Here is a 113,478-nt window from a genome sequence, read left to right as displayed (position 1 = left end):
GCTGCGGCGCGACAGCGCCAGCGTGATGAAACTGCCATCCGTGTACAGCGTCGAGGTCGAGGGATCGGTCGGCACCAGCACGCTGGCGCTGCCGACGCCGCTGATCAGCTCGTTGCCGAACTGCGTGGCGGAAGCGGCGCCGCTGCGCAGGATGCTGAGCGCGATGATGTCACGGCCGCGTCCGGCGAGCTCCCGCGTCACCCGGTAATGCGCCGGCGAGCGCGAGCCGGCGGCGATGCTGACATTGGGCAGCAGGTTGAAGGTGACGTCGGCGCGAAACGGCTTGTCGCCGATCGGCTCGATATTGACATTGGCGATGCCGCGGCCGTAGATCTCCTGCCAGGTCGCCAGCCGCTTGTGCTCGGCGAACGCATTCGTGGAGATATGTGCGTGGCCGAGCGGTTCGATGTTCTGCATGGCGCCCCCTGCCCAGGAATCGATCTCTCCTCTGGTAGTCGCGGCCAATTGAAGACGCGTTCATGAAGACGGGCGCTGTTGAAGCGCCTGTTCCGCATGGTCCCACGGTTGTTCCGCCCAGGACAAGTCCGCGTGTCGGCCGGGACACAGCGGCCATGGAAACGGCCGTCGTGCCGGCGGATAGAGACCCCTCATCCGGCGCTTCGCGCCACCTTCTCCCACAGGGGGAGAAGGGAAACAAGAATCCACCTACGCCCGTGCCGCCTTCTTGCGATACGCCAGATGCACCGCGCAATTGCAGCCGGGCGGATGCGACGACACGTCGTTGGCGGGCTCGGCGGAGGTCGGCGCCAAAGTCGGCATCGCTTCCCTGAGGCGGCGATCCTGCTCGGACTGATCCTGCGCCGGAATATAATTCAGCACCGGCGCCAGCCAGCGCTCGGCTTCCGCCACGCTCCAGCCTTTGCGCGAAGCGTAGTCCTCGACCTGGTCGCGCTCGATCTTGCCGACGCCGAAGTAAAAACTCTCGGGATGGCTGAAATAGAGCCCGGACACCGAGGAGCCCGGCCACATCGCATAGCTCTCCGTCAGCTTCACGCCGGCGGTGTTCTCGGCATCGAGCAGCGCGAACAGCGTCGCCTTCTCGGTGTGATCGGGCTGCGCCGGATAGCCCGGCGCCGGGCGGATGCCCTGATACTGTTCGAGGATCAGTTGTTCCGGCGAAAGCGCCTCGTCCGGCGCGTAGCCCCAGAACTCGCGGCGCACGCGGGCATGCATCCGCTCGGCAAAGGCCTCGGCGAGACGATCGGCCAGCGCCTTGCACAGGATCGAGGAGTAGTCGTCGTTGGCGTTCTTGAAGCGGTCGGCGATAATGTCCTCGCCGATCCCGGCGGTGACCACGAAGGCGCCGATATAGTCGGGCACGCCCGACGTAACAGGCGCGATGAAATCCGACAGCGCCGAGTTGAAGCGGCCTTCGCGCTTCTCCAGCTGCTGGCGCAGGGTGTGGAACGTCGCGATCTGTTGTTTGCGGCTGTCATCGGCGTAGACCACGATGTCGTCGCCCTCGGCGTTGGCGGGCCAGAACCCGATCGTTGCCTGCGCCTTGAACCATTTCTCCGCGATGATGCGATCGAGCATCTTGCGGGCGTCGTCATAGAGCGAGCGCGCGACTTCGCCGACCTTCGAGTCGTCGAGAATCGCCGGGAAACGCCCGGTCAGTTCCCAGGTCTGGAAGAACGGCGTCCAGTCGATGTAGGTGGCCAATTCGGCGAGATCGTAATCGGCAAAGCTCCGGATGCCGAGGAACGCCGGCTTCTTCGGCGGCGTCCTGGCAAAATCGATCGTGACCGCGTTGGCGCGGGCGTCCGCCAGCTTCAGCCGCCTCTTGTCGGCCTGCGCCCGGAAATGCGCCGCGGAGATTTTGGCATAATCCGCGCGCACCTCGGCGGCATAGGCTTCGCGCCGCTCCGGCGACAGCAGCGAGGAGGCGACGCCGACGGCGCGGCTGGCGTCGTTGACATGCACCACCGGGCCGCCCTTGTAGTTCGGATCGATCTTGACCGCGGTATGGACGCGGCTGGTGGTGGCGCCGCCGATCAACAGCGGCACCGTCATGCCCTGCCGTTCCAGCTCGCCGGCCAGAAAACTCATCTCGTCCAGCGACGGCGTGATCAGGCCGGACAGCCCGATGATGTCGGCGCCCTCGGCCTTGGCGGTCTCGATGATCTTCGAGGCCGGCACCATGACGCCGAGATCGATCACCTCGAAATTGTTACACTGCAGCACGATGCCGACGATGTTCTTGCCGATGTCGTGGACGTCGCCCTTGACGGTGGCGAGCACGATCTTGCCGGCCGAGTTGCGGCCGTCGCCCTCGATGCCATTGGCGAGGTTGCGCGCCTTTTCCTCTTCCATGAACGGCATCAGATAGGCCACCGCCTGCTTCATGACGCGGGCGGATTTCACCACCTGCGGCAGGAACATCTTGCCGTCGCCGAACAGGTCGCCGACGATATTCATGCCGGCCATCAGCGGGCCTTCGATGACGTTGAGCGGGCGCTCGACCGTTTGCCGTGCGGCCTCGGTGTCGGCCTCGATATATTCGGTGATGCCGTGCACCAGCGCGTGGCTGAGCCTCTTTTCGACCGGCCATTCGCGCCAGGCGAGGTCCTGCTCCTTGGTCTGCTTCTCCTTGCCGCGGAATTTTTCGGCCAACGCCAGCAGCCGTTCCGACGCGCCGGGGTCGCGATTCAGAATCACGTCCTCGCACACCTGCCGCAGCTCGGGATCAATGTCGTCATAGACGATCATCTGCCCGGCATTGACGATGCCCATGTCCATGCCGGCATGAATCGCGTGGTAGAGAAACACCGAATGCATCGCCTCGCGCACCGGCTCGTTGCCGCGGAACGAGAACGACAGGTTGGAGACGCCGCCGGAAATATGGGCGTGCGGCAGGTTGGCGCGGATCCAGCGCGTCGCCTCGATGAAGTCGACGCCGTAATTATTGTGCTCTTCGAGTCCCGTGGCGATCGCGAAGATGTTGGGATCGAAGATGATGTCTTCCGGCGGGAAGTCGAGCTGGCCCACCAGGATGTCATAGGCGCGCTTGCAGATTTCGGTCTTGCGCGCGAACGTGTCGGCCTGGCCGGCCTCGTCGAACGCCATCACCACCACGGCAGCGCCGTGGCGCCGCGCGATCCGAGCCTCGTGAATGAATTTTGTCTCGCCTTCCTTCATCGAGATCGAATTCACCACCGGCTTGCCCTGAACGCATTTCAGGCCGGCTTCGATCACGGCGAACTTCGACGAATCGACCATCACCGGGACGCGGGCGATGTCGGGTTCGGCGGCGACGAGGTTGAGGAACGTCACCATCGCGGCTTCGGAATCCAGCAGGCCCTCGTCCATGTTGACGTCGATGATCTGGGCGCCGTTCTCGACCTGGTCGCGCGCTACCTGCAGGGCTGCGGTGTAATCGCCCGCGGTGATCAATTTGCGGAATTTGGCGGAGCCCGTGACGTTGGTGCGCTCGCCGACGTTGACGAAGGGGATCGCGGGCGTCAGTTCGAACGGCTCGAGTCCCGACAGCCGCAGCCGCGGCTCGATCGCGGGGACGACGCGGGGCTTGTGCGGCGCGACGGCAGCCGCAATCGCGGCGATATGGGCCGGCGTGGTGCCGCAGCAGCCGCCGACGATGTTGACGAGGCCGGCCTGGGCGAATTCGCCGATCAGCCGCGCCATGTATTCCGGGCTCTCGTCGTACTGGCCGAATTCGTTGGGCAATCCCGCGTTGGGATAGGCGCACACCAGCGTATCGGCGACGCGGCCGATGTCGGCGATGTGGGCGCGCAGATCCTCGGCGCCGAGCGCGCAGTTGAAGCCGACCGTGATCGGCCTGGCGTGGCGCACCGAATTCCAGAACGCTTCCGGCAACTGGCCCGACAACAGCCGGCCGGACTTGTCGGTGATGGTGCCGGAGATCATCACCGGCACGTCGACGCCGCGCGCCTCGGCGATTTCCGCGATCGCATACAGCGCCGCCTTGGCGTTCAGCGTGTCGAAGATGGTCTCGACCAGCAGCAGGTCGGCGCCGCCGTCGAGCAGGCCGTTGATCTGCTCGCCGTAAGCCTTGCGCAGGTCGTCGAAGGTGACGGCGCGGTAGCCGGGGTTGGAGACGTCGGGCGATATCGAGGCGGTGCGGTTGGTTGGGCCGAGCGCACCGGCGACGAAGCGTGGTTTGCCGTCTTCGGCGGCGACGCGTTCGGCGGCGGCGCGCGCAAGCTTCGCGCCATCCCGGTTGAGTTCATAGGCGAGGTCCGACATGTCGTAGTCGGCCTGCGCGATCGAGGTCGAGGAGAAGGTGTTGGTGGCGACGATGTCGGCGCCGGCGCGCAGATATTCGGCGTGGATGTCCTCGATCGCTTTCGGCTGCGTCAGGATCAACAGGTCGTTGTTGCCGCGGACGTCGCGGTGGAAATCCGCAAAACGCGCGCCGCGAAACGCCGCCTCGTCATATGCGAGGGCCTGGATCATGGTGCCCATGGCGCCGTCGAGCACCAGGATGCGCTCGCGGGCAGCCGCGAGCAAGGCGGTTCGCTTTTCGGAGACGGGTACGGTCATCGGATCAGGCGGCTTTCTGTGCGCCCTGCGGGCGAATGCCGAGCAAATGGCAGATCGCGAACACGAGGTCCGCGCGGTTCATGGTGTAGAAGTGGAAGGTGTCGACGCCGTGCTTGGCCAGCTTTTGCACCTGGCCGGCGGCAACCGTCGCCGCCACCAGCTTGCGCGTCTCGGCATCGTCGTCGAGGCCTTCGAATTTTGCCGCGAGCCAGTCCGGCACCGACGTGCCGGCACGGGTGACGAAATTGCGGGCCTGCTTGAAATTGTGCATCGGCATGATGCCGGGCACGATCGGAATGGCGATGCCGCGCGCCCTGACACGGTCGAGGTAGCGGAAGTAGAGGTCGTTGTCGAAGAACACCTGCGTAATGGCACGCGTCGCGCCGGCATCGACCTTGGCCTTCAGCGTATCGATGTCGGCATCGAAGTCGCGGCTTTCCGGATGTTTTTCCGGATAGGCGGAGACCGAAACCTCGATGTCGCCGTGCTGCCGCTTGATGCCGGCTACGAGTTCGGCCGAGGTCTGGTAGCCGTCGGGATGGGTGGAGTAGGCGGTGCCGATGCCGCCGGGCGGATCGCCGCGCAGCGCGACGATATGGCGGACGCCGATGTCGTGATAGCGGCCGACGATCTCATCGATCTCGCCGCGCGAAGCGCCAACGCAGGTCAGATGCGCCGCCGGCGTCAGGTCGGTTTCAGCCAGGATGCGGGCGATGGTGGAATGGGTGCGCTCGCGGGTCGATCCGCCGGCGCCATAGGTTACCGAGACGAAATTCGGGGTGAGCGGCGCCAGGCGCTTGATGGTCTCCCACAGGCTCTTCTCCATCTCCTCGGTCTTCGGCGGGAAGAACTCGAACGAGATGCCAGGCGATTTGAGCGCGCGGTGCCCGTCAGGCGCGGGGGACGTAACCTCGGTCATGGCACCACAAACTCCACTCAAAGCGCTCGGGAACGGCTGGCTTAGCTGCCGAGACGCTAAAATAAGCCAAACGGGGCCAGCGCAATAGCCCATCGTTTATGGGAAATTGCCCAATATTAGCATTTCATATGGAATTATCGTTCAATTATTCAAATGGTGGGCATAGCAAGACGAAAGTCTCTTGCTCGAAATTTCAATGAAATACGACAAAATCCAGCCATTTTCCGATATTTTGCTTACTGGGATGCCATGCCGCTCGGATCTTCACTCGTGGGCAGATCGTAATTCACTAGTTTGTCTGAAGGTTTGGCCCACCGACCATGTCCAGACTACCGTCGCCGATGCCCGCCGGCGCGCCCCTGACCTGCGCGGCAAGGGCCTTTGTCGGCCCGGCCAGGCGCATTAGTTTACCGCCATGATTCCGCTCTCGATCCTCGACCTCTCCGTCGTCACGTCAGGCACCAGGCCCGCGGCGGCCTTGCGCAACAGCATCGACCTGGCGCGCCATGCCGATGGCCTCGGCTACGTCCGCTACTGGCTGGCCGAGCATCACAATCTTGCATCGGTGGCGAGCCCGGCGCCCGACCTGATGATCGGGCAGATCGCGGCGGTAACCAAGCACATCCGGGTCGGTTCCGGCGGCGTGATGCTGCCCAACCACGCGCCGCTGGTGGTGGCCGAGCGCTTCAAGATGCTGGAGGCGCTGTTTCCCGGCCGCATAGATCTCGGCCTCGGCCGCGCCCCCGGCACCGACGGCGCCACCGCGCATGCGCTGCGCAGCCGGCTCGACCGCCGCGACGGCGACGACTTCCTCGAGCGGCTGCATGAATTGATCCTGTGGGAGACCCGCGATTTTCCGCCCGGACATCCCTACCACAATGTGGTGGCGATGCCGGACGACAGCCCGCTGCCGCCGATCTGGCTGCTCGGCTCCAGCGATTATTCATCGGAGCTGTCGGCGCAGATCGGGATGGGTTTTGCGTTCGCGCACCACTTCGCCACCCATGACGCCGTCGAAGCGATGATGAATTACCGCACCCACTTCAAGCCGTCGGGCTGGCGCGCGGCGCCCCACGGCATTCTCGCCGTCGCCGTGGTGGCGGCCGAGACCGATGCAGAGGCCGAAAAGCTGGCGTCGTCGATGGATCTCAACCGCCTGCGCCGCGACCGCGGCCAGTACCTGCCGCTGCCCAGCGTCGAGGAGGCCCTGGCCTATCCCTACACCGACTCTGAGCGCGCCTCGATCGCCCGCAACCGCTCGCGGCTGTTCGTCGGCAGCCCGGCCACGGTGCTGCAACAACTGCAGCCGATGATTACGGCAAGCCAGGCCGACGAGCTGATGGTCATCACCGCGGTCTACGACCACGATGCGCGCAAGAAATCCTACAGCCTGCTGGCGGACGCGTTCGGGCTTGGGAAGAGGGCCGCGGCGTAACCCTCGTCGTCCCGGCCTTGAGCCGGGACCCATAATCACCGCTGCAAATTGTTGCGGTAGGCGTCAGCCACAGCGCCTTGTTGATGCATCACGGTCCCGGCTCAAGGCCGGGATGACATGCGGAGAAATCCCGCGGTTAACTCACTCCGCCTTCTCGCTGAACGTCGCGCGGAACGGGTGGGCGGGGTAGACGCCGACGATGCGCAGCTCGCGCGAGAAGAACTTCAGCTCCTCCAGCGCGAACGCCAGCCCCCTGTCCTCGGGATGGCCGTCGACGTCGGCATAGAATTGCGTGGCGAAGAAATTGCCGTCGACCATGTAGCTTTCCAATTTCGTCATGTTGACGCCGTTGGTGGCGAAGCCGCCCATCGCCTTGTAGAGCGCGGCGGGCAGGTTGCGCACCCGGAAAACGAAACTGGTGACCAGCGGCCCCGATCCCTGTTCGGCCCATGCCGCCTCGCGCGCCAGCACCACGAAGCGCGTGGTGTTGTGGGTCTCGTCCTCGACGTCCTCGGCGAGGATATCGAGGCCGTAGATGTCGGCGGCAAGCCTCGAGGCGATCGAGGCGCAGCTCTTGTCGCCGCGCTCGGCGACGATGCGGGCGCTTCCTGCGGTATCGCCCGAGACGATCGGCTTGATCTTGAGCTTGCGGATGATGTTGCGGCATTGGCCGAGCGCGTGGACGTGGCTCTCCACCGTCTTGATGTCGGAGAGCCTGGCGCCGCGCGGCGCCATCATCTGGTGGTGGATCGGCAGGAAGTATTCGCCGACGATGAACAGGCCGGATTGCGGCAGCAGATGATGGATGTCGGCGACGCGGCCGGCGACCGAGTTCTCGATCGGGATCATGCCGAGGTCGGCCTCCCCCGAGGCGATCGCGGCCAGCGCGTCCTCGAAGGTCGGGCACGGCAACGGCTCGGCGTCGGGATAGGCTTCGACGATGGCGATGTGGGAATTGGCGCCCGGCTCGCCCTGGAAGGCAATTTTCAGCTTTTTTGTCATGATGTTTTCCTGGGGGCCTTGTATCAGCCGTTCAGGCTTTTGCCAGCGTCAGCCAGGTTGCGGCGGGCGGTTTCGAGATCGGCCGGCGTATCGACGCCGCGCGGCACCGTGTCGACGATGCCGATATCGATCCGCATGCCGGCCTCCAGCGCCCGCAACTGCTCGAGTTTTTCCTGCTGCTCGAGCGGGGAGGGAGGCAGCGACACGAAACGCTCCAGCGCCGCCCGGCGATAGGCATAGAGGCCGATATGATGATAGCGCGGCCCATCGCCCCAGGGCGCGGTGGCGCGGGTGAAATACAGCGCGCGCAGCCGCACCGGGCTGATCGGCGAGCCGACCGCCTTCACCACGTTCGGATTGGTGGCCTCTTCCTCGGTGTGGATCCGGGCGGCCAGGGTGGCGATATCGACCGCGGGATCGGCCAGCGGCGCCAGCACGCTGCGGATATTGTCGGGGCGGATGGTCGGGAAATCGCCCTGCAGGTTGACCACGATTTCGGCCTCGCCTTTCGGATCGAGCTTGCCCAGCGCCTCGTGGATCCGGTCCGATCCGGAGGGGTGATCGGCGCGTGTCATGACCACTTCACCGCCATGGGTTGTCACGGCGGCGGCGATCTCCGGCGTGTCGGTGGCGACCGCCACCCGGCCGATCCCGGCCTCGCAGGCCCGGCGCAGCACATGGACGATCATCGGCAGGCCGGCAATGTCCAATAGCGGCTTGCCGGGCAGGCGCGTGGCCGCCATGCGGGCGGGAATCAGCACCAGAATGCGGGGGTCGGTCATCGGGTTCGGACCCGGCTCACAGGATCAGGAATTGATGGGGATGGGCGGAAAGTTGGGGCGTTTATACGGGTTGCCAGAGCCCGGGCAAACCGATATCTCATCGTCGCTCGGGGTGCGGTGCGAAAGCCGATTCCTGACGCTCATCCGGGCCGTCTCTCCGGCCTTTAAGTCGACCTTCCGGCCTGGAGCCTGATCCAAAATGGACTCCTTCGAACTCAATAAAATTCTCGGCGCCATTCTGGCCACCTGTCTTCTCCTGCTGGTGACGAGCTTCACCGCCGGCGCGCTTTTTGCGCCCGAGATGCCGGCAAAGCCGGGTTTCGAAATCGCGGTCAAGGACGCAGGCCATGGCGGCGCCAAGGAAGCCGCGGCGGCGCCGTCCGAACCGATCGAGAAGCTGCTGCAGACCGCCTCCGTCGAAAAGGGCGCCGCGGCGGCGAAGAAATGCGCGGCCTGCCACACCTTCGAGAAGGGCGGCCCCAACCGCGTCGGTCCGAACCTGTTCGGCGTCGTCGAACGCGCCCGCGCCTCCGAGGCCGGCTTCAACTATTCCGCGGGCATGAAGGCCAAGGGCGGAAAGTGGACGTTCCAGGAACTCAACGCCTTCATCCTCAATCCCAAGGCCAACGTTCCCGGCACCGCGATGGGCTTCGCCGGCATCGCCAAGGACAGCGAGCGCGCCGACGTCATCGACTATCTGCGTTCGCTTGCGGACAAGCCGGTTCCGCGGCCGACGGCGTCGAAGTAACATCCCGACGCCCCACCATGGGTCTCCACCTCAAGACGGCCAGGCATTGCCTGGCCGTTTTGCTATGATCGCGGCCTTGTTATCGGGGCGTTTCGCCGCAGCGGGGGACGGAAGCATTTTTCAGCGAAGCGGACGAAGAAAACGCGTCGGACAAAGGAGATAGAGCCTCGGGTTCGATCCCGTCAGAACCGAAAAGGCTCTGGTAACATGAGGAAAAAGCAACATAATCGGTCGAATCCTTGCCTTATATTGCGTCCTCAATAGCCCGCGATAGCAATCAGGAATTCTCATTTGGCGATTACCCGACGACATCTTCTGCAGAGCGGCGCCTACGCCGCGCTCGCCCCGGCTTTGGGGATAGCGGCGGGCGTTCCCGCGGCGGAACCGGCCCACGCGCAATCGGGCGAACCGGCCTGGCGCCACGCGCTGTCGCTGTTCGGCGACATCAAATATCCCGCCGGCTTCAAGCACTTCGACTACGTCAATCCGGACGCGCCGAAGGGCGGCATCGCCCGCATGATCTCGATCGGCACCTTCGATAATTTCAACATCGCGGTCGCCGGCGTCAAAGGCTCGCTCGCGCCGGCGGCCGCCCTGATCTACGAAACGCTGATGACCAAGTCGCAGGACGAGGTCGCCACCGAATATGGCCTGGTCGCTGAGGCGGCGTCGCATCCCGACGATTTCGGCTCGGTGATCTACCGCCTGCGCAAGGAAGCCCGCTGGCACGACGGCAAGCCGGTGACGCCGGACGACGTGATCTTCTCGATCGAGGTGCTGAAGAAGTTCAGCCCGATGTACGCGTCCTATTACCGCCACGTCGTCAAGGCCGAAAAGATCGGCGAGCGCGACATCAGGTTCACCTTCGACACGACGGGCAACCGCGAACTGCCGACCATCGTCGGAGAGCTGCTGGTACTGCCGAAACACTATTGGGAAGGCACCGACAGCCAGGGCCGCAAGCGCGACATCTCGGCGACCACGCTGGAGAAGCCTCTCGGCTCCGGCCCCTACCGCATCAAGGATTTCGTCGCCGGGCGTTCGATCACGCTGGAGCGGGTCAAGGATTACTGGGGCCTCAACCTGCCGTCGCGGATCGGCCAGAACAATTTCGACGAAATGCGTTTCGAGTTCTTCCGCGACAACGTGGTGGCGCTGGAAGCCTTCAAGGCCGACCAGGCCGACTGGATCGCGGAGAATTCGGCCAAGCAATGGGCGACGGCCTACGACTTTCCGGCCGTGACCGACAAGCGCGTCGTCAAGGAGGAATTCCCGATCACCGATTCCGGCCGGATGCAGGGCTTCGTTCTCAACCTGCGCCGCGACCAGTTCAAGGACGCGCGGCTGCGCCGGGCCTTCAACTACGCCTTCGATTTCGAGGAGATGAACAAGCAGCTGTTCTATGGGCAGTACAAGCGCATCAACAGCTATTTCGAGGGCACCGAGCTTGCGTCCTCCGGCCTGCCCGAGGGGCTGGAGCTGGAGATTCTGCAGTCGGTTCGCGACAAGGTGCCGGCCGATGTCTTCACCAAGCCTTACGTCAATCCGGTCGGCGGCAATCCGGAATCGGTGCGCGTCAATCTGCGCGAGAGCGCGCGGCTCCTGAAGGAAGCCGGCTTCGAGGTGCGCGAGCGCAAGCTGGTCGATGCCTCAGGCAAGCCCGTGTCAGTCGAGATCCTGGTGCAGGACCCCTCCGCCGAGCGGATCGCGCTGTTCTACAAGCCGTCGCTGGAGCGCATCGGCGTTACCACCTCGATCCGCATCGTCGACGACGCGCAATATCAGAACCGGCTGCGCAACTTCGATTTCGACGTCATCACCGACCTCTGGGGACAGTCGCTGTCGCCCGGCAACGAGCAGCGGGAATTCTGGGGATCGCAGACCGCCGACCAGCCCGGCTCGAGAAACACCATCGGCATCAAGAATCCCGCGATCGACGCTCTGATCGAGAAGGTGATCTTCGCCAAGGATCGCCCGACGCTGGTGGCCGCGACCAGGGCGCTCGACCGCGTGCTGCTGTGGAATTTCTACGTCGTGCCGCAATTCACCTATGGCTTTTCGCGCTACGCGCGCTGGGACCGCTTCAGCCATTTCGAGCCGCTGCCGAAATACGGCCGTTCCGGGTTGCCGTCGCTGTGGTGGTTCGATGCCGACAAGGCCGGGCGGATCGGCAAGCGATCTTGAGGGATCTTTCGCGCATGGCGCTTTTCTCCCGCCGGCATCTGCTCGGTCTCGGCCTCGGCGCCCTGAGCGCGGCGCGGTTTGGTTCCGTGCGCGCCGCCGACGGCGACACTGAGGCCCATGGCATATCGGTGTTCGGCGACCTGAAATATCCTGAAGACTTCCGTCATTTCGACTACGTCAATCCGGCGGCGCCGAAGGGCGGCATGTTCTCGCTGATCCCCTCGACGCGCGCCTACAACCAGTCCTACCAGACCTTCAATTCCTTCAACGCCTACATCCTGAAGGGCGAAGGCGCGCAGGGCATGGACATGACGTTCTCGCCGCTGATGGTGCGCGCCACCGACGAGCCCGACGCGATGTACGGCCTCGTCGCCAAATCGGTGCAGATTTCACCGGACAAGCTGACCTACCGCTTCACGCTGCGGCCGGAGGCGCGGTTTCACGACGGTTCGAAACTGACCGCGCATGACGCCGCCTTCTCGCTGACCACGCTGAAGACCAGGGGTCATCCTTTGATCGTGACGCAGATGCGCGACATGGTGAAGGCGGAAGCACCCGACGACGCCACGCTGGTCGTCACCTTCGCCGAGAAGCGCGCGCGCGACGTGCCGCTCTATGTCGCCTCCTTGCCGATTTTTTCGAAGGCCTATTACGCGACGCGCCCCTTCGATGAATCGACGCTGGATATTCCGCTCGGCTCCGGGCCCTACAGGGTCGGCAAGTTCGAGGTCAACCGCTACGTCGAATTCGAGCGGGTCAAGGATTGGTGGGCCGCCGATCTGCCGGTGGCGCGCGGCGCCTATAATTTCGATACCGTGCGTTACGAGTTCTACCGCGACCGCGACGTCGCGTTCGAGGGATTTACCGGCAAGAACTATCTGTACCGCGAGGAGTTCACCGCGCGGGTATGGGCGACGCGCTATGATTTTGCGGCGGTCAGGGACGGCCGCGTCAAGCGCGAGATACTGCCCGACGACACGCCGTCGGGCGCGCAGGGCTGGTTCATCAATACCCGCCGCGACAAATTCAAGGATCCACGCGTCCGCGAAGCGCTGATCCAGGCGTTCGATTTCGAGTGGACCAACAAGACCATCATGTACGGCGCCTATGCGCGCACCCATTCGCCGTTCCAGAATTCGGACATGATGGTGAGCGGGCCGCCGTCGCCGGAGGAACTCAAGCTGCTCGAGCCGTTCCGCGGCCAGGTGCCGGACGAAGTGTTCGGCGCGCCGTTCGTGCCGCCGGTGTCGGACGGCTCGGGACAGGATCGGACCTTGCTGCGCAAGGCCCAGCAATTGCTGCAGGAGGCGGGGCTCGCCACCAAGGACGGCAAGCGGCTGTTGCCGAACGGCGAAGTGTTCAAAATAGAATTCCTGGTCGACGAGCCCTCGATCCAGCCGCACCATGCGCCCTATGTCAAAAATCTCGGCACGCTCGGGATCGAGGCCAGCGTGCGGCTGGTCGATCCGGTGCAATACCGTGCCCGTCTGGAAGATTTCGATTTCGACATGACCATCCAGCGCTTCAGCATGTCGGCGACCCCGGGCGACGGCATGCGGCCGTTCTTCACCTCGCAGGCCGCCGCCACCAAGGGCTCCTACAATCTCGCCGGGATCGCCAGTCCGGCGATCGACGCGCTGATCGAGAAAATTCTCGGCGCCGAAAACCGCGCCGATCTGACGGTGGCCTGCCGCGCCTTCGACCGGGTGTTCCGCGCCGGGCGTTACTGGGTGCCGCAGTGGTATCGCACCAGCCATCCGATCGCCTATTGGGACCAGTTCGGACATCCCCCGAAACTTCCGCGCTACGCGCAAGGCGTCGGCGCCCCCGAACTCTGGTGGTATGAGGCCGCCAAGGCGGCCAAGCTGGAACAGGCGAAATAGAACATGAGCGCCTATATCGCCCGCCGCATTCTCTTGATGATCCCGACGTTGCTCGGGATCCTGTTCGTCTCCTTCGTCGTGGTGCAGTTCGCGCCGGGCGGTCCGGTCGAGCGGGTGATCGCGCAACTCTCCGGCGCCGATACCGGCGGCTCGTCGCGGATCTCGGGCGGCACCGGCGGCGATTTCGGCGCGCGCACGCAAGTAGGGGCCTCGGCCGACGCGGTCGGCTCGAAATACCGTGGCGCCCAGGGGCTCGATCCCGATTTCGTGAAAAGCCTGGAAAAGCAGTTCGGCTTCGACAAGCCGGCGCCGGAGCGTTTCGCGCTGATGCTGTGGAATTTCGCCCGCTTCGATTTCGGCAAGAGCTATTTCCGCGACGTCAGCGTGCTGCAGCTGATCAAGGAGAAATTGCCGGTCTCGATGTCGCTCGGGATCTGGATGACGCTTCTGACCTACCTGATCTCGATCCCGCTCGGCATCCGCAAGGCGGTGATGGACGGCTCCAAATTCGACACCTGGACCTCGGCGATCATCATCGTCGGATTTGCGATTCCCGGATTCCTGTTCGCGATCCTCTTGATCATCCTGTTCGCCGGCGGCTCGTTCTTCAACATCTTCCCGCTGCGCGGGCTGACTTCGGACGGCTGGTCGGCGTTTCCCTGGTACTGGAAGATCATCGATTATTTCTGGCACATCACGCTGCCGCTGATCTCGATGGCGCTGGGCGCCTTCGCCACCATGACGCTGTTGACCAAGAACTCGTTCCTCGACGAAATCCGCAAGCAATACGTCATGACCGCGCGCGCCAAGGGCTGCAGCGAACGGCAGGTGCTCTATAATCACATCTTCCGCAACGCCATGCTGATCGTGATCGCCGGCTTCCCCGGCGCGTTCATCCATGCCTTCTTCTCCGGCTCGCTGCTGATCGAGACCATCTTCTCGCTCGACGGCCTCGGCCTGCTCGGCTTCGAGAGCGTGCTGAACCGCGACTATCCCGTGGTGTTCGGCACGCTGTTCATCTTTTCGCTGGTCGGTCTCGTGGTCAACCTGGTCTCCGACCTCGCCTACATGTGGATCGATCCGCGAATCGATTTCGAGGCGCGGGAAGTCTGATGAACATCACCGCGCCGCAACCGATCGAAACCTCAACGCAACAGCCGCTCGGCGAAGCGGTGCCGATGACGCGCCATCGCTTCTCGCCGTCGCCGCTCAACCGCCGGCGCTGGCAGAACTTCAAGTCCAACCGCCGGGGCTACTGGTCGTTCTGGATCTTCCTCACGCTGTTCATTGTCTCGCTGTTTGCCGAACTGATCGCCAACGACCGCCCGTTCCTGATCAAGTTCGACGGCCATCTGTATTTCCCGGCCTTCATCAGCTATTCCGAAACCACCTTCGGCGGCGACTTCGAGACCGCGGCCGACTACCGCGATCCCTATCTGCAGAAGCTGATCAAGGAGAAGGGCGGCAGCATCGTCTGGCCGCTGATCCGCTATTCCTACGACACCCACAATCTCGATCTGCCGACGCCGGCGCCGTCGAAGCCGACCTGGATGCTGACCGAAGCGCAGTGCAAGGAGGTGGTGCAGAAGAAGGGCCTCAGGAGCTGCCGCGACCTCGAATACAACTGGCTCGGCACCGACGACCAGGGCCGCGACGTGGTGGCGCGGCTGATCTACGGCTTCCGCATCTCGGTCTTGTTCGGGCTCTCGCTCACCATCATCTCCTCGATCATCGGGGTGGCCGCCGGCGGCGTGCAGGGCTATTTCGGCGGCTGGGTCGATCTCGGCTTCCAGCGCTTCATCGAGGTTTGGAGCGCCATTCCCTCGCTCTATCTTTTGCTGATCCTGTCTTCGGTGCTGGTGCCCGGCTTCTTCGTGCTGCTCGGCATCCTCCTGCTGTTCTCCTGGGTGTCGCTGGTCGGGCTGGTGCGCGCCGAATTCCTGCGCGGGCGCAATTTCGAATACATCATGGCGGCGCGCGCGCTCGGCGTCTCCAACGCCGTGATCATGTTCCGGCATCTGCTGCCGAACGCCATGGTCGCGACCATGACGTTCCTGCCCTTCATCGTGTCGTCGTCGGTGATGACGCTGACCGCGCTCGACTTCCTCGGATTCGGCCTGCCGCCGGGCTCGCCGTCGCTCGGCGAACTGCTGTCGCAGGGCAAGGCCAACGTGCAGGCGCCGTGGCTCGGCTTCACCGGCTTCTTCGCGGTCGCCATCATGCTTTCGCTGCTGATCTTCATCGGCGAAGCCGTGCGCGACGCCTTCGATCCGCGCAAGACGTTCAGGTAGGGCCGCATGGACGCCATCAACCAGCCGCTGCTCGATGTCCGCGATCTCTCGGTGGCGTTCCACCAGCCGAGCGGCACCACGACCGCGGTCGATCATGTTTCCTTCGAGATCAAGCGCGGCGAGTGCGTGGCGCTGGTCGGCGAATCCGGCTCCGGCAAATCGGTCAGCGCGCTGTCGATCCTGAAGCTGTTGCCGTATCCGACCGCGTCGCATCCCTCCGGCAGCATCCGCTTCAAGGGCCAGGAGCTGCTCGGCCTGCCCGAGAACGAGATGCGCGGCATCCGCGGCAACGACATCTCGATCATCTTCCAGGAGCCGATGACCTCGCTCAATCCGCTGCATTCGATCGAGTCGCAGATCGGCGAGATCCTGCAGTTGCACAGCGGCATCGGCGGCCAGAAGGCGCGGGCGCGGACGCTCGAGCTCTTGACCCAGGTCGGCATTCCCGATCCGGAAACCCGGCTTGCGAGCTATCCGCATCAATTGTCCGGCGGCCAGCGCCAGCGCGTCATGATCGCGATGGCGCTCGCCAACGAGCCCGACCTCCTGATCGCGGACGAGCCGACCACCGCGCTCGACGTCACCGTGCAGGCGCAGATCCTGGCGCTCTTGGCGGAAATCCGCGCCCGGCTCGGCATGAGCCTGTTGTTCATCACCCACGACCTCGGCATCGTCCGCCGCATCGCCGACACCGTCTGCGTCATGAACGGCGGCAAGATCGTCGAGCAGGGCCCGGTGGAGCAGGTCTTCACCGCGCCCAAGCATCCCTATACCAAGGCATTGCTGGCGGCCGAGCCGAAGCCGGATCCGGCGCCGCCGCGGCCGGGCAATCCCGTGGTGATCTCGTCCGACGACCTGAAGGTCTGGTTTCCGATCAAGCGCGGCTTGCTGCGCAAGACGGTTGGGCACATCAAGGCGGTCGACGGCGTCAGCGTCTCCGTGCGCAAGGGCGAGACGCTCGGCGTGGTCGGCGAGTCCGGTTCCGGCAAGACCACGCTCGGGCTGGCGCTGTTGCGGCTGATCTCGTCCGACGGCCCGATCGTGTTTCTCGGCAAGGATATCCAGGGCCTGCGCTTCAAGGCGATGCGCCCGTTCCGCCGCGACATGCAGATCGTGTTCCAGGATCCGTTCGGGGCGCTCAGCCCGCGCATGTCGGTCGGCGACATCGTCGCGGAGGGCCTCAGCGTGCACCAGCGCGCGCTCTCGGAAGAAGAGCGCGAGGCCCGCGTCATCAAGGCATTGAAGGACGTCGGCATGGATCCGGCGACGCGGTTCCGCTATCCGCACGAATTCTCCGGCGGCCAGCGCCAGCGCATCTCGATCGCGCGCGCCGCGGTGCTGGAGCCGAATTTCGTGGTGCTGGACGAGCCGACCAGCGCGCTCGACATGCTGTTCCAGGCGCAGATGGTCGACCTGTTGCGCGAACTGCAGCGCAAGCGCGACCTCACCTACATGTTCATCTCGCACGACCTGCGCGTGGTCGCTTCGCTCGCCAGCCATCTGATCGTGATGCGTTACGGCAAGGTGGTCGAGGAGGGCCCGGCTTCGGAGTTGTTCAAGAATCCGAAGACCGACTATACCCGCGCACTGTTCGCCGCCGCGTTCCGGCTGGAAACCGCGCCGAACGGCGCGGCGGCGACGTAGAGCATTTTGAAATCAGTCTAATGACGTTCGGGTATCTCGCGGCCTCATGGTTCGAGACGCGCGGCGTTGCCGCGCTCCTCACCATGAGGGTCTGGCAGACCTCATCCTGAGGAGCGCTCGGCGGCGCAATTGCGCCGCTGACTTGCGCGCGTCTCGAAGGATGTAGCCACCACACGCTTCAAAGCACTCCAGCTTCAGCCCAGCCTCTTGATCGCCCTGACCTCGCTGCCGGCGGCCTTGATGCGGGCGATGGCGTCGCGGGTGTTTTCGATCACGGTCGCCATGTGATGCGCGTTGGCGTGCACGAGGGTTTCAGCGTCGCGCGCGATGGCGACATGGCCGCGCCAGAACAGCAGGTCGCCGCGCTGCAATTCCCTGGCTTCGGCCAGTCCCAGCAGGCGACCGAGGCCGTCGCGCTGCATGTCGCTGTCACGCGGGCAGCCGGTGCCGGCGGCGTTGAGCGACACCTGCAGCAGGCCGGAGCAATCGATGCCGAAACTGCTCTTGCCGCCCCAGAGATAGGGCGTGCCGACGAAGCGTTCGGCGACCGCGACGAAATCGTCCGCCATCTCATCCAGCCCGCCGAGATGCGGCCGCGGCAGATACCAGCCCTCGCGGGTCATGACAAAGGTGTCGTCTTCGCGCACCGCCGTCACCAGCGCTGCCATCGGCAGCGTTTCGGCCGGCGGCAATTTGATCGATGGGCCCGGGAAGGCGAAGGTCCGCAAGGCGATGACCTTGTGGGTCGGCTGCCCCTTCGGTTTGGCCAGCGCCCGGTCGGGCAGCCAGCCGACATAGCCGTCGCTTTTCAGCTGGCCCCAGGCAAAGCCTTCGTCGTTGCGGTCGTAGATGGTGACGCGCTCGCCGAGCAGCGCCTGCGTCGCCAGCTCCGCATCGGCCGACGGCCCGATGCGCAGCGGCGCGATCGCTTCCGCAATCTCGAATTCCTCGCCGGCGACGAAGCGCGCCGCCTTGACCTTGCCTTCGAGATATTTCGCGGCGAGATCGGGTCGCGCCGGCGTCAGCCGCGGATCATCCATAGCGTTCGCCCAGTAACTTGTAGATCGCGCGCGCGGCCTGGCATTCGCCGCCCTCCGGTCGCGCCGGCTTTGCGGATGGCGTCCAGCCGTAGATATCGACATGCAGCCAGCGTGTGCTGTCCTCGACAAAACGCTGCAGGAACAGCGCGCAGGTGATGGAGCCCGCAAAGGTGCCCGACGGCGCGTTGTTCACGTTGGCGACCTTGGAATCGAGCCAGGCATCGTAGGCCGGCCACAGCGGCAATCGCCACATCGGATCGTTCTCCGTGCTCGCGCACCGCGCGACGTCCTGCGCCAGCGTTTCATCATTGGTGTAAAAGGGCGGTAAATCCGGCCCCAGCGCCACCCGCGCCGCACCCGTCAGCGTGCCGAGATCGATCAGCAGATCCGGCTTGTCCTCGCAGGCCAGCGCCAGCGCGTCCGCCAGCACCAGCCGGCCCTCGGCGTCGGTGTTGCCGATCTCCACCGTGAGGCCCTTGCGCGATTTGAAGATGTCGAGCGGCCGGAACGCGTTGCCGGCGACCGCGTTCTCGACCGCCGGAATCAGCACCCGCAGCCGCAGCTTGAGCTTCGCATCCATCACCATCTGCGCCAGTGCCAGCACGTTGGCGGCGCCGCCCATGTCCTTCTTCATGATCAGCATGCCGGCCGATGACTTGAGGTCGAGCCCGCCGGTATCGAAGCAGACGCCCTTGCCGACCAGCGTCACCTTGGGATGGGCGGGGTCTCCCCATTGGAGGTCGATCAGCCGGGGCGCGCGGGAGGACGCCATGCCCACCGCGTGAATCAGCGGGAAATTCTGCCGCGTCAGGTCCTCGCCGACGATGACGCTGAAACTGGCGCCGAAGCGGCTGGCGAGCTCCCGGGCGGCCTGCGCCAGCTGCTCCGGTCCCATGTCGTTCGACGGCGTATTGATGAGGTCGCGGGCAAGCGCAGCGGCTTCCGCCATCCGCTCGATCTCGGCGGTGTCGACGCCTGCGGGCGGCACCAGCCGGACGCCGGGCGCATCCGCCTTGCGGTAGCGGCCGAAGCGGTAGCTGCCGAGTGCGAACGCCAGCGCCGCGAGCCGCGCATCATGCGGCGCATTGGCAAAACGGTAGACGCCCGGCGGCAGCAGGCCGGGCAGGGAGCCCGGCCGGAACAGGTCGCGGGATTTGCCGGCCTCGTCCTCGAGACCGAACAGCACCTGTGCGATCTGTCCGTCCACCGACGGCAGCGTCAGGCACGCCCCGGGCTTGGCGGCGAAGCCGTTGGCGAGCGCGAACTGCCGGGCTTGCGCGGGCAGGCCGGCGCAGATCGCGTCCCATGTCGCCTTGGTGGCAAAGGTGATGGGAATGGCTGCGGCTGTGGGCGCGGTCTCGAATACGGATGGCATGCGGTTTTCGGTCTTCCATTGAAATGGCGGGAACAGGGCAGAGGAGAGGAGAGTCGGGCGCGGGGCGTCAATTAACCAGACGTTAGGGTTAACAGTCTATTGCTGGCGCGTTCGGCCCGGTCAATTCGCCCGTGAGTTAAAGTGCCATGCGTCAGTCTCCCAGCCTTGCCCGGCTTCTTGCGTCCGCGGCCGCGACGGCGATTTTGGCCGCGAGCCTCGGCGGCTGCCAGACCATGTCCGACATCACCGGCTCGATCACCTCGAAGGCCGAAGCCAGTCCCAGTCCCGGCCCGGATGCCGATCCGCGGCGCTCGGTAGAGGTCTATGGCGAGCGCTATCGCGCCAACCCCAAGGATCCCGAAGCCGCCCTGCGCTATGGCCAGGCGCTCCGCTCCACCGGTCAGCGCGCCCAGGCCGTTGCGGTGTTCGAGCAGGCCACCATCGCCCATCCGAGCCACAAGGCGCTGCTCGCCGGCTATGGCCGGGCGCTCGCCGATAACGGCAGTTTCCAGCGGGCGTTCGACGTCCTCACCCGCGCCCATTCGCCCGACAATCCGGACTGGCGCATCCTGTCGGTGCAGGGAACCACGCTCGATCAGCTCGGCCGGCATGAAGAGGCCCGCCGCTATTACGCCAGCGCCTTGCGGATCGTGCCCGACGAGCCGTCGGTGCTGTCCAATCTCGGGCTGTCCTACGTTCTCTCCAAGGACCTGCCGAAGGCGGAAACGACCCTCCGCAAGGCCTATGGCAACGCCCGCGCCGACGCGCGGGTGCGGCAGAATCTGGGCCTCGTGGTCGGCCTGCAGGGCCGCTTCGCCGAAGCCGAGGAAATCGTCAAGGCCGACCTGCCGGCCGAGGAAGCCGCCGCCAATGTCGGCTATCTGAAGCAGATGCTGGCGCGCAAGGATAACCCGCGCGCTGCCGGCGGCGCGGCGTCGATGCCGGTGGCCTCGCTGAACCGGCCGGACTGACGGCGTCACCATTCAAGGCCGGCTCGCCCGACACCGCGCCGCTGGAGGCGTCCAGATACCGTCGACTTACTTTGCATGGGGTTGTTTTCGATATTTTTGGTTTGGGGCCGCCGGCGCGCCGGCTCGCCCGGTCAAGTGCCGGGCGATGACAGCGTCAGATGCCGTAGCTGACCGGCTCCGTCGCGAAGCTGCGGCTCACTGCATCGCCGCGACCTTGATGCCGGTCGGTCCCAGGATGACCACGAACAGCACCGGCAGGAAGAACAGGATCATCGGCACCGTCAGCTTCGGCGGCAATGCGGCGGCCTTCTTCTCGGCCTCGTTCATGCGCATGTCGCGGTTTTCCTGCGCCATCACGCGCAGGCTCTGGCCGAGCGGGGTGCCGTAACGTTCCGATTGCTGCAGCGCCAGGCAGACCGACTTCACGCCCTCGAGCCCGGTGCGCTTCGCGAGATTCTCGTAGGCCACCTTGCGGTCCTGCAGATAGGACAGCTCGGCGGTGGTCAGCGTGAACTCCTCCGACAGCGCGATCGACTGGGTGACGATCTCGGTCGAGACCTTGCGGAACGCGGTTTCGATCGACATGCCGGACTCGATGCAGATCAACAGCAGATCGAGCGCGTCGGGAAACGCCCGCTTGATCGAGAGCTGGCGCTTGGTGATGGCGTTCTTCAGGAACAGCATCGGCGCCTGCAGGCCGAGATAGGCCGCAGCGACGCACATGCCGATCTTGACCGGCAATGATTTTTCCATGTGCGAGATCACGAAGACATACAGCACAGCGCCGAAGAACATCACGATCGGCGTCACCAGCCGGAAGAACAGGAAGGTGATATAGGGCGCCTGGCCGCGATAGCCGGCCATGGTCAGCTTTTCGCGCGCGGCTTCCTGCGCCAGCCATTTCGTCAGGTTGAAGTCTTCCACCACCCTGGAGACGACCTGCTTCGGGGTCTGGCGCAGCGATACCTTCTCGGTCTTGGTGAGACGCTCGCGCTCGCGCTGCCGGATCCGCTCGCGCTCGCTGGCGACCGCCTTCATGCGCTTCGCCAGCCCTTCGCCCGCGAACAGCGGCATGATCAGCGTATAGGCGGTCGCGCTCACGGCGATGGCGGCGAGCAGCATGGTCATGAACCGCGCGTCGTGGAGCTTTGTGACCAGGAAATCAATCATGCTGCACCGTCAGAAGTCGAAGTTGATCATTCTCTTCATCACGAAGATGCCGATGGACATCCAGATCACGCAGCCGACCAGCATCAGCTGGCCGGTCGGATGGGTCCACAGCAGCGAGATGTAGTCGGGAGTCGAGAGGTAGACGAGCAGCATGACGATCGGCGGCAGCGAGCCGATGATCGCCGCGGACGCCTTGGCCTCCATCGACATGGCCTGGATCTTCTCGGCCATCTTCTTGCGGTCGCGCAGCACCTTGGACAGGTTGCCGAGCGCTTCCGACAGGTTGCCGCCCGACTTCTGCTGGATCGCGATCACGATGCCGAAGAAGTTGGCTTCCGGCACCGGCATCCGGTCGTACAGCCGCGCGCAGGCCTCGCCGAGCGGCATGCCGATCGCCTGGGTTTCGATGATGGCGAGGAATTCGCCCCGCAGCGGCTCCGGCGCGTCGGCAGCGACCACCTTGATCGATTCGAACAGCGGCAGGCCCGCCTTGATGCCGCGAACGATGACGTCGACGGCGTCCGGCAGCGCCTTGAGAAATGCCTTTTCCCGGCGCGTCTTGAGAAAGCCCAGGGCCCAGCGCGGCAGGCCGAAGCCGGCGGCAATGCCGAGGCCCGCGGCCCCCAGCAATCCGCCCCCGGACATCAGCACCAGGGCGAAGCAGGCCGCGCCCATGACGCCGGAAACGATCATGAATTTCTGCGGCGTCCAGTCCAGTCCGGCCTGGGTGAGACGGACGCTCATCGAGACCTTCTTTTCCTTCTGCAGGCGCGCGTCGAGCTCCTTCAGCGAACCCTCGACCTGTTCGCGGCGCGAGCGCTGGCTCTTGTCGGCCTGGCGGGCGGCGACCGGCTCCGCCTTGGCGACCGAGGCGCGGCGGTTCTCGGCCTTCTTCTCACCCGAGAGCAGCGGATAGACGAAGACCCATGCCACGCCGCCCACGGCGGTGGCGGCGAGAAAGGCCAGTGCGAGCGCTTGAATGTTCATGGCCCTCAGGTTTCCTTGACTTCGGCGGCGTCGAGGGCGGCGGCAAGCCGCTTCTCCTCGCCGTAATATCGCGCCCGATCCCAGAAGCGCGGCCGTCCGATCCCGGTCGAGCGATGCCGGCCGATGATGTTTCCGTTGGCGTCCTCGCCCATCAGGTCGTAGATGAACAGGTCCTGGGTGATGATGGTGTCGCCTTCCATGCCCATCACCTCGGTGATGTGGGTGATGCGCCGCGAACCGTCGCGCAGGCGCGCGGCCTGGATGATGACGTCGATCGAGGCGCAGATCATCTCGCGAATGGTCCGCGACGGCAGCGAGAATCCGCCCATCGTGATCATCGATTCGCAGCGCGACAGGGCTTCGCGCGGATTGTTGGCGTGCAGCGTTCCCATCGATCCGTCGTGGCCGGTATTCATGGCCTGCAACAGGTCGAACGCCTCGGGTCCGCGGACTTCGCCGACGATGATGCGTTCAGGGCGCATGCGCAGGCAGTTGCGGACCAGTTCGCGCATCGTGACCTGGCCTTCGCCCTCGATGTTGGGCGGGCGGGTTTCCAGCCGCACCACATGCGGCTGCTGCAATTGAAGTTCGGCGGCGTCTTCGCAGGTGATGATGCGCTCGTCGTCGTCGATGTAGTTGGTCAGGCAGTTCAGCAGCGTGGTCTTGCCGGAGCCGGTGCCGCCGGAGATCAGCACGTTGGCGCGACAGCGCCCGATGATCTGCAGGATTTCGGCGCCTTCCGGCGTGATCGCGCCGAACTTGACCAGCTGATCCAGCGTCAGCTTGTCCTTCTTGAACTTGCGGATGGTCAGTGCGGGGCCGTCGATCGCCAGCGGAGGAACGATGGCGTTGACGCGCGAGCCGTCGGCGAGGCGGGCGTCGCAGATCGGCGAGGATTCGTCGACGCGCCGGCCGACCTGGCTGACGATGCGCTGGCAAATGTTGAGGAGCTGCTGGTTGTCGCGGAAGCGGATCCCGGTGCGCTGGATCTTGCCGGCGACTTCGATGAACACCGTGCCGGCGCCGTTGACCATGATGTCGGCGATGTCGTCGCGCGACAGCAGGGGCTCCAGCGGGCCGTAGCCGAGAACGTCGTTGCAGATGTCGTCGAGCAGTTCTTCCTGCTCGGCAATCGACATCACGATGTTCTTGATCGCGATGATCTCGTTGACGATGTCGCGAATTTCCTCGCGCGCGGACTCGCCGTCGAGCTTGGCGAGCTGGGCAAGGTCGATCGCCTCGATCAGGGCGCCGAAGATCGTCGCCTTGACCTGATAGTAGCTGTCCGACCGCCGCGCATCCATTGCCGGCGCCGGCGGCGCCGCCTTCGCCGGCGAGATCGGCGGCGAGGAAACCATCGGCGGGGCGGAGGTATGGACGGCCGGCGCCGCGGCAGGCGGGTTCAACGCGCCGGCGGCGGGCTTCAATGCCCGCGTATCGCTTTCAGTTCCGCTACGCTTACCAAACACGACGTTACTCCATGCGGGCGGTTACTTGGCCCGCAGCTTCTCGATGAGGGGCGACAGGAACGAACCCCGCGGCTTTTTGGTCTCGCCGCGGCCTGTCAGCCGCTGCGCGATCTGCAGAAACATCTCGGTAGTGCGATGGCTGGCGTTGATCTCCGCGATCATCTGGCCGTTGTTGGCCGCTGATCCGAACATCTGCGGATCGAACGGAATAGCGGCAATCGGCTGGCTCTCGATGGCCTTTGCGAATTCGCTGGCGTTGATCTCCGGCCGCTTCGGCATGCCGACCATGTTGAGGCAGTAGAGCGGGGTCCGGTCGTTGGGCCGCGATGCCTTCAGCAGGTCGAAGATGTTCTTGGTGTTGCGCAGATTGGCGAGATCGGGCACCCCGACGATCAGGATATCGTCGGCGCCCACCAGGGCGCGCTTGGTCCATCCCGACCACTGATGGGGAACGTCGAGCACGATGCACGGCATCGTGGTGCGAAGCGTGTCGAAGATCGCATCGAAGGCGTCGGCGCCGAAGTCATAGACCCGGTCGAGCGTCGCCGGCGCCGCCAGCAGGCTGAGGTGGTCGGTGCACTTCGACAGCAGGCGGTCGACGAACGCGGTATCGACGCGGTCGGGCGAGAACACCGCGTCCGCAATGCCCTGCGGCGGATCCTGATTGTAGTCGAGGCCGGCGGTGCCGAACGCAAGATCGAGATCGGCAACCACGGAATCCAGCGCGAGATCGCGCGCGATCGCCCAGGCGACGTTGTGCGCGATGGTGGACGCGCCGACGCCGCCCTTGGCGCCGACGATGGCGATGATGCGGCCGACCGCCTTGGCTTCCGGCGCCGAGAACAGGTTGCAGACCGAACGCACCACGTCCAGCGCGTTGACCGGCGCGAGCACGTAGTCGCTGACGCCGCGGCGGACCAGTTCGCGATACAGCGTGACATCGTTGATGCGGCCGATCACGACCACCCGGGTTCCGGCGTCGCACACGGTCGCAAGCTGGTCGAGGCCGCCGAGGATGTCGCTGCGACCTTCGGTTTCCAGGATGATCACGTTCGGCGTCGGCGCGGTGCGATAGGCCTCGATGGCGGCTGCCATGCCGCCCATCTGGATCTTGAGGTGGGCCTTGCCGAGGCGGCGGTCTTCGCCCGCCGATTGCACGGCGGCGGCGGTCTCCACGGTCTCGCAAAAGGCCTGCACCGACACGCGCGGCGCTGGCGCAATGTGATCGTCCGCCGCGGGCGACGAGGCGTCCGGCTGTTCTTCGGGGGTCTGGCGCGCGTAGCTGATCATTTGCCTGTATCGCTGAGTTTGGCCTTTTCGGCCTCGGGATAGATCGTCGTCGTCGGCGTGCCCTTGCGATACTTGTCGAAGGCGGTGGAACGCCGCGGCGTATAGGCCGGCGTCTCGCTCCGCGGCTGCAGCAGATCGGACGGATTGTCGGCCATCGCCGCCATGTTGCGCTGATAGGCGCAGCCGAAATTGTAGTAGGGCTTGTTTTCGAAATAGCTCGTGTTGTTGACCGACGGGCCGAGATCCTCGGGCCAGGTCCCGCAGGGACCGGCCACCGCCGAGATCTTCGGATAGTTCATCCGGATCGCCGCCATGTGGCGCGGGTTTTCCGGATGGTAGCGGCGGGCAACGATGCCGCGCGGCGGCACGCCCGCGGCCGCCAGCGTCGCCTGGATTTCCCGGAACGAATCCGCTGCCGCCCGCGCGTTGGGCGTGTCGACCGGCACGTCGACGGTGATTGCGCCGGTGCCTTCGCGGAGCCAGGTCTGCGCCAGCCCTATGACGTCGGCGCGCTGCGCAGCGGAAAGGCCGCCGCGCGCCTGGCCGACGAAGATCACGACCGAACGGTTGGCTTCCTCGACCGCGATCGGATGGCGCAGGCGATAATCGTTCGGAGCGCTTGCGGCGTACACGTCTTCGGTGTGCTTGCAGGCCCCGAGCACGACGGAAAGACCGACAAGCGCTCCCGCCAAGCGGAAAGCGCGGCTGCGATCGAGGGGTATTCTGGCTGTCATCGGTTTCGTCCTCGTCCCGCCTCAGTCGGTAATAAAGCCGTAGGTGCCGCGATAATTCCGTGCCGGCTCGACCCGGCCCGGAACGCCGTAGATGCGATTGATGCTGCCGAGCAGATCGGCCTGCGGATCCGACGAACTGGCGAACCCGTCATCCGGCCTCGACAGGTCCTTCTGCGCGACCGCGCGCACGATGATCGGCGTCACCAGCACCATCAGTTCGGTCTGGTTGTTGACGTAGTCGCGGCTGCGGAACAGCGTGCCGAGAATCGGCAGCTGCGCGAGGCCGGGCAGGCCGTTGATGGCCTGCTTGGTCTGTTCGGCGATCAGGCCCGCCATCGCCATCGCGCCGCCTGACGGAATCTCCAGCGTGGTTTCGGCGCGGCGGGTCTTGATCGAGGGAATGGTCACGGAGTTTACCGTCGAGGCGGTGACCGACTGCGACAGCGTGATCGAGTTGTCGTTGGACAACTCGGAGACTTCGGTCATCACCCGCAGGCTGATCCGTCCCTCGGAGAGCACTACCGGCGTGAAGTTGAGCGAAATACCGAACTTCTTGAAGCTGATCTGGGTGGTGCAGACATGCGTGGTCGGGTCGCAGGAATAACCTGCGGGAACCGGGAATTCGCCGCCGGCGATGAAGGTGGCGGACTCGCCGGAAATCGCGGTCAGGTTGGGCTCGGCCAGCGTGCGCACCACGCCTGCGCTTTCCATCGCGCGCAGCGTGGCCGTCACCGACGGCGTCGCTCCGAACGACGCGGTCGTCGTATTGTTGGCGACCAGCGCGCGGCCATAGGCCGTGAAAGGGTTGGCGTTGTTGAAATTGACGACCGCGGTGCCGTAACTCATGCTGGCGGTGAGGTCGATGCCGAGCTGCTTGATGACGTTGCGCGCGACTTCGGCCACGGTGACCTTCAGCATCACCTGGTCGCGGCCGCGGACCGCGATCGAGTTGACGACCTTGTCGGCGCCGCCGACCAGGCGGGCGGCGAGTTCGCCGGCCTGCTGCGCCTCGACCGGGCTTGCCGCAGATCCGGACAACATGACGCCGTCGCCGACGCCCTCGATCTGGATGTCGGCATTCGGCAGCGTGGTCTTGAGCGCGGCGCGGACGCCGTTGAGGTCGCGTTTGACGGCGATGTCGTAGGCGGCGATCTGCTGGCCGGCGGAATCGAAGAATACGATGTTGGTCTGGCCGACCGCGGCGCCGATGATGTAGGCGCGCTGCGCCGAACGGACCACGGCATTGGCGATCTTGGGGTCAGCGACCAGCACGTCCTTGATGTCGCGCGGCAGGTCGATCACGACGGATTTGCCGATGCCGAGGGCGAGAAAACGCGCATTCATCTGTCCGTCGGCGGCCATCGGCGCGGCGACGCGGTAGTCGCTCGCCGCCACCGGCGCCAAGGCCTGGTTGAACATCAGCGCTGCCACTGCCGAAAACGACAGGGCGCGGACCATGAAGGTCCGCATCACCGGCTGATTTCCCCTGCACTTCATATCGTGCGTCCTTTCGGTCACTTCTGTGTCGTCGTCGGGCTGGCGATGCCGTAACGAACGACGTTGACGCTGTCGCCACGCTTGGGAGCCCGCTCGTCAGTTGTATTCTCGACCATGTTGACATCGGCGATGCTGCGCAGCGCCAGCGCCAGCGTGCCGCTCTGGCGCGCGCGGGCCAGCGTCTCGGCCTGCTCGGGCTTCAGCTCCAGCGTCACGGTCTTGCCGACCACGGCGTTCTGGCCGTCCTTTTCCTTCGGCGCCTGATCGATCGCGAGCACGCGGACGTTGCTCAGGATGATCTCGGAATTGACGACATCGGGGCCGCTGCGGTCGGGGTTCTTCTCGCGCTTGGAAAGAATCACGTCGACCCGGTCGTTCGGCAGGATGAAGCCGCCGGCGCCGGTCTCCGGCGAAATTTCTGTGGAGATGGCGCGCATGCCGGTGGGCAGGATCGCCGCCATGAAGCCGGATCCGTCGGCCTTGACCAGCTTCTGCTCGCGGATCGGCTCGCCGGCGATGAAGGGGGCGCGCGCGATCGAGCCCGCGACCTGGGCGGTGGCGTCGGGGCGTTCGCCGCGGCGAATGAAGGTGCTGCTGGTCGCCGCCGCCGGCCAGGTCTGCCATTGCATGTCGTCGGGCTTGAGCGACTGGCCGAGGCCGATGTCGGATTTGGCCACCAGGACGTCCACGGTCTGCAGTTGCGCGACCGGTTCGGACGGCGCAGGCTTGTTGTCGGAGCCGCTCGCAAGATATGCGGCAACGCCGCCGGCACCGACAGCGATGGTCAGGACCACAATGCGTGCGGTATTCATTACGCTTCACTTTCCACATTACGCCGCGACGCTGCCGCCGCCGTGATGGGAGTTGACCAGCTATTCGTCAAAGCATGGTTAATGAGGCGTATCTAAATCGCGTTAACGGGAGTTTACCAACGCGCTCAGCGCGCCGCGAAGTGGGCGAGGTCGACCGCCTTGATCCATTCGGTCTCCGGATAGATCATCAATGCGCCGATCGCCAGCGCGATGCCGTAGGGTATGCCGCTCTCCTTGGCGTGCAGCCTGAGCAGCCAGGACTGGCCGGCCAGCGCGTAGGGCAGCGGCCATTGCCGGAACTGCAGCAGCAGCAGGGTCAGGGCGCCGCCGAACAGCGAGGCGTAGAGCAGATAGTTCAGCAGATGGCCGAAACCGAACCACAACGCGGCCGCGGCCGCGACCTTGGCGTCGCCGCCGCCGATCCAGCCCATCGCAAAGCAGGCAAAGGCGACCGCGAGCACGGTCAGGCCGGCGCCGATATGGGTCAGGATATCGTAGAATCCCATGCCGCTCAGCAGCGCGAGCGCCAGAAAGCCCGCCGCCAGTGCCAGCGAAACCCGGTTCGAAATCGTCATGGTGAAGAGATCGCTCGCCGCCGCGAACGCCATCAGGGCCGGAAACAGCGAGAGGCGGACGATGTCGAGGATCATGGGACTATGCAGCCCGTATGGCTGACGCGAGGTCGGAGCATCGCCCGATTCTAGCGGTCAGAGATGAACAATCGGAAAACAGCCGGACGTCTCACCAGATGCTGGCAATCCGGGAGCCGAGGGCGAGAAGCGCCAGCGCCAGCGCCAGGCACACCAGTTCCACCGGCCGCTTGTCGCGGCTGCCGGCCGGCGGGGACGCGGTCGTGGCCGCGGCAGCGGCTGTCGCCGGTTTACGCATGTTTACCTTACGCCAACGCCGGACTTCAAAAACAGCAAAGGCCCCGGGATTGCCGGGGCCTCTGACGCTTCCCGTAACAGCCGCTTATTTCAGCGAGTTGTTGATCGAGGTGAACTTGGTGTTCAGGTTGGTGCCGAGGCCGTTCACGACGGCGATGATGGCGAGCGAAATGCCGGCTGCAATCAGGCCGTATTCGATGGCGGTGGCGCCGGACTCGTCCTTCACGAAACGCGCAATCAGGTTCTTCATAGCTAACTCCATGTACACGTGGCTGGTCGACTTAAGTTTGGTCTCGCCGGCGTTCTCAGCACCGTGACCATGGCGTCACCCTAGGGTCGGGAAATTGCAGCGCAGTTAATTCGGTCGCGTAAACACGGTTCGAAGGCGCTGTTCTTGAGCAGAGTAAACGCGCAATTAAGGACCTTCGAACAATTCGATGCTTTCCGGACCGCCCGTAATATAGAGAGCCCGCGGCCGGCGGGCAGGATTCATGGCTCCTTAAGCACGAGCGGGTACCCGTTGGAGGACCCGGTCGGATGAGGTTGTCATGTCGAATTTGCCAATGGAAGTCGTCGAGATGCTCGGCCAGACGATCGCCAAGGTGGTGCCCGTCACGATCGTGCTGGCGCTGGTGTTCTCGGTGCTGACCCATTTCTGGGCCTGCAATCCCGGAACGCCGTGGTGGCGCAAGCGGGAGCTGGTCACCGACATTGTTTACTGGTTCTTCGTGCCCTTGTTCGGACGCGTACTGCGAATCGGGCTTCTGGTGCTCGGCGCCGGCGTCGTCTTCAACATCCATGACGCCGACGCGCTGATCGCCTTCTACGACAATGGCCACGGCCCGCTGTCCGAGCTGCCGCTCTGGTTCCAGGCGGCGCTGTTCCTGGTGCTGTCGGACTTCATGCTGTACTGGCTGCACCGGATGTTCCACGGCGGCGGCTTCTGGAAATATCACGCCGTCCATCATTCCTCCGAGGATCTGGACTGGATCTCGGCGGCGCGCTTTCACCCCGTCAACCTGTTCCTCGGAACCATCATCGTCGACGTCATCCTGCTGATGGCGGGGATTTCGCCGAACGTCATGCTCTGGGTCGGGCCCTTCAACATGTTCCACTCGGCATTCGTGCACGCCAATCTGAACTGGACGCTCGGCCCGTTCAGATACGTGCTGGCCACCCCGGTTTTCCACCGCTGGCATCACACCGCGCTCGAAGTGGGCGGCAATACCAACTTCGCCGGCACCTTTCCGCTGTGGGATCTCCTGTTCGGGACCTACCGGATGCCGGAAAACAAGCTGCCCGATCACTATGGCGTCGACGACCAGGCCACGTTTCCGCAGGAGATTGCCGGGCAACTGGCCTATCCGTTCCGGCACTAACCAGAGCGTTTTCAAGCGAAGTGGGTACCGGTTCGCGTGAAGAAAACGCGTCAAAACAAAGATAGAGCCCCGTTCCGATTCAATCGGAACGGAAAAGACTCCAGGCCGCGCGGCGCGGGTTTCGAAAGACCGTTTGCACTTCGTTCACACATTGAGGTCAGATTTGCCCGGTCGGGCGCCGGTTCCGCTGCGTATCGCTTTTGCCGGCTAGTCAACGTCCCGGGGTAGAGTATGTCTGTGAGTTCCCTGCGTATGCGCGCTCGCGCGCCCTTTTCATTCCGCTCGCTCGCGATCGGAATCCTGCTGTGGCCGGCGGCGGCGCTGGCCGCACCGGGAGCCGACACCATCGCGGTCAACGTCGATCAGGCGAAGCTCGTCAAGCTTCCCGGCAAGGTCGCCACCATCGTGGTCGGAAACCCGCTGATTGCCGACGTAACCCTGCAGAGCGGCGGCATCATCGTCGTCACCGGCAAGGGCTACGGCGCCACCAACTTCGTGGCGATGGATCGCGCCGGCGATATCGTGGTCGATCGGGTCATCCAGGTCGAAGGCCCCACCGACCAGCTCATCACCATCTATCGCGGCGTCGAGCGCGAATCCTATAGCTGCATGCCGGTCTGCCAGCGCCGGGTAACGCTCGGCGACGGCGCGGCCTACTTCAAGACCGCGATCGATCAGGCCGGCACGCTCAGCAGCCAGGCCAGCGGCAGCGCCGCTGCGGCGGGCAAAGCCCAGAACTGAACCGTCCGCACCGGACCGGCATTGCGGGCCCGTGCAGGGGCCGGCACGGCCTGATGGCACGGCCGGCAGGGCGGTCCCGCGAATCGCTTCCGCACGCCATGCCCAAATCGGTTAATGCCGGGTTAACGAACCGGGGCGGCCTGCTTCGATCCGGCGAAACACTTCAACAATCACTTTCCGCTACATCTCGCGGGCGGAAAAATCGCTGCCGCGTGTCTTGAGGATTGCCCGATGTCGTCGCCCGCTGCCGCAACGGCCACCGCCAGAAACGTCCTGCGCCGGTTTCGCCGCAACCGCCGGGGGTCGGCCGCCGTCGAGTTCGCGCTCGTCGCGCCGGTGTTCTTCGCGCTGCTGTTCGCCATCATCGAGACCGCGATCATCTTCTTCGCGAGCCAGGTGCTCGAGACCATCACGCAGGACTCCGCGCGCATGATCATGACCGGTCAGGCGCAGACCGCGGCCTACACCCAGGCGCAGTTCAAGACCTATCTCTGCGGAAAGATCCCCGCGCTGTTCAATTGCAATGACCTCTATGTCGACGTGAAGAGCTATACCGGCTTCTCCAGTGTGGTGATCACCGACCCGATCGACGCCGGCAAGAATTTCGTGCCCAACATGAGCTACAGCCCCGGCAGCGCCGGCGACATCGTCGTGGTTCGGGTGTTCTACCAGTGGCCGCTGTTCGTCACCGGGCTCGGCTACAACATCGCGAACCTCACCGGTAGCAAGCGGCTGTTGAGCGCGACCGCCGCCTTCCGCAACGAACCCTTCTGAGATGGCGCGATGAAAACCATGTCGATGTCCCTGATCTGGCTTCGCCTGCGGTGCTCCGCCGCCGCGATGCTGGCCGATTGCCGCGGTATCGCTGCGACCGAATTCGCCGTGATCGTGCCGATCATGCTGGTGATGTTCTTCGGCACCGTCGAGTTCTCCTCCGGCGTGGCGGTCGACCGCAAGGTGACGCTGATGGCGCGCACGCTGTCCGACCTGACCTCGCAGTCGACGTCGGTCACCGACAGCGACCTGACCAATTTCTTCGCCGCCAGCGCGGGCATCATGACGCCCTATTCGGCGACGCCGACGAAATCCACGATCAGCGAATTGTACGTCGATCCCTCGACGCTGGCGGCGCGGGTGCAATGGAGCCAGGGAAACTCGGCGCGGGCGGCGGGCACGACGGTGACGATCCCGACCGCGCTCAAGGTCGGCGGGACCTATCTGATCTTCAGCGAGGTCAGCTATAAATACGTGCCGGCGGTCGGCTACGTGATGTCGTCGGGCGGGGTCAATCTGAGCGATGTCTCCTATACCCGTCCGCGGCAATCGAGCTGCGTGATGTACAAGACCACCGCGTGCACGACGCTGTAAGCGCGGAAGCCGCGCGGCGCGGCAGCACATCCGCCGCCGTCGATACAAAAAAGTATGCAAAATAAAAAGGCCGCGCAGCTAGCGCGGCCTTTCACATTAGTCTGATCGGATTCGCCCGGCGTGCCGGAAAGAATCCGTTAGCCTGCGGCGCGCAGATTGTCGGCCGAAGACTTGCCAGAGCGGCGATCGGCCACGATCTCGTAGGAGATCTTCTGGCCTTCACGCAGCGTTCCAAGGCCGGCGCGCTCTACGGCGCTGATGTGCACGAACACGTCGTTGCCACCGTCATCCGGTTGAATGAAGCCGAAGCCCTTGGTCGCGTTAAACCACTTCACGGTTCCCATGCTCACGGGGGTAGTCCCTTCTCAAGATAGATATAGTAAAGCCGACTTGCGTCAGGCTGGTGAGATCGAATTTTTGGAAGGGTCGTCAGCGTCTAAACCGGCTGCACCGGTGGATAGCTAATGTCGTCCGGCCGAAAATCGATGAGTTATAATATTCCAAAATAACCCCCAAAACAATCCTGAGGTGCACGATTTTTTGATCGCGCGCCCCGGATGGCTATTGGAGCTATTGCCCGCGCACCGCCATGATTTCGTCACGCGGTGCTCGCGATTGGACCGGAGCGCGTCATTCTGACGCGAACCGGTACCCAAATGCGCTAGCGGCGGCGGAATTGACCGCGCGGCGGTGCACCACGCGGGGCTCCGCCACCCGGACGCTCGTCCTTGTGGCGGAAGATCAGCCGGCCCTTTTCCAGATCGTAGGGCGACATCTCGATCGTCACCCGATCTCCCGCCAGCGTCTTGATGCGGTTCTTCTTCATCTTGCCGGCGGTGTAGGCGACGATCTCGTGTCCGGCGTCGAGCTGCACGCGATAGCGGGCATCGGGGAGGATTTCGGTCACCAGTCCTTCGAACTGGATCAGCTCTTCTTTAGCCATGGTTGTCTCCAGATCGATCGACGATTAGCGCGGTCGTTGGGTACGGTTGGGTTTGGTATTCGGACGGCTTTCGCGATGCAAAAAGGCAACCCCCTGCATCCCTTCGGCCCTGCCGCTGCCTTGCGCCGACGGACGCGCCGGCTCGTGCCGGCTGGTCTCATGGCGGTTGGTTTGCGGAGCGCCATTACTACCACCAGGACGGCGGTTACGGCGAGGGCCTTTCGCGCCGGGGGCGGCTTCATTGTTGCCCCTACCGGCGTGCACGCGCGGCCCGGATCGAGCCCCGCGATGCTGCGCAGACGCCTGCGCCGGCTCGCGATGGCCCGGGGTGCGGTGATCTTCCCGCGGCAGCGCGATGCGGATCAGCTTTTCGATGTCGCGCAGATATCCCATTTCCTCGGCGCCGGCGATCAGGGAGATCGCCACGCCCTCGGCGCCGGCGCGCGCGGTGCGGCCGATGCGGTGGACGTAGGTTTCGGGGATGTTGGGCAGGTCGAAGTTCACCACATGGCTGATGCCGTCGACGTCGATGCCGCGGGCGGCGATGTCGGTGGCCACCAAAGTGCGGATCTCGCCGGTGCGGAACGCCGCCAGCACCCGCTCGCGGTGGTTCTGCGACTTGTTGCCGTGGATGGCGTCGGCGGTGATGCCGGCCCGGGCGAGGCCCTTCACCACCTTGTCGGCGCCGTGCTTGGTGCGGGTGAAGACCAGCGCGCGGTCGACCGGCTCCTGCTTCAGAAGCTGCGCCAGAAATGCCGGCTTGTTGGAGTGATCGACCTGGATGATGCGCTGGGTGATGCGCTCGACCGTGGAGGCTACCGGCGTCACGGCGACGCGGGCCGGATCGCGCAGCATGGCTTCGGCGAGTTCGGCGATATCCTTCGGCATGGTCGCCGAGAAGAACAGGGTCTGCCGCTTGATCGGCAGTTTGGCGACGATCTTCCGGATGTCGTTGATGAAGCCCATGTCCAGCATGCGGTCGGCCTCGTCGAGTACGAGGAACTCTACCTGGCCGAGCTTCAATCCGTTGCTCTGCACGAGATCGAGCAGGCGGCCGGGCGTGGCCACCAAAACTTCGACGCCCTGCATGATCGAGCGGACCTGGCGGCCCATCGGCACGCCGCCGATCGCCAGCGCCGAGGTCAGGCGAATGTGGCGGCCATAGGCGTTGAAGCTGTCGAGGATCTGTCCGGACAGTTCGCGGGTGGGCGAGAGCACCAGCACGCGGCAGGCCTTGGGCTGCGGCTTGATGCGGTTCTCCAGGATCCGGTGCAGGATCGGCAGCGCGAAGGATGCGGTCTTGCCGGTGCCGGTCTGGGCGATGCCGACGACGTCACGGCCGGCGAGTGCGAGGGGGATGGTTTGAGCCTGGATGGGCGTGGGCGTGAGATAATTCTCTTCCTTGAGCGCACGCGAGATTGGATCGGCAAGGCCGAAATCCTGAAAGGAGGTCAAAAGGTGGGTTCTTTCCATTACAAAAGGCAGGCACCCGGCATTGTTGCAGCCAGGAGCGCGCGAGGGTGTCAGAGACACCCGCGTGTTTGGGGCGTCGGTTTCGGTTAGCTGAAGGGGCAAGCCAGAAACCGTTGGACGGGCTCAGAACACGCGGCTCGCAGTGACCCGGTGATTCCCTGGGTCGTATTGATCATATGGAACACGAACGCGGCGCTTTCAAGGTGAATCGCCCGACTATTGCTCGGCGGGGTTAAGGGAACTGGCGGAATCACGCGATTTCCCGCCCGATCAGGGATTTTCGCTCGCCGCAACGCAAGAGTTTGGTGCCGGAAATTTAGACAACAGAGCTAATCTGCTCATAAATTACTCAGATTGCCGCGTAAGCATACAGTTTCTCTGGCTGAATATTGGGCAAATAAATTCGGCATTTTTGCGGCCAGCGCTGAATTCGACAACGAAGACATGACCTTAGGGCCGTTGACCCCCGTGGCATGGTTCTTGCGATTCCGTTAACGCAGGCGGCCGTGGGGCCGTTTCGCAGCGTTTAACGTCTGCGTCAGGGAGATGACACCTCATGCTTACTCAATTGACTCACGATATAGCGGCGCCTTTGACCCGCCGTCGCTGGCTGGCGGCTACCGCCGGACTGGTTCTGGGCTTGGCCGCGTTTACCAACGCAAAGGCTGCGGACGACACCATCAAGGTCGGCGTTCTGCATTCGCTTTCGGGCACCATGGCCATCAGCGAAACCACGCTGAAGGACACCATCCTCTTTCTGATCGACGAGCAGAACAAGAAAGGCGGCGTGCTCGGCAAGAAACTCGAAGCCGTCGTCGTCGACCCCGCGTCGAACTGGCCGCTGTTCGCGGAAAAGGCCCGCGAGCTCATCACCAAGAACAAGGTCTCGGTGGTGTTCGGCTGCTGGACCTCGGTGTCGCGCAAGTCCGTGCTGCCGGTGTTCAAGGAATTGAATTCGATCCTGTTCTATCCGGTGCAGTATGAAGGCGAGGAGAGCGAGCGCAACGTGTTCTACACCGGTGCGGCGCCGAACCAGCAGGCGATCCCTGCGGTCGACTACCTGATGAAGGACGAAAAGGTGAAGCGCTGGGTGCTGGCCGGCACCGACTACGTCTATCCGCGCACCACCAACAAGATCCTCGAAGCCTACTTGAAGTCGAAGGGCGTCAAGCAGGAAGACATCATGATCAACTACACGCCGTTCGGTCATTCCGACTGGCAGACGATCGTGGCCGACATCAAGAAGTTCGGCTCGACCGGCAAGAAGACCGCGGTGGTCTCGACCATCAACGGTGACGCCAACGTTCCCTTCTACAAGGAGCTCGGCAACCAGGGCATCAAGGCGACCGATATTCCGGTGGTCGCGTTCTCGGTCGGCGAGGAAGAACTCGCCGGCATCGACACCAAGCCGCTGCTCGGCCATCTCGCCGCCTGGAACTACTTCCAGTCGATCAAGACGCCCGAGAACGACAAGTTCATCAAGGCATGGCAGGCCTACACCAAGAACCCGAAGCGCGTGACCAACGATCCGATGGAAGCTCACGTCATCGGCTTCGACATGTGGGTCAAGGCGGTCGAGAAGGTGAAGTCCGTCGACGCCGACAAGGTGATCGACGCCCTGCCGGGCATCGAAGCCAAGAACCTGACCGGCGGCACCTCCAAGATGCTTCCGAACCATCACATCACCAAGCCGGTGTTCATTGGCGAAATCAAAGCCAATGGCCAGTTCGACGTGGTGTGGAAGACCCCGGGCCTGGTGGCCGGCGATGCATGGTCGAAGGAGCTCGAAGGCTCCAAGGACCTGATCGGCGACTGGGTCGGCAAGAAGTGCGGCAACTACAATACCAAGACCAACAAGTGCGGCGGTCAGGGTTCCTGATAGTTCCCATTGCTCTCTGAGACCGGAGAAGGCGGCGCTGCCGCCGCCTTCTCCTCTACTCCTGCCGGGGTCGTCCAGTGTTAGCCAACTTTTTTGAGCGTTTTCGCGCGCTTGCCCTCTCGATCTTCCTGATCGCCGCCTTCGCGGTTCCGGCGCTCGCGGGCCCGTTCGAGGATGCGGTCGGCAAGTTCGCCAACGACGATTTTTCCGACACCAACGACGCGATCGGCGCGGTGGCGTCATCGGGCAATCCGCTCGCCTTTGCCATCATCAGCGCGCTGCAGGACGGCCGTCTGATGGCCGATCCCGACACCAGGAAAGTCTACGTCACCGAGCCCAGCGGCAAGATCGTCGATGCCGCCACCGCCGAACCGGTCGCGAGCCTGCCCGCGGCGGCCGCCGCCGTTCGCCTCAACAACCGCCTGCGCCGTGCCGTCGAAGCCGCATTGGGCGGACTGACCCTGCTGTCACCCGATCCCGCCAAGCGGATCCATGCCGCGCAGTCGGTATTCAAGACCCACGACGAAGCCATGCTTCCGCTGGTCGACGAGGCGCTGAAGAACGAAACCGTCAAGGCCGCCAGGCTGGCCTTTACCGAGGCGCGCGCCGCCATCCTGCTGTTCAAGCCCGACGCCACCGACGCTGAGAAACTGGAAGCCATCGCCGCCATCAAGGCGCGCGGCGACCAGGAGGCGATGGCGCTGCTGACCGGGCTGACCGGGGATCAGCCGGCTGCGATTGTCAGCGCTGCGGCGAACGCGACGGCGGCCATTCAGCGCAGCCTCGCGCTGTGGTCGATGGTGCAGAACGCCTGGTACGGCCTGTCGCTCGGCTCGGTGCTGCTGCTTGCGGCGATCGGGCTTGCCATCACCTTCGGGGTGATGGGCGTCATCAACATGGCCCATGGCGAGATGGTCATGATCGGGGCCTATGTCACCTTCGTGGTGCAGGAAACCATCCGCACCAGCTATCCCGGCCTGTTCGACTATTCGCTGCTGATGGCGGTACCGCTGGCCTTCATCGTCGCCGGCGCGATCGGCATCCTGATCGAGCGCAGCATCATCCGCTTCCTCTACGGCCGCCCGCTGGAGACGCTGCTTGCGACCTGGGGCCTGTCGCTGGTGCTGCAGCAGGCGGTGCGCACCATGTTCGGTCCGACCAACCGCGAGGTCGGCAATCCCTCCTGGATGAGCGGCGCGTTCGAGATCGGGCAGGTCACGATCACCTACAACCGGCTGTGGATCCTGTGCTTCACGCTGGCGGTGTTCGCCATCCTGCTCGCGATGCTGCGATACACGGCACTCGGCCTGGAGATGCGCGCGGTCACGCAGAACCGGCGCATGGCGGCCTCGATGGGGATCGCCACCTCGCGGGTCGACGCGCTGACCTTCGGCCTCGGCTCCGGCATTGCCGGGATCGCCGGCGTGGCGCTGTCGCAGATCGACAATGTCAGCCCGAACCTCGGCCAGAGCTACATCATCGATTCCTTCATGGTGGTGGTGTTCGGCGGCGTCGGTAATCTCTGGGGCACGCTGGTCGGCGCCTTCACGCTCGGCATCGCCAACAAGTTCCTCGAACCGGTGGCCGGCGCCGTGCTCGGCAAGATCGCCATCCTGGTGCTGATCATCCTGTTCATCCAGAAGCGCCCGCGCGGCCTGTTCGCGCTCAAGGGGCGGGCGGTGGAAGCATGATGCCGCATGTGCTCACGCGCTCGCTGGACCGCAGCGCGACGATCTTCCTCGCGGTAGTCGCCGCGGTCGGCGTGCTGATCCCGCTGTCGAACCTGCTGTTGCCGGCCGGCTCGATGTTCCAGGTGCCGACCTATCTGGTGGCGCTGTTCGGAAAATATGTCTGCTACGCCATCCTCGCGCTCGCGATCGACCTGATCTGGGGCTATTGCGGCATTCTCTCGCTCGGCCACGGCGCCTTCTTCGCGCTCGGCGGCTACGCGATGGGCATGTATCTGATGCGCCAGATCGGCAGCCGCGGCGTCTACGGCAATCCGATCCTGCCCGACTTCATGGTGTTCCTGAACTATCCGAAGCTGCCGTGGTACTGGCACGGCTTCGACATGTTCTGGTTCGCGGCGCTGATGGTCATCCTGGTGCCCGGCCTTCTGGCGTTCTGCTTCGGCTGGCTGGCGTTCCGTTCCCGCGTCACCGGCGTCTATCTCTCGATCATTACGCAGGCGATGACCTATGCGCTGCTGCTCGGATTCTTCCGCAACGATTTCGGTTTCGGCGGCAACAACGGCCTCACCGACTTCAAGGATATTCTCGGCTTCAACGTCCAGGCCGACGGCACCCGCGCGGCGCTGTTCCTGCTGAGCTGCCTCGCGCTGATGATTACCTTCCTGATCTGTCGGGCGGTGGTGACCTCCAAGCTCGGCAAGGTACTGATCGCGGTGCGCGACGCCGAATCCCGCACGCGATTCTTGGGCTACCGCGTCGAATCCTACAAGCTGTTCGTGTTCACGCTGTCGGCCTGCATGGCCGGCGTCGCCGGCGCGCTCTATGTGCCGCAGGTCGGCATCATCAACCCAAGTGAATTCGCGCCGGGCAACTCGATTGAAGCCGTGATCTGGGTCGCCGTCGGCGGCCGCGGCACCCTGGTCGGCGCGGCGCTCGGCGCCGTCGTCGTCAACTATGCCAAGACCTTCTTCACCTCGGGCGCGCTGGCGCCGTACTGGCTGTTCATGCTGGGTGCGCTGTTCATCCTGGTGACGCTGCTGCTGCCGAAGGGGATCGTCGGCACCTTCAACGCCTGGTGGGAGCCGTGGAAGGCGCAGCGCCTCACGGCCAGTGCCGAGAGTGCGGCGCGCGAAGACGGCGTCAGCGAACCGAACCCGGCGGAGTGAGCGCATGAACGCCATGGAAACCCGTGCCACCTCCGCGCTGCTCTATCTCGACGGCGTGCACGTCTCGTTCGACGGCTTCCACGCCATCAACAACCTGTCGCTGACGCTGGAGCCGGGCGAGATGCGCGCCATCATCGGCCCCAACGGCGCCGGCAAGACCACGATGATGGACATCATCACCGGCAAGACCAAGCCGGACGAGGGCGAGGTGCTGTTCGACGGCGTCACCGATTTGACCCGGCTCGACGAAACCCGGATCGCCGAACTCGGCATCGGCCGCAAATTCCAGAAGCCGACGGTGTTCGAGAGCCAGACCATCCAGGATAATCTCCTGCTGGCGCTCAATGTCGATCACAGCGTCAAGGGCACGCTGTTCTGGCGCGAAACCAGATCCGAATCCGAGCGCATCGAGCGCGTGCTGGAAACCATCCGCCTGACCGACGCGCGCAACCGGCTGGCGGGCAGCCTGTCGCACGGGCAGAAGCAGTGGCTCGAGATCGGCATGCTGCTGGCGCAGGATCCGAAGCTGCTGCTGGTCGACGAACCGGTCGCGGGAATGACCGACGTCGAAACCCATCAGACCGCCGAACTGCTGAAGGAGATCAACAAGGACAAGACCATCATGGTCGTCGAACACGACATGACCTTCGTCCGCGAACTCGGCGTCAAGGTGACCTGCCTGCACGAAGGTTCGGTGCTGGCGGAGGGGGCCATCGATCAGGTTTCCGCGAACGAACGCGTGATCGAAGTGTATCTGGGGCGCTGAATCATGCTGAACGTCGACAACATCAGCCTCTATTACGGCGCGGCGCAGGCCCTGCGCGGCGTTTCACTCAAGGCCGAGCCCGGCAAGGTGATGTGCGTGCTCGGGCGCAACGGCGTCGGCAAGACCTCGCTGTTGCGGGCGCTGGTCGGCCAATACCCGATCGCCTCGGGATCGATCAGCTTCGACGGCGCCGATATCACCGGCCTCAAGCCCTATGAGCGGGCGCGCAAGGGCATCGGCTTCGTGCCGCAGGGCCGCGAGATATTTCCGCTGTTGACGGTCGAGGAAAACCTCAAGACCGGGTTCGGGCCCTTGAAGCGCGACGACCGCAACATCCCCGACGACGTGTTCTCGCTGTTTCCGGTGCTGCAAACGATGCTGGGGCGCCGCGGCGGCGACCTCTCCGGCGGCCAGCAGCAGCAGCTCGCGATCGGGCGGGCGCTGGTGATGCGGCCGAAACTGCTGCTGCTCGACGAGCCAACCGAGGGCATCCAGCCCTCGATCATCAAGGACATCGGGCGGGCGATCTCGTACCTGCGCAGTCTCGGCAATATCGCGATCGTGCTGGTCGAACAATATCTCGACTTTGCCTGCGAGCTCGGCGACAGTTTCGCCGTGATGGACCGGGGTGCCGTGAAATACGCCTGCGATCGCAGCGCCATGGATCCCGCCGAAATCAGCCGCCAGATGGCGCTGTAGACAGATATTTTGACGCGGCCGGCCATGGTCGCGAGAAGATCCGGGGACGGATGCGGACCGATACCACCAGCGCGACGTCAGCGATCTTTGCGGCCAACCGGGCGCAAGGAGCCGTGACGTTCGACGTGCAGCAGGTCGAGGGCGCCACCCGCCGCCGCCAGCTTCATGAATCGGGTTCCCTGCGAGTGCGTTTCCCGTCGCCGGAGGCGGAGGGCCTCTCGGCGGTATTCGTCAACACCGCCGGCGGCATTGCCGGCGGCGACCGTTTCGACATCGATATCGCGGCCGGCGAGGGATCGCGTCTAGCAGTGACGACGGCGGCCGCCGAAAAAATCTACCGGGCGCAGGGACCGGCCGCAGAGGTCAATATTGCGCTGAAGGCGGCCGCGGGGGCGCATCTCGCCTGGTTGCCGCAGGAGACCATTCTGTTCGACCGGGCGCGGGTATCGCGCCGCATCGACATCGATCTGGCCGAAGGCGCCTCGCTTCTGCTCTGCGAAATCGTGGTGTTCGGCCGCACCGCGATGGGCGAGCGGATGCGATCAGGCGAATTCGTCGACCGCTGGCGGATGCGGCGCGGCGGCCGGCTGGTGTTTGCGGAAAACATCCGCCTCGATGGTGACATCGGCGAGAAGCTGGCCCGGCCCGCGGTGGCCAACGGCGGCGTCGCCATCGGCACCGCGCTGATCGTGCCGGGCGACGAGGCGCTGGTGGAGCGTATTCGCGGGCTTTCCGATTCGTTCGGCAGCGAGATCGGCATCTCCTGCTGGAACGGATTTGCAATGGCTCGCTTCTGTGGCCAAGATGCGGCCCGGCTGCGCGCCGACATGATGGCGGTGCTCGGCCGCGCCAGTGGCGTGGGGCTGCCGCGGCTGTGGCTCAACTAGGTCAGATCGAAATTATCCGGAAATCATCAGAGTGCTCGCATGAATCTCTCCCCCCGCGAAAAGGACAAGCTGCTGATCTCGATGGCGGCGATGGTGGCGCGGCGCCGGCTGGAGCGCGGCGTCAAGCTCAACCATCCCGAGGCGGTCGCGATCATTTCCGATTTCATCGTCGAGGGCGCGCGCGACGGCCGCACCGTCGCCGAACTGATGCAGGCCGGCGCCCAGGTAATCACCCGTGCGCAGTGCATGGATGGGATCGCCGAGATGATCCACGACATCCAGGTCGAAGCCACGTTTCCCGACGGGACAAAACTCGTCACCGTGCATGAACCGATACGATGAAAACAGGCCGTCATTCCGGGGCGGCGCAAAGCGCCGAACCCGGAATCCAGAGGTAATTGGAACGAGATTCCGGGTTCGCGTCTGCGACGCGCCCCGGAATGACTGAGAAAGGCGCAAGATGATCCCCGGCGAACTCTTCATCCAGGACGGCGAGATCGAACTCAATGCCGGCCGCAAGACCGTGACGCTCACTGTCGCCAATAGCGGCGACCGTCCGATCCAGGTCGGCTCGCACTATCATTTCTTTGAGACCAATCCGGCGCTGAAATTCGACCGCAAACGCGCCCGCGGCATGCGGCTCGATATCGCCGCCGGCACCGCCGTCCGCTTCGAGCCGGGCCAGACCCGTGACGTGCAGCTGGTGGCTCTCGCTGGCAAACGCGTCATCTACGGCTTCCGCGGCGACGTGATGGGCAAGCTGTGAACATGCGGGAAGCGGGAGAAACGCAATCATGTCCGTAAAAATCAAGCGTTCCGTCTATGCCGACATGTTCGGGCCGACCACCGGCGACCGGGTGCGGCTGGCCGACACCGATCTCATCATCGAGGTCGAGAGGGACTTCACCGTCTATGGCGAGGAGGTGAAGTTCGGCGGCGGCAAGGTGATCCGCGACGGCATGGGGCAGTCGCAAGCTTCCAACAAGCAGGGCGCGGCCGACACCGTCATCACCAATGCGCTGATCGTCGACCATTGGGGCATCGTGAAGGCCGACGTCGCGATCAAGGAAGGCTACATCAGCGCCATCGGCAAGGCCGGCAATCCCGACATCCAGCCCGGCGTCACCATCGTGATCGGCCCCGGCACCGATATCATCGCGGGCGAGGGCAAGATCCTCACGGCCGGCGGCTTCGACAGCCACATCCATTTCATCTGCCCGCAGCAGATCGAGCATGCATTGATGTCCGGCGTCACCTCGATGCTGGGCGGCGGCACCGGCCCCTCGCACGGCACCTTTGCCACCACCTGCACGCCCGGCCCATGGCACATGGCGCGGATGATCCAGTCGTTCGATGCGTTCCCGGTCAATCTCGGCATTTCCGGCAAGGGCAACGCCTCGCGGCCGGCGGCGCTGGTCGAGATGATCAAGGCCGGCGCCTGTGCGCTGAAACTGCACGAGGATTGGGGCACCACGCCCGCCGCTATCAATAATTGCCTCAGCGTCGCCGACGACTACGACGTCCAGGTCATGATCCATTCCGACACGCTGAACGAATCCGGTTTCGTCGAGGACACGGTGAAGGCGTTCAAGGGCCGCACCATCCACGCCTTCCACACCGAAGGCGCCGGCGGCGGCCACGCGCCTGACATCATCAAGATCGCGGGCTTGAAGAACGTGCTGCCGTCCTCGACCAACCCGACGCGGCCGTTCACCCGCAACACCATTGACGAGCATCTGGACATGCTGATGGTATGCCATCATCTCGATCCCTCGATCGCCGAAGATCTCGCCTTTGCCGAAAGCCGGATCCGCAAAGAGACCATTGCGGCGGAAGACATCCTGCACGATCTCGGCGCGCTCTCGATGATGTCGTCGGATTCGCAGGCCATGGGCCGGCTCGGCGAGGTCATCATCCGCACCTGGCAGACCGCCGACAAGATGAAGAAGCAGCGCGGCTCGCTGCCGCAGGACAAGGGCAACAACGACAATTTCCGCGTCAAGCGCTACATCGCCAAATACACCATCAACCCCGCGATCGCGCACGGCGTCTCCGGGCTGATCGGCTCGGTGGAAAAGGGCAAGCTCGCCGATCTCGTGCTGTGGTCGCCGGCTTTCTTCGGCGTCAAGCCGGATTGCATCATCAAGGGCGGCTCGATCGTGGCAGCCCCGATGGGCGATCCCAACGCGTCGATCCCGACGCCGCAGCCCGTGCACTACCAGCCGATGTTCGCCGCCTTCGGCAAGTCGCTGACGGCGTCCTCGGTGGTGTTCTCCTCCAAGGCCGCGGTGGCCGCGGGGCTGGCGAAGAAGCTCGGCATCGACAAGAAACTCTATGCGGTTGAAAATACCCGCGGCGGCATCTCCAAGAAGAGCATGATCCATAATTCCGCCACGCCGAAAATCGAGGTCGATCCCGAGACCTATGAGGTGCGCGCCGATGGCGAATTGCTGACCTGCGCCCCGGCCGAGGTGCTGCCCATGGCGCAGCGCTATTTCATGTTCTAAGGTCCCTCCCGGTACTTCAAGCCAGAACAAAAGACCGGGAGGATCTCGTGATTTACGTCGTTGCCACACTGACCGTGAAGCCTGAAACGCGCGCCGAATTCATTGCCGCCGCCACTGCCTGCATCAAGGAAACCCGAAAAGAGGCCGGCAATATTGCTTATGACTTGCATGAGAGCGTCACCGATCCGGCCAAGATGGTGTTCGTCGAGCAGTGGGAAAACGCCGAGGCGCTGGTGCCGCACCGCGGCGCCGAGCATATGAAGACCTTCGGCCGCGTCGCGGTGAAATGCTTCGCCGCGCCGCCGAAGATCGAAGTCATCACGCCCGAAAAAGTCGACGTTCGCTGAGCGGGAAGAAACCGGAGATCCATCGATGATCTATGTCGTCGCCACTTCGCAGGTGAAGCCGGAATGCCGGGACGCCTTCATCAAGGGCGCCAAGGAATGCATCGCCGCCACCCGCCAGGAGAAGGGCTGCATTTCCTATGAAAACCACACCAGCATCCACGACCCCAATCTGTTCGTGGTGGTCGAGCGCTGGGAAACCCGCGAGGATCTCAACGCCCATGGCAAGGCACCGCACATGAAGGTGTGGCGGGAATATTCCGCGCCGCTCAAGGTGTCGCCGACCGTGATCGAGATCATCAGCGACGGCAAGGTCGAGAAGTTCTAAGGGAAGGCATGTTCGTATGATCCGCGCCACCGAAGTCCGGGGACAGCATCGCTGGACGGAAGCGCCGGCCGATGCCGTGGTGCTCGATTTCGACGATCGGCACCGGCGGCGGATGGCGATGACCGGCACGCGCGGGCTGGAATTCCTGCTCGATCTCGAAACCGCCGTTGCGCTGCGCGGCGGCGACGCGCTGGTGCTCGAGGACGGCCGCCTGGTCGAGGTGGTCGCCGCTCCCGAGCCGCTGGCCGAGATCCGCTGCAACGATCCGCACCATCTGGTTCGGGTCGCCTGGCATCTCGGCAACCGCCATTTGCCGACCCAGATCACGCCCAAGGGCCTGCGCATCCGAAGGGACCACGTCATCGAGGCGATGGTGAAGGGGTTGGGCGCGCGGGTGATCGAGATCGAGGCGCCGTTCGATCCCGAAGGCGGCGCCTATGCGGATTCCGGCCACGCTCATGCGCCGGAGGTCCACGATCATTCATCGCACGATCATGGCCACCATCATCATGGTGAACACGATCATCATCACCATGACGAGCACTGCGATCACGACCACCACCATGGTCATTCCCATGCTCATGACCACAAATAAGCCGCCGCCGGTCGACGACCGGGACGGCATGCCGGAAGCCGAAGCCGCGGCGCTGTACCGGCTGATGACCTGGCTGTCGCCGGCCTTTCCGGTCGGCGCGTTTTCCTATTCCAGCGGCATCGAATGGGCGGTGGAAGCCGGCGATGTCGCCGATGCCGCCTCGTTGCGGGACTGGCTCGCCTCGATGCTCGCGGACGGCAGCGGCTTCTGCGACGGCGTGGTGCTGGCCCACGCCCACCGCGCCGCCGCATCGGGCGACGATGCAGCCTTGTGCGACATCGCGGAACTCGCCGCCGCCTTGGTGCCCTCGCGCGAGCGCCAGCTCGAAACCTCGGCGCAGGGCCGCGCCTTCATCGACATCGCGCGCGCGGCCTGGCCTTGCGAGGGGCTCGATCAGATGATCGCGGCCTGCGGCGGCGCGATCGTCTATCCGGTCGCGGTCGGGCTCGTCAGCGCAGCGCATGCGATGCCGCTAGCCCCCACCTTGCACGCGTTCTTTCACGCACTGGCGTCGAACTGGATTTCCGCAGGCGCGCGGCTGATTCCGCTCGGGCAGACCGACAGCCAGCGCGTGCTGGCGCAGCTCGAGCCGGTCGTCGTCGCCACCGCCAAACGGGCGACGGCCGCGGCGCTCGACGATCTCGGCAGCGCGACCTTCCGCGCCGATCTCGCCTCGATGCGGCACGAAACGCAGTATACGAGGTTGTTCCGGTCATGAGGGCTGCCGCCATGCATTGGGTTACGCGGGTCGTCTGGGGGCTGGCAGGGTTGGTCGCCCTCGCGGCCGCGCCGGCATTGGCGGGCGGCAGTCTCGGCCTTGACGAGGTTTTGAAGGCGGTCGCAACCGCGCCGAAACTGGTGGCGGAAATCCAGGCCGAGCTCGGCAAGAACAATCTTGCGCCCGGCGAAGTCGTCTGCGGCGGCGCGCGCCACGGCAACCACTGGAAATATCTCGGCGGCGGCCGCGCCGCGCCTTACGAATGCGCGATCGGCAAGCGCACGCTGGAGATCGGGGCCGACCGCACCTATTTCGACGCCCGCGGCAAGTCGCTTGGCGATCTCGAAAAGGCCGATCCGCAGCGCGCCAAAACTTTCCGGGAAGACAATTTCCGCTGGAGCTGGACGCCGTGACGGCTATTCAGATGAAGGTATCCATCAATGTGTCGTCCCCGCGTTCGCAGGGACGACGGAACGGAAAGAGCAACTGACATGTCGAAATCTCACGGCCCGCTTCGCATCGGCATCGGCGGCCCGGTCGGCTCCGGCAAGACCGCGCTGATGGACCTGCTCTGCAAAGCCATGCGCGAGCGCTACGACATCGCCGCCATCACCAACGACATCTACACCAAATGGGATGCGGAATTCCTGGTGCGCTCGGGGTCGCTGACGCCGGACCGCATCGCCGGCGTCGAGACCGGCGGCTGCCCGCATACCGCGATCCGCGAGGACGCCTCGATGAACCTGGCCGCGGTCGCCGACATGCGCGCCAAATTTCCCGATCTCGACCTGGTGCTGATCGAATCCGGCGGCGACAATCTCGCCGCCACCTTCTCGCCCGAGCTCGCCGATCTCACCATCTACGTCATCGACGTCGCCGCCGGCGACAAGATCCCTTCCAAGGGCGGGCCCGGCATCACCCGTTCCGACCTGCTGGTGATCAACAAGATCGACCTCGCCCCGCATGTCGGCGCCTCGCTGGAGAAGATGGACACCGATGCGAAGCGGATGCGCGGCGCGCGACCCTTCGTCATGACCAACCTGAAAAAGCGCGAAGGCCTCGACCGCATCATCGGTTTCATCGAAGCCAAGGGCGGCCTCGAGCCGGCGGCCAGGGCCAGGGACAAGGCAAGGGAAAAGGCCAAGGCGGGCTGAACGGATTCGTTAACCCTTGTGGCGAGCCAGCCGGGCATCGTCAGTCCGGGCTCGCGCTGCGCGCGCCCCGGAATGACGCCTTCGCGGTTGCTCCTTGTGCGACGTGGCAGAAAACCTTTGCCCCTCGCCGGAACCAAATCGCTTCGCTGCGGTTAGCTTTCTCTAGCCTCGCCGTAACGACAATCCACGGCAGGCACTTGTTAGTGCTACTCTCCAGCCGCAGTTGCGCGCCGATGATCGCTGCTTCATTATCCCAACGGTTGGCACTCATTCTATTGCGGTTCGTCGCCGTGCCGGCGGCCGCGAGATGTTTGATCTGTTTTTTCGCCAACGCCTCTTCCTCTGAGTAAGCGAGTGGTTCGGCTCGGATTCATCATCGGCTTCATCGCATTGATCGGGGCTCTGCTCTCCGGGCTTGCGGCTTATCGCGTCCACGATCAGGAGCTGATCGTGGACGGCATCGCGATGGCGCGCGCCATCGACGTTCACGCCAGCCTGGTCCAGGACCGCCTGACCGAGCGTGAACTGCTCGCCCGCGTCGCCTCCGGCCTGTTCCGCGCCCCCTCGGTGATCAAGGCCAACATGCTGCAGCCGCTGCGGGCCTCGATATACGCTTTCAAGACCGATTTCGTGGTCGCAAGCTGGATTGCGCGGTTGCAGCCGGGCGAACTCGAGGCGGCGCGCAAGGAGCTGGCGGGCGAGAAGTTTCCCAATCCCTCGATCCGGAATTTCGACGACAAGCCGCTGGACCGGCAGTCGCTCGACGGGCCGGTCGATGTGCTGATGGACGCCGAACCCCGCAACGCGGCGACGGTGGCCTTTCCGGGCCGGTCGTTCAGCCAGCATCCGGTTCTCGGGCCGATGTTCGCCCGCGCCATGACGGCGGGCAAGCCGGTGGCGTCCGATCCGATGCCGCTGTTGCGCTCCGACGGGCCGGTCGGCGTTGTGCTTGCCGCGCCGGTTCTGCCTGACGGCGCCGCCCAGCCGGCGGGCTTCGTGACCTTTTCCTACGAGCTGGCGCCGCTTATGCTGGCCAACGACGATCTGTCGCTGTTCTCGGTGGCGCTGAAGGACCCCAACAGCGCCGATCAGGAACTGGTCGCGACCGATCGCGATCACGTCGGCTCCAGGATCGTGGCGCCGGACGCGCCGCCGCCGTCGATGGTGCGGACGGTGAGCTTCGGTGACCGCGACTGGTCGCTCGCCTATTACGCCAAGAACAACGCGATGATGCGCGCCCGGCAGACCGCCGCCATCGTGGCGGCGATCGGGCTTGCGCTGACCGGCATCGTCTGCGGGCTGTTCGGCTACGTCGCCTACAACAATCTGCGGCTCAGCCGCGAAATCCAGGTGCGCATTGGCTTCGAACGGCGGCTTACCGCTGTCATCGACGAGCTCAATCACCGCGTCAAGAACATCCTGGCGGTGATCCAGTCGATCGTGACGCGCACGCTGCGCCACGGCGCCGACATCGACGTCGCCCGCGATCTCCTGATCGGCCGCATCCATGCGATGTCGAACGTGGTGACGTTGTTGAGCGAAAGCCAGTGGCAGGGTGTCAAGCTGAGGGGGCTGTTCGAGGCGCGCGCGATTCCCCACGCTGATCGCATCGCGGTTTCCGGTCCCGATATCGCGGTGAGCGCGCGGGCGGCGCAGAGCCTGTCGCTGCTGTTCTTCGAACTGGCGTCGCATTCCGACGAGGGGCTGTCGCTGGTCGGCAAGCACCCGCACATCACGGCGCATTGGGAAGTGACCGGGGAAGAACCCGACATGACGTTTCAATTCCGCTGGGAAGAGTTCAACACCAGTGCCGCGACCCGCCGCGAGGATTCCGACTTCGGCCTGATCCTGCTCGACCGCGTCGCGCCCGAAGCGCTCGGCGGCACCGCGAAGCGGTACTTCACCGACGTCAGCTACGTCTACGAGCTCACCGCCCCGATGGAGACCGTCGTCGACATGACCGAGCGCGACCGCACCGAACAATTTTCCGCCCCGGTGAGGCCGATGCGGTAGGTTTCGTTATTTATTTCGTCATGGCCGGGCTTGTCCCGGCCATCCACGTCTTCTGCTCTGGTGGCAAGCAAGAACGTGGATACCCGGCACAAGGCCGGGCATGACGATATTTTTCGAGCCGATGGAGCAAACGCCTACCCCCCGCCGCCGATCACGGCGCGCACCGTTTCATCGGGGCCGAAGTCGTCGGCGCCGTCGACATAGAGCAGGGCGGAGAGCTTGGTGCGTGCGCGGTTGACGCGGCTCTTGATGGTGCCGACCGCGCAGCCGCAGATCGCGGCGGCGTCCTCATAGGAGAAGCCGGAGGCGCCGACCAGGATCAGCGCTTCGCGCTGGTCCTGCGGCAGCTTGTCGAGCGCGGCGCGGAACTCCTCGAATTCCAGATGCGCGCCTTGCGCCGGCTGGGTCTTCAGCGTCTTGGCGTAATTGCCCTCGGCATCTTCCACCTCGCGCCGCCGCTTGCGGTAGTCGGAGCGGAACAGGTTGCGCAGGATCGTGAACAGCCACGCCGGCAGGTTGGAGCCGGGCTGGAACGAGTCGATATTGGCGAGCGCGCGCAGCAGCGTCTCCTGCACCAGGTCATCGGCGCGGTCGCCATTGCCGCTGAGCGAGATCGCGAATGCGCGCAAGGATGGAACCGACGCCAGGATGTCGTCGCGGAGCGAATCTGTGAGAGGCATTAGTCCCTCCCGTCATTCTTGATTGCCGGAGCTGCCGGCGCGCCCGTGGGTCCCATTTGGGGATCGGAAGAGGGAACATCAAGCTTGCGGATCAGTTCCGCGAAGCGGTCCGGCACGCCCTGCCGGACCACGTCGTCGTACATCGCCCGGAGTTGATGCCCGATTCGTGACTGAATCTCGGCGTTGAGGCGGCCCGGCTTGCCGGGAGCGGGCATCTTGCCGGCTAGAGGTTTTACGTCTTTCATGACCTGTTCCACGCTTCCCCGAGAGCTAAGCCCATGTAATCTCAATTATTCTTCATTGGATTGAAGTCCTTGCTGCAACTTCCGAAGATGCTAATTCGAACTGCGCCGGAAAGTTCCAGCAGATGCCGGAACTTTTCTCGGGTTCGCGCGTAGTCCCGCGCAATTGGGAAACCGGGGCATCCCGACAGGATGCCTGACCCATAAAGTTTTGACCTCGAGACAGGACGGAGTGGGGATGTCGCGATCACAGCTCGTTGCCGAACATCTACCGTTGTTGCGGCGCTATGCCCGTGCGCTGACGGGAAATCAGGCCTCCGGCGACGCCTATGTCGGGGCCATGCTGGAGGCGCTGCTGCAGGATCCGTCGCTGCTCGACGAGCGGTACGGGCCGCGCGCCGGGCTGTTCCAGTTGTTCACGAAAATCTGGAATTCGGTCTCGCTCAACGAGGATCCCGACGTGACGGCTCTGCCGCTGCCGTCGGAGCGCCGCCTTTCCAACATCACTCCATTGCCGCGCCAGGCCTTCCTGCTGTTGTCGCTGGAGGGATTCTCCGAGGAGGAGGTGGCCTTCATTCTCGGCACCGACGTCGGCGAGACCCGCAGGCTCGCGGATGCCGCCGGCCGCGAAATGGCCGCGGAAATTGCGACCGACGTACTGATCATCGAGGACGAGACCTTCATCGCGATGGACCTCGAAAGTCTGGTCAGAAATCTCGGCCACCACGTGCTCGGCGTCGCCCGCACCCACAGCGACGCCGTTGCGCTCGCCAAGAACCAGAAGCCCGGCCTGATCCTGGCCGACATTCAGTTGGCCGACGGCTCATCCGGCCTCGACGCCGTCAACGAGCTGCTGCGGACCTTCGAGGTCCCGGTGGTGTTCATCACCGCCTATCCCGAGCGCTTCCTGACCGGCGAACGCCCCGAGCCCGCGTTCCTGATCTCGAAACCGTTCCAGCCTGCGATGGTCTCCGCCGTCGCCAGCCAGGCGCTGTTCTTCCAGCGCAACTCGCGCAACCGGACGCCGAGGGTGGCGTGAGGCTGATCGCGAAGTGATTGCCTTGAAATGAGTTCGGCGCGCCTTGAGGGCGCGCCGTTTTTTGCGGCCAGCAAATGAAGGCACGCAACTGGCCTTTCGATTTCGGATAGCTTTTCGATTTCAGATAAGAGCAGGGCGCGGCTGGCATCACCACGTCTGCGCAAGACTCCACCGGGCTCCACCGAACTCCACCAACCCTTGATTTATGCCCGTTTTTAGCGGTTAACTTTGATCGAAACTCCGCTGCGCTCCGTCTTGCTTTCTCACGATCCAGCGCGAAAGTAGGGACGAAAGTAGGGACGCGATTGGTGCCAGCCGCGCCCTGTGTGGGAGATCAAGGTGGCGAAGAAGCTGACCGCGCTTACGGTGAAGAGCAACCGGCTTGCACCGGGCCGATACGGCGACGGCGGCGGGCTCTATTTGCTGGTCCGCGACGGCGGCGCGCGTTCATGGGTTTTCAGGTATCGGGAGCGCGGCACGGGCAAACAACGTGACACCGGGCTTGGTTCGGCCGGGTCCGGTGGCGTGAGCCTTGACGACGCGCGGGAACGCGCTGGCGAGCTTCGCGCGGGGTTGCGTAGGGGTGTTGACCCGGCGGCGACGAAGAGAGCGGAACGCGCGGCCGGTGATGGCACCTTCGGCACGTTCGCGGATGCACTTTTGGAATCGATCAAGCCCGGCTTCAAGAACAAGTCCAGCGGCGTGGATTGGAAGCGGGACATTGAAGTGCGGTGCGCGTCGCTTCGGCCCAAGCGATGCAAGGACATCAGCACGGATGACGTGTTGGGCGTCCTGAAGCCCCTGTGGCTCACCAAGAGCCGCACGGCGCGGGAAACCCGTGGTCGGATTGAACGCATCCTAGACGCCGCCAAAGCCAAGGGGCTGCGCTCCGGCGAAAACCCCGCGCGCTGGAAAGGCCATCTGAAGGAGCTATTGCCAGCGACGAAGCGGAAGAAGCGCCACCACCCGGCCGCGCCCTACAAGGACGTGCCCCGGATCGTGCGGGCTCTCCGGGAGAAGCACGCCGGGGCGGATACGGCCGTGAACCTAGCCGCCGAATACGTGATCCTAACGGCCGTGCGGACGGGGGAAGGCCGGTTCATGAAGGTGTCCGAAATCGATTTTAAAGCCCGTCTGTGGACCATCCCGGCCGCTCGCATGAAGCTCCCGAAGGACCACGAAGTGCCGCTGTGTGCCCGCGCCGTCGCGATCCTGAAGGCCGTTATTCCGAAGGACGCCAAGCCGGATGATTGGGTGTTCGCCGGGCTCAAACCGGGCCAGCCGCTCGGAATGAACGCCGTCCTCCACGCGCTCAAAGCCGTCTATCCCGGCATCACCACGCACGGGTGCCGGTCCAGTTTCAGGGACTGGGCTGGCGACGAAACCAGCACTCCGCGCGACATCGCGGAAATGGCGCTGGCCCATGCGGTCGGGGACGAGGTGGAGCAAGCATACCGGCGCGGGACTGCATTGGAGAAGCGGCGGCACCTTATGGAAGCGTGGGGACGCTACGTGGACGGCGGGTCCAAGCTGCTCCGGATCGTCCGCGCGGGTTGAGCTTCGTACGACGCACCGCTGAGCTTCGTTACTGGAATCGGATTCCCATTCCGGGCCACCGTTGAAACTCAACAATTTGTTGTTTTGAGTTTCGACATTGCCTTCTAATTCGGAAAGTACCCGAACCGCACATTTCGCGGTTGAAGAACTAGAGCCCGCGCTACAAAGCGCGGAACGCGGCGACGACTCCCCGCTTCGCTCACTAATGCAGCGCTACGCACCACCGGGCTATGAAGAGCGCTTAGAAGCTGCGCTTCGTCGAAGGTCCACAGGCCCGGCTTCGACACGAACGCAGCAATTGGCCGACGCGGTTCTTGAGCACAGGCGGCTTACAGACAGCGGGATGAAAGACGCTGACGCATGCGATGTTGTCTGCCAACGGTATAACATCAGGAAGCGATCCATTCTCGACAACGCGCTTAGCAAGAACCGCAACGACGTAAACGCTGAGCTTCGCCAGCGGGGAGTGATCTACTAAATTTAGTAATCCGGTGGTGACCTGAAGCTGGAGGTGTGAATATTAGACGGCGAACGACACATTTCCGGAGTTCGCCAACATGATTTCCCCAGAAGCCGCCGCCGCCATTCTTGATCGCCTCTCATTCGAAGATGAAGAGCTTACGGCGGCAAGCCGTTTGCACGCCGCACAGCGGCAAGCCACCAACCGCGAAGAGGCCGAAGCGCTGGCAGAACGTGCCCGGCTGGCGGACGCTGATCGCCAAGGCACTCTAGTTCATGAAACGCGCGGACGTGATCAGCACGGTAACGCGACGCTGGATCGCACGCGCGACGAAAAGCGATTGAAGGCGGCCGATGCCCGCATAGACTCAATTCGGCGGAAGAAGGAATTGCTCGGCGCCGCCTTACAAACGCCGCGCCTCACCGCCGCACGGGCCAAGACGGAACTAGCGAAATACGCAAATTTGGAGCCGGTGGAGCGGCCTTCGCTTCCGCTGGGCAAGAACGAACGGGCCGTAGACGCTTTGCCCCGCTTCCGGCAGGCATCACTTGGCATTATCGAAGAGATCACCGCGAGGGAAAAAGCGGCGCGTACCTTCGAAGAAGTTGAACGGCAGGCTCATGCGGAGATTGATCGGATCGCTAATCGCGGATTACCGAAAACACTTCGGATGTTCGCGAACGCCAACGTTGGTATTGATTGGCCGGTCCACGAAATCAACGGCCCTAGCTTTCATAAAGTGCCTGACGGAATTGCGCTCGTTGCGTTCCTTCTGCGCGACAAGCTGAAGGCTGAGATTTCGGCCCTGTTGAAGATCAATGCGCGCGCATTTCCGGACGCAATGACGGCCGAAGAGAAGGCCGCCCGGCTCGCGGAGCTTCAAGCCAAGCGGGATGCAGCCGAAAGGATCGAAGCCGCGTGCGTGGAGCGGATCATTGCCGAAGGCGGCACTGCATATCACCGTCCCGATATTTCCATTCTTGCAGTGATGTCACTGCGCGCCACCGTTTGACAGTTTCAACACCTATTCATTCAGCAAAGGATTTTGAGTCATGGACAATTTCACCGATCTTTTCAGCGGCGACGCGTTCACAATGCAGTCGCTTTCCGCTGCCATCAACGAAGTGGATCATATCCCCGGCCGTGCGGGCCAGCTTGTGTTTGCCAGTCAGGACGTTCTCAAGCCGGTCAACACCCTTTCTGTGGTGATCGAGCGCGTCGGCGAAGACCTGAAGCTGATTCAGACAACGGCACGGGGCGCACCGGCCGAAAAACTCCTTGGCGACAAACGGTCGATGATCAGTCTGGACATCCCGCATATCCAGCTTGAAGACACGATCTATGCCGACTCGGTGCAGAACGTTCGCCAGTTCGGAACGTCCAACCAACTGACCACGGTGGAGAGCGCAGTCAACAAGAGCCTGACGAAGATCGCGCACCGGCTGGACTTCACGCTTGAGCATCACCGCCTTGGTGCGGTTCTCGGCGTTATTCGCGATGCTGATGGGAGCGTGTTGACCGACATCTACAGCGCGTTCGGCTATCTCAATTCGCTTGGCTTTGCGGCACCGGAGCCGTTCAACTTCGACCTTAACAACCCGGCGGTTGATGTGCGGCTCAAGGCTCAAGACGTGACTCGCTACATGCGCCGCCACGCGAAGACCATCCTGCCGCGTGATGCGCTTCCGTGGGCATTCTGCGGCGACAACTTCTTCGATAAGCTGATTTCTCATGCCGACGTGAAGGACGCATATCGCGGCAGCGACAATGCCGCTGCGGTTTTGGGCGGCAACTACGCGTTCGGCGTTTTCGAGCACGGCGGCATCGTGTGGGAGAACTATCAGGGCAGTGACGACAACAGCACGATAGCTGTTGATCCAAACGAGTGCCGGTTCTTCTTCGCCAACGCGCCAGAACTTTATTCGGAGTCCTACGCACCGGCCGATTACATCGAAACGGTGAACACTCCCGGACTTCCGCGCTATGCAAAGATTGCGGTTGATCCGAAGTTCCAAAAATTTGTGGAACTGGAAGCGCAGACGAATCCGCTTCCGTTGTGCTTGCGCCCGGCAACGTTGTGCAAAGGAACGATCAGCTAATCGAATCGTCCATGATCGCCGGAATCCTTGCGGCTTAGAAGTTCAACGCCTGGATTCCCTCCTTCGATCACGGACGCCACTGGCCGGGATGTTGTTTCTTCTCCGTCAACATCCCGGCCTTTCATTTCAAAACCAAAGAGGATTGACGATGAAGGCCATTTCATTTGCCGTTGGCGGGGGAGCTTGCAGCCCCAACCGAATCACACTCACGGCGCGTGAGTTCGCAGCGCTGCGGGGTCCGGACGCGCTGAAAGCGTTCCTCCGCGCTACTGCGGGCGTGTCCGATGTCGCCGACGTTCCGGAAGTTGATCGTTTCCGCGTCAACGCCGCGATGCGCGCGGAGCTAAACGAGGCTGAAGCATCGACTCCGCCGCACGCCAAGGCGCTGGCGCGCATCGGTGCCAAGGCGTTCGCCAAGATGGTCCGGCCATGAAACGGCGAAGTGATCGATTGATTGGATTTCCAGCCGTCGCGCGGAAACTCCGCAAAAGCCTTGCATACACCTATTGGCTATCATGCATGGACCCGGCGTTTCCGCCCGTAGAAAAACAAGAGGGGACGCGCAAGCTGTTCGCGTCGCATGCAGTTGATTACTACCGTACGAATGTTCGCGAGCGGTGGTATCGGACCCGACTGCACTAGGGGAGCTTCGTTACTGGAGAACGGAGTTGATTCAATTCAATAGTATGAAATCAATAAATGGCGGTAGCGTTTGGAGTGACGACAATGGGAATGGCGATAAAAATGCGGACGGTGAGGCCAACAGTTGCGTTGAAACGTCCGGCACCGTTCGGCGCGGGTCGTGTTTGGAAGGCTATCGATTGCAAATGGCGCGAGTTTAGCGGCGGACGCGAACATATCATTCCGCTTGCAACCGGGATGGAAGTCCCCGCCAAACCGGAGTCCGTCAAATATTTCTATGCCATGCAAAAGCAAGTGGAATCTGTCGCAAAATATTACGCGATGACCGGTCAGACATTGTCACAGTTTTACGTCTACAAGGGTGAAGTGGCCATCGGCGATGGTTTTTTCCATCGTGACGTTACATTGGATGATGTGCCGTATTTCTTTACCAAGTTGAAGGCACAAGGTTTGGATGGTTACCTTCACTGTGATTTCTACTCTGAAGAAGACCACAAGTGGAATATTCCGAATCTCATGTCCGGCCTTCTTCTCCATTTCGATACTGAGGACGCGCGGCTGATCCCCGCCGTAGCCCAATCATTCGACCTGAATTTCAGGCATTGGGAACGTGACGTCGATGGATCGCTGATCGGAAATCCCATGCGTCAGTATTTGTCGCTCCGATTGGGCGAAACCATGCCGCAGCACTTCGCCACGATGTTTTACGCCAAGCGCGCGATGTACGCGAAGGTCTTGGCAACGGGTTTCCGCCCGGAAGTGTTCCGAATTTACAACGTACGAAACAAAATGAAGGAGCCAACTCCAATTTGGGAAATACGTTCGGACAATCGCTATTGGATCGTCGGGGAAATCGTCGATGGCGAAGACGGCGTTGGGGGCTATTACACCGAAGCGGATGGAGTCTTCGATTACACACCGTCCGCCACAACCCTAGCGCACTTGGCGTGCCGTCTTGCGGCGCAAGGGCGCTGGATGGCCTTAGTCCCGCACGAACGCGATAATGTCAGCCCGGACACACTGCGCTTGATATCGTCCCGCACCGATGATTTTGAGATTTCCGGTTGGGAAGTGTGGATCAATCCAACGATTGCCGCCCGTTGAAGTGCGGTCTTTGACAGTGATTCGAGAATGAGCCCGGCCACCGCGTCAACGGTGCCGGGCCAAAGGAGTCGAAGCAGTGTCAGACGCGCAATCTAATCGGAACGAAATCGAAATCCAAGTAACAAAGGTCAGTGTTGTCGAAGCGCCGGACGCGGATTTGGAGTTCTTTTCGGAACCCGAGTCCGGCCCCGTGCCCAAGCACGGTTGGGACAACGCAATAGACATCGCGGAGTTCAAGCGCCGTTGTCAGGACGCCGCGCACTTTCCGCTTCCCAACGCTACGGGGCTGGCGTTCTTCTATCAACTCTCCCATGATGCCCGCGATCTTGGCATCAGCGAGCGGACGGCCCTTGATTTGATGGACCGCTACTGCACAAGCCAAATCTCCAAGGCGTCGGTCTCTCTGGAATGCCATCGCGCGTACCGGGCCGCAATGAGCGTCCCCGGTGTGTTGAGCCGCGCGGGCCGCGCCAATGCGAACGCCGTTGCCGCCTTGGTGTCATCGGATGATGACAATCCTTGGACGAATGCCGATGACGGCGGCGACGAAGCGCCGCGCGTATGGCCCAAGCCGTTGACATACCAGGGCAAGGACAACGCCAGCAAATGCGCTGAAGGCTTTCTTGCCGAACGTCCTGACAAGCTGCTTTCGTCTGATGGTGTACTTTACACGTTGGAAGGCAACCGCGTCTGGCGACGGCTTGATGACAACGAATTGGCCGCAGAGATTCGGGCAACGGACCCGACGACGATTCTTGACGTCGGCAAAATCTATCAGATGGTCAACGCGATTCACCTTGTGCGCTTCACAAAAGCGCGGCCGTTTGAGTGGATCGATAGGCCGGAAGGCGCTCCGGACGCGAACGATCTGATTCTAACATCAAATGGAATCTTGAACCTGAAAACGGGTGAGCTTATCCCACACTCCGGGCGCTACTTCGCTACGGGGCTTCCCGATTGGAAGTACGAACTTGAAGCGGAATGTCCGCTTTGGCTAGAGAAGCTTGGGGAATGGCTGCACCCATCGTTCCATGCAACGCTACAGGAATTTTTCGGCTACATGCTCACCGCAGACACTTCGATTGAAGTGCTCTTGGCTATGATCGGCGCGAAGCGTGGCGGCAAGGGTACCATCACGCGCATCATGCAAGCGTTGGTCGGCAAGGAGCACCACGCTTCAGTGATGTTGAACGATTTGGCCGGTGACTTTGGACTCGCCGGACTAATCGACAAGCGCGCGATCTTTATTCCGGACGCGCACGACGCGGACCTGTCGCGCCGTTCGGCTGCAATCGAGCGTATCAAGAGCATCACCGGCAACGACGAAGTGAGCGTGAATCGCAAGAATCAATCCATGCTCTCTCTGAAGGTCCCGGCCAAAATCGTCTTGGTTGCAAACAAGCATCCCAAATTCCTAGACGAGTCCGGCGCGCTGGCCGATCGTGAATTGGTGTTGGTGTTCGAGTCCTCCTTCGCGAAGGTCAAGGACACGGAGCTAGGCGGCAAGCTGAAGGCCGAACTGAGCGGCATCGCGAATTGGGCCATCGAAGGCTTGCGCCGGTTGCGGGCGAATAGCAACAAGTTCGCCATCGGGGAGCGCGGGCGCAAGGCGCAACGCGAGCTTGCGGAGTCTCAGAGCCCGGCGCTGCGGTTCGCTAACGAATCCTTGATCGTGACGGGCGACAAAGCTGACTTCATCCCGGACGATGTGCTGTTCCCGGTCTATGAACATTGGGCGCGTTCTATTGAGGGCATGAGCGCACGGGAGACGCGAAACAAATCAGACTTCAAGAACGACCTGATGGCGGCGCTGACCGAACGCGGTGTGCGATACACTCAAAGGCGTCGGCGGCTGGATGGGGCGCTTGCGGAATGGAAGCACGGTGAGGGTGTGAAGACGCGCGGGTTTGCCGGTGTGAAGCTCAGGGCCGAATGGACCACGGCCGAAGACTGATAGCGTCACAAGGTGTCACAAGGTGTCACAACAGCCCTTGTGCCGATTAGTGCTTTGATTTCATTGCGAAATAGGTCGATTCTGGCCACTGTCACAGCGTCACAGCGTTTCCACCTAGCTCCGGGAGAATCCTTGTAGCTACATCTGCGGCAGCGCATGTGATGATACGGACTATAGCGCGATGCTCTATCTAGTTTAGTGCTGTGACGTTGTGACAGTCTATAAAATCAGGAGAATATATACTGAAATCAAAAGCCTAGGCGTCCCTAAGGATGCTGTGACACTTCGGGGACACGTGTGACACTTGGTATCGCATCGTCGCCGAACCTCACTCACCCATCGAAATATTTCCGCTGATAAGAAATAGCGTCGTCTGATTCTCGAAATTCAAAATATATTTTCAAAGCAACGGGTCCCTCCACGCCAAAAAAGCAATGCGGGCAAAACGGAGGCGCGGGACTCGATCAGCAAAATTGAAAATATTTTCAGGCTACCTGTAACCTAAGAACAAGGTGGGAGGCAGCGAATCGCTGTAAGTTTGCTTCCCGAAAAATGTCTAGGACATGCGATGTCGGACCAAAATTCAACCCCGCCGTTGAACGATCAACAGGTGGTCGCGCTGTTCAATCCGCTCTTTGGAGGGCTCGAAAAAACGCACACCAATGACAGCGTGCGACCTCTACTGGCGCACTACACGTCGATACGGGTGATGGAGAACATACTTCAGTCGAGCGAGATATGGTTCTCCAACCCGCTCTTTATGAACGACCTTCAAGAGATGCGCTTCGGCTTGAACGAAGGAACAAGATTCTTTTCAAACGTCGAACACCTTAAAAAAGCCGGTGGGAATGATGCGCGTGCCGACATTCTTCAGCGCGCCTATTTTCATTACTTTAATCACTTCGATGAACAGCAAGCGTTTGACACGTATATTTTCTGCCTGACTGAACATGCACCGGATAACAATGACGGTTTGCTCTCGATGTGGCGTGGCTACGGCCAGCATGGCAACGGGGCCGCGCTCGTTTTCGATTCTTCGAAGATAACCGTGGTACCGGAGTCCCCGCTTCTATTCGCGAAAGTATCGTATGTAACCGATGCTCAACGAGTAGGACAGGTGCAAGGGATTTTAGAGAATTGGATTGAGCTTACGCTAAAGCTCGACCTGCCTCCCGACAGATTGCATCTCGCATCCTATGTCGCGTTCACCCTAATAAAATCCCACGCTCTTGTGACAAAGCATGCAGGATTTTCAGAAGAGAACGAGTGGCGAGTCATCTATGTACCGGAGCGCGACGCCAAGGGTGTCTTGAAACAATTTCTCAAGTATCACATCGGCGAACGTGGCGTTGAACCGAAGCTCAAGTACACAATCGGACACATGCCGGGGGTGAGTGCTAATGACCTCGCGCTTGAAGGAATCTTAGAGCGCATCATTCTTGGACCTAGTCATTCATCACCATTGGCCAAGCGGAGCGTGGAACGTTTGCTCGACAACATAGGCAAGTCTCATTTCAAAACGCTGTTGAGGGCATCGGGTATTCCGTTGCGACCAAATTCAGGAAGTTCATTTTAGAGTCTTCTCATCCGTTCCCTGTTGCGAAGCTTCGTACAAGACAGAGCACCCGCGCGCCGGGGTATCCCGATTGGAGAATTTCAACGATGGGGAACGGACATGGCCGGGCTACCTGATAGGTTGCAGTTAGACGCCCGTTTTGGCTGACACCAGCAGACGAGGAACAAAGTCCTAGTGTGCGGGGTCCGAAACGATGGAAAACCCAAGAAGAATCGCAAGCAGGAGGGGTTGAAGTCGCCCGCCCCCTTACTATCTTGTTAAGAACGTTGTGCAATTTGGCGCGGGCATGAGAAACATTCGCCCCCTAGGCCCTTGCCATGAAACATAATTGGCTGCATAAGGTTATCATTGAGCACGCACGAGCAGACTAGAGCTTCCCCCAAGGGAAGCTCTGGAAAGCCTTCCGAAGTCAAGGTTAGTAGCTTGCGGCTAACCGAGGCGCGTTTTCGGTGGTTAGATTGTGGACCTCGTCCTGCAGGATGTCTCCACGATGGCCACCGCGATCCGTAGGTGCGAGGATGTGTCCTGAACCATAGAGGGTGCTTCTAGGCATAATCCTGTTGTTCAAAAGGCAAGCAAAGAATTGGCCGGTGGAACGATATAGTTCCACCGGCTTTATTTTTTTTATCGAATGAAATCGTTCGGAGCGATGTTGACGTGCGTCTTCTTACTGCTCGCTGTCCCTACATCGTGGCAGTTTGGGTAACGATCAGCCAGCGAACCATTCGTTGCGACGCAATCATAGTGAAAGTTTGCGGGATAGTGACCGCCCATTCGACTTCGCGCATTTAGCAGGCACGCTAGACTATGACTGTCCGCTGCTGCATTACGAAAGATGGCGTGGCGATCTCTTCCCGGACTCCTAAAATACAAATAGCCGTCGCTAAAACAGTGATGATGGTCGTCGGGCGCGTAAACGCGAGGGTGCTCTGCCACGAAACCTTTTACGGCGGAGTCGATAAATTTCTTGGCGTCTTCGGAATCTGAGAGTCCGCTGTAAAGGTCTCGAAGCGTTGACTTCAGCTTGTCAGATCGAAAGTTTCGAATTGGCAAAAGTAAAGGTGTTAAGTTGTGTACGTTGGTAAACTCCGATACGACGCGAGATAAGCCTCGCACCTCTCTAGCAGCGTCTATCACCTCATCAGTAAACTCATTCAAAACGTTGCTAATCTGTTGTCGGTTACTAGCTTCGCTAAAGTCGGGAGGATTCAAAGCAAATGGAAGGCCGAAAGGGAAAAAGGCGTCCAACAAATCTGTGGTCGATTGATCCTCATAATCAATATAGATTAGCAGGGTTGAAACAGGCTCGCTTTCATTTTGTCCCTTGGCGTACTCATGAGCTGCCCTAAGTATCCGGTCGATGTATTTTCTCTCGTAACGCCTGTGGTCAGATACTGGCGTAATGATAGTAGCTCCGCTTGGAGCAAGTAGCTTGTCTGAGACTTTGCGGATGCGGTCAAAAAGCGGTGTCGTTAGACCAGCAACAACCAGCGAATAAGCCACGACTAGACTCTTTTGCGCATTAAGGCCGCAACCACGTCGAGACTCATAGATGTATTAGAGAGTTGTCGATGATCTAAACTAGCAATCACGGCCTCCAGAACGGACGCGTTCGAATGCGTCTGAATACTTTCCCTATGAGGACGCGTTTGATAAAAGTCAGATTTATCGAAACCGTTTTCTTCGATCCAGCGATTGATGTTGTCGGTAATCAACTTGTCGCGGTCTCTAATGTCCGGCGCAACGATGAACGATGGTGGAATTTCCACGTGTCCCTCAGGAGCATCCCCCGAAGTGAGGTCCTGAAACTTGAAATCCGTTAGATTCAAAAAACGTTTACCTTCGCGATAGGGTACGGAGAAGGCCGCCCAAAAACGATAATTGAAGCGAGGACTAGGCTTTGATGATACCTGTGTCTCAAAAACAAACTTTTCAGAGAGCGTAAGTAAGGGCTGCTCCTGTTGCTCGACCAAAGAATTTGGAGAGCGTATCAGCGTCTGAACATTCTTGAATTCGCCTGTGAGAGCCACAGTAAACTTGTCAGAGAACCGCTCTCGAATAAATGCGCTGAGAGGTTTCTTCGTAAGAAGTTTTAGCGTTGATAGATCAGGACCTAGGTCTTTTCCTAGTTCACTGAGAAGATACGAACTGCGCGCACTCAGTGCCGCTTCACTTAATGCTTCGATCTTCGTCGCAATGCGTTCGATATTATTATCATCGGCCATTTGCTAGTCCGCGCTCGATAGGTAGAGTTGGACTATGCATGTTTCGACCAAGTTTTGCTACGCCCTGTTTTGCCGGATAGTAAATAAGTCGGAGCGACAAAGGCTATACATGCCACGGGCGCAGCCTTGTCCAAACGTCTTCAGCCTCATCCTCATATCTTTCACTTGGGCGTCTTGGTCAACGTGATGCTCCCGCTAATCCCATCCTTCGCTGCGGGTGACCTTTGTCATGGCTGGCGCGGCGGCTCCGGCGGCGGGCGTTCGTTCACGCTGCAAATCGGCGGGGAGAGCTTCGGCGGTTTGACGGCTTCGGATGCGACGGTGGAGCGCTTGCAGAAGTACGCTACGCGAAAAAACATTCATTCGGCCGGGCGCAAGCCAACTTGGTTTCAGGGGTGATTAACCATCGGCCATAAATATGTTTCTGCACGCGTTTTTTGAAAACATCAGCGCCGTTTTTGAAAGCGTCGTCGCGGATGTTGGCAGGCCGACGCCCATCAAAGTGAATGGCCATGCGCACTTCCTTGGTGAATTCCATTTTCAGAAATGGAGGTGGGATACGCATCAGTTGCGCACCACTGCGCAAAGTTTGCGTAGATTGCTCTAAGGCTCCCTAGGGTGTAGATGCACCATCGGAAAAGCGATCAGCCGTGGAGTTGGAAATGCGTAAGTTTTCTAGAAGCGAATGGGTGAGGGCCGCTGGACAAATTGCAAAACACTATGAAGCTGGCTTGCATGATCCGGAGGCTATAGTTCGAAGGGTGAAGAAGACGATCTATGCGGCGCGTCGTCGCCGGGTGCCCGGACAGAAAGCAGAAAATTGAACCGTGCAGTCAGCTACCAATAAACCTCTTTGTTCAAATTCGCCATCACAAATCGAAGGTTTATGCTCCGAAGGAATGGGTGCCATTGCTGCGGCCCCATAAAGCCCATGCGGCCACCACCGGCATCCCAAACTGCAACCGCAGTGCCTCGCAGACCCGCAGCGTTGGCCCTAAACCCAAGAGCGGTCAGTTCCTCATGCTGATCTGAATCGCTCATGTAACCGAATCGCGCATCGAGCGGGAAGATAATCATGTCCTGTCCTTGCTCATGAATATGAGCGACCTTGTACTTTGGCATTTCAGCGTCCTCCGCGCGTCTGATAGACTTCATGCAAACCCAAGACAAAGCCCGGCATAGCTGCCGGGCTTTGAATGCTTGGACTATCCAGTTGGACTGAGGTTGCAACCGTTCGGGGCGAGTGCGTTGGTGTAGTTGGCGAGAAGGTCCATTTCTTCCGCGCGCCGACTTTCTTTCGTCGGATTGAGGCGAAGATGGACATGCGTCGCCCCCTTTAGATCGATGCATTCGGCTCTGTGGTGATTAGTCGATGATGCTCTCTGAGAAAGATCGCCCTCGCCCATGTAAATGGGAACCCACAACCCCTGACCATTCTTCTTAGCGTAGATGTAGTTCCCATCCTGCCCCGGCGTGATGCTGGGGTGGCGGGGATAGACGTGGTAGAGGTATTTGGCACCGGATTTCCCGGTCCACGTGCATGTTTCCTGATTTGCCATTTCGGCTCTCCATCTCAGGTATATACGAGAGCCGGGGTTGACCGCAGGCAGCGTCACGAACAAGATCGAATCGCCTAGCAAGGCCCGGTTCCGCATTGGCTCTCTATCCATGCGGAGCGGTTTACGGAGCCGTCGGGTGTCTCACCATCCGGCGGCTCTTTAGCTATTGTCCGAAGCGTCCCTCCGCTTGATATTTTGTCCACATGACTTCCGCAGCCGGAGCGCTCATCTTGCACTGGACTGCCGCATCATCCGGGCTTTTGAAGCGAGAGAGGTGACGAGTGGACATCAGAAGCGAACCCGCAAACGTGTCAGCTTGCCACTCCGCATCACAATAAATCTTCTCGCCATCATCACGCATCCGCGCCATCGTGACCGTCCGGTGCATCAAGAAATGCGCGAACTCATGGCAAGCTGTGAACCTGTCGCGTCCATTTTCTTTCCACGCGCCCTCGTAAACATCTTCCCTCAGAACGATGATGTTCTCTCCCGCAACGACTCGACCTTCTTCGCTCCCCATGGATTCCTTGTCTTGGACATCAACATGGAAACCATCGAGCAAACTAGCCATCTTAAATTCCAGGATTTCCATGATCGGAAAATCGATGCGCTCATTATCCACAAACGTTGAGCGGACTTTCTCCGCGAATCCACGGATCACCTCGGTTGACATCGGGGGCACGTAGATGCCGCGCCTCTTTCGATGAAAGGGCACGTCGTCCGATTTCGATTTCAGGATGACCTTCTTTAGGTCCGCCATCATCGACAAAGGCAATTCGTCGATTTTGCGTGCGAACGCAGCAACCAACTCCCGTTGATCGGCTGGCAGAGTCGCTACCGGAACTTCCTTGCGCGTACGGTCTGCGGCGCGGCGCAATTCCCGTATCTCCGCAGCAGATAATTTCATCGCACGCGCTACGCTCAGCAGATACGCGTCCGGTATCGGTTTTCGTCCGGTTTCTATGGCGGAGATGAAGGCAGAACTCCGCCCCGTGGCTTCGGCAAGGTCGAGTAGCCTCATGCCTTTGTCGAGCCGGAGTTTGCGAACGGCAATTCCAAACGGTGTGAGCATGGGACACCTCCAAGGCGCGAATCGCCCCAGAGAAAACGCTACACCCCATCCGAAAAGAAATCAACCGATTGGGTTAACTTTGTGTGGATGTCGGTTTTGGGTTTTTGAGCAGATGCGCTTCGAGCCCCCTTTTTCTGTTCGTCCAGCGTAGGGACGAGAGTAGGGACGGGAAAGTCCGACGATGTAATTTATTCAATTAATTCAACGCAAAAAAGCAGGGCGCGGCTGGCATCACCACAGCCGCGCCCTGCATCACCGGTCAATGGGGCAGGGGGGATGACCGGCTGTTCTGATGACGCCGAGGTCCCCGGACTCGTTCCCGCCTTCTCGAATTTTTTCGCACACAGTTAAGTGATGGCCGGTCCCCGAACTCCGCTGGTCCGGTCACGTTGTTTCCTTGATCGCCACGGGGCGAGGGACCAACGCACATGTCACAGATTTCCAGGGGAATTTTCGGCGCGGCCGGCATTGCGCTTGTGCTTGGTGCGGTTCCGCTGGCCTTCGGCCACGATCTCGCAGACCGCTGGCAGGCCGTCACGCGCGCGCCGGCAACCTCCGTCAATCGTGCCGCCAAGGCCGATCGCGCTGCCGGTGTCGGTCCTGCGGCGGCGGCTCGCACGATCTCGCTGCGCCTGGACAGCCTTGCCGATACCTCGGTCCTGGTCCGCGTGCCGGTCGCCAAGGACGCGCGCAACACGCCCGCCGCTCCGGCCGTGACCAAATCCGGGGACCGCAAGACGGCGGTGGCCTGCGAGCCCGTGGTCAGCGTGCTGACCGAAGTCGCGAAGCATCTTGAGCCCGGCCGCTGCGTGACGTGAGTCTGTAGTCCGGATGAACGCAGCCGTCCTCCCCGCGCACGCGGGGACGACGTTGAGAGATAACCTCACTCCGCCGGCGCTTCCGCCTCATCGTCAGAAGCACTCGCGCCACGGCTCATCATGAACCCCAGCGCCAGTCCGCCGACCGCCAGAATCGGGATCAGCCTCTTGACGCCGATCGCGCGCACCACCTGAAGCCCCACAGCCAGCAGCATGGGATCGGCCAGCACGGTCTGGGCGGCCGATTTCGTCGACCTGGCGGCTTCTTTTGCGGCTTGTTCGGCGCGCGCCTTGACCTCGTTCTTGCGCGCCATGTAGCAGCCGGCGGCGATCAGCGTGACCAGGAAGAAGATCACAGCACCGGCCAGGCAGGCTTCGACCGGGCCATATCTCTGCAGCACGAACACGAAGGCGGCGGCGCACAGGAACGCGATCATGACGAACAGGGCGATGGCTGCGGCGGCCGCCAGCGACGTCAGCCGCAAGGCGGTGCCGGTGCTCTCCCTGACATCATCGATCATTCGCTGGAACATCTATCGCCTCGATCTGAAAAGAACTTCAACGAAAGCAACGGCGGCGCGCCAACGCCGCCAGTCCGACCAGAGGTTTGATCTTGCGCGGGCCGTCATCGCGGTTACCGGCGCCACGTCACGCCGATCAAAAAACCGATGCCGAGCGCGAGCCCGACGGTGGCCAGCGGGCGCTGCGTGATCGCCTCTTCCAGCGTCTCCTCGATCGAAGTGGCCGCGTCCTGAGCGGCGCCCATCATGGCGCTGCCGCGCTCCGACATGTCGTCGACCGCCGCATCGACATTGGCGCGGACCTGCTTGTAGCCGCGGCGCGCCTGCTTGCCTGCGGTGCCGGCCAAGGAGTTGAGCGCGTCGGTGATCTGGTCGGTCAGGGCGGAGATATCGTTCTTCACGGCTGCTACGTCCTTTTCGAGGCGTTCATAGTTGGCTTTGTCTGTCATGTTTCTCATTCCGATTCCGACGTCCGGACTCGACGTCAAAAGCTCCCGAAGGCTGCTGAAGTATCTCAATGAGCAAACGTCTCGCTTCACCGGAAGTTCCTCGCGGAAGACCCGATCAGTCCGGCGGCAGCTGCGGCGAATCCGCCGGCAGCAAATGTTCCTTGATGATGAGCGCGACGATCAAGACCGGCGAGGACAGGAAGGCGCCCATCGGTCCCCACAGCCAGGTCCAGAAGGCGAGCACGATGAATACCGCGAGCGCGTTCAGTTCAAGCCGGCGGCCGACGATAACAGGTGTGACGAAATGACCTTCGAGAAAGGTGAGCCCGGCAAAGAGCACTGGCGCGAGAAACCCCGCGCCGAGCGTGGGGAACGCGACCACGCCGACCACCGTCAGGATCGCGAACATCACCACAGGGCCAATGATAGGGATGAAATTCAAGGTCGCCGCCAGCGCGCCGAGCGCGGCAGGGTTCGGCATGCCCGTGAGCGCACAGATGATACCCGTCGCCACGCCGACGCCGAGATTGATCACGGTCACCATGAGCAGATAGCCGCCGAGATGCTCCTCGATCTCGTTGAGGATCCGGAGCGTCCGCAGCCGCGATTCATGCTCGCCGAAGGTCATGATCAGCGCGCGCCGCAGATCCGGCCAGCTCGCGATGAACAGGATCAGGGTCGCAATGAACAGCAGGAATTGGACGAAGGTCGGCGACAGGAATTCAAAGGTGGGCTGCACCCACTCGATCTTGGGAAGCTGGAACGACTCGCCCGGCAGCGCTTCGGACCCGCCGAGCATTTCCTGCAGTTGCTGCCAGAGCCGCAAGGGGCGATCGAACACATGAAGCTTCTCCTTCAGGAGCGAGCCGAGTTCAGGAAGCCGCGTGCTCCATTCCATAACCGGGGAGGCGAGCAGTCCGATCATTACGGCGGCCACGGCGCAGGCCGCGGCCACGATCAGAACCGCCGATACCGCGCGCGGGATGCGGCGCTGCTCGAGAAAGCGCGCCGCCGGCGACAGCATGGTGCCGACAACGAACGCCATCGTCACCGGGAGAAAGAACGCTTTCGCCGCATAGAGCACGGCGACGACGCAGATGATTAGGAGCGCGACCAGCGCGAACGCCGCCACCTCGGTGTCCCGGATCACCGGCGGCAATTCGCTCTTGCGCTCGGGCACGCCTTCATTGGGAAGGACTCGCAAGTGGACTCTCCCCGACGGCAGCGAATGGATTAGGCGTCCCGGGCTCGTTGGGTCGGGACCGGGCGACGCAGGACCCAACCCGCGCGCAACCGAAAAGTTCCGTCGCAGAAACGTGAAGGGTCGGCCGGTTGACTGCACTGCCCCGGTGTCGATTCGGACGGAACCATGCAGCCCGGGTGGGGTTGGTTGCGCAGAAGCATCAGCGTGATGCGCAACGCATCGGGGCAGATCATGACACAGGCATTCGCAGGCAATCGTAGTCTCTCGTTGCGCGCGACCGGCGCGCTGGTCCTCGGCGCGGCATTGCTGCTGTCGCCGGCGTGGCTCGCGAGCGCCAGCGCCCAGGTGTTCGGCTACGCCTCCACCGAGCCAAGCACGTTTCCGTCAGACAATATGATGGTGGCGCCGGCGCAGCCCGCCGATGAAGGCGATGGCAGCGCAGCCGCTGTGCCGGAGCGGTTGAAGCGCGCGGTCGTTGCTTTCAACAGCCGCGAGGCGCCGGGCACGATCGTGATCGATACCGGCAATACTGCGCTTTATTACGTGCTCGGCCAGGGCCGCGCCATTCGCTATGGCGTCGGCGTCGGCCGCGAGGGCTTTACCTGGTCCGGCGTGCAGACCATTAGCCGCAAGGCGGAATGGCCGGACTGGCATCCGCCGGCGGAAATGATCGCGCGTCAGCCTTATCTGCCGCGCTTCGTGGCGGGCGGCCCCGGCAATCCCTTGGGCGCACGCGCGATGTATCTCGGCACCAGCCAGTACCGCATTCACGGCACCAACGATCCCTCGACCATCGGCAAGTTCGTTTCCAGTGGCTGCATTCGCCTGACCAATGAAGACGTCGCCGATCTGTTCGGCCGCGTCGATGTCGGCACAAAGGTGGTGGTGCTGCCGAAGCATGCGCCGCACCTTGAAGCGAGGGCCGCGGACACGCGAACGATGATCGCGGTCCGCTCGGCCGCGCCGCCGCCGCGCCCGGCCGCGACGTCCGGCCGTCAGGTGATGAACGTTTCGACGTCGTCGCTGTACTGAGATCGGAGCCGACATGAAATGGACATCAGACAGGTGGCTGGCATGGCGCGTGGCGGCAGCGGTCCTGTTGGTCTCGGCGCTCGCGCCCGCCGCGCAGGCGGAAGATTTTCTCTCCGCGCTGTTCGGCGCGTTCGGCGGCCGCTCGCGCGCGCCGCAGATCCAGCTGCCGTTTGCCAATGAGGGCGGCCCAATGATGCCGCGAGATGACGGTCGTCCGCACCATGCCGGCGGCGGCCAGGTCTACTGCGTGCGTACCTGCGATGGCCGCTATTTCCCGATCCCGGCGTCGGACAAGCAGACCCGGGCGGCCTCCTGCAACAGCTTCTGTCCGGCCAGCGACACCAAGATCGTCTATGGGAGCAGCATCGACAACGCCGTGACCGACAACGGCAAACCCTATTCCGAACTGCCGAATGCGTTCCGCTACCGCAACGAGATGGTGGCGGGCTGCACCTGCAACGGCAAGGATCAGCTCGGGCTGGCGCCGGTCAGGATCGAAGACGACCCGACGCTGCGCAGGGGCGACATCGTCGCCGGCGAAAGCGGGCTGGTGGTGGCCAATCGCGGCGCCGATAAGCGCGGCGCGGCGCTGAATTTCTCGCCGGCCTCCGAAAGGATCAGCGCGCGCTATCAGCGCGTGCCGGTGGTGGCGCGGGAATAGCAGTCCGGCATCAGGGCCGGGTGTCGGTCAATTGATTGCCCGGGGACCCGGTTCCGTCCGGGGAACCCAGGCAGGCCGTCAGGCGTTGGCTGGCAAGCAATCGTGCTTTTCATGACGCCATAGGGGGTTTCCGGTGCTTATCAGTGTGCTCGTCACATTTCTTGTCGTTATTCTTGTTCTCTACCTGATCAACCTGTTGCCGCTCGACGGCCGCGCCAAGCAGATCGCGCGCGTGGTGGTGATCATCCTTGGGGTGATCTCGCTCTTGAAATACATCGCGGTAATCTAAGGCCGCTCACGGAAAGTCAAAAAAAGCCCCGGCATTTCTGCCGGGGCCTTCCGTTGTCCAGGGAGGCAAACTTACTTCAGCGCCCTGAACCAGTCGTCCACGTCCTTGTGGATCTGATCCTTGGCGAAGCCGTAGCGCTGCTGCAGCTTGCCTTCGAGCTGCTCGCGGCGCCCCTCGATCACGTCGAGATCATCGTCGGTGAGCTTGCCCCACTTTTCCTTTGCGGCGCCCTTGAACTGCTTCCAGTTCCCTTCGACCCGGTTCCAATCCATCGTCATCTCCTCTTGAGTTCAGACGATACTTAACGGGCGGCCAAGTCAGTCGTTCCGGAAGGAACTGCGGCAACATGTGCAGCAGGTTGGTGTGGTCCCGGATTTTGCTTCGCTCCATCCGGGCTTCTGATCAGCCCGCCGCCTTGGCTTCACGGCGCCGCGCGGTGAGAATGAATTCGGTATAGCCGTTCGGCTGCTCGCGGCCCTTGAAGATCAGGTCACAGGCGGCCTTGAAGGCGACGCCGTCGAAACCGGGCGCCATCGGCCGGTACAGCGGATCGTCCTTGTTCTGCTTGTCCACCACCACCGCCATCCGCTTCAGCGACTCCATCACCTGGTCCCTGGTGATGACGCCCTGATGCAGCCAGTTCGCCAGATGCTGGCTCGATATCCGCAGCGTGGCGCGGTCTTCCATCAGGCCGACGTCGTGGATGTCGGGCACCTTGGAACAGCCGACGCCCTGGTCGATCCAGCGCACGACATAGCCGAGGATGCCCTGGCAGTTGTTGTCGATCTCCTGCTTGACGTCGTCGGGCGCCCAGTTCGATTGAGACACCGGAATGGTGAGGATGTCTGCGAGCCTGGCGCGCGGGCCGCCTTTGGCCAGTTCCTGCTGGCGCGCCTGCACGTTGACCTGATGATAATGCAGCGCGTGCAGCGTGGCGGCGGTCGGCGACGGCACCCATGCGGTGGTGGCGCCGGCCTGCGGATGGCCGAGCTTCTGCGTCAGCATGTCCGCCATCTTGTCGGGCGCGGCCCACATGCCCTTGCCGATCTGGGCGTGGCCGGGCAGGCCGTCGATCAGGCCCATATCGACGTTCCAGTCTTCATAGGCCTTGATCCAGGGCTGCGCCTTCATGTCGTTCTTGCGGATCATCGGGCCCGCTTCCATCGAGGTATGGATCTCGTCGCCGGTGCGGTCGAGGAAGCCGGTATTGATGAAGCAGATTCGCTTCGAGGCGTTCTGGATGCAGGCCTTGAGGTTGACCGTGGTGCGGCGCTCCTCGTCCATGATGCCGATCTTCATGGTGTTTTCCGGCAGCGCCAGCATCTTCTCGACCTGGCCGAACAGTTCGCAGGTCAGCGCGACCTCGTCGGGGCCGTGCATCTTCGGCTTGACGATATAGATCGAGCCGGTGCGGCTGTTCTTCGTTTTCGACGAGCCCTTGAGATCGTGGATCGCGAGCAGGCCGGTCACCGCGGCGTCAAGAATGCCTTCCGGAATTTCCGCTCCCGTCTCGTCGAGCACCGCGTCGGTGAACATGTGATGGCCGACATTGCGCATCAGCAGCAGGGCGCGGCCATGCAGTTTGAGTTGTTTTCCGTCCGGCGCATGGTAGACGCGGTCGTGGTTGAGCGCGCGCTTTAGCGTCTTACCGCCCTTGTCGAAGTCGGCCGACAACGTGCCGTCCATCAGGCCGAGCGTATTGCGATAGACCAGCACCTTGTCCTCGGCATCGACCGCCGCGACGCTGTCTTCCATGTCCAGGATCGTGCTGACCGCCGATTCCAGGATCATATCGGCAACGCCGGCCGGATCGTCCTTGCCGATCGCGTGAACCCGGTCGATCTTGATCTCGATATGCATGCCGTTATTGACCAGCAGGATCGCGCTCGGGGCTGCGGGTTCGCCCCGGTAGCCGGCGAATTGCGCGCTCGATTTCAGCGCGGTGGCGTTGCCGCTCTTCAGCTTGACCGCGAGCTGCCCGGCAATGACGCTGTAGGAGGTCACCTCGGTGTGGCTTCCAGTCGCCAGCGGCACGGCGGAATCCAGAAAGGCTTTGGCCTTCGCGACCACTTTGGCACCGCGGGCCTTGTCAAACCCCCTGCCGCTTTCGCTTGTCTCGTGCGGGATCGCATCGGTGCCGTAGAACGCATCGTACAGGCTGCCCCAGCGCGCATTGGCGGCGTTGAGCGCATAGCGCGCATTGGTGAGCGGCACCACCAGCTGCGGGCCGCAGATCTGGCCAATTTCTTCGTCGACATTGGCGGTCTCGACCTTCTGGGTCGCGGGCTCCGGCAGCAGATAGCCGATCTCCTTGAGGAACGCGGTGTATGCGTTCATGTCGAGCGGCTTGCCCTTGTTGGCGCGATGCCAGCCGTCGATCTTCGCCTGCAGGGCGTCGCGGAAGGCGAGCAGTTCGCGGTTTTTCGGCGTCAGGTTGTTGAGGATGGTGGCAAGCCCGGCCCAGAACGCGTCCGGCGAAATTCCGGTCTTGGGGGTCGCCTCCTTGGCGATGAAATCGAACAAAACGGGGGCGATCTTCAATCCGTGGGCATCGATACGATTCATGATGGGATTTCTCGCGAGAAACGGCGGCAAATGCGCGTTTTCAGGGGGATAAACGACAAAAGGGCCCCGCAAAGGGCCTTGTTCGGAGCCCTTTTAGACCCAAAGGCGGGGTGATGAGAAGGCCCCAAGCGGGCCTTCTCACGCCTCAGATATTAGCGGCGAGATCGACCAGTTCGTCGAACAGGACGCCGGATCCGGCCAGCATCCGCTCGATCTCGTCGGTGGCGTCCGCGACCGAGCGCGCCGAGGTGTCGATGGCGAGTTCGCTTGCCGTGGGCGGCTGGTAATCGTTGCCGATCCCGGTGAACGCCTTGAGCGCGCCGGCGCGGGCCTTGGCGTAATGGCCCTTGGGGTCGCGGCTCTCACAGACTTCCGCAGGGGTCGCGACATAGACCTCGTGGAACGCGGTGTCGGCGATGCGGCGCGCCGCGGCGCGGTCGTCGGCCGACGGCGACACCGCGGCGACGATGGCGATATGGCCGTTGCGGGAAAGATGGGTGGCGACTTCGGCGAGCCGGCGGATGTTCTCGGTGCGATCGGCGGCGGAGAAGCCGAGATCGCTGTTGAGCCCGGCGCGCAGCGTGTCGCCGTCCAAGAGCACCGGCGATCCGCCGAGGCTGAACAGCCGGCGTTCCAGCGCGCGCGCCAGCGTCGATTTGCCGGAGCCCGGCAAGCCCGTCAGCCACACCACGGCGCCGCCGTGGCGGTAGCGCGCCGAGCGCTCGTCGGGACGCAATGCGGATTCGACCGGGACGATATCGACGGGAACGGCGCGCTGCCCGGCGTCGACCGACAGCACCAGGCCGCCGCCGGCAATCCGGCCGTTGACCTCGATCACCAGGCGTCCGGTGCGCGGATTGTCGGTGTAGGGATCGGCGGCGATCGGCTGCGCCAGCGAGATGTCGATTTCGCCGACATGGTTGCGCCCGATCGCTTTGGTCTCGACGCTCGAGAGTTCGCCGGGATCGACGGCCTTCTCGATCGCGACCACATTGGCGCGGGTTTCCCGGGTGCCGAGCCGGACCAGGATCGAGGCGCCCGGCGCCAGCGGCTCGTCGTGCAGCCAGAAGATCCGCGCGCGAATCCGCCGGGTGTCGCGCGGGCTGGTTCCGACATGCGCGATGACGTCGCCGCGTTCGACGAACAATTCGCGGTCGAGCGTGATGCCGACCGAGCGGCCGGCGCCCTGGCTGCCATGGACCGGCGTGACCGGCCAGCCCTCGACGGAGCGAATCCTGGCGATCTTGCCCGCGGGCATGATGACGATCTCGTCGCCGGCGCTGAGGCTGCCGGATTCGATGCGGCCGGCGACAATGCGGCGGTCGTCGAATTTGTAGATCGCCTGCACCGGCAGCCGCAGCGCCAGCGACTCCAGCGGCCGCGCCGGTTCGAGCGCATCCAGCGCTTCGACCACAGTGGGCCCGTCATACCATTCGATCCGCGGCGTGCGTTCGGCGACGCCGTCGCCATCGCGCGCCGAGATCGGGATCACGGCCGTCGGCGTGACGCCGAGGCCGATCAGATGCGCGGAAATCTCGTCGCTGATCTCCTGGAACCTGGCAGCGCCGAAATCGACCCGGTCCATCTTGTTGACGACGACCGCAACCTGTTTGACGCCGAGCAGATGCAGCAGGTAGCCGTGGCGCCGGGTCTGGTCGCGGACGCCTTCCAGCGCGTCGATGATCAAGACCGCACCGTCGGCCTGCGAGGCGCCGGTGATCATGTTGCGCAGGAATTCGGCGTGGCCGGGCGCGTCGATCAGCACCACGTCGCGGGAGCGGGTGCGGAAGCGGATCTGCGTGGTATCGATGGTGATGCCCTGGTCGCGCTCGGTCTGCAGCGCGTCCAGGAGGAACGACCATTCGAACGGCATGCCGCGGCGGGCGCTGACCGCTTTCAGCATTTCGAGCTTGCCCTCGGGCAGGCTGCCGGTTTCGTGCAGCAGCCGTCCGACCAGAGTCGACTTGCCGTGATCGACATGGCCGACAATGACGATGCGGACCTGCGGGCGCGTGGTGCCGTTGGGGGTCGTTGATGTCGCAGTGGGGACGATCATGTTCATCGGGGCGCTCAACTCAATATATTCGCTAGAGGTATCCGGCGACGCGCAGCCGTTCGAAGGCGTCTTCGGTCTCGTGGTCCAGCGCGCGGCCGGCGCGTTCCGGCACCTTGGTGCCGTCGAGCTCGATCAGGATTTCCTCGATGCTGGAAGCGGTCGAGGCCACCGGATTGGTGATGTCGGCATCGCCCAGCGAGCGGTAGCGCTTGCCGTCCTTGGCGAGATAAAGCGGGATGATCGGGATGTTCTCGCGCTGGGTGTAGGCCCAGATGTCGGCCTCGGTCCAATGCAGGATCGGGTGAATGCGCAGGTGCGCGCCCGGCGGCGGCGAGGCGTTGAACTGGTCCCAGAATTCCGGCGGCTGGTCGCGCACGTCCCATCCGCCCTCGGTGCCGCGCGGCGAGAACACCCGCTCCTTGGCGCGGGTCGCCTCTTCGTCGCGGCGAATGCCGGCGATCAATCCGTCGAAGCCGTATTTGGCGAGCGCGAGCTTCAATCCCTCGGTCTTGCGCGCGGCCGACCGCGCCGCCGGCGGCAGGGTCGGATCGATGGTTTCCAGCGGCGGGCAGGAGTCGACCTTCAGATCGAGTTCCCATTCCTTGCCGTAGCGATCGCGAAACGCATACATCTCCGGAAATTTCTTGCCGGTATCGACATGCAAAGCGGGGAACGGCACGCGGCCGAAGAAGGCCTTGCGCGCCAGCCAGATCATGACGTTGGAATCCTTGCCCAGCGACCACAGCAGCGCCAGCTTCTTCAGCCGCGCGAACGCTTCCCTGAAGATGTAGATGCTCTGCGCCTCGAGCGCGTCGAGGTGATCCATGGCGGGGGCGGGCAGCTGCCCGGGCTGCGGAATCTGCAAGGGCGCAGCCCCCGTCGGCGGGTCGGCGCGACGCAACCGGGCGATCGTGGAATCGGTGTCGAGAAGATGCATCTCTGGGCCTTGGCCTTTGGAGGTGAAAATTCTATAGTTGCACTGCAGTAGAGAAGAAAAAATTTTCTCTTTGCGGGCGTTGCGTGAGACATATATAGAAAATAATTCTAGTCAACCCCGCAAGTTGGGGCAGCGAGTTTCGCATGCGATTTCTGCCAGTCTTTCTCGACCTGCAAGCCGGTCCGGTGCTGCTTGTCGGCGCCGGCGATCTGGCGCAGGCGAAACTGCGCCTGCTGGCAGCGGCGGGCGCGCGCATCCGCTACTTCGCGACCGACGGCCAGCATGACCTGAGCGGGGTTGGCGCCGACGAAGCGGCGCGGATCGAGCGCGCGGAAGGCGATCCCTTGACCGCCGATCTGAGCGGCGTGATTGCGATCCTGTGCGCCGGCGCCGGCGACATCGGGGTTGCGATGTCGGTGCGGGCCAAGTCGGTCGGTCTTCCCGTCAATGTGATGGACGACCTCGCCCATTCGACTTTCATCTTCCCGGCGATCGTCGATCGCGGCGACGTGGTCGTTGCGGTCGGCACCGGCGGTGCTTCGCCCGTGGTGGCGCGCCGCGTCCGCGAGCGCATCGAGGCCGTGCTGCCGGCGCGCATCGGCGACCTCGCCAGCTTCATCGGCCGCTGGCGCAAATCGATGCACCAGCGCTTGCCCGAGATGGCGCTGCGCCGCCGCTTCTGGGAGCGCGTGGTCGACGGTCCGATCGGCGCGCTGGTTCTCGCCGGGCGCAAGGATGAAGCCGAAGCGGCGCTGAAGAATATTCCCGATCCCGCAGCCTTCGCCGGCGCGTTGGCATCAGGCCAGGCCGGGGGCAGCGTGACGCTGGTCGGCGCCGGACCCGGCGACCCGGATTTACTCACCATCAAGGCGCTGCGCGCGCTGCAGGACGCCGACGTCGTGTTCCATGACGAACTGGTGTCGCCGGAAATTCTCGATCGCGTGCGCCGCGATGCCTCGCGCGTGCCGGTCGGCCGCCGCGTCGGCAAACCCGGCATCGGCCAGGACGCCGTCAACAAGCTGTTGATCGATGCCGCGAAGTCGGGGCAGCGCGTGGTGCGCCTCAAGGGCGGCGACAGTTTCGTGTTCGGCCGCGGCGGCGAGGAGGTCGAAGCGCTGCGTGCGGCCGGCGTCGCCTGTTCGGTGGTGCCGGGAATTACCGCAGGCCTCGGCGCCGCGGCGCAATTCGAGGTGCCGCTGACCTTCCGCCACGAGGCGCTGCGCATCACCTTCCTGACCGCGCACAAGGCCAGGGACGCCGAAACCGTCGACTGGTCCGCGCTGACCGACGAGAAGATGACGGTGGTCGTCTATATGGGAATGACCGCTGCGCCGTCGGTTCGCGCCGGCCTGCTGGCGGCCGGACGTTCGCCGCAAACCCCGGTCGGCGTGTTCGCGCGGGTGACGCGGCCGGACGCGCAGGCCGCAGTCGGGACCTTGCAGGAGCTTCCCGGCCTGATCGAGAAGATCGACGGCGGTCCCGCCATTCTCATCATCGGCGACGTGGTCGCGCACTCCGCGCCATGGCGCGAATCCAATCTCAATCAAGTGATCTCCAAACTGCTGGAACCTGCCGCATGACCTCTCCGTTGCAACAAAAGATCAAGATAACCGGCCCCTCCGTCGTGACCGCCAACCGCACCTGGGATGGCATCGTGATCTGGCGCACGGCCGAAAAAGGCTGGTCGGCCGAGCTGTCGGATGCGGCGATCGTCCGCACCGCCGACGAAGCCCGGGCGCTGCTGGCCGAATCGGTCGCTGACGACGTCGGCGCGGTCGGCGCCTATATCGCGCCGGTCGAGGTCAAGGACTCCGGCAAGATCAAGCCCGGCAATCTGCGCGAACACATCCGGCTGCAGGGCGTCACCATCGATCTGCCGGTTCCGGCATAAGGCATCAGTCAATGTACGCATATGACGAACTCGACCGCACGCTCATCAACGAACGTGTTTCGGAATTTCGCGATCAGGTGAAGCGCCGGCTGTCCGGCGAACTCACCGAGGACGAATTCAAGATGCTGCGGCTGCAGAACGGCGTCTATTTGCAGCTGCACGCCTATATGTTCCGGGTCGCGATCCCCTACGGCACGCTGTCGTCGGCGCAGTTGCGGCGGCTCGCCCATGTGGCGCGGAAATATGACCGCGGCTACGGCCATTTCACCACCCGGCAGAACATCCAGTTCAACTGGATCAAGCTTGCCGAACTGCCGGACGCGCTGGCCGATCTCGCCGAAGTCGGCATTCACGCCATGCAGACGTCAGGCAACAACACCCGCAACGTCACCTCGGACCAATGGGCCGGCGTGGCGCCGGGCGAGATCGAGGATCCCCGGATCTGGTCCGAACTGCTGCGGCAATACACTACGCTGCATCCGGAATTTTCCTTCCTGCCGCGCAAGTTCAAGTTCGCCATCACCGCGTCCGCGCACGACCGGGCGGCGATCAAGGTGCACGACATCGGGCTGCGGCTGCACAAGAACGCGGACGGCGAAACCGGTTTCGAGGTGCTGGTCGGCGGCGGCCTCGGCCGCACGCCGTTCATCGGCAAGACGATCAAGGCGTTCGTGCACGGCCACGATCTCCTCAGCTATGTCGAGGCGATCCTGCGTGTCTACAACCAGTACGGCCGCCGCGACAACATCTACAAGGCGCGCATCAAGATCCTGGTGCACGAGCTCGGCATCGAGAAGTTCGCCAGGGAGGTCGAGGACGAGTGGCTGCAGATGCGCGACAGCGCGCTGGCGATCGACGATGCCGTCATCGAGGATATCCGCTCGCGCTTTTCCTATCCGGCCTACGAAAAACTGCCGCATATGCCGGAGGAACTGAAGAAGGCGGCGCATGATCCGCTGTTCGAGCGCTGGCGCAAGAACTCGGTGTTCACGCACAAGGTTCAGGGCTATTCGATCGTGACGCTGTCGCTGAAGCCGGTGGGCGGACCGCCGGGCGATGCCACCGCCGACCAGATGGACGCGATCGCCGATCTCGCCGACCAATATTCCTTCGGCGAAATCCGCGTCAGCCACGAGCAGAATCTCGCGCTGCCCCATGTCGCCAAACGCGATTTGCCCGCGCTGTGGAAAGCGCTCGACAAGATCGGCGTGGCGACCCCGAACATCAATCTGGTCTCCGATATCATCGCCTGCCCGGGGCTGGACTACTGCTCGCTCGCCAATGCGCGGTCGATCCCGATCGCGCAGGAACTGACGCGGCGCTTCGCCAATCACGACACCGCCAATCTGATCGGGCGGCTGCACATCAACATTTCCGGCTGTATCAACGCCTGCGGCCATCATCACGTCGGCCATATCGGCATTCTCGGCGTCGAGAAGAACGGCGAGGAATTCTACCAGATCACCGTCGGCGGCCGCGCCGACGAAAAGGCCGAAGTCGGAACCTTGATCGGGCCGGCGGTGCCCTATGGCGAAGTCGCCGACGTGGTCGAGGATATCGTCGAGGCTTATCTCGCGCTGCGCGCGCGTCCCGACGAGCTTTTCATCGACACGGTGAAGCGGCTCGGCGTCGAACCTTTCAGGGAGCGGGTCTATGCCACTCGTTAAGAGCGGAAAAATCACCGCCGATGCATTCGTTCCTGTGGCCGACGATGCCGAGCTTCCGGGCGATGGCGCGATCCTGATCTCCGCGGCGCGGCTTCTCGGCGATGCCGAGGCGTTGTCGCGCCGCGCCGGCAAGCTCGGGGTGGTCTGGCCGAACAACCGCGACGTCGACGATCTCGTGCCCTGGCTCGACCGGCTTGCGGTGGTCGCGCTGGCGTTTCCGAGCTTCCGCGATGGCCGCGCCTACAGCCAGGCGCGAATGCTGCGGGAGCGCCACGGCTATCGCGGCGAGTTGCGCGCCACCGGACAGGTGCTGCGCGACCAATTCGTATTCATGCTGCGGGCGGGCTTCGACGCCTTCGAGGTGACGAAGGAAGGCGACGCGGAAGCGTTCGCCGCGACCGTCAAGCGCTACTCGGTGTTCTACCAGCCGACCGGCGACGGCCGCATCACCGCGCTGCACCGGCGGATGCAGCTGCGTCATTCGGAGAGCGCCGGCCAGTGAGTACTCTTGCACATCAGGCATCATCGGAGCGCGCCGTGCGCCCGGCGGGCTTGCCGGCAGCCGACGAACTCGATCGTGCGCTCCGCAACGCCGCGCCGGCGGAAGTGATCGCAGCCGCCCTCAAGGCCGTCGGCCGCGAGCGCCTCGCGCTGGTCTCGTCGTTCGGCACCGAATCGGCGGCGCTGCTCAAGGTGATGGCCGATGTCGATCCGGCGATACCGGTGATCTTTCTCGACACCGGATGGCTGTTCGAGGAGACGCTGGCTTATCGCGACACGCTGATCGCGACCCTGGGACTGCGCGATGTCCGTTCGATCAAGCCGCTGGAAGAGACGCTGACGCGCGAGGATCCGGAGCGTGAATTGTGGTTCTCCGATCCCGATGCCTGCTGCCGCATTCGCAAGGTGGAGCCGCTGGCCCGGGCGCTGGCGCCGTTCTCGGCCTGGATCAACGGCCGCAAGCGTTTCCAGGGCGGCCTGCGCGCCGACATTCCAGTCGTCGAAGACGACGGCATCAGGCTCAAATTCAATCCGTTCGCCAACGTTTCGCGCGAGGACATCGAGGCGATCTATTCGCTGGCAAAATTGCCGCCGCATCCGCTCGCCGCGTCCGGGTTTCTCTCGGTCGGCTGCATGCCCTGCACCAGCCGAACCTCGGCGGGAGAGGATGCGCGCGCCGGCCGCTGGCGCGGCAGGACCAAGACAGAATGCGGCATTCACACCGTCAAGACTTCATAGGACAATGACGCTGCCGCACCGCAAACAAAGAAATGCGGTTTCGTTGACTTGAAGCGCCTTCATCGCGAGTTATGTCCCTCGTGCTTTCGATGACAATGCCGTCGTCTGGCCGGATGGAGACTGGGATGGTTCGTCGTATTTTGCCGGTGGTTGCGGGATTGCTGTGGGCGAGCTCGGCGCTCGCTGCCGATGTTTCCCTGCTCAACGTGTCCTATGACCCGACGCGGGAACTCTACGCGGATTTCAACAAGGCGTTCGCCGCGGCCTACCAGAAAGAAACCGGCAAGAGCGTCGAGATCAGGCAGTCGCATGGCGGCTCCGGCTCGCAGGCGCGCGGCGTGATCGATGGGCTGCAGGCCGACGTGGTTACGCTGGCGCTGGCCTATGACGTCGACGCCATCGCCGGCAAGGGCCTGATATCGGCCGACTGGCAGAAGCGGTTGCCGCAGAATGCCTCGCCCTACACCTCGACCATCGTGTTCCTGGTGCGCAAGGACAATCCCAAGGGCATCCGCAATTGGGACGATCTGGTCAAATCCGGCGTCAGCGTCATCACGCCGAACCCGAAAACCTCCGGCGGTGCCCGCTGGAACTATCTGGCCGCTTGGGGCTACGCATTGAAGAAATTCGAATCCGCCGGCAGGGCCAGGCAATTCGTCGGCGACCTCTACAAGAACGTGCCGGTGCTGGATACCGGTGCGCGCGGCTCGACCGTCACCTTCGTCGAGCGCGGCGTCGGCGACGTGCTGCTGGCCTGGGAGAACGAGGCCTTCCTCGCCCAGCGCGAATTCGGCAAGGACAAGTTCGAGATCGTGTCGCCGCCGCTGTCGATCCTGGCGGAGCCGCCGCTGGCCGTGGTCGACAAGGTTGCCGACAAGAAGGGCACCCGCGAGGCCGCCGAGGCCTATCTGAAGTATTGGTATACCAGAGAAGGTCAGGAAATTGCCGCGCGCAATTCCTATCGTCCGCGCGATCCCGAGGTCGCGAAGCAATACGAGAAATCCTTCGCCAAGGTGGAATTGTTCACCATCGACGAGGTGTTCGGCGGCTGGACCCGGGCGCAGAAGGAACACTTTGCCGAGGGCGGCGTTTTCGACCAGATCTACAAGAACTGATCCGGTGAAGCGGAAGCAGAGGGCATTGTGAGCGGAGGGGAGGGACGGCGCAGTACATTGCCAGGCTTTGGTCTCACCATGGGACTGACGCTGACCTGGCTGTCCGTCATCATCCTGATTCCGCTCGCCGGCCTGTTCCTGAAGACCTTCGAGCTGAGCCTCGATCAGTTCTGGGCCATCCTCACCAGCCGCCGTACCCTGAATGCGCTGAGGATTTCGTTCGGCCTCGCCTTCGCCGCCGCGCTGGTCAACCTGGTGATGGGCACGATCATCGTCTGGGCGCTGGTGCGATACCGGTTTCCGGGCCGCCGGCTGTTCGACGCCATCGTCGATGTTCCCTTTGCGTTGCCGACCGCGGTGGCCGGCGTCGCATTGACCTCGCTGTTTGCGCAAAAGGGCTGGCTGGGGGCGCCGCTGGCCGAACTCGGCATCAAGGTGGCATTCACGCCGGTCGGCATCTTCATCGCCATGATCTTCATCGGCATTCCCTTCGTGGTGCGGACGGTGCAGCCGGTGCTGATCGATCTGGACGCCGAAATCGAGGAAGCCGCCGCCAGCCTGGGCGCCAATCGCTGGCATACGGTTTCGAAAGTGATCCTGCCGAGCCTCACTCCGGCGCTGCTGACCGGCTTCGCGCTGGCGTTCGCGCGCGCCGTCGGCGAGTACGGTTCGGTCATCTTCATTGCCGGCAATCTGCCGAACGTCTCTGAAATCGCGCCGCTCCTGATCGTGATCCGGCTGTCGGAATTCCGCTATGCCGACGCGACCGCGATCGCCGTCGTGATGCTGGTGGCATCGTTCCTGATCATATTCGCGATCAACCGCCTGCAGCGTTGGGCGCAAATCCGCATCCCGGCGCATGGAGGCTGACCCGGATGAATCAGCCGCAACTCTCGCTCAGCTCGGCGCAGGACGATCTTCGGACCGAGCCGAAGTTCGTCCGCATCGTCATCATCGTGGTCGCGGTGGCGTTCCTGACGGTGTTCGTCGTTCTGCCGCTGGTCGTGGTATTCGCGCAGGCGTTTTCCAGGGGAGTCAGCGCGTACTTCGCGGCGCTTTCCGATCCGGAAGCGCTGTCGGCGATCAGGCTGACGCTGACGGTGGCGGCGATTTCGGTCGGCCTCAATCTGGTGTTCGGGGTGGTCGCAGCCTGGGCCATTGCCAAATTCGACTTTCGCGGCAAGACCTTCCTGATCTCGCTGATCGATCTGCCGTTTTCGGTGAGCCCCGTCATTTCGGGCCTGGTGTTCGTGCTGCTGTTCGGCGCGCAGGGCTATTGGGGGCCGTGGCTGCAGGCCCACAACATCCACGTGCTGTTCGCGGTGCCGGGCATTGCGCTGGCGACCATTTTCGTGACGTTCCCCTTCGTCGCGCGCGCCCTGATTCCGCTGATGCAGGAGCAGGGCACCCAGGAGGAAGAGGCCGCGATCTCGCTCGGCGCCTCGGGCCTGCAAACCTTCTTCCGCGTCACTTTGCCCAATATCAAATGGGGCGTGTTATACGGCGTACTGCTATGCAACGCGCGGGCGATGGGCGAGTTCGGCGCGGTGTCGGTGGTGTCGGGCCATATTCGCGGCGAGACCAACACCATGCCGCTACTGGTCGAGATCCTCTATAATGAATACCAATTCGTATCGTCGTTCGCGATTGCCTCGCTGCTGGCGATGCTGGCATTGATCACGCTGGTGGCGAAGACCATTCTCGAACGGCGTCTGGACGAAGGGCACATTCCGCGTGGCGATTGAAGTCAAGAACATCGTGAAGAAATTCGGCGCGTTCGCCGCTCTCGACGGCGTCGACCTGAAGGTCGCCAACGGCGAACTGCTGGCGCTGCTCGGGCCATCGGGTTCGGGCAAGACCACGCTGCTGAGGATCATCGCGGGACTGGACTGGCCTGATTCCGGCGAGGTTTCATTCGACGGCGAAAATGCGCTCGCCCACGGCGCCAGCGAGCGACACGTCGGATTCGTGTTCCAGCACTACGCGCTGTTCCGGCACATGACGGTGTTCGAGAATGTCGCCTTCGGCCTCAGGGTGCAGCCGCGCGCGGTCCGCAAGGACGAAGCCGCGATCCGCGCCCGCGTCAAGGAATTGCTGGATCTGGTGCAACTCGACTGGCTGTCGAGCCGTTATCCGAGCCAGCTGTCCGGCGGTCAGCGCCAGCGCATCGCGCTCGCCCGGGCGCTGGCGATCGAGCCGCGCATCCTGTTGCTCGACGAACCCTTCGGCGCGCTCGACGCCAAGGTGCGCAAGGAGCTGCGGCAATGGCTGCGCTCGCTGCATCACGAGATCAACGTGACCTCGATCTTCGTCACCCACGATCAGGAGGAGGCGCTCGAAGTCGCCAACCGGGTGGTGGTGATGGACAAGGGCCGCATCGAGCAGATCGGCACGCCCGGCGAGGTCTACGACAATCCGGCGACCGCCTTCGTGCACGGCTTCATCGGCGAATCCATCGTGCTGCCGGTGGAGGTGCAGAACGGCTGCGTCCGGCTCGGCGGCAAGCCGCTGAATATCGGGGCGGACGGCATCGTTTCCGGCGCCTCGAAACTGTTCGTCCGCCGCCACGACATGGCGATCGGGCCGGCCGGCAGCGGCGCGTTCGAGGGCGCGGTGCGGCATGTCCGCAGCTTCGGCCCGATCCAGCGCGCCGAAGTCGCGCTGTCGGCGGGCGAGGGCACCACCGTGATCGAGATCGACGCGCCCCGGGACCGGGAATTGCAGCCGGGCGAGATCGTGGGATTGCAGCCCCGCCGCTACCGAATTTTCGCCGCCTAAAGCCCGGAAAGTTCACCATTCAGCCACGGTTGGTATGCAACAACAGCCCGTTCGGTTGGGGGAATCTCGAATCATGCGGGCGATCATCGCCATTATCGGGCTGTTGGCGCTGGGCGGCTGCGTCGGGGATGCGCCGGTTCCGGATCAGCCGACTATGTATCTCAGCATGGCCAATGGCGGGGCCACGCTCGATCCGCAGGCGGCGGCCTCCATGATCTCGCTCTACCGGCAGAACAACGGCCTCGGCGCCGTGGCGGTCGACCCCGAACTGATGAAGCTCGCCGAGCAGCAATCGCAGGCGATGGCGAGCCGCAACAAGCTCGACCACGACGTCAAGGGTCCCCTGGCCAAGCGGCTGAACGGGTCCGGATACCCGGCGACGATGGCGGTGGAAAACGTGTCGGCCGGATATCACACCCTGGCGGAAGCCTTTTCCGGCTGGCGCGACTCGCCTCCGCACAAGGCCAACATGCTGAAAAACGGTGTCACAAAATTGGGCATCGCGGCGATCTATGCTCCAAATACCAAGTACAAGGTATTCTGGACGCTCATTCTTGCATCAACATAGGCGCGATAACCGCGGCGTGATCCTGCTTCGCGGCTTCGATGATTGACGCCGCCGCCAACTGACGCCACGGTACCACCGTTGTTTGATAGTTGATCTGATGTCATGACGGACAGCCTCCATCCATCGCCAGTACGAACGCCCGCGCAGGCGCAGCGCGTGCTCGTCCTGCAGGGCGGCGGCGCGCTCGGCTCCTATCAGGCCGGCGCCTATCAGGCGCTGTGCCATCACGATTTCGAGCCGGAATGGATTGCCGGCATCTCGATCGGCGCCATCAACGCCGCGATCATCGCCGGCAATCCACGTGAAAAGCGGGTGGATCGTCTCAAGGAATTCTGGGAGATGGCTTCCTCGCCGGTGCCCTGGAATCCGGTCACGTCAGGCGACCGTGCGCGATCGCTGTTCAACGAGACCAGCGCGGCCCTGATCGCGACCTTCGGCGTTCCCGGCTTCTTCTCGCCGCGTGTTCCGCCGGCGCCGTTGTGGCCCCCGGGCACCCCGCAATCGCTGAGCTATTACGACACCGCCCCGCTGAAAACGACGCTGGAGCGTCTGGTCGATTTCGACCGCATCAATGACCTGCAGACGCGGATCAGCGTCGGCGCGGTCAGCGTGACCACGGGCAATTTCAAGTATTTCGATAATTTCGAGATGAAGAAGATCGGCAAGAGGATCGGTCCCGAACACATCATGGCGTCGGGGGCGCTGCCGCCGGGCTTTCCATCGGTCGAAATCGACGGCGAGCATTTCTGGGATGGCGGCATCGCTTCCAACACGCCGCTCGACTACGTGCTGGATGAGGAGCTCGACCGCGACCTCCTGATCTTCCAGGTCGACCTGTTCAGTGCCCGCGGTCCGCTGCCGGTGTCGTTGCTCGAGGCCGCGGAACGCGAGAAGGACATCCGCTTCTCCAGCCGCACCCGGATGAACACCGACAAGAACAAGCAGGTTCACAACACCCGCAAGGCGCTGCGCGAATTGATCGGCAAGCTGCCGGACTATCTCAGGAACGACCCGTCGGTCGAAATTCTCTGCGAAGCCGCCAGGGAAAGCACCGTTACGGTGGTGCATCTGATCTACCGCAGCAAGAACCACGAATCCAATTCCAAGGATTACGATTTCTCACGCGTCGGCATGGTCGAGCACTGGGGCGCGGGCACGCGCGACGTTCACCTGTCGATGCGCCACAAGGACTGGCTCGATCAACCGCAATCCGGCGAGACCATGGTGACTTACGATCTCACGGGGGACGTTACCTGGCCCCTCTACGGCAAAAAGGAGTAGACGCAATGGGTAAGTTGACAGGCAAGACCGCTGTTGTGACCGGCTCGACCAGCGGCATCGGGTTGGCATATGCGCGCGCCTTTGCCGGCGCCGGCGCCAATATCGTTCTCAACGGCATGGGCGCGCCCGCCGACATCGAGAAGGAGCGCGCCGGCATCGAGAAGGATTTCAAGGTCAAGGCGGTGCATTCGCCTGCCGACATGACTAGGCCCGCGGAAATCGCCGAAATGGTCGCGCTCGGCGAAAAGACCTTCGGCTCGGTCGACATCCTCGTCAACAATGCCGGTATCCAGTTCGTGTCGCCGATCGAGGAGTTCCCGCCGGAGAAATGGGAAGCGATCATCGCGATCAACCTGTCGTCGGCGTTCTACGGCATCCGCGCCGCGGTGCCGGGCATGAAGAAGCGCGGCTGGGGCCGCATCATCAATACGGCTTCGGCGCATTCGCTGGTGGCCTCGCCGTTCAAGGCGGCCTACGTCTCGGCCAAGCACGGCATCGCCGGCCTGACCAAGACCGTGGCGCTGGAACTCGCGACCTTCAAGATCACCTGCAACTGCATCTCACCCGGTTACGTCTGGACTCCGCTGGTCGAGAAGCAGATTCCCGACACCATGAAGGCGCGTAACCTGACCAAGGAACAGGTCATCAACGACGTGCTGCTGCTGGCGCAGCCGACCAAGGAGTTCGTCACCTCCGAGCAGGTGGCCGCGTTGGCGCTGTTCCTCTGCGGCGACGACGCAGCGCAAATCACCGGCGCCAACCTGTCGATCGACGGCGGCTGGACCGCGGCGTAGGGCCGTCACAGGAAGCATCCAGTATCTTGCAACTTTAGAGGTGAATTGCGGTAACGGCGATTGCTGGATCGCCCGCTGGAGCCTTTCATCCGGCCGGCCAAAGGCCGGACACGAGATCAATAGGGAACTTGGGCGTGCGCTCACTCGTTGAGATGGATGAGCAGCGCTTGGCCCATGTTCGACGCTTTACGGACTCATGTCCGACATTTTTCGTCAAATTCTAATATGCAGGCGAGGTCACGCAAATTGCGTGTTCAACAGTTGTCCTTGATGCAGATCAATGCGGTGCAACCTCACGCTGCGCTATTGTGAAAGCTTGGATCGCTCGTCACTGCCCGGCTGATCTGGAATTCCCCCGGCAGGTTGTTTCATGCCGAGGCCCTTGTTGTCCCGCGGGGCAATCGTTGCCTGGGAGAGAGGTGTTGCCATGCGCACCCACAACATGAACCCAACGCGCGCGACGCTCTACCAGGCACGCACTTGGACGGCAACCGGACTGGTGCTGGCTGTCGCGACACTCTTCAGCTGCGTTACATCGGCGCAGGAAGTGCTGCCCACGCCACCGGCGCCCTTCAAGGGGCAGATTGGGCTGAGCGCCAAAGACTCGAAGTCCGATTTTCCAGTGCCGGTGCAGGCCGCCAAAGGCGCACCCAACATCATGGTAGTGTTGCTGGATGACGTCGGCTTTGGGGCATCGAGCACGTTCGGCGGCCCCATAGAGACACCGACCCTGGAACAGCTGGCGAAGAGCGGCCTGCGCTACACTCAGTTCCACACCACTGCGCTCTGCTCGCCCACCCGCGCGGCCCTGCTGACCGGGCACAATCACCACTCGGCGCATACCGGAGTGATCATGGAGCAGGCCACGGGCTTTCCGGGCTACGACAGCCTGATGGGGAAGGACACCGCGACCGTCGGCGAAATCCTGAAGCAAAAAGGCTGGAACACCGCCTGGTTTGGCAAGAACCACAATGTGCCGGACTGGCAGAGCAGCCAAGCCGGGCCATTCGATCTCTGGCCGACTGCTCTTGGCTTCGAGCATTTCTATGGCTTTGTAGGCGCGGAAACCAGTCAGTGGCGACCCGCGGTGTTCGAAGGAACTAAGCCTATTCAGCCTTACCTTGGCAACCCGGATTATAACTTCGACTACGACATTGCGGACCAGGCCATCAATTGGGTGCGCAACCAAAAAGCCGTAGCCCCCGACCGGCCGTTCTTTCTTTATTACGCTCCCGGGGCCACCCACTCGCCGCACCACCCGAGGAAGGAATGGATTGCAAAATACAAGGGCCAGTTCGACCAGGGCTGGGACAAGGTGCGCGACGAAACCCTCGCGCGGCAGAAGAAGCTGGGCATTGTGCCGGCCAACACCCAGTTGACCCAGCGCAGCCAGGGTATCCCGGGTTGGGATTCATTCAACGCTGAACAGAAACAGCTCTTTGCCTACATGATGGAGGTGTACGCCGGCTACCTTTCCCAGACGGACTACAACGTGGGCAGGGTCGTGGATGCAATTGCGCAATTGGGCCAGCTCGACAACACGCTGGTCATTTACATCGTCGGCGACAACGGCGCCAGCGCCGAGGGCATGACGCAGGGGTCGCTCAACGAAATGGCGACGCTGAACGGAATCGAAGAGGATTACAAAGAGGTCCTCAAACGCAAAGAGGATATTGGCACGTGGAAAACCCATAACCACTACCCGACCGGCTGGGCCCATGCCATGGATGCGCCTTTCCAGTGGACCAAACAGATCGCCTCGCACTATGGCGGCACACGTAACGGGATGGTCATTTCCTGGCCTGCCCGCATCAAGGACGCGGGCGGCATCCGGCCGCAGTGGCATCACACGATAGACATCGTGCCGACCATTCTGGACGTATCCGGTCTGCAACAGCCCTCTATCGTCAACGGCGTGGCGCAGAAGCCCATCGAGGGCGTAAGCATGGCCTACACCTTCGACAATCCCAAAGTGCCATCCACTCGCCGGACGCAATATTTCGAGATGTTCGGCAACCGCGGCATCTATCACGATGGCTGGTTGGCCGGTACGACTCCGCACTTTGCGCCCTGGGAGGACCCGTTCAACGCAGCGCCGGTCGATGTCGTCAGCGGCTACAAGTGGGAGCTCTATAACGTCGCCGAAGATTTCAGCGAAGCCGTCAACCTCGCGGATAAGCACCCTGACAAACTCAGAGAACTGCAGTTGCTGTTCTATGCGGAGGCCGCCAAGTATAACGTGTTGCCTCTGGACGACAGCAAGGTTGCACGAATGGACGTGGCCCTTCGTCCCAGCCTGACCCGCGGGCGCACCGAGTTCACCTACTACGGAAGCCTTACGCGCATTCCCGAGGGTGCGGCGCCCGACGTGAAGAACAAATCGTTCCGTATCGCGGCCAGCGTGCTTCTCCCGAAGGGAGGAGAACAAGGCGTTGTGCTGACGCATGGCGGGCTCTCCGCCGGCTACGCGCTGATGTTCAAGGACGGAAAGCCGGTTTTCCATTACAATCTGGCGAACGTCGCGCACTTTAATATTGTGGCCAAAGATGCCCTTACGCCCGGCAAGCACGACGTCGTCTTTGACTTCAAATACGACGGCGGCGGCATCGGCAAGGGCGGCACCGGGACGCTTAGCGTGGACGGCAAACAGGTCGCTGCGGGCCGCATCAACGCAACCATACCCGGGCGCTTCAGCTTGGATGAAACATTTGATGTGGGCGAAGACACTGGCACGCCCGTAAGCGAGGACTACGACGTGCCATTCAAATTCACCGGCAAGATCGAGAAGGTCGTTGTCAACCTCGGCGATAGGTGAGCGTCGCCGACTGTTCCTTATGAATCAAGGACGGAAGGAGATGATCGTGGACTCCGAAGACAAGACGGAGAGAAACACTCTTAGCCGGCGTGAAATGCTCAAGGCGGTCCCTCCTGCCGTCGCCGGCATGGCAGCAGGGGGCGTGGTTTCGGCTGAAGCTGCCGAGGAAAACAAGCCCGCGACCGGCGAAACGAATGCATACGGGGCGCCTCCCGGCACTGGCATCTCGATGCCGCCCTACTATCTGCCGACGCCGTCAGTCAAGAACCGCAACAACTATTTCCCGCAGAGCGAGCCGCTCGGCCCGGACGAGATGCGCATCATCTTCATGGGCAGCCAGCCCTGGCCGCCACGGCTCTCGCAGGCCGGCACCTGCATCATGGTGGAACTCGGCACCAGCAAGCGGCTCTTCTTCGACTTCGGTCCCGGCTGCCTGCGCAATATCATCGCCAACCAGGTGCCGGTACCGGAAATCAACGATATCTTTCTGACGCACCTGCACCTCGATCACTACGCCGACATACCTTATCTGTGGCAATTCGCTCCCTTCAATGGCCGCTGGAAACCGTTACGTGTCATTGGCCCCTCGGGCCGCACCGCGGCGCTTGGCACCAGGGCGATGTGCGAACACATGGAGAAGATGGGCGCCTGGACTTCGCACCAGGCGGCTGGCATGCCGATGGCGGACGGCTACGAGATCGAGGTCACCGAGTTCGACTTCAGGGACGACGGTGGCGTCTGCTACGACAAGGATGGCGTGAAGGTGACCCACTGGCGGCGCTCGCACGCCGCCGACGGTGCCTCCGCCTATCGGCTCGACTGGAACGGGCTTTCCTTCGTCTGGACCGGCGACGGCAAGCCGGACCAGCTCACCGCCAAGTATGCCAAGAACGTCGACGTGTTCGTCACCGAGATGGCCGTGGACATGGTCAGCCTGTGGGCCTTGAAGCAAGGTGTTTCGCCCTATATCGGGGCTTGGACGATCGATAATTTCCACACGATGCACTATGCCGTCGGCTACCTGGCGAACCTGGTGCAGCCGCGACTCGCGATGGCCACGCACGTCTCCTTCGACCGCGAACTGATCGGCGAGATGACCGCCGGTGTCCGGATGCACTACAAGGGCATGTTCGCGTTCGGCATTGATCACACCGTGGTCAATGTCACCAAGGATCGTGTCTGGATTCGCGAGGCCGCGCTGCCGGAGACGTCCAACGTCGCCCGACCGAGCATGGAATGGATGATCCAGAACAATTTTGGCGGCAACATGCCGACTGAAATGACGGTGAAAAGCCCGTTCCTGGCCAATCAGGAGCAGTCGATTCGCGACCTCGAGATTGATCCCGCGCTGTTCACACCGAAGGACCAGATGCGGCAATGGGCCCGGATGCCGGCGGAGATGAAAATCGACATAGCTGACTTTCTCGGCGGCGGCCAGGCACCGAAGAAATAGCGAGAACGTCGGCCAGCTCCCGTCGCAGCTGGTGCGGTGGGGCTGCGTCAGTGAGGAGTATGCTGGCGATGGACTATATTGACCACGATACCGCGGTCAGCCCGTCACCGATCCCGGTGACCATCCTCACTGGCTTCCTGGGTGCAGGCAAGACAACCCTGCTCAACCGCATCCTCAACGGCGATCACGGTCTGAAGGTGGCCGTGCTGGTCAATGATTTCGGCGCAATCAACATAGACGCCGAACTTGTCGTAGGTGTCGAGAGCAATGTCATCAGCCTTGCCAACGGCTGCATCTGCTGCACCATCCGCGACGACCTCATCGAGGCGGTGATGGAGACGATCAGGCGGCCGGAACAGCCTGAATACATCCTGCTGGAAGCCAGCGGCGTGGCCGAACCATCCGGCATTGCCATGACCTTCAACAATCCCGGCTTGCGCGACCGCATTCGGCTGGACTGCATCCTGTGCGTGGTCGATGGCGAGCAGGTGTTTGCCGCGCCGGAGATGATGGAATTGAAGATCTTCCAGATGGCCTGCGCCGACATGATCATCCTGAATAAGGTCGACCTGGTGGATCGGGATCAGATCGCCAAAATCAAGGCTTGGCTGGACAGCCGCTTCCATCGTTACAGGCTTATCGAAGCAAGCCACTGCAACGTGCCGTTGGAAGTCTTGCTGTCCGTCGGCCGGTTCGACCCGACGCAGGTGGACTCATGCCTGCACGAGTTGGAGCGCTACGACTGCGGCGACCCTAACTGCGATCATGAACACAAACACGATCATTCGAAAGCCTTCAGCACCTGGAGCTATGAGACGGACCAGCCTTTGTCGCTAGAAGCGCTGCGGCAAGCGGCGTCAAAGCTGCCGGCGAACATCTACCGCGCCAAGGGTGTGATCTACGCTGCCGACGCCCCGGAGCGTCGCGCGGTGTTGCAGGTGGTCGGCCGGCGTGTGGACATTTCGCTGGAGGATGAGTGGGAAAGACGCCGGCCTCGGACACAGATCGTGGCCATCGGAGCATGCGGTGCCATCGACGAGGAAGCATTGCACCACGAGCTTGCGCAGTGCCTGAGCACTCGTTGAAGCTTTTCTCCGGGCGCAAATCACTGGCGCCACCATCCTGCTCGCTGCAGCCTGGCAACCGCGGGCCTGGCCATGTCGCGCAATTTCCGGACCCACCACTCGTCCAGACGGGCCAGCGGGTAGGCGGCCGCCAGGGTAAGCGCGATCAGAACCACGAATGCCGCCGGCGCTGCGACGGTGTCGCCGAAGCGAGCGGCCAGGTAGGAATGGGTTGGCGAAACGAGCCCGAGCAAAATCGGCAGATGCACGAGATAGATTGGAAATGACAGCCGTCCCACCAGCGCGGCGGTTGGTCCGGCGAGGCTCCTGCGCAGCGGATCACAAAACAGCACCAGCAGCAAAATGGCGGCCGCAGCGACGCCATGCACCAGCGGCTCGGTGTCCGACCATTCAAAGCGCTTCATGAAAGCATAAAAGCCGACGGGCTTCGAATATCCGTCATAGCCGCAAAGCACGACCGCCAGACCGGCAGTGCCGAGAGCAATGGGTACCCGCCTGGGATGCATGAAATTCAGGGCGGAAGCGATGGCGTTGCGCTCGACATAGATTCGCGCGATCAGAACCCCGGCAACCGGCATGGCATAATAGAAGCCGCCTTTGCCGGTCATCGTCGCGGTCAGCAAGACCACGGTTGCGCCAATCGCCATCGCGCGGAACAGCGATTTCTGGAACATCAGGACAAGAGCTGTCGCGTAAGCGGCAAAGTTGCCGAACAGCTCGTAATGCATCGTCCACAGCGCCCCGTTGAAGCTGGCGCTGCCATCGAAGAATGTCCAGAACACGCCCTCGGCCAAGGCGCTGCCGAGGACAAATGTATCCGGCCTGAATGCGCTGGCGCCGAACCATGTACGGTCCTGGTAAAGTCCGAGCATCAGGAACATCGCCGACAGTACATTCACCGCGGCCGCCAGCGGGACGAGGCGCGGCCATCGCTTGAAGACGCCGACAACGAGCTGGCTCCAGTCGCGCTTTTCCATGGCGCGGAAGGTCAGCACAAAGCCGGACAGCACGAAGAAGATCGCCACTGCCGCCGTGCCGTTGACCAACGCAAACAGCGGCGTCCGCACCAGTGCGATCGGATCGTCGGGGAAATTCCGCCCGTGCAGGCGCGGTGCAACAACCAGCAGAAAATGATGGAGCAGCACCATCACGGCGGCAACGCCGCGGAGCGCCTCCAATTCGATGAGCTTGCTGCTGTCGACCTTCAACATCCGCTTGCAACGCGCCTTATCTCATGAGCGGACGGCATGGCCGAAAGACCCTGCCATGGATCACGTCGCCGCATCGCGGGACCCGTCCGCCTCGTTCGATGCGGAATCGAGAAACTGGATCTTGACCCCGACCGGTACGGTCTTGCCGGTTATCCGCTGGATGGCTTCATTCGGATTGCTCAGGCAGAGTGTGCGGAACTCCGGATCCGTCTGCGAGAGCTTGAATATCCTCCGCACCGCCCGTTGCAGTTCTTCTTCGGTCAAGATCGCTTCATCCATTTCCGAACGTTCCATTCCGACCTCCGCGCTCGTTGAAGCCGTCGCTTATAGAGATCGCACCCTGAATCAGTTCAGCAGCAAGACCGAAGGAAGTCTCGCCGGGTCTGCCAGGCGCAGCAGTTGATAGCCGACGCCGGCGGTGCCCTGAAAGAGACTGGGGTTGAAGAAACCATTGTGGAAGGCGATGCCGAAACTGCCGCGCCTGTTGCTGCGCGCAATCATCCTGGCGGCGAGCTGCAAAGCCTTGCGGGACCAATCGCCCTGCGAGAGCTGCTCGCCCGCCGCGCAGAGTGTATCCATCAGCCCCGCATTGCCGCAGCAGAGATGGTCGCGCGGCAAGAGGTCTGCGCTGCCGGTTGATGCCAGTGCGGCCTGAATGTCCCGCCGGACTTCGCGCGTGTCCATGATATCCAGTGCTGCGATCCGGCCCAGCCCGATTCCAGGGGCGCCATGGCACCAGGCCATGCAGAACATCGGGTCCTGAGACCTGGCGGCGGCGCGTCGGTAATCCGGCCAATTGTTCTGCTCCGGCACGAAGGCGTGTCCCTCGAATCCAATCCCTTCGATTGCCGCCTCGCAGAATTCGGTATCGGCGGTGACCTTGTATAGCTGCAGGAGGGCGTAGGCGATCCCGGCCGCGCCGTGCGAAAAGCCGGTGAGGTGACATTTGTCCAGGGTTGGCCAGGTCCTGAAACCGAATTGGTCAGGCTCGCGCCTTTGCAGCAGATGTCGGCCGCATGCGTTCGCGGTGGCGAGAATCTTCGGCTCGCCGGTAGCGGCGTAGCAGGCCAGCAGGCTGGGGATGGCGCCGGCCGCGCCGTTCATGGCATCGAGGCTGCGGTCGTTTTCGATCTGATCCGGCCGGATGCGCAGCGCCGCTGCCCCGGCATCCGCAATCAGTTCTCCGTCATCCAGGAATTCGCCTGCCCGGGTCAGCGCATACGCGATCGAGGACAATCCGGCATATCCACTGATGCCGAATTCCGTCAGCTCCTGATCGGTGGCATGCTTGGTCCAGTGCCGGACTGGTGTCAGGGAGGCATGCGCCAGGGCGCGGTACCGGGACCCCGGCAGGATCTTTTCGAGCGCCGCAAAGAACAGGCCCACGCCGGACCGGCCATTGTAAAGGTCGTTTTCCATCGGCTGTAAGGTGTATCGCTCGGCCGCTGGCGAATAGTGCAGCACCATCCATCCAATGTCTCCGTTGTCCTGACGGAATGCCTTTGCTTCGATCTCGTCCGCCAACTCCATTGCGACCTTGACCAACTCGTCTCGGCCTGTGGGCTCGATCTCTCCATATTCTTCGCTTGTGTCCGCAATCGCCGGACCGGCGCCAAGATTGGCGCTCCGAACGTCAAGGGATCCGACGATCAGGCTGAGCTGCCATCGCAAGTCCGCTTCGTTCAGGCCGCTGATCTTTGCCCGGACGGCGTTCCAGGCGGAATCGATAAAGCACCCGGCAATCGAATTCCCGGGACCCAATCTCAAGGCATTCTCGTCGCCTCGCGCCGCAAATCTCGGGATGTCCAGCTGCCAGAGCGAGGCCATTTCGGCCTTCAGGACGGGCCAGGTGATTGGCTTGTTCGGTGTCTCGAGCAATTTCCGTGCGAGGATTTCGAACTGCACGCCGAAATCGGCGCCGTTGCAGACGTGAGCCGGATGGAGGGCTCTTCGCAGGATCAGCGAATAGAACGCGGTCGGTCGGTAGATGAACCGGCAACGGTGCCCAAACATGGGGCGCAACGGCCCATTCTCGTCGAGCAGCAGGTCCGCCTTGCTTTGCAGGAATCGATAGGCCTCCTCGAAACCTTCCAGGATCAGCTTGGTGTAATCATTCAGAGCTGCAGCCTTGCCATTCAGCTTCGGCAGATTGCGAGCTGGTTGCGGTCGCTGCCGCTCGTAGCAATAGTCCATTCCGTCGGTGTTGATGTGTTTCCAGGCGACACGCTCGGCTTCGCCTTCCTCCGCTTCCGAGCGCGCAAATGCGGATATATCGAAATACTGATGATCCACCTTGACGGGATCGGGCAGCAAGTCGGTCGCCAGCACCGAGAGGCGCAGCCGCCCCGCCATTTCGTCATCACCATCGATCTTCGTTCGGTGATGATAGATCGTCTCCAGATCGACCGGCACGGGATGCTCTCCGTCGGCGATCAGATTCTCGTAGTGGAAGTCGCTGCCGTTGAGAGCGTAGACCAGGCAAAGAAGATTTCCCGTTCGCCGGTAATAGCGGCAGATTTCCTCGTCACTGGCGCACGATCCGTTTTCGACATGTTCGACCCAGCCGTAATCGCCGCGATCCAGCATCGTCAAAATGCGAAACGGCAACAGGGCGTCGAAGCGATTGATCCACGCCACGAAATCGAAATACGCCCGCTCGACGCCGAGGCTTCTCGGCTTGTAGACGAGCTTCAGTCCGGAAGAAAATTCAACCGAGATGACCGTGCAGCCGCCGTCATGTGGATCCGAAAGCCCGGTCTCCACCGCGACGGCACCACCGGACGGCTGCTGCCGATTGAATACTCCTTCAATATCGGGGAGGTCGCTTGAGAGCCGCTTCTCGAACTCGCCGATGTTGCCGACCCACTGCGTCACCGCTGCCGCCAGCAGCCGGGCCATGACGCAGTATTCCTCGAACAGCGGACCCCAGCCGGCCTCGTAGCTTTCGGCGATAAAGCGGCGATACTGCGCGCGTGAAGTCGTTGCCGGCTCACTGCCTGCATTCGCATGGCCTGCGAACTGGCCGCAGGCCAGAAAGGTACGAAACTCCACGGCGAGCACGCGTGCGGCAATCTCGGTAAGCCTCTGCAGGAGGTCGCGCGCGAAGCTGTTCAGCACGCCGGCTGGAAGGTTGCTTCCTTCGCCTTCGGCGAGCAGTTCGCGTGCCACTTCGACAAACGGCAGAAACAGCTCCTCGAACGGTAGCGGGTCGCCAGGTTTCAGATACGGGAAATTTTTTGCCGCGTTCGGCGAGACGGCGGCGTCGCGCAATCGCGGCGTCGTCTCCAGCACCCGGATCAATACGTCACACCATTCGGGCAGCTTGAAGTTCGAAGGGACTTCGATCCGCCCCAGCAGGCGCCGGGCGCCGGTCGCGTCCAATCCGTCTCGCGCCAGCCGTTCGCGGAACAGCGCCTCGTCGCCTTCGCAGGTGGCGCTCCGCCATTCCTTCAATCTGGCTTCGATCTGTTGCGGATCAGGCGGGCTCTCGACGCAGAGACCGGCTTCGCGCCGTTCCCAGGGAGACAACGAGTCAACTGCGATTCTTGCGAGCCGATCTGGCGAAAGCAAAGACGCTGGCCCCTATTCCTGGTTCGATAGCGGCGGACGACCTGAGCTTTTCCGTGAGGCGGGCCAACTTGCTCAAGCCTGCTCCGCCTGAAGGGTTGCTGCAGGCGGAGAGACCACGAGTCACGGCCATTCGTGCTGTTCGGGAGGCCCTGTTATTCGGGAGCCAGGGGCCCGCGAGCCCGATAAAAGCAGTTATTCAGCGTCTTCGGCGTCGAATTCTGGCACGATCCTTCCATCCGGGCTGCCGGGCGCCTGCTGCCCTCTGCGGGAAGCATATGTTGCGTCAACAGCGGCGGCAGGACGAAGCTACGAACGCCATCTTCACGGTTCTTCTCGGAGATCGGCATCGAATTTCCTCACATTGACGGGTAACGGCAGCCCCCAAGCCGCCACCCTCTGTCGCCAGTGGGAGCATTGGTAGTCTAGACTGCAGCGGCTTACTGTCAATTGCGCTGCATGGGGATTGATGACCACGGATAGCGACCGCGAAGAGAGCGGAAAGCCCGCGTCCGTCGGACGCGGGCGAACGCTTTTGTCCATTGTTATTCCGGTGTTGCCCTATATCTGGCCCCGCGAACGCCCCGATCTACAGCTGCGGGTGATCATCGCATCGCTGCTGTTGCTGGCGACCAAGGTTGCGATGCTTGCCATTCCTCTCCTGTTCAAGCTGGTCACCGATGCCCTGGTCGGCCCGGAAGGCCCGCCGGCGGCGGCACCGGCCGGGCTGGCGTGGCCAGCCGGGCTGGCGTGGCTGCTGGCCGCGCCGGTCGCCATCGTGGTGGCGTATTGCGCCGCACGCATCATGGAATCGACGCTCGCGCAGTTGCGTGACGGCCTGTTCGGCAAGGTTGGGATGCACGCGGTACGCCGGCTGGCCGTGCGAGCCTTTGCGCATCTGCATGAACTATCGCTGCGCTTCCATCTCGAGCGCAAGATCGGCGGTTTGAGCCGCGCGCTCGAACGCGGTCGAAATGGCATTGAGATCATCGTCCGGCTGGTCGCGATGCAGTTGCTGCCGACCTTCGTCGAACTGATGCTGATCGTCGGGTACATGATGTGGCAATTCGACTGGCGCTACGTCGCAACGGTGCTGCTCACCGTCGTGTGCTACGTCATCCTGACCTATCGGCTGACGGAGTATCGGCTCGAAATCCGCCGCAACGTAAATAGTGCCGACACGGAGTCGAATTCAAAGGCGGTCGATTCGCTGATCAACTACGAGGCGGTGAAATATTTCAACGCCGAGCAACGCGAGATCGAGCGCTACGATTCCGTGATGAAGCGTTACGAAGACGCAAGCGTCAAGGCGATTACGTCGCTCTCCATGACCAATTCCGCGAACACGGTCGTGTTTACCGCAGGTCTCGGCGTCGCCATGATCATGTGCGCGCTCGAGGTCAAGGCCGGCACCAAGACGATAGGCGATTTCGTATTGGTCAATGCCATGATGCTTCAGCTCTATCAGCCGCTCTATTTCGTCGGTCTGGCCTATCGGGAGATCAAACAGGCGGCGGCGGACATCGAGGCCATGTGGTCGGTCCTGGCGGAGGTCCCCGAAATCAGGGACCGGGCCGACGCGCGGCCCTTGAAGGTTGAAAGCGGCGTGATCCGTTTCGACAATGTCGTCTTTGCCTATGAACCGGAGCGGAAAATTCTGAACGGCGTCAGCTTCGAAGTACCCTCGGGAAAATCACTGGCCATTGTTGGTTCGTCGGGATCCGGCAAGTCGACCATCGCGCGGCTGCTGTTCCGCCTGTATGACGTAACCTCGGGCCGAATTCTGATTGACGGGCAAGACATCAGCGAAGTGACGCAAATCTCCCTGCGCAGGGCGATCGGAATCGTTCCGCAGGACACGGTGCTGTTCAACGACACGCTGCGTTACAACATACGTTATGGCCTTTGGTCGGCAACGGAGGCCGAGGTCGAAGACGCCGCGCGGCTTGCACAACTTGACGGCCTGGTAGGTGCCGCGCCGGAAGGCTACGAGACCGAGGTCGGCGAGCGCGGCTTGAAGCTTTCCGGCGGCGAAAAGCAGCGGGTGGCCATCGCACGCACGGTCTTGAAGAATCCGCGCATCCTGGTGCTCGACGAAGCGACTTCCGCTCTCGACACCAGGACGGAAAAGGAAATCCAGGGCGCTCTCGATCGCGTTTCCCGCAACCGGACGACTCTCATCATCGCCCATCGACTCTCCACCGTTGTCGGTGCCGACGAAATCATCGTTCTGGATCGAGGGGTGGTCGCCGAGCGCGGCACGCACAGCGTCCTGCTCGCGAGCGGCGGTCTTTATGCAACTATGTGGCGTCACCAGCACCGGGTCGACGAAGCGCTGGATGTTCGGGATTTGCCTGTCCCAGGAAGATGAGCATGGCGGATGAGCCTTCAGACGCGAGCAATGCCGACGGCGGAGGCGGTAGCGGCGACGCGCTGGCGCCGGCCATGGTTGCGCTGGACCGCCAGCGGCCCGAGGACGCGGAGCGAGTGGCCGCCGAAGTGCTCAGGGCCGATCCGAAGCACGCGAGGGCCCTGCACATTCTGGGTGTCGCATTGACCATGCAGGGCCGCTACGACGAGGCGGTCGACGTGCTCGGTCTCGGTCTCCAGGTCGCGCCGACGATGCCGGAACTGTCGATCCAGCTCGGTTATGCCCAGCTGTCCCGCGGAGACTGCGCCAATGCCAAAGTTGCGTTTGCGCGGGCGCTCGGCATTTCCCCGCACCCGCACGACGCCTTGTTCGGCATGGCCAAGGCGCACCAGGAGCTTGGCGAGAACGAGGAAGCCGCCGGCTACTTCCGGCGTTACCTGACGAACCGTCCGAACGATGGCGGGGCCTGGCTCGGTCTCGGACATTGCCTGCTGGAACTCGGCGAGCTCGATGCCGGCTACGAATGCTTCCGCACGGCGGCGCGCGGCGATGCGAAACGCTACGGCGCCGCGCTCACCTCGCTGGCGGCGGCGGCGCGCGGCCGTTTTTGGCTCAGGCCGCGCGATGCGGCGCGATTCTTCAGGGAATCCCAGTCCTAAGCTAGAGCATTTTCAAGCGAAGTGGATACCGGTTCGCGTGAAGAAAACGCGTCAAAACAAAAGATAGAGCCCCGTTCCGATTCAATCGGAACGAAAAAGGCTCTAGCGCTTCTGCACCCGAAAGCGCCGGCGATACACGTCCGTCTCCTGACCGATGGCGATGCGCGTCTTGATCATTTGCTCGTTTTCCTCGGTGGAGAGCATATCGAACTGGCTGGTCCAGTTCTCGCGCTTCACCGGCAGGCATTGCGCAACCGGCGTTCCCTTGGGCAGGACACCGTTGAACCCGGTATCGTGCCAGTGCGCCGGAAAATTGACCGGGCTGTCGTGGAAGGTGTCGCAATCGACCAGGCCGGTGAATGTCGTAAAGGGCAGGTCGCCGCGATTGACCGGATGGGTGAACAGGATCGAGTAGCCTGGCGGCGCTTCAATGGTCCAGAAGTTATTGAACTTGATGATGAAGCGGTCCTCGTCGAAGTAGGGTGTGCCGGCGACCTGGCTCGGATCGTGAAACCCGATCGGTGAATGCGGATACTCGCTGATGAACCCTTTGGGGACTTCGAAATTCCAGCTGAACTCGCCGTCCCGCACCTCGAGGTCGATCGGCAACGGCATCAGGAATCCGGACGTCATGGCGTCGATGAAGGGCGGACATTTCTTGACGGTCAGTGCCTCGCCGCCCATGGTCGGATTGAAGGCCTTCTGGGGCAGCAGCTTGAACCAGTCGGGCAGGCCGTGCACCGCCGGAATTGGCCGCGGCAAAATCGCATCGAGTTCGCGCGGGCAGCGAAACCTCAACGTCCTTTGATCGGCTTCGTCCATGACCGTCCACCAATGCGTGCCGGCAACCTAATCCCGGAAACGGCGATGATGCAACTTGCCGGGGATGCTGCGTGAAGCCCGGAAGCGAGGCGTCGACCTCGCGTCAGTCGGCGCCCTTGCCGAACGCCAGCACGTGGAGCCCGAGCCGCTTCCGCACGATCCAGAACAGCAGCACGGTTTCGAAGATAAGCGAGACCGAGGTCGCCGCGGCGGCGCCGTGGCCGCCGAACCGCGGCACCAGCGCGACGCAGAGCACCACGTTCATCGCGAACGCCAGCGCATAGGCCAGCGCGCAGATCAGCTGATGGCCGAGCATGTTGAGCAGCCGCTCGACCGGGCCGATCGCGGAGCGCGCCACGAGGCCAATGGCCGCGACGAACATGATGTCGTAGCCGACGACGAATTGCGGTCCGAACAGCCACAACAGCGGTTTGCCGAATGCCAGCAGCAGGATGGTGGCGGCCAGCGACGGCCAGAACGTCCATTGGATCGCATAGGCGACATAGGCCGCCAGCCGCGCCTTGTCGCCGAGCGCGTGATACTCGGCGAAACGGTGCGCCGTGGTCGCCGCCATCGCATAGTGAATGAAGGACACCAGCGCCAGCGTCTTCACCACGGCGAAATAGACGCCGACCTCTTCCGACGAGCGGAATTGCTGCAGCACCAGCACGTCGGTGTAGGACAACAGCAGGTAGAAGCTCTCCACCAGCAGGATCGGCAGCGAGATCGCGAGCCAGCCGCGGAAATCGTAGGCCTTGACGCCGGGCTTGACCTCGCCGTCGAGCCGGCGGTTCAGCACGATCATCTGCCCGATCATGGCGATCCAGACCGCGGCGGCGCTGGCGAGCATCGCGGCGGTGGCGCCGAGGTTGAAGCCGAGCGCGAACGCGCCCGCGGTGAGGCCGATGATCAGCGACTGCCGGATGATGAACTGCGGCATCAGTCCGAGCCGCATCCAGTCATGCGAGCGCGCGATGCCGTCCTGGGTATTGGCGACGACGAAAGCCGGCAGCGTCAGGCAGCCGATGTAAAGCGGCACCACCGCGTGGGCGTCGATCCACGGCGACAGCAGCTTCACGACGCCTGCCAGCAGCGCCGAGACCACGGTGGAAACGGCAAAGGTCATCCAGCGGCTGCCGAACAGGAAGCCGCGCAGCAGCGCGTCGTCGCCGCCGGCGCGGTACTCCGGAATGATCTTTTGCGCCGACGCCGAGATGCCGAAATCCATCATGCTGCCGAGCAGCAGCACCCAGGTCCAGACATAGACATAGACGCCGTAATCCGAGCCGCCCATCCAGCGCGCCAGCAGGATCTGCGAAAGATAGGCCATGGCGGCGCTGACGACGCGGATGATGAATACCGTGCCGGCGAGCCGCCTGGTCACGGAAGCGTCGTTGGAGCCGCCGAGAAAGCCGGCAAGCATGCTCCGCAGCCGCGCGATCGCGCCTGCAGGCGAAGCTGATGCGGATTGAGTGTCCATCACGGCCAAGGCGACAAATCCCTGAAGCCGCGTCGGGCGCGGCGGTGATGCGGACCTATCAACTATTCGTTAAGATTCGGTCTCCCGGCGTTCACCGGGACGGCACCGAGCTAGTTCAAATTGACGTTGAATTCGTAGGCGCGGTCGCCGCCGACCAGGGTCAGTTTGAGGGCGGCGCCCTCCGGCTTGGCGCCCGGCGGCAGGCCGTCGAGTTCGAAGCCGAACCGCTTGACCCCGGGAGGGCCGCCTTCGAGCAGCTTCGGAACCGGCAGCGCCCAGTCCGGCGTCGGCCCTTCGACGAACAAGCTGACTTCGCGGGCGTCGGGTGCCACCACGTCGACCAGCACGCTGGATTTGCCGTCGCGCCTGACGTCGCGGATGGTCAGCGGGTTGGAATCGCCGACATTGGCGGGCTTGGGCACGGTATCCAGGGCTGCGAACAGCGCGCTGTCCTCGGTGCTCGCCACACTGGTGAAGGCGAGTTCGGTCCTGGCTTCGACCGGAATGCAGAGCTTCTCGCAGACCGCGTAGCTGATCTCGGCGCGCAGGGTCACCGGCTTGTCGGCGTTCTTGGCGACGATCCGCAGCGGCAGCACGATCTGGGTCTTGTAGCCCAGCGAGGTGCCGCCGGCGCCGTCGTCGAACTTCATCGGGGCCGGCCACAGAACGGTCACGGCTTCGACATTCTCCGATTTCGAGAAATCGAAGCGCGGGGGTACCCCGGAATCGCCCGGGGTGCGCCAGTAGGTCTTCCAGCCCGGCTGGAGCTGGAAGGCGATACCGCCGAGCAGCACCCCGCCGCTGCGCGATCCCGCCAGCAGCCGCACCGCGGAATGATCATCCCGCTGCCACGGCGAGGAATCCTGGGCGCAGGCCTCGATCGCCAGCGACGACATCAACATTGTGGCAACCAGGCCGAGCGCGGCCCGCAGGGGAACTATGACGATCATGAGACGTCTTTACAGGCAGCCGAGGCGGCAAACTATTGAATTGCTTGTGATCTGAGCGAAATCCGGCGTCGAGCTTGATTGACAGAACCGGCACCCAATATCAGGATATGTACCGACACGAGAGTCCTTGCTGATGGGCCCTGAAGGCAAAACACCGAGGATGACCAGCCACACCGCCGCCGGCCGTAGCGACGATTCGGATCATCGCGGCTATCTCGACGGCCAGCTCCTGATCGCGATGCCGGTGATGGGCGATCCTCGCTTCGAGCGTTCGGTGATCTATCTCTGCGCGCATTCCTCCGAAGGTGCCATGGGCATCATCGTCAATCGCCCGGCCGGCAGCATCGACTTTCCCGAACTGCTGGTGCAGCTCGACATCATCCAGAAGGCCGACCAGATCAAGCTGCCGGAAAACGCCGAGAGCATGAAGGTGCTGAAAGGCGGCCCGGTCGAGACCGGCCGCGGCTTCGTGCTGCATTCGAGCGATTTCTTCATCCAGGATGCGACGCTGAAGATCGACGAAGGCATTTGCTTGACCGCGACCGTGGATATTCTCAAGGCGATCGCCAAGGGCGCCGGGCCGAAACACGCGATCCTCGCGCTCGGCTATGCCGGCTGGGCGCCGGGACAGCTGGAAACCGAAATCCAGGACAATGGCTGGCTGCACTGCGACGCCGATCCGGACCTGATCTTCGGCGGCGATGTCGAGGAAAAATACCTGCGCGCGCTGCGCAAGATCGGCATCGATCCGGGCATGCTGTCCAACGAAGCCGGGCATGCGTAGGCGGTATTCCGCACCGACGCGAGACACAACCACAGTGTCGTCCCCGCGGACGCGGGGACCCATAATCCCAAATGGATACGATTGAGCGCGATGGTGGCCCATCGCCAATCGACGAGCAGTTGCTTCAATATGTGAGGACACGGCGTATGGGTCCCTGCGTTCGCAGGGACGACGAAATATTCATTCCGCCGCCTGCTGTGCGACCGTGGGCTCGGTGCCGGCCACCGTGGCGCGGCGCATGTCGCGCGGCTGTGACTGGTCGTAGCGGCGCACCCGGTGCAGGGTCTGGCGGTTGTCCCACATGATGAGATCGTGCAGCGTCCATTTGTGGACGTAGACGAATTCCGGTTGCGTGGCGTGCTCGGTGAGGTCGCGCAGCAACAGCCGCGCCTCCGGCACGCTCATGCCGAGAATCGCGCCGGCATGCGACGACAGGTACAGCGATTTGCGGCCATGCACCGGATGGGTACGCACCAAGCGCTGCAGCACCGGCTTGAACATCTGCTTCTCTTCCTCGGTGTAGTCGAGGAAGCCCAGCGATCCGCGCGAATACATCAGCGAGTGTTCGCAGATCATGTCCCCGATCTCGGCCTTGGTGTCGTCGTCGAGCGCGTCATAGGCCGCGCGCATGTCGGCGAATTCGGTGTTGCCGCCCTTCGGGTTCACCACCCGCGCCGACAGCAGCGAGAATTTCGCCGGGATCGGGCGGAACGAGCTGTCGGAATGCCACAGGCAGTTGCCGAGATTGAACAGATGGGTGCGGTGATCCTTCGGCAGCGGCTTGCCGTCCTTGCCGAGGTTGGAGACGTCGTTCAGTCCGGACGTCAGCCGGTAGTCTTCCTTCTTCGTCACGGTGCCGCCGCGCGCATTCTCGCGCTCGCCGAAATTCAGCGCGAACGCCAGTTGCTGCTCGTCGGTGATGTCCTGATTTCGGAACAGCAGCACGGCGTATTTGTCCATGCCGGCCTCGATGTCCCTGGCCTGCTGCGGCGTCAGGGGCTTTCGCAGATCGACGCCGGAAACCTCGCCGAAAAAATGCGGATGAAGTTGCCGGATCGTGACCGTCATGGGCGTTTCTCCTGATCGGACCGGGCGGTTGCTCCACCCTGCTTGGAGAAAAAACTACTCCCTGACCCTGCCGTGTCAACGGCGCCCGGCGCATGCCCGCCGTCAGGCGTTGCGGGCCATCAGGCCGCCGTCCACCGGGATGACCGCGCCGGTCAGGAACGAGGCTGCCGGCAGGCACAGGCTCAGCGTCATGTGCGCGACTTCCTCGGGATCGCCGTAGCGGTTGAGCGCGGTCCGGCGTCTCGCATAGATCGCCTTGTGCTCCTCCGAAATTCGCTCCGTTATGGCGGTCCTGACCGGGCCCGGGCAGATGCAATTCACGGTAATGCCGTCGCGGCCGAGTTCTACCGCGAGCGAACGGGTCAGCCCGACGACGCCGGCCTTGGCCGCCGAATAGGGGCTGTGCAAGGCGGTGGCGCCGAGCGCCTCGGTGGAGGCGATGTTGACGATCCGCGGCGATTTCGATCGGCGCAAATGCGGCAGCGCGGCGCGGATGATGCGCTGGTGCGCGGTCAGCATCACGGCAAGTCCCTTCGCCCAGGCTTCGTCGTAGCCATCGTCGTCGATCGCCACCCGCACCGAAATGCCGGCATTGTTGACGACGATATCGAGCCCGCCGAAATGCGCGGCGACGGCGCCGACGACGGTCTTGATGGCGTCGGCGTTGGCGACGTCGAGCGTCCAGGCTCTGGCGTTGCCGCCGCTCGCCACGATCGCATCGGCAACGACCTTGGCGCCTTCGGCCGAATAATCCGTCACCGCGACGTTGGCGCCCTCGGCCGCGAACACCCGCGCGGTGGCGCGGCCCATGCCGCTGGCCGCGCCGGTGACGAGAACGGTCAAGCCTTTGACCGAGCGGCTGAGCCTCTTGAAATCGGACATCGGGAATGCTCGCTGAGGATGCGGCCGTGCGGCCCGCAGGATTGACAAGGCTGGCACCGATCCCCAGAGAGGTCAAACCAAGCAAAAAAAGAACGGGAGGGGCTGCGATGAGCGAACTGGATTTCGGCGGCAGGCAGGTTCTCGTGGTCGGCGGCTCCAGCGGCATCGGCAACGGCATCGCGCAGGCGTTCCGCGCCAAAGGCGCGCGCGTGCATGTCTGCGGCACCCGCGCCGCCGCGTCGGATTACTTGCTCGCCGAGGGATCTGATCTCGATGGCCTCGGCTACGCGCAACTCGACGTCAGCGATCCCGGGGCAATCGAGAATTTCAGGCCGTCATTCGACCGGCTCGACGTGCTGGTGCTGGCGCAGGGCGCGGTGATCTACCGCCGCGGCGAATTCGAGATGAACGGATTTCGCAAGGTGCTCGAGGTCAATCTGATCAGCCTGATGGCCTGCGCCGGCAAATTCCACGACATGCTGAGCGCGAGCAAGGGCTCGCTGATCATCGTCAGCTCGACCGCCGCCTATCACTCGACCAAGGGCAATCCGGCCTACAACGCCTCGAAGACCGGTGCCGTCGGGCTGACCCGGACGCTCGGGCAGGCCTGGGCCGAGGACGGCATTCGCGTCAACGGCATCGCGCCCGGCCTCGTCGACACCAAGATGACCAAGGTGACGACGGCAAACCCGAAGCGGCTGGAAGGCGCGATCGAGCGGATACCGCTGAAGCGGCTGGGCACGCCGGCCGACATGGCGGGCGCCGCATTGTTTCTGGCCTCGCCGCTGTCGTCCTACATCGTCGGGCAAACGCTGATCGTCGACGGCGGGCTCATTCTGTAGCAGCCGGACGTCATTCCGGGACACGCGCAGCGTGGACTCGGAATCCGGAAGTTATCAGCACAAGATTCCGGGTTCGCATCTTCGATGCGCCCCGGAATGGCGGCATTGACGGCTAACGTGCGAACACGCCCGGCGCCGATGCCGACCGCCCGACGTTGCCCGGCGGGCGCGGCGCGGTGGCGGGAGCCCGCGGGGGCGGAGGCGGTGCCGGCCGTGGCGAGGCGCCGAAGCCGAAGAAGTTGCCCAATGACGGCGCGGCCGCCGGTTGCGCCGGGCGGACCAGCTTCTTGGCTGGCGCTAGCTTCGGCGGGGCGCCCGGAACCGCAACTGCGCCGTCCGGCGCCGTGGACGCCACCGGCGTTTCGCCCTTGGACTGTTCGCGTCCGACCTCGCGGCGCGGCCAGACGAAATCATCGGCGCGACCGGCGGGCGGCGCCAGCGGCTCGCCCTTGACCAGGGTTCGCGCCGCCAGCGCATCGACCGCAGCCGGTCGCGAGCCCGGGCCGCCGAGCAATTGATCGGTGCCGACGGAGGAAGCCACCAGCGGCAGGATCGGTCCCGCCAGCGGCCGCGGCGCCGGCTGACCGGGCAGCGCGTTGGCGTCGGGCGTCGCCGGCTCGGTCGGCAGCGTGATCGGCGCCGAACGCGACGCCATCAGCCGCGTGATCTCGCGCTCGACATAATGCGCAAGCTTGCGCGCGCCGGGCTTGGTGAAATACACGCCGTCATAGGAGCGCAGGCGGCGGATCTGACCTTCGAAGTCGGGACCTTGCTGCAGGAAGCGGCCGGCCTCGTCGACGAAACCGTCCCAGACGTCGACATAGGTGATGCCGGCCTTGCCGGCGCCGTCGCGATACAGCGAATTCAGGAACAGCATGTCGGAGGTCGCCTTCGGACCGCGCACGATCGGAAGACCGACCCACAATACCGGCACGCCCTTGGATTTCAGGACGCCGATCATCTCTTCGATCTTCTTGGCGTAGACCTCGACCCAGCGCTCGTCGCGAAACTCATACAGGCCGTTTGCGGCGCGCGTGCTTTTCTCCGGCGCGATGATCGACGGCACATCATTGTCGGCGGCGTCATCGGCTTCAGCGTCGGCCGGCTTGCCGTCGTGCTTCGCGGCATCGGCCGCGTCATCCGGCTTCGCCGCGGGCTTCGTGTCGCCAGGCTTGGCGTCTGTCTTGGCGCGGGTGTCCTTCTTGTCGCCCTTCTTCTCGGACTTGTCGGCCGCCGGTTCGCGGATCGCGACGCGGTCGTTGAGCCCGAGCATGACGACGATGGCGTCCGGCTTCTCGTTGGCGAGAATGCCTCTTGCCGCGGCGGCCCAGTCGGAAGGCTCGCCCTTGGGCTGATATTTGATCAGGCCGGAGACGGTCTTGTGCTTGCGGATCACGCCCATGTCCGGCTGTTCGGAATAGGCGTCCTCGAGGCCGTAAGCGAGCCAGTCCGCCATGGCGTCGCCGAGCACCAGCACGTTGCGTTCCGGGATGATGGTGGGGTCGCGCTTGTCCGGCGGCGGCGCCCTGGAATAGTTCTCGACCCGCTTCGGCGCCTGCTGCTGGAATGGCGCAAACAGGTCGCCGCCGAACCAGCCGCCGCCGCTGCGCGGCGCCGCCGGCCGGGGCGGTCCGCCGAAATTGAAAAACTGCGCCGACGCCGGTCCGGCGATCCCGACCAGAAGCGCGATCGCAACCGCCAGCACGATCAGCGGGCCGCTTTCGGTGAACACCCGGAAAAAGGACTTTTGCTTGGACATGCGGCTCGGTCGCAATGGATCGTCTGACAATCAATATAATAGCGGAATCAGGCCGCAAGCGGGCAGATTTCGCGCCATAAACCGGGCATCGGCCGCTGCCGTCAAGGGTGCAGTGGAAATGCCGGTTTCAGGGTTACTTTTGCCGGCCGCAGGGGGTGTTCAGCGGCCCCTGAGCCGCTCCAGAACGTCGGAGGAGGCGAAACCGTCGGCCGGCGCCCCGATCGAGGCCTGGAAGCCGCGCAGCGCCTCCCGCGTCCGTCCGCCGAGCTGGCCGTCCGGGGTGCCCTGGTAGAAGCCGCGCCGGGCCAGCAGCTGCTGCAGTTCCAGCCGCTCGGCCCGCGACAGCACCCGTTCCTGCCGCGGCCAAGGCTGCACCAACGGCGCGCCGCCGCGCAGGCGGTCGGCGAAATGGCCGATCGCCAGCGCATAGGCCTCGGCCGGGTTGTATTTCATGATCACCCGGAAATTCTGCAGCATCAGGAAACCCGGCCCCTCGGCGCCGGCCGGGGCCAGCAAATAGGCCTTGTCGGCCGGATTCGGGAACGGCTTGCCGCCGGCGCGGGCCAGGCCGAGCTGCTGCCATTGCGCGATCGTCATCGCCTTGGCGCGGTCCGCCAGCATGAAGTTGAAGCCCGCGGGCAGTACGACCTCGTAGCCCCAGGTCGCGCCGGTTTGCCAGCCGTCCTTCTTGAGGTTGTTGGCGGTCGAGGCGATCAGGTCATGGGGATTGTCGACCACGTCGCGGCGGCCGTCGCCGTCGGCGTCGATTGCGTAGCGCTTGAACGCGGTCGGCATGAATTGCGTCGGCCCGAACGCGCCGGCCCAGGAGCCGCGCAGCTGCTCGGGGCGCAAATCGCCGCGGTGCAGGATTTCCAGCGCCGAGAGGAATTCGTCCCTGAAGTATTTCTGGCGGCGGCCGATGCAGGCGAGCGTCGCCGTGGAATTGAGCACGCTGCGATCGCCCATCTGGGTCGAGTAGTTGGATTCGATGCCCCAAATGGATGCGATAATGTAGCGGTCGACGCCATAGGCCTTTTCCACCGCGTCGAACTGCGGCTTGTATTTGGCGAGGATCTCGCGGCCCTTGGCGAGGCGATTGTCGTTGACGAGAATGTCGAGATAATCCCAGATCGCCTTGGTGAATTCCGGCTGCGAATCCATCAGGTCCATGATGCGCAGGTCGGGCTCGAGCCCGGCAGTAAAGCGCTGGAAGCTTGCCTGCGAGATGTGGCGGCGCGCGGCATCGGGCCACATCGCGGCGACGCAATTGCCGAAATTCGCCGCCGCCTCGCGGATCGCGGAAGCCGTCATCAGCGGGTGTCCGGAGGCGCCGTCCTCGCCGCTCCACGGCGGTGCAGCGCCGGGGCCGGGCGCGGCTTGCGGCTGCGCCGGCGCTCCCGATTTCTGGCCGGAGAAGATGTTGCCGAGCAGGTTGGAAATTCCGTCGCCGGACGTTTGGGCCCTGGCTTCGCCGCCGAGCAGGAGCGCGGCCGCGAGCATGACCGCGCCGGTTCGACCCATCAACGAAGATCCCGTCCGCCTCATCATGTCCTACCCGTCCGAAACATCCCGTTCCCAGAAGGCCCTGTCACGGTTTCCAATGGCTTAACAAGGGCCGGATTTTGTTTCCTGCCCGGGCAATGGGCAAGGAGGATGAATCATCACCACACATCCGCCTTTGTTCCCGGCTGCAAACCGGCTACCAACGTGCAAGTAAATGCACATCCCGCTCTCGCAAGGCTTCCCGACACAACCATGAAAATCCGCAAAGCCGTCTTTCCGGTCGCCGGTCTCGGCACCCGCGTCCTGCCCGCCACCAAGGCGATGCCGAAGGAAATGCTGACCATCGTCGACAAGCCGCTGATCCAGTACGTGGTCGACGAGGCCAAGGAAGCCGGGATCGAGCATTTCATCTTCGTCACCGGCCGCAACAAGGGCGTGATCGAGGACCATTTCGACCGCATGTACGAACTCGACGCCACGCTCGCCGCGCGCGGCAAGAAGGCCGAGCAGGAGATTCTGGCCCGCGACCAGCCCGCGGCCGGCGCCATGAGCTTCACGCGGCAACAGGCGCCGCTCGGCCTCGGCCATGCGGTGTGGTGTGCGCGCGATATCGTCGGCAACGAGCCGTTCGCAGTGATACTGCCGGACGAGCTGGTGCTGAACACGCCGGGCTGCCTTGCGCAGATGATCGAGGCCGCGGGCAAGCTCGGCGACAAGTCGAACGTGATCGCGGTCGAGGCGGTGCCCGATCATCTCACCCATCAATACGGCATCTGCGGCGTCGGCAAGCGCCTCGGCAGCAAGATGTTCGAAGTCGACGGCATGGTGGAGAAGCCGCCGAAGGGCACTGCGCCGTCCAATCTCTCGATCACCGGGCGCTACATCCTGCAACCGGAGATCTTCAGGATCCTGGAAACCCAGGAGCGCGGCGCCGGCGGCGAAATCCAGCTCACCGATGCGATGATCGGCCTCGCCAGGACGCAGAGCTTCTACGGCGTCGAATTCGAGGGCGAGCGGCACGATTGCGGCTCCAAGGCCGGCTTCCTGCGCGCCAACATCGCCTTCGGCATGGCGCGGCCCGATCTGCGCGACGGCCTGCGTGCGGAGATGAAGGCGTATCTGGAGAAGTGACGGCGGCCGCCTAGGCCACCAGCGTCAGCGCCGGGACGCTGGCCTGCACGGAGCGGTTGCGGCCGCCGGCCTTGGCCGCATAGAGCGCCTTGTCGGCGGCCTTGACGAGTTCGAACCAATCCATTGCTGCGGTCGGCGTCAGGCTCGCGACCCCGATGCTGACGGTGGTGTGGTCGGACCAGTCCTGGACCTTCTGCCGAATGGTTTCGGCCACGACCAGCGCGTCCGCCCCCGGGCACCCCGGCAACAGCACGGCAAATTCCTCGCCGCCGTAACGCGCCGCGCAATCGCCGGCCCGCCTTACCGAATCCGAAATGCAGATCGCGACCCCGACCAGCACCTCGTCGCCGGCCTGGTGTCCGAACGTGTCGTTGTAGGATTTGAAATGGTCGGCATCGATCATCAACAGCGCGAGCGGGACTTTCTGGCGCGCGGCGCGCCGCCACTCGGCGTCGATCGAGGCATCGAACTTGCGCCGGTTCTTCAACCCGGTGAGCGCGTCGGTGGTCGCAAGCTCCTCGAGCTTGTCCTCGGCCTGCGCGCGGCGGCCGATTTCGCGCGCGAGAAACAGCGTCGTGCCAAGCACGAACACGATCAGCGCCATCATCACCGCGGCGATCCGGGTAGCCTGGGTGCGCCAGAGGCTCAATATGCTGTCCAGCGGCTTGCCGACCACGACGAAGAGGGGACTTGCGCTGTCGCGCCGGAC

General features: G+C 63.1%; 107 protein-coding genes (2 of these 107 running past the window's edge). 60 read left to right on the top strand and 47 right to left on the bottom strand.

The window, feature by feature from the left end; genetic code table 11:
- The 3 genes from KMZ68_RS23620 to metF all read right to left on the bottom strand — a co-directional run.
- Positions 1–417, bottom strand: partial view of a helix-turn-helix transcriptional regulator gene (locus tag KMZ68_RS23620; protein WP_215613518.1) — the start only. The gene continues 579 nt to the left of window position 1, outside the view; only the first 417 of its 996 coding nucleotides appear in the window; its start codon is at positions 415–417; the stop codon falls past the left edge of the window.
- A gap of 249 nt (positions 418–666) precedes the next feature.
- Positions 667–4,542 carry a methionine synthase gene (gene metH, locus KMZ68_RS23615; protein WP_215613517.1) on the bottom strand — a complete coding sequence of 1,292 codons (3,876 nt, stop codon included), beginning with the start codon at positions 4,540–4,542 and terminating at the stop codon, positions 667–669.
- A 4-nt stretch (positions 4,543–4,546) separates the two neighbouring features.
- A complete protein-coding gene (gene metF, locus KMZ68_RS23610; protein ID WP_215613516.1) occupies positions 4,547–5,461 on the bottom strand; it encodes a methylenetetrahydrofolate reductase [NAD(P)H] in 915 nt (304 codons plus the stop codon).
- 415 nt (positions 5,462–5,876) lie between these two features.
- Between metF and KMZ68_RS23605 the strand changes: the two genes are divergently transcribed.
- Positions 5,877–6,896 (top strand): LLM class flavin-dependent oxidoreductase, encoded by a 1,020-nt coding sequence (locus KMZ68_RS23605; RefSeq protein ID WP_215613515.1) that lies wholly within the window; start codon positions 5,877–5,879, stop codon positions 6,894–6,896.
- A gap of 141 nt (positions 6,897–7,037) precedes the next feature.
- Here the strand turns inward: KMZ68_RS23605 and KMZ68_RS23600 are convergent, their stop codons facing one another.
- Together KMZ68_RS23600 and KMZ68_RS23595 are read right to left on the bottom strand one after the other, a co-directional pair.
- Entirely contained in the window at positions 7,038–7,898 is an 861-nt protein-coding gene (locus tag KMZ68_RS23600; RefSeq protein WP_215613514.1) for a prephenate dehydratase, read from the bottom strand.
- Positions 7,899–7,921: 23 nt separating this feature from the next.
- On the bottom strand, positions 7,922–8,680 hold the full coding sequence (locus tag KMZ68_RS23595; protein ID WP_215613513.1) for a 3-deoxy-manno-octulosonate cytidylyltransferase: 759 nt from the start codon (positions 8,678–8,680) through the stop codon (positions 7,922–7,924).
- Between the two features lie 199 nt (positions 8,681–8,879).
- On the opposite strand from KMZ68_RS23595, the gene KMZ68_RS23590 reads away from it, so the two are divergent.
- The 6 genes from KMZ68_RS23590 to KMZ68_RS23565 all read left to right on the top strand — a co-directional run bounded on the left by KMZ68_RS23590 (position 8,880) and on the right by KMZ68_RS23565 (position 17,430).
- Positions 8,880–9,428: a c-type cytochrome gene (locus tag KMZ68_RS23590; protein ID WP_215613512.1), complete on the top strand. Its 549-nt coding sequence runs from the start codon at positions 8,880–8,882 to the stop codon at positions 9,426–9,428.
- A gap of 291 nt (positions 9,429–9,719) precedes the next feature.
- Positions 9,720–11,612, top strand: coding sequence for an extracellular solute-binding protein (locus KMZ68_RS23585; RefSeq protein WP_215613511.1), 1,893 nt, complete (start codon positions 9,720–9,722; stop codon positions 11,610–11,612).
- A gap of 14 nt (positions 11,613–11,626) precedes the next feature.
- A complete protein-coding gene (locus KMZ68_RS23580; protein ID WP_215613510.1) occupies positions 11,627–13,495 on the top strand; it encodes an extracellular solute-binding protein in 1,869 nt (622 codons plus the stop codon).
- 3 nt (positions 13,496–13,498) lie between these two features.
- Complete coding sequence (locus KMZ68_RS23575) at positions 13,499–14,608, top strand: microcin C ABC transporter permease YejB (protein ID WP_215603718.1); 1,110 nt, start codon at positions 13,499–13,501, stop codon at positions 14,606–14,608.
- Positions 14,608–15,786 (top strand): ABC transporter permease, encoded by a 1,179-nt coding sequence (locus KMZ68_RS23570; RefSeq protein WP_215613509.1) that lies wholly within the window; start codon positions 14,608–14,610, stop codon positions 15,784–15,786. The genes KMZ68_RS23575 and KMZ68_RS23570 overlap by 1 nt, the downstream gene beginning before the upstream one ends.
- A gap of 6 nt (positions 15,787–15,792) precedes the next feature.
- Entirely contained in the window at positions 15,793–17,430 is a 1,638-nt protein-coding gene (locus KMZ68_RS23565) for an ABC transporter ATP-binding protein (protein ID WP_215613508.1), read from the top strand.
- A gap of 194 nt (positions 17,431–17,624) precedes the next feature.
- Here the strand turns inward: KMZ68_RS23565 and KMZ68_RS23560 are convergent, their stop codons facing one another.
- Both KMZ68_RS23560 and KMZ68_RS23555 read right to left on the bottom strand, forming a co-directional pair.
- Positions 17,625–18,470 carry a C40 family peptidase gene (locus KMZ68_RS23560; RefSeq protein ID WP_215613507.1) on the bottom strand — a complete coding sequence of 282 codons (846 nt, stop codon included), beginning with the start codon at positions 18,468–18,470 and terminating at the stop codon, positions 17,625–17,627.
- Entirely contained in the window at positions 18,463–19,845 is a 1,383-nt protein-coding gene (locus KMZ68_RS23555; RefSeq protein WP_215613506.1) for a leucyl aminopeptidase family protein, read from the bottom strand. The genes KMZ68_RS23560 and KMZ68_RS23555 overlap by 8 nt, the downstream gene beginning before the upstream one ends.
- A 146-nt stretch (positions 19,846–19,991) precedes the next feature.
- Here KMZ68_RS23555 and KMZ68_RS23550 point away from each other — a divergent pair, with 146 nt between their 5' ends.
- Positions 19,992–20,816, top strand: coding sequence for a tetratricopeptide repeat protein (locus KMZ68_RS23550; RefSeq protein ID WP_215613505.1), 825 nt, complete (start codon positions 19,992–19,994; stop codon positions 20,814–20,816).
- A 195-nt stretch (positions 20,817–21,011) separates the two neighbouring features.
- Here the strand turns inward: KMZ68_RS23550 and KMZ68_RS23545 are convergent, their stop codons facing one another.
- The 10 genes from KMZ68_RS23545 to KMZ68_RS23500 all read right to left on the bottom strand — a co-directional run bounded on the left by KMZ68_RS23545 (position 21,012) and on the right by KMZ68_RS23500 (position 29,912).
- Complete coding sequence (locus KMZ68_RS23545) at positions 21,012–21,986, bottom strand: type II secretion system F family protein (RefSeq protein WP_215603711.1); 975 nt, start codon at positions 21,984–21,986, stop codon at positions 21,012–21,014.
- Positions 21,987–21,995: 9 nt separating this feature from the next.
- Complete coding sequence (locus tag KMZ68_RS23540; RefSeq protein WP_215613504.1) at positions 21,996–22,973, bottom strand: type II secretion system F family protein; 978 nt, start codon at positions 22,971–22,973, stop codon at positions 21,996–21,998.
- Positions 22,974–22,978: 5 nt separating this feature from the next.
- Positions 22,979–24,442 carry a CpaF family protein gene (locus KMZ68_RS23535; RefSeq protein ID WP_215613503.1) on the bottom strand — a complete coding sequence of 488 codons (1,464 nt, stop codon included), beginning with the start codon at positions 24,440–24,442 and terminating at the stop codon, positions 22,979–22,981.
- Between the two features lie 21 nt (positions 24,443–24,463).
- Positions 24,464–25,732, bottom strand: coding sequence for an AAA family ATPase (locus KMZ68_RS23530; protein WP_215613502.1), 1,269 nt, complete (start codon positions 25,730–25,732; stop codon positions 24,464–24,466).
- Entirely contained in the window at positions 25,729–26,466 is a 738-nt protein-coding gene (locus KMZ68_RS23525; RefSeq protein WP_215613501.1) for a CpaD family pilus assembly protein, read from the bottom strand. Before KMZ68_RS23525 ends, KMZ68_RS23530 begins: the two co-directional genes overlap by 4 nt.
- 21 nt (positions 26,467–26,487) lie before the next feature.
- On the bottom strand, positions 26,488–27,963 hold the full coding sequence (locus KMZ68_RS23520) for a type II and III secretion system protein family protein (protein ID WP_215613500.1): 1,476 nt from the start codon (positions 27,961–27,963) through the stop codon (positions 26,488–26,490).
- Positions 27,964–27,980: 17 nt separating this feature from the next.
- Positions 27,981–28,775, bottom strand: a complete 795-nt coding sequence (cpaB, locus tag KMZ68_RS23515) for a Flp pilus assembly protein CpaB (protein ID WP_215613499.1) — start codon at positions 28,773–28,775, stop codon at positions 27,981–27,983.
- A 125-nt stretch (positions 28,776–28,900) separates the two neighbouring features.
- The gene (locus tag KMZ68_RS23510) at positions 28,901–29,425 is read right to left on the bottom strand and encodes an A24 family peptidase (protein ID WP_215613498.1); all 525 of its coding nucleotides are present in this window, start codon (positions 29,423–29,425) and stop codon (positions 28,901–28,903) included.
- Positions 29,426–29,516: 91 nt separating this feature from the next.
- Positions 29,517–29,663 (bottom strand): hypothetical protein, encoded by a 147-nt coding sequence (locus KMZ68_RS23505; RefSeq protein ID WP_215613497.1) that lies wholly within the window; start codon positions 29,661–29,663, stop codon positions 29,517–29,519.
- A gap of 84 nt (positions 29,664–29,747) precedes the next feature.
- On the bottom strand, positions 29,748–29,912 hold the full coding sequence (locus KMZ68_RS23500) for a Flp family type IVb pilin (RefSeq protein ID WP_215603702.1): 165 nt from the start codon (positions 29,910–29,912) through the stop codon (positions 29,748–29,750).
- A 298-nt stretch (positions 29,913–30,210) separates the two neighbouring features.
- On the opposite strand from KMZ68_RS23500, the gene KMZ68_RS23495 reads away from it, so the two are divergent.
- From KMZ68_RS23495 to KMZ68_RS23480, 4 genes are all read left to right on the top strand, one after another.
- Positions 30,211–31,041, top strand: coding sequence for a sterol desaturase family protein (locus KMZ68_RS23495; protein ID WP_215613496.1), 831 nt, complete (start codon positions 30,211–30,213; stop codon positions 31,039–31,041).
- 231 nt (positions 31,042–31,272) lie between these two features.
- On the top strand, positions 31,273–31,782 hold the full coding sequence (locus KMZ68_RS23490; protein ID WP_215603700.1) for a pilus assembly protein N-terminal domain-containing protein: 510 nt from the start codon (positions 31,273–31,275) through the stop codon (positions 31,780–31,782).
- 231 nt (positions 31,783–32,013) lie between these two features.
- A complete protein-coding gene (locus KMZ68_RS23485) occupies positions 32,014–32,556 on the top strand; it encodes a TadE/TadG family type IV pilus assembly protein (protein ID WP_215603699.1) in 543 nt (180 codons plus the stop codon).
- An 18-nt stretch (positions 32,557–32,574) separates the two neighbouring features.
- Entirely contained in the window at positions 32,575–33,150 is a 576-nt protein-coding gene (locus tag KMZ68_RS23480; RefSeq protein WP_249779667.1) for a TadE/TadG family type IV pilus assembly protein, read from the top strand.
- A 137-nt stretch (positions 33,151–33,287) separates the two neighbouring features.
- Here the strand turns inward: KMZ68_RS23480 and KMZ68_RS23475 are convergent, their stop codons facing one another.
- The 3 genes from KMZ68_RS23475 to KMZ68_RS23465 all read right to left on the bottom strand — a co-directional run bounded on the left by KMZ68_RS23475 (position 33,288) and on the right by KMZ68_RS23465 (position 35,566).
- Complete coding sequence (locus KMZ68_RS23475; RefSeq protein WP_011474122.1) at positions 33,288–33,500, bottom strand: cold-shock protein; 213 nt, start codon at positions 33,498–33,500, stop codon at positions 33,288–33,290.
- Positions 33,501–33,811: 311 nt separating this feature from the next.
- Positions 33,812–34,093, bottom strand: a complete 282-nt coding sequence (infA, locus tag KMZ68_RS23470; RefSeq protein WP_143575210.1) for a translation initiation factor IF-1 — start codon at positions 34,091–34,093, stop codon at positions 33,812–33,814.
- 24 nt (positions 34,094–34,117) lie between these two features.
- Positions 34,118–35,566, bottom strand: coding sequence for a DEAD/DEAH box helicase (locus KMZ68_RS23465; protein ID WP_215613495.1), 1,449 nt, complete (start codon positions 35,564–35,566; stop codon positions 34,118–34,120).
- Between the two features lie 556 nt (positions 35,567–36,122).
- On the opposite strand from KMZ68_RS23465, the gene urtA reads away from it, so the two are divergent.
- From urtA to ureG, 15 genes are all read left to right on the top strand, one after another.
- A complete protein-coding gene (gene urtA / locus KMZ68_RS23460) occupies positions 36,123–37,445 on the top strand; it encodes an urea ABC transporter substrate-binding protein (RefSeq protein WP_215613494.1) in 1,323 nt (440 codons plus the stop codon).
- Between the two features lie 77 nt (positions 37,446–37,522).
- Entirely contained in the window at positions 37,523–39,136 is a 1,614-nt protein-coding gene (urtB, locus tag KMZ68_RS23455) for an urea ABC transporter permease subunit UrtB (protein ID WP_215613493.1), read from the top strand.
- Complete coding sequence (urtC, locus tag KMZ68_RS23450) at positions 39,133–40,302, top strand: urea ABC transporter permease subunit UrtC (protein ID WP_215613492.1); 1,170 nt, start codon at positions 39,133–39,135, stop codon at positions 40,300–40,302. Before urtB ends, urtC begins: the two co-directional genes overlap by 4 nt.
- A 4-nt stretch (positions 40,303–40,306) precedes the next feature.
- Complete coding sequence (gene urtD / locus KMZ68_RS23445; protein WP_215613491.1) at positions 40,307–41,068, top strand: urea ABC transporter ATP-binding protein UrtD; 762 nt, start codon at positions 40,307–40,309, stop codon at positions 41,066–41,068.
- A 3-nt stretch (positions 41,069–41,071) separates the two neighbouring features.
- Entirely contained in the window at positions 41,072–41,767 is a 696-nt protein-coding gene (gene urtE, locus KMZ68_RS23440; protein ID WP_215613490.1) for an urea ABC transporter ATP-binding subunit UrtE, read from the top strand.
- 50 nt (positions 41,768–41,817) lie between these two features.
- A complete protein-coding gene (locus KMZ68_RS23435) occupies positions 41,818–42,654 on the top strand; it encodes an urease accessory protein UreD (RefSeq protein WP_215613489.1) in 837 nt (278 codons plus the stop codon).
- Positions 42,655–42,693: 39 nt separating this feature from the next.
- On the top strand, positions 42,694–42,996 hold the full coding sequence (locus tag KMZ68_RS23430; RefSeq protein ID WP_065747476.1) for an urease subunit gamma: 303 nt from the start codon (positions 42,694–42,696) through the stop codon (positions 42,994–42,996).
- Between the two features lie 118 nt (positions 42,997–43,114).
- A complete protein-coding gene (locus tag KMZ68_RS23425; RefSeq protein WP_215613488.1) occupies positions 43,115–43,420 on the top strand; it encodes an urease subunit beta in 306 nt (101 codons plus the stop codon).
- A 28-nt stretch (positions 43,421–43,448) separates the two neighbouring features.
- The gene (ureC, locus tag KMZ68_RS23420; protein ID WP_215613487.1) at positions 43,449–45,161 is read left to right on the top strand and encodes an urease subunit alpha; all 1,713 of its coding nucleotides are present in this window, start codon (positions 43,449–43,451) and stop codon (positions 45,159–45,161) included.
- Between the two features lie 47 nt (positions 45,162–45,208).
- The gene (locus KMZ68_RS23415) at positions 45,209–45,508 is read left to right on the top strand and encodes a putative quinol monooxygenase (RefSeq protein ID WP_215603688.1); all 300 of its coding nucleotides are present in this window, start codon (positions 45,209–45,211) and stop codon (positions 45,506–45,508) included.
- 25 nt (positions 45,509–45,533) lie between these two features.
- The gene (locus KMZ68_RS23410; protein WP_215613486.1) at positions 45,534–45,833 is read left to right on the top strand and encodes a putative quinol monooxygenase; all 300 of its coding nucleotides are present in this window, start codon (positions 45,534–45,536) and stop codon (positions 45,831–45,833) included.
- 16 nt (positions 45,834–45,849) lie between these two features.
- Entirely contained in the window at positions 45,850–46,428 is a 579-nt protein-coding gene (locus KMZ68_RS23405) for an urease accessory protein UreE (protein WP_215613485.1), read from the top strand.
- On the top strand, positions 46,409–47,146 hold the full coding sequence (locus tag KMZ68_RS23400; protein ID WP_215616449.1) for an urease accessory protein UreF: 738 nt from the start codon (positions 46,409–46,411) through the stop codon (positions 47,144–47,146). The genes KMZ68_RS23405 and KMZ68_RS23400 overlap by 20 nt, the downstream gene beginning before the upstream one ends.
- A gap of 11 nt (positions 47,147–47,157) precedes the next feature.
- Positions 47,158–47,559 (top strand): hypothetical protein, encoded by a 402-nt coding sequence (locus tag KMZ68_RS23395; protein ID WP_215613484.1) that lies wholly within the window; start codon positions 47,158–47,160, stop codon positions 47,557–47,559.
- A gap of 78 nt (positions 47,560–47,637) precedes the next feature.
- Entirely contained in the window at positions 47,638–48,300 is a 663-nt protein-coding gene (gene ureG, locus KMZ68_RS23390; RefSeq protein ID WP_215613483.1) for an urease accessory protein UreG, read from the top strand.
- A 40-nt stretch (positions 48,301–48,340) separates the two neighbouring features.
- On the opposite strand, the gene KMZ68_RS23385 is transcribed toward ureG, so the two are convergent.
- Positions 48,341–48,631 (bottom strand): hypothetical protein, encoded by a 291-nt coding sequence (locus tag KMZ68_RS23385; protein WP_215613482.1) that lies wholly within the window; start codon positions 48,629–48,631, stop codon positions 48,341–48,343.
- Between the two features lie 23 nt (positions 48,632–48,654).
- On the opposite strand from KMZ68_RS23385, the gene KMZ68_RS23380 reads away from it, so the two are divergent.
- Complete coding sequence (locus tag KMZ68_RS23380) at positions 48,655–50,313, top strand: CHASE domain-containing protein (RefSeq protein WP_215613481.1); 1,659 nt, start codon at positions 48,655–48,657, stop codon at positions 50,311–50,313.
- A gap of 134 nt (positions 50,314–50,447) precedes the next feature.
- Here the strand turns inward: KMZ68_RS23380 and KMZ68_RS23375 are convergent, their stop codons facing one another.
- Both KMZ68_RS23375 and KMZ68_RS23370 read right to left on the bottom strand, forming a co-directional pair.
- A complete protein-coding gene (locus KMZ68_RS23375; protein ID WP_215613480.1) occupies positions 50,448–50,993 on the bottom strand; it encodes a sigma-70 family RNA polymerase sigma factor in 546 nt (181 codons plus the stop codon).
- Positions 50,993–51,238 (bottom strand): NepR family anti-sigma factor, encoded by a 246-nt coding sequence (locus KMZ68_RS23370; RefSeq protein ID WP_215616448.1) that lies wholly within the window; start codon positions 51,236–51,238, stop codon positions 50,993–50,995. Before KMZ68_RS23370 ends, KMZ68_RS23375 begins: the two co-directional genes overlap by 1 nt.
- Before the next feature lie 235 nt (positions 51,239–51,473).
- On the opposite strand from KMZ68_RS23370, the gene KMZ68_RS23365 reads away from it, so the two are divergent.
- From KMZ68_RS23365 to KMZ68_RS23330, 8 genes are all read left to right on the top strand, one after another.
- The gene (locus KMZ68_RS23365) at positions 51,474–52,274 is read left to right on the top strand and encodes a response regulator (protein WP_215613479.1); all 801 of its coding nucleotides are present in this window, start codon (positions 51,474–51,476) and stop codon (positions 52,272–52,274) included.
- 339 nt (positions 52,275–52,613) lie between these two features.
- Positions 52,614–53,831, top strand: a complete 1,218-nt coding sequence (locus KMZ68_RS23360) for a tyrosine-type recombinase/integrase (RefSeq protein ID WP_215613478.1) — start codon at positions 52,614–52,616, stop codon at positions 53,829–53,831.
- A gap of 557 nt (positions 53,832–54,388) precedes the next feature.
- Entirely contained in the window at positions 54,389–55,303 is a 915-nt protein-coding gene (locus tag KMZ68_RS23355; RefSeq protein WP_215613477.1) for a hypothetical protein, read from the top strand.
- A gap of 40 nt (positions 55,304–55,343) precedes the next feature.
- Entirely contained in the window at positions 55,344–56,390 is a 1,047-nt protein-coding gene (locus KMZ68_RS23350) for a major capsid protein (RefSeq protein WP_215613476.1), read from the top strand.
- A 148-nt stretch (positions 56,391–56,538) separates the two neighbouring features.
- Complete coding sequence (locus KMZ68_RS23345; RefSeq protein WP_215613475.1) at positions 56,539–56,823, top strand: hypothetical protein; 285 nt, start codon at positions 56,539–56,541, stop codon at positions 56,821–56,823.
- Between the two features lie 266 nt (positions 56,824–57,089).
- Positions 57,090–58,136 (top strand): hypothetical protein, encoded by a 1,047-nt coding sequence (locus tag KMZ68_RS23340; protein ID WP_215613474.1) that lies wholly within the window; start codon positions 57,090–57,092, stop codon positions 58,134–58,136.
- A gap of 76 nt (positions 58,137–58,212) precedes the next feature.
- The gene (locus tag KMZ68_RS23335) at positions 58,213–60,090 is read left to right on the top strand and encodes a DNA primase family protein (protein WP_215613473.1); all 1,878 of its coding nucleotides are present in this window, start codon (positions 58,213–58,215) and stop codon (positions 60,088–60,090) included.
- A 568-nt stretch (positions 60,091–60,658) separates the two neighbouring features.
- Positions 60,659–61,666 carry a DUF2971 domain-containing protein gene (locus tag KMZ68_RS23330; protein ID WP_215613472.1) on the top strand — a complete coding sequence of 336 codons (1,008 nt, stop codon included), beginning with the start codon at positions 60,659–60,661 and terminating at the stop codon, positions 61,664–61,666.
- A 624-nt stretch (positions 61,667–62,290) separates the two neighbouring features.
- Here the strand turns inward: KMZ68_RS23330 and KMZ68_RS23325 are convergent.
- The 6 genes from KMZ68_RS23325 to KMZ68_RS23300 all read right to left on the bottom strand — a co-directional run bounded on the left by KMZ68_RS23325 (position 62,291) and on the right by KMZ68_RS23300 (position 66,522).
- Entirely contained in the window at positions 62,291–63,169 is an 879-nt protein-coding gene (locus tag KMZ68_RS23325; protein ID WP_215613471.1) for a hypothetical protein, read from the bottom strand.
- Between the two features lie 2 nt (positions 63,170–63,171).
- On the bottom strand, positions 63,172–63,891 hold the full coding sequence (locus KMZ68_RS23320) for a hypothetical protein (RefSeq protein WP_215613470.1): 720 nt from the start codon (positions 63,889–63,891) through the stop codon (positions 63,172–63,174).
- A gap of 343 nt (positions 63,892–64,234) precedes the next feature.
- Positions 64,235–64,405 carry a hypothetical protein gene (locus tag KMZ68_RS23315; protein WP_215613469.1) on the bottom strand — a complete coding sequence of 57 codons (171 nt, stop codon included), beginning with the start codon at positions 64,403–64,405 and terminating at the stop codon, positions 64,235–64,237.
- A gap of 323 nt (positions 64,406–64,728) precedes the next feature.
- A complete protein-coding gene (locus KMZ68_RS23310) occupies positions 64,729–65,013 on the bottom strand; it encodes a hypothetical protein (protein WP_215613468.1) in 285 nt (94 codons plus the stop codon).
- Between the two features lie 83 nt (positions 65,014–65,096).
- Positions 65,097–65,450: a hypothetical protein gene (locus KMZ68_RS23305; protein ID WP_215613467.1), complete on the bottom strand. Its 354-nt coding sequence runs from the start codon at positions 65,448–65,450 to the stop codon at positions 65,097–65,099.
- A gap of 163 nt (positions 65,451–65,613) precedes the next feature.
- Positions 65,614–66,522, bottom strand: coding sequence for a helix-turn-helix domain-containing protein (locus KMZ68_RS23300; RefSeq protein ID WP_215613466.1), 909 nt, complete (start codon positions 66,520–66,522; stop codon positions 65,614–65,616).
- A gap of 428 nt (positions 66,523–66,950) precedes the next feature.
- Here KMZ68_RS23300 and KMZ68_RS23295 point away from each other — a divergent pair, with 428 nt between their 5' ends.
- Positions 66,951–67,340, top strand: a complete 390-nt coding sequence (locus tag KMZ68_RS23295) for a hypothetical protein (RefSeq protein WP_215613465.1) — start codon at positions 66,951–66,953, stop codon at positions 67,338–67,340.
- A 65-nt stretch (positions 67,341–67,405) separates the two neighbouring features.
- Here KMZ68_RS23295 and KMZ68_RS23290 read toward each other — a convergent pair whose 3' ends face one another.
- The 3 genes from KMZ68_RS23290 to KMZ68_RS23280 form a co-directional block, all read right to left on the bottom strand.
- Positions 67,406–67,873 (bottom strand): hypothetical protein, encoded by a 468-nt coding sequence (locus KMZ68_RS23290; protein ID WP_215613464.1) that lies wholly within the window; start codon positions 67,871–67,873, stop codon positions 67,406–67,408.
- A gap of 101 nt (positions 67,874–67,974) precedes the next feature.
- Positions 67,975–68,319, bottom strand: a complete 345-nt coding sequence (locus KMZ68_RS23285; RefSeq protein WP_215613463.1) for a DUF883 family protein — start codon at positions 68,317–68,319, stop codon at positions 67,975–67,977.
- Positions 68,320–68,425: 106 nt separating this feature from the next.
- Complete coding sequence (locus KMZ68_RS23280) at positions 68,426–69,514, bottom strand: AI-2E family transporter (protein ID WP_249779461.1); 1,089 nt, start codon at positions 69,512–69,514, stop codon at positions 68,426–68,428.
- 231 nt (positions 69,515–69,745) lie between these two features.
- Here KMZ68_RS23280 and KMZ68_RS23275 point away from each other — a divergent pair, with 231 nt between their 5' ends.
- The 3 genes from KMZ68_RS23275 to KMZ68_RS23265 all read left to right on the top strand — a co-directional run bounded on the left by KMZ68_RS23275 (position 69,746) and on the right by KMZ68_RS23265 (position 71,496).
- Positions 69,746–70,546 (top strand): L,D-transpeptidase, encoded by an 801-nt coding sequence (locus tag KMZ68_RS23275; RefSeq protein ID WP_215613462.1) that lies wholly within the window; start codon positions 69,746–69,748, stop codon positions 70,544–70,546.
- Positions 70,547–70,559: 13 nt separating this feature from the next.
- Entirely contained in the window at positions 70,560–71,207 is a 648-nt protein-coding gene (locus KMZ68_RS23270) for a DUF2865 domain-containing protein (protein ID WP_215613461.1), read from the top strand.
- A gap of 133 nt (positions 71,208–71,340) precedes the next feature.
- Positions 71,341–71,496 carry a Thivi_2564 family membrane protein gene (locus KMZ68_RS23265; RefSeq protein ID WP_215603673.1) on the top strand — a complete coding sequence of 52 codons (156 nt, stop codon included), beginning with the start codon at positions 71,341–71,343 and terminating at the stop codon, positions 71,494–71,496.
- Positions 71,497–71,567: 71 nt separating this feature from the next.
- On the opposite strand, the gene KMZ68_RS23260 is transcribed toward KMZ68_RS23265, so the two are convergent.
- The 4 genes from KMZ68_RS23260 to cysD form a co-directional block, all read right to left on the bottom strand.
- The gene (locus tag KMZ68_RS23260; protein WP_215613460.1) at positions 71,568–71,768 is read right to left on the bottom strand and encodes a CsbD family protein; all 201 of its coding nucleotides are present in this window, start codon (positions 71,766–71,768) and stop codon (positions 71,568–71,570) included.
- A 130-nt stretch (positions 71,769–71,898) separates the two neighbouring features.
- Positions 71,899–74,061 carry a malate synthase G gene (locus tag KMZ68_RS23255; protein ID WP_215613459.1) on the bottom strand — a complete coding sequence of 721 codons (2,163 nt, stop codon included), beginning with the start codon at positions 74,059–74,061 and terminating at the stop codon, positions 71,899–71,901.
- Positions 74,062–74,206: 145 nt separating this feature from the next.
- Positions 74,207–76,123 (bottom strand): adenylyl-sulfate kinase, encoded by a 1,917-nt coding sequence (gene cysC, locus KMZ68_RS23250; protein ID WP_215613458.1) that lies wholly within the window; start codon positions 76,121–76,123, stop codon positions 74,207–74,209.
- 25 nt (positions 76,124–76,148) lie between these two features.
- Positions 76,149–76,943, bottom strand: a complete 795-nt coding sequence (cysD, locus tag KMZ68_RS23245) for a sulfate adenylyltransferase subunit CysD (protein WP_215616446.1) — start codon at positions 76,941–76,943, stop codon at positions 76,149–76,151.
- A gap of 254 nt (positions 76,944–77,197) precedes the next feature.
- On the opposite strand from cysD, the gene cysG reads away from it, so the two are divergent.
- The 15 genes from cysG (at position 77,198) to KMZ68_RS23170 (ending at position 93,740) form a co-directional block, all read left to right on the top strand.
- Positions 77,198–78,634, top strand: coding sequence for a siroheme synthase CysG (cysG, locus tag KMZ68_RS23240; RefSeq protein ID WP_215613457.1), 1,437 nt, complete (start codon positions 77,198–77,200; stop codon positions 78,632–78,634).
- Positions 78,631–78,945, top strand: coding sequence for a DUF2849 domain-containing protein (locus tag KMZ68_RS23235; protein WP_215613456.1), 315 nt, complete (start codon positions 78,631–78,633; stop codon positions 78,943–78,945). Before cysG ends, KMZ68_RS23235 begins: the two co-directional genes overlap by 4 nt.
- 11 nt (positions 78,946–78,956) lie before the next feature.
- On the top strand, positions 78,957–80,612 hold the full coding sequence (locus KMZ68_RS23230) for a nitrite/sulfite reductase (protein WP_215613455.1): 1,656 nt from the start codon (positions 78,957–78,959) through the stop codon (positions 80,610–80,612).
- On the top strand, positions 80,599–81,114 hold the full coding sequence (locus tag KMZ68_RS23225) for a DUF934 domain-containing protein (protein ID WP_215613454.1): 516 nt from the start codon (positions 80,599–80,601) through the stop codon (positions 81,112–81,114). Before KMZ68_RS23230 ends, KMZ68_RS23225 begins: the two co-directional genes overlap by 14 nt.
- A 35-nt stretch (positions 81,115–81,149) precedes the next feature.
- Positions 81,150–81,851 carry a phosphoadenylyl-sulfate reductase gene (locus KMZ68_RS23220; RefSeq protein ID WP_215616445.1) on the top strand — a complete coding sequence of 234 codons (702 nt, stop codon included), beginning with the start codon at positions 81,150–81,152 and terminating at the stop codon, positions 81,849–81,851.
- Between the two features lie 125 nt (positions 81,852–81,976).
- Positions 81,977–82,966: a sulfate ABC transporter substrate-binding protein gene (locus KMZ68_RS23215; RefSeq protein ID WP_215613453.1), complete on the top strand. Its 990-nt coding sequence runs from the start codon at positions 81,977–81,979 to the stop codon at positions 82,964–82,966.
- 78 nt (positions 82,967–83,044) lie between these two features.
- The gene (gene cysT, locus KMZ68_RS23210) at positions 83,045–83,836 is read left to right on the top strand and encodes a sulfate ABC transporter permease subunit CysT (protein WP_249779666.1); all 792 of its coding nucleotides are present in this window, start codon (positions 83,045–83,047) and stop codon (positions 83,834–83,836) included.
- A gap of 5 nt (positions 83,837–83,841) precedes the next feature.
- Positions 83,842–84,711, top strand: coding sequence for a sulfate ABC transporter permease subunit CysW (gene cysW / locus KMZ68_RS23205; protein ID WP_215613451.1), 870 nt, complete (start codon positions 83,842–83,844; stop codon positions 84,709–84,711).
- On the top strand, positions 84,701–85,744 hold the full coding sequence (locus tag KMZ68_RS23200) for a sulfate/molybdate ABC transporter ATP-binding protein (RefSeq protein ID WP_215613450.1): 1,044 nt from the start codon (positions 84,701–84,703) through the stop codon (positions 85,742–85,744). The genes cysW and KMZ68_RS23200 overlap by 11 nt, the downstream gene beginning before the upstream one ends.
- Before the next feature lie 73 nt (positions 85,745–85,817).
- Positions 85,818–86,312 carry a CAP domain-containing protein gene (locus tag KMZ68_RS23195; RefSeq protein WP_371741385.1) on the top strand — a complete coding sequence of 165 codons (495 nt, stop codon included), beginning with the start codon at positions 85,818–85,820 and terminating at the stop codon, positions 86,310–86,312.
- 102 nt (positions 86,313–86,414) lie between these two features.
- Positions 86,415–87,593, top strand: coding sequence for a DUF3734 domain-containing protein (locus KMZ68_RS23190; RefSeq protein ID WP_215613449.1), 1,179 nt, complete (start codon positions 86,415–86,417; stop codon positions 87,591–87,593).
- 5 nt (positions 87,594–87,598) lie between these two features.
- Positions 87,599–88,387 carry a 3-hydroxybutyrate dehydrogenase gene (locus tag KMZ68_RS23185; RefSeq protein WP_215613448.1) on the top strand — a complete coding sequence of 263 codons (789 nt, stop codon included), beginning with the start codon at positions 87,599–87,601 and terminating at the stop codon, positions 88,385–88,387.
- A gap of 427 nt (positions 88,388–88,814) precedes the next feature.
- Positions 88,815–91,202, top strand: a complete 2,388-nt coding sequence (locus tag KMZ68_RS23180; protein WP_215613447.1) for an arylsulfatase — start codon at positions 88,815–88,817, stop codon at positions 91,200–91,202.
- A gap of 46 nt (positions 91,203–91,248) precedes the next feature.
- The gene (gene gntH / locus KMZ68_RS23175; RefSeq protein WP_249779460.1) at positions 91,249–92,655 is read left to right on the top strand and encodes a guanitoxin biosynthesis MBL fold metallo-hydrolase GntH; all 1,407 of its coding nucleotides are present in this window, start codon (positions 91,249–91,251) and stop codon (positions 92,653–92,655) included.
- A 68-nt stretch (positions 92,656–92,723) separates the two neighbouring features.
- On the top strand, positions 92,724–93,740 hold the full coding sequence (locus tag KMZ68_RS23170) for a CobW family GTP-binding protein (RefSeq protein ID WP_249779459.1): 1,017 nt from the start codon (positions 92,724–92,726) through the stop codon (positions 93,738–93,740).
- Between the two features lie 20 nt (positions 93,741–93,760).
- Here the strand turns inward: KMZ68_RS23170 and KMZ68_RS23165 are convergent, their stop codons facing one another.
- The 3 genes from KMZ68_RS23165 to KMZ68_RS23155 are packed head-to-tail and all read right to left on the bottom strand — an operon-like array spanning position 93,761 to position 98,404.
- Positions 93,761–94,951, bottom strand: a complete 1,191-nt coding sequence (locus KMZ68_RS23165) for an acyltransferase family protein (protein ID WP_215613445.1) — start codon at positions 94,949–94,951, stop codon at positions 93,761–93,763.
- 60 nt (positions 94,952–95,011) lie between these two features.
- Positions 95,012–95,245, bottom strand: coding sequence for a hypothetical protein (locus KMZ68_RS23160; protein WP_215613444.1), 234 nt, complete (start codon positions 95,243–95,245; stop codon positions 95,012–95,014).
- A gap of 51 nt (positions 95,246–95,296) precedes the next feature.
- Positions 95,297–98,404, bottom strand: a complete 3,108-nt coding sequence (locus tag KMZ68_RS23155; protein ID WP_215613443.1) for a type 2 lanthipeptide synthetase LanM family protein — start codon at positions 98,402–98,404, stop codon at positions 95,297–95,299.
- A 583-nt stretch (positions 98,405–98,987) separates the two neighbouring features.
- Here KMZ68_RS23155 and KMZ68_RS23150 point away from each other — a divergent pair.
- Both KMZ68_RS23150 and KMZ68_RS23145 read left to right on the top strand, forming a co-directional pair.
- Positions 98,988–100,889 carry an ABCB family ABC transporter ATP-binding protein/permease gene (locus KMZ68_RS23150; RefSeq protein ID WP_215613442.1) on the top strand — a complete coding sequence of 634 codons (1,902 nt, stop codon included), beginning with the start codon at positions 98,988–98,990 and terminating at the stop codon, positions 100,887–100,889.
- A 2-nt stretch (positions 100,890–100,891) separates the two neighbouring features.
- Positions 100,892–101,548 carry a tetratricopeptide repeat protein gene (locus tag KMZ68_RS23145; protein WP_215613441.1) on the top strand — a complete coding sequence of 219 codons (657 nt, stop codon included), beginning with the start codon at positions 100,892–100,894 and terminating at the stop codon, positions 101,546–101,548.
- 102 nt (positions 101,549–101,650) lie between these two features.
- Here KMZ68_RS23145 and KMZ68_RS23140 read toward each other — a convergent pair whose 3' ends face one another.
- From KMZ68_RS23140 to KMZ68_RS23130, 3 genes are all read right to left on the bottom strand, one after another.
- Entirely contained in the window at positions 101,651–102,370 is a 720-nt protein-coding gene (locus KMZ68_RS23140; protein WP_215613440.1) for a hypothetical protein, read from the bottom strand.
- Between the two features lie 103 nt (positions 102,371–102,473).
- Positions 102,474–103,859 carry an oligosaccharide flippase family protein gene (locus KMZ68_RS23135; protein WP_371741384.1) on the bottom strand — a complete coding sequence of 462 codons (1,386 nt, stop codon included), beginning with the start codon at positions 103,857–103,859 and terminating at the stop codon, positions 102,474–102,476.
- A 101-nt stretch (positions 103,860–103,960) separates the two neighbouring features.
- Entirely contained in the window at positions 103,961–104,800 is an 840-nt protein-coding gene (locus KMZ68_RS23130; protein ID WP_215613439.1) for a protein-disulfide reductase DsbD domain-containing protein, read from the bottom strand.
- Positions 104,801–104,933: 133 nt separating this feature from the next.
- Here KMZ68_RS23130 and KMZ68_RS23125 point away from each other — a divergent pair, with 133 nt between their 5' ends.
- Positions 104,934–105,584 carry a YqgE/AlgH family protein gene (locus KMZ68_RS23125; protein ID WP_215613438.1) on the top strand — a complete coding sequence of 217 codons (651 nt, stop codon included), beginning with the start codon at positions 104,934–104,936 and terminating at the stop codon, positions 105,582–105,584.
- 180 nt (positions 105,585–105,764) lie between these two features.
- On the opposite strand, the gene KMZ68_RS23120 is transcribed toward KMZ68_RS23125, so the two are convergent.
- Complete coding sequence (locus KMZ68_RS23120; RefSeq protein ID WP_215613437.1) at positions 105,765–106,652, bottom strand: TauD/TfdA dioxygenase family protein; 888 nt, start codon at positions 106,650–106,652, stop codon at positions 105,765–105,767.
- 102 nt (positions 106,653–106,754) lie between these two features.
- Positions 106,755–107,534 carry an SDR family NAD(P)-dependent oxidoreductase gene (locus KMZ68_RS23115; protein WP_215613436.1) on the bottom strand — a complete coding sequence of 260 codons (780 nt, stop codon included), beginning with the start codon at positions 107,532–107,534 and terminating at the stop codon, positions 106,755–106,757.
- Positions 107,535–107,641: 107 nt separating this feature from the next.
- Here KMZ68_RS23115 and KMZ68_RS23110 point away from each other — a divergent pair, with 107 nt between their 5' ends.
- Positions 107,642–108,376: an SDR family NAD(P)-dependent oxidoreductase gene (locus KMZ68_RS23110; protein WP_215613435.1), complete on the top strand. Its 735-nt coding sequence runs from the start codon at positions 107,642–107,644 to the stop codon at positions 108,374–108,376.
- A gap of 112 nt (positions 108,377–108,488) precedes the next feature.
- Here KMZ68_RS23110 and KMZ68_RS23105 read toward each other — a convergent pair whose 3' ends face one another.
- Positions 108,489–110,135 carry an SGNH/GDSL hydrolase family protein gene (locus tag KMZ68_RS23105; RefSeq protein ID WP_215613434.1) on the bottom strand — a complete coding sequence of 549 codons (1,647 nt, stop codon included), beginning with the start codon at positions 110,133–110,135 and terminating at the stop codon, positions 108,489–108,491.
- Positions 110,136–110,294: 159 nt separating this feature from the next.
- Complete coding sequence (locus KMZ68_RS23100; protein ID WP_215613433.1) at positions 110,295–111,680, bottom strand: lytic murein transglycosylase; 1,386 nt, start codon at positions 111,678–111,680, stop codon at positions 110,295–110,297.
- A 210-nt stretch (positions 111,681–111,890) separates the two neighbouring features.
- On the opposite strand from KMZ68_RS23100, the gene KMZ68_RS23095 reads away from it, so the two are divergent.
- Positions 111,891–112,769 carry a UTP--glucose-1-phosphate uridylyltransferase gene (locus tag KMZ68_RS23095; protein ID WP_215613432.1) on the top strand — a complete coding sequence of 293 codons (879 nt, stop codon included), beginning with the start codon at positions 111,891–111,893 and terminating at the stop codon, positions 112,767–112,769.
- Positions 112,770–112,779: 10 nt separating this feature from the next.
- On the opposite strand, the gene KMZ68_RS23090 is transcribed toward KMZ68_RS23095, so the two are convergent.
- Positions 112,780–113,478, bottom strand: the end of a protein-coding gene (locus tag KMZ68_RS23090; protein ID WP_215613431.1) for a sensor domain-containing diguanylate cyclase. It continues 789 nt past the right edge of the window; 699 of the gene's 1,488 nt are visible here — the last part of the coding sequence; its start codon lies off the right edge, out of view — the gene reads right to left on this strand; it ends in the stop codon at positions 112,780–112,782.

The sequence above is a fragment of the Bradyrhizobium sediminis genome (genome assembly GCF_018736105.1).
Lineage (GTDB): Bacteria > Pseudomonadota > Alphaproteobacteria > Rhizobiales > Xanthobacteraceae > Bradyrhizobium.
The sequence above is the reverse complement of the archived record's forward strand: the minus strand, read 5'-3'. Positions and strand labels throughout refer to the sequence as shown.

What these genes read in the sequence shown, in the direction of transcription:
- KMZ68_RS23345 (WP_215613475.1), top strand. Translation starts at nt 56,539, where the DNA reads ATGAAGGCCATTTCATTTGCCGTTGGCGGGGGAGCTTGCAGCCCCAAC.
- KMZ68_RS23365 (WP_215613479.1), top strand. Translation starts at nt 51,474, where the DNA reads ATGTCGCGATCACAGCTCGTTGCCGAACATCTACCGTTGTTGCGGCGC.
- KMZ68_RS23170 (WP_249779459.1), top strand. Translation starts at nt 92,724, where the DNA reads ATGGACTATATTGACCACGATACCGCGGTCAGCCCGTCACCGATCCCG.
- urtE (WP_215613490.1), top strand. Translation starts at nt 41,072, where the DNA reads ATGCTGAACGTCGACAACATCAGCCTCTATTACGGCGCGGCGCAGGCC.
- KMZ68_RS23130 (WP_215613439.1), bottom strand. Translation starts at nt 104,800, where the DNA reads ATGATCGTCATAGTTCCCCTGCGGGCCGCGCTCGGCCTGGTTGCCACA.
- KMZ68_RS23190 (WP_215613449.1), top strand. Translation starts at nt 86,415, where the DNA reads ATGACGGACAGCCTCCATCCATCGCCAGTACGAACGCCCGCGCAGGCG.
- KMZ68_RS23430 (WP_065747476.1), top strand. Translation starts at nt 42,694, where the DNA reads ATGAATCTCTCCCCCCGCGAAAAGGACAAGCTGCTGATCTCGATGGCG.
- KMZ68_RS23235 (WP_215613456.1), top strand. Translation starts at nt 78,631, where the DNA reads ATGACCTCTCCGTTGCAACAAAAGATCAAGATAACCGGCCCCTCCGTC.
- KMZ68_RS23405 (WP_215613485.1), top strand. Translation starts at nt 45,850, where the DNA reads ATGATCCGCGCCACCGAAGTCCGGGGACAGCATCGCTGGACGGAAGCG.
- KMZ68_RS23290 (WP_215613464.1), bottom strand. Translation starts at nt 67,873, where the DNA reads ATGTTCCAGCGAATGATCGATGATGTCAGGGAGAGCACCGGCACCGCC.
- cpaB (WP_215613499.1), bottom strand. Translation starts at nt 28,775, where the DNA reads ATGAATACCGCACGCATTGTGGTCCTGACCATCGCTGTCGGTGCCGGC.
- KMZ68_RS23435 (WP_215613489.1), top strand. Translation starts at nt 41,818, where the DNA reads ATGCGGACCGATACCACCAGCGCGACGTCAGCGATCTTTGCGGCCAAC.
- KMZ68_RS23560 (WP_215613507.1), bottom strand. Translation starts at nt 18,470, where the DNA reads ATGGATGATCCGCGGCTGACGCCGGCGCGACCCGATCTCGCCGCGAAA.
- KMZ68_RS23300 (WP_215613466.1), bottom strand. Translation starts at nt 66,522, where the DNA reads ATGCTCACACCGTTTGGAATTGCCGTTCGCAAACTCCGGCTCGACAAA.
- urtA (WP_215613494.1), top strand. Translation starts at nt 36,123, where the DNA reads ATGCTTACTCAATTGACTCACGATATAGCGGCGCCTTTGACCCGCCGT.
- KMZ68_RS23465 (WP_215613495.1), bottom strand. Translation starts at nt 35,566, where the DNA reads ATGGAAAGAACCCACCTTTTGACCTCCTTTCAGGATTTCGGCCTTGCC.
- KMZ68_RS23230 (WP_215613455.1), top strand. Translation starts at nt 78,957, where the DNA reads ATGTACGCATATGACGAACTCGACCGCACGCTCATCAACGAACGTGTT.
- cysC (WP_215613458.1), bottom strand. Translation starts at nt 76,123, where the DNA reads ATGAACATGATCGTCCCCACTGCGACATCAACGACCCCCAACGGCACC.
- KMZ68_RS23160 (WP_215613444.1), bottom strand. Translation starts at nt 95,245, where the DNA reads ATGGAACGTTCGGAAATGGATGAAGCGATCTTGACCGAAGAAGAACTG.
- KMZ68_RS23260 (WP_215613460.1), bottom strand. Translation starts at nt 71,768, where the DNA reads ATGGATTGGAACCGGGTCGAAGGGAACTGGAAGCAGTTCAAGGGCGCC.
- KMZ68_RS23120 (WP_215613437.1), bottom strand. Translation starts at nt 106,652, where the DNA reads ATGACGGTCACGATCCGGCAACTTCATCCGCATTTTTTCGGCGAGGTT.
- KMZ68_RS23375 (WP_215613480.1), bottom strand. Translation starts at nt 50,993, where the DNA reads ATGCCTCTCACAGATTCGCTCCGCGACGACATCCTGGCGTCGGTTCCA.
- KMZ68_RS23480 (WP_249779667.1), top strand. Translation starts at nt 32,575, where the DNA reads ATGTCGATGTCCCTGATCTGGCTTCGCCTGCGGTGCTCCGCCGCCGCG.
- KMZ68_RS23095 (WP_215613432.1), top strand. Translation starts at nt 111,891, where the DNA reads ATGAAAATCCGCAAAGCCGTCTTTCCGGTCGCCGGTCTCGGCACCCGC.
- KMZ68_RS23310 (WP_215613468.1), bottom strand. Translation starts at nt 65,013, where the DNA reads ATGCCAAAGTACAAGGTCGCTCATATTCATGAGCAAGGACAGGACATG.
- KMZ68_RS23550 (WP_215613505.1), top strand. Translation starts at nt 19,992, where the DNA reads ATGCGTCAGTCTCCCAGCCTTGCCCGGCTTCTTGCGTCCGCGGCCGCG.
- KMZ68_RS23500 (WP_215603702.1), bottom strand. Translation starts at nt 29,912, where the DNA reads ATGAAGAACCTGATTGCGCGTTTCGTGAAGGACGAGTCCGGCGCCACC.
- KMZ68_RS23275 (WP_215613462.1), top strand. Translation starts at nt 69,746, where the DNA reads ATGACACAGGCATTCGCAGGCAATCGTAGTCTCTCGTTGCGCGCGACC.
- KMZ68_RS23105 (WP_215613434.1), bottom strand. Translation starts at nt 110,135, where the DNA reads ATGTCCAAGCAAAAGTCCTTTTTCCGGGTGTTCACCGAAAGCGGCCCG.
- cysW (WP_215613451.1), top strand. Translation starts at nt 83,842, where the DNA reads ATGAATCAGCCGCAACTCTCGCTCAGCTCGGCGCAGGACGATCTTCGG.
- KMZ68_RS23295 (WP_215613465.1), top strand. Translation starts at nt 66,951, where the DNA reads ATGTCACAGATTTCCAGGGGAATTTTCGGCGCGGCCGGCATTGCGCTT.
- urtD (WP_215613491.1), top strand. Translation starts at nt 40,307, where the DNA reads ATGAACGCCATGGAAACCCGTGCCACCTCCGCGCTGCTCTATCTCGAC.
- KMZ68_RS23140 (WP_215613440.1), bottom strand. Translation starts at nt 102,370, where the DNA reads ATGGACGAAGCCGATCAAAGGACGTTGAGGTTTCGCTGCCCGCGCGAA.
- KMZ68_RS23145 (WP_215613441.1), top strand. Translation starts at nt 100,892, where the DNA reads ATGGCGGATGAGCCTTCAGACGCGAGCAATGCCGACGGCGGAGGCGGT.
- KMZ68_RS23495 (WP_215613496.1), top strand. Translation starts at nt 30,211, where the DNA reads ATGTCGAATTTGCCAATGGAAGTCGTCGAGATGCTCGGCCAGACGATC.
- KMZ68_RS23395 (WP_215613484.1), top strand. Translation starts at nt 47,158, where the DNA reads ATGCATTGGGTTACGCGGGTCGTCTGGGGGCTGGCAGGGTTGGTCGCC.
- KMZ68_RS23410 (WP_215613486.1), top strand. Translation starts at nt 45,534, where the DNA reads ATGATCTATGTCGTCGCCACTTCGCAGGTGAAGCCGGAATGCCGGGAC.
- KMZ68_RS23570 (WP_215613509.1), top strand. Translation starts at nt 14,608, where the DNA reads ATGAACATCACCGCGCCGCAACCGATCGAAACCTCAACGCAACAGCCG.
- KMZ68_RS23590 (WP_215613512.1), top strand. Translation starts at nt 8,880, where the DNA reads ATGGACTCCTTCGAACTCAATAAAATTCTCGGCGCCATTCTGGCCACC.
- ureG (WP_215613483.1), top strand. Translation starts at nt 47,638, where the DNA reads ATGTCGAAATCTCACGGCCCGCTTCGCATCGGCATCGGCGGCCCGGTC.
- urtC (WP_215613492.1), top strand. Translation starts at nt 39,133, where the DNA reads ATGATGCCGCATGTGCTCACGCGCTCGCTGGACCGCAGCGCGACGATC.
- KMZ68_RS23510 (WP_215613498.1), bottom strand. Translation starts at nt 29,425, where the DNA reads ATGATCCTCGACATCGTCCGCCTCTCGCTGTTTCCGGCCCTGATGGCG.
- KMZ68_RS23330 (WP_215613472.1), top strand. Translation starts at nt 60,659, where the DNA reads ATGTCGGACCAAAATTCAACCCCGCCGTTGAACGATCAACAGGTGGTC.
- KMZ68_RS23125 (WP_215613438.1), top strand. Translation starts at nt 104,934, where the DNA reads ATGGGCCCTGAAGGCAAAACACCGAGGATGACCAGCCACACCGCCGCC.
- cysG (WP_215613457.1), top strand. Translation starts at nt 77,198, where the DNA reads ATGCGATTTCTGCCAGTCTTTCTCGACCTGCAAGCCGGTCCGGTGCTG.
- KMZ68_RS23350 (WP_215613476.1), top strand. Translation starts at nt 55,344, where the DNA reads ATGGACAATTTCACCGATCTTTTCAGCGGCGACGCGTTCACAATGCAG.
- KMZ68_RS23580 (WP_215613510.1), top strand. Translation starts at nt 11,627, where the DNA reads ATGGCGCTTTTCTCCCGCCGGCATCTGCTCGGTCTCGGCCTCGGCGCC.
- cysD (WP_215616446.1), bottom strand. Translation starts at nt 76,943, where the DNA reads ATGGATCACCTCGACGCGCTCGAGGCGCAGAGCATCTACATCTTCAGG.
- KMZ68_RS23505 (WP_215613497.1), bottom strand. Translation starts at nt 29,663, where the DNA reads ATGCGTAAACCGGCGACAGCCGCTGCCGCGGCCACGACCGCGTCCCCG.
- KMZ68_RS23565 (WP_215613508.1), top strand. Translation starts at nt 15,793, where the DNA reads ATGGACGCCATCAACCAGCCGCTGCTCGATGTCCGCGATCTCTCGGTG.
- KMZ68_RS23530 (WP_215613502.1), bottom strand. Translation starts at nt 25,732, where the DNA reads ATGATCAGCTACGCGCGCCAGACCCCCGAAGAACAGCCGGACGCCTCG.
- KMZ68_RS23425 (WP_215613488.1), top strand. Translation starts at nt 43,115, where the DNA reads ATGATCCCCGGCGAACTCTTCATCCAGGACGGCGAGATCGAACTCAAT.
- KMZ68_RS23180 (WP_215613447.1), top strand. Translation starts at nt 88,815, where the DNA reads ATGCGCACCCACAACATGAACCCAACGCGCGCGACGCTCTACCAGGCA.
- KMZ68_RS23315 (WP_215613469.1), bottom strand. Translation starts at nt 64,405, where the DNA reads ATGGCCATTCACTTTGATGGGCGTCGGCCTGCCAACATCCGCGACGAC.
- KMZ68_RS23525 (WP_215613501.1), bottom strand. Translation starts at nt 26,466, where the DNA reads ATGACAGCCAGAATACCCCTCGATCGCAGCCGCGCTTTCCGCTTGGCG.
- KMZ68_RS23540 (WP_215613504.1), bottom strand. Translation starts at nt 22,973, where the DNA reads ATGAACATTCAAGCGCTCGCACTGGCCTTTCTCGCCGCCACCGCCGTG.
- KMZ68_RS23605 (WP_215613515.1), top strand. Translation starts at nt 5,877, where the DNA reads ATGATTCCGCTCTCGATCCTCGACCTCTCCGTCGTCACGTCAGGCACC.
- KMZ68_RS23490 (WP_215603700.1), top strand. Translation starts at nt 31,273, where the DNA reads ATGTCTGTGAGTTCCCTGCGTATGCGCGCTCGCGCGCCCTTTTCATTC.
- KMZ68_RS23520 (WP_215613500.1), bottom strand. Translation starts at nt 27,963, where the DNA reads ATGAAGTGCAGGGGAAATCAGCCGGTGATGCGGACCTTCATGGTCCGC.
- KMZ68_RS23100 (WP_215613433.1), bottom strand. Translation starts at nt 111,680, where the DNA reads ATGAGGCGGACGGGATCTTCGTTGATGGGTCGAACCGGCGCGGTCATG.
- KMZ68_RS23195 (WP_371741385.1), top strand. Translation starts at nt 85,818, where the DNA reads ATGCGGGCGATCATCGCCATTATCGGGCTGTTGGCGCTGGGCGGCTGC.
- KMZ68_RS23485 (WP_215603699.1), top strand. Translation starts at nt 32,014, where the DNA reads ATGTCGTCGCCCGCTGCCGCAACGGCCACCGCCAGAAACGTCCTGCGC.
- KMZ68_RS23270 (WP_215613461.1), top strand. Translation starts at nt 70,560, where the DNA reads ATGAAATGGACATCAGACAGGTGGCTGGCATGGCGCGTGGCGGCAGCG.
- KMZ68_RS23575 (WP_215603718.1), top strand. Translation starts at nt 13,499, where the DNA reads ATGAGCGCCTATATCGCCCGCCGCATTCTCTTGATGATCCCGACGTTG.
- infA (WP_143575210.1), bottom strand. Translation starts at nt 34,093, where the DNA reads ATGGCTAAAGAAGAGCTGATCCAGTTCGAAGGACTGGTGACCGAAATC.
- KMZ68_RS23305 (WP_215613467.1), bottom strand. Translation starts at nt 65,450, where the DNA reads ATGGCAAATCAGGAAACATGCACGTGGACCGGGAAATCCGGTGCCAAA.
- KMZ68_RS23320 (WP_215613470.1), bottom strand. Translation starts at nt 63,891, where the DNA reads ATGGCCGATGATAATAATATCGAACGCATTGCGACGAAGATCGAAGCA.
- ureC (WP_215613487.1), top strand. Translation starts at nt 43,449, where the DNA reads ATGTCCGTAAAAATCAAGCGTTCCGTCTATGCCGACATGTTCGGGCCG.
- KMZ68_RS23225 (WP_215613454.1), top strand. Translation starts at nt 80,599, where the DNA reads ATGCCACTCGTTAAGAGCGGAAAAATCACCGCCGATGCATTCGTTCCT.
- KMZ68_RS23285 (WP_215613463.1), bottom strand. Translation starts at nt 68,319, where the DNA reads ATGAGAAACATGACAGACAAAGCCAACTATGAACGCCTCGAAAAGGAC.
- KMZ68_RS23400 (WP_215616449.1), top strand. Translation starts at nt 46,409, where the DNA reads ATGCTCATGACCACAAATAAGCCGCCGCCGGTCGACGACCGGGACGGC.
- KMZ68_RS23115 (WP_215613436.1), bottom strand. Translation starts at nt 107,534, where the DNA reads ATGTCCGATTTCAAGAGGCTCAGCCGCTCGGTCAAAGGCTTGACCGTT.
- KMZ68_RS23340 (WP_215613474.1), top strand. Translation starts at nt 57,090, where the DNA reads ATGGCGGTAGCGTTTGGAGTGACGACAATGGGAATGGCGATAAAAATG.
- KMZ68_RS23545 (WP_215603711.1), bottom strand. Translation starts at nt 21,986, where the DNA reads ATGATTGATTTCCTGGTCACAAAGCTCCACGACGCGCGGTTCATGACC.
- KMZ68_RS23255 (WP_215613459.1), bottom strand. Translation starts at nt 74,061, where the DNA reads ATGAATCGTATCGATGCCCACGGATTGAAGATCGCCCCCGTTTTGTTC.
- KMZ68_RS23595 (WP_215613513.1), bottom strand. Translation starts at nt 8,680, where the DNA reads ATGACCGACCCCCGCATTCTGGTGCTGATTCCCGCCCGCATGGCGGCC.
- KMZ68_RS23370 (WP_215616448.1), bottom strand. Translation starts at nt 51,238, where the DNA reads ATGAAAGACGTAAAACCTCTAGCCGGCAAGATGCCCGCTCCCGGCAAG.
- KMZ68_RS23555 (WP_215613506.1), bottom strand. Translation starts at nt 19,845, where the DNA reads ATGCCATCCGTATTCGAGACCGCGCCCACAGCCGCAGCCATTCCCATC.
- KMZ68_RS23165 (WP_215613445.1), bottom strand. Translation starts at nt 94,951, where the DNA reads ATGTTGAAGGTCGACAGCAGCAAGCTCATCGAATTGGAGGCGCTCCGC.
- KMZ68_RS23215 (WP_215613453.1), top strand. Translation starts at nt 81,977, where the DNA reads ATGGTTCGTCGTATTTTGCCGGTGGTTGCGGGATTGCTGTGGGCGAGC.
- metF (WP_215613516.1), bottom strand. Translation starts at nt 5,461, where the DNA reads ATGACCGAGGTTACGTCCCCCGCGCCTGACGGGCACCGCGCGCTCAAA.
- KMZ68_RS23355 (WP_215613477.1), top strand. Translation starts at nt 54,389, where the DNA reads ATGATTTCCCCAGAAGCCGCCGCCGCCATTCTTGATCGCCTCTCATTC.
- KMZ68_RS23150 (WP_215613442.1), top strand. Translation starts at nt 98,988, where the DNA reads ATGACCACGGATAGCGACCGCGAAGAGAGCGGAAAGCCCGCGTCCGTC.
- KMZ68_RS23185 (WP_215613448.1), top strand. Translation starts at nt 87,599, where the DNA reads ATGGGTAAGTTGACAGGCAAGACCGCTGTTGTGACCGGCTCGACCAGC.
- cysT (WP_249779666.1), top strand. Translation starts at nt 83,045, where the DNA reads ATGGGACTGACGCTGACCTGGCTGTCCGTCATCATCCTGATTCCGCTC.
- metH (WP_215613517.1), bottom strand. Translation starts at nt 4,542, where the DNA reads ATGACCGTACCCGTCTCCGAAAAGCGAACCGCCTTGCTCGCGGCTGCC.
- KMZ68_RS23110 (WP_215613435.1), top strand. Translation starts at nt 107,642, where the DNA reads ATGAGCGAACTGGATTTCGGCGGCAGGCAGGTTCTCGTGGTCGGCGGC.
- KMZ68_RS23600 (WP_215613514.1), bottom strand. Translation starts at nt 7,898, where the DNA reads ATGACAAAAAAGCTGAAAATTGCCTTCCAGGGCGAGCCGGGCGCCAAT.